The organism is Nocardioides pinisoli (assembly GCF_024199985.1).
Lineage (GTDB): Bacteria > Actinomycetota > Actinomycetes > Propionibacteriales > Nocardioidaceae > Nocardioides > Nocardioides pinisoli.
In genome coordinates this window covers 1-114,747 of sequence record NZ_JANARS010000010.1, presented here as the reverse complement: position 1 = coordinate 114,747, position 114,747 = coordinate 1, and the positions used below count along the sequence as shown (strand labels likewise).

The 114,747-nt window shown below is 72.5% G+C and carries 101 protein-coding genes and 1 pseudogene (1 of these 102 only partly in view); 42 read left to right on the top strand and 60 right to left on the bottom strand.

The window, feature by feature from the left end; all coding sequences use genetic code 11:
- On the top strand, positions 1-1,354 hold the 3' portion of the coding sequence (locus NCI01_RS19405; RefSeq protein WP_254183140.1) for an acyl-CoA dehydrogenase family protein. Its footprint begins 302 nt before the window's first position; 1,354 of the gene's 1,656 nt are visible here — the last part of the coding sequence; the start codon falls outside the window, past its left edge; its stop codon occupies positions 1,352-1,354.
- Positions 1,355-1,507: 153 nt separating this feature from the next.
- A complete protein-coding gene (locus NCI01_RS19400) occupies positions 1,508-1,852 on the top strand; it encodes a hypothetical protein (RefSeq protein ID WP_254183139.1) in 345 nt (114 codons plus the stop codon).
- Here NCI01_RS19400 and pgm read toward each other — a convergent pair.
- Positions 1,833-3,476 (bottom strand): phosphoglucomutase (alpha-D-glucose-1,6-bisphosphate-dependent), encoded by a 1,644-nt coding sequence (gene pgm / locus NCI01_RS19395; protein WP_254183138.1) that lies wholly within the window; start codon positions 3,474-3,476, stop codon positions 1,833-1,835. The genes NCI01_RS19400 and pgm overlap by 20 nt on opposite strands.
- 167 nt (positions 3,477-3,643) lie before the next feature.
- Here pgm and NCI01_RS19390 point away from each other — a divergent pair, with 167 nt between their 5' ends.
- The 4 genes from NCI01_RS19390 to NCI01_RS19375 are packed head-to-tail and all read left to right on the top strand — an operon-like array spanning position 3,644 to position 5,960.
- Positions 3,644-3,994: a YciI family protein gene (locus NCI01_RS19390; RefSeq protein ID WP_254183137.1), complete on the top strand. Its 351-nt coding sequence runs from the start codon at positions 3,644-3,646 to the stop codon at positions 3,992-3,994.
- A gap of 12 nt (positions 3,995-4,006) precedes the next feature.
- Positions 4,007-4,369, top strand: coding sequence for a YciI family protein (locus tag NCI01_RS19385; RefSeq protein ID WP_254183136.1), 363 nt, complete (start codon positions 4,007-4,009; stop codon positions 4,367-4,369).
- Positions 4,366-4,719 carry a YciI family protein gene (locus NCI01_RS19380; protein WP_254183135.1) on the top strand — a complete coding sequence of 118 codons (354 nt, stop codon included), beginning with the start codon at positions 4,366-4,368 and terminating at the stop codon, positions 4,717-4,719. The genes NCI01_RS19385 and NCI01_RS19380 overlap by 4 nt, the downstream gene beginning before the upstream one ends.
- A gap of 2 nt (positions 4,720-4,721) precedes the next feature.
- Positions 4,722-5,960, top strand: coding sequence for an RNA polymerase sigma factor (locus tag NCI01_RS19375; RefSeq protein ID WP_254183134.1), 1,239 nt, complete (start codon positions 4,722-4,724; stop codon positions 5,958-5,960).
- Here the strand turns inward: NCI01_RS19375 and glgC are convergent.
- Positions 5,957-7,204 carry a glucose-1-phosphate adenylyltransferase gene (glgC, locus tag NCI01_RS19370; protein WP_254183167.1) on the bottom strand — a complete coding sequence of 416 codons (1,248 nt, stop codon included), beginning with the start codon at positions 7,202-7,204 and terminating at the stop codon, positions 5,957-5,959. The genes NCI01_RS19375 and glgC overlap by 4 nt on opposite strands.
- A gap of 79 nt (positions 7,205-7,283) precedes the next feature.
- Here glgC and glgA point away from each other — a divergent pair, with 79 nt between their 5' ends.
- The 3 genes from glgA to NCI01_RS19355 all read left to right on the top strand — a co-directional run bounded on the left by glgA (position 7,284) and on the right by NCI01_RS19355 (position 10,274).
- A complete protein-coding gene (gene glgA, locus NCI01_RS19365) occupies positions 7,284-8,471 on the top strand; it encodes a glycogen synthase (protein WP_254183133.1) in 1,188 nt (395 codons plus the stop codon).
- A 133-nt stretch (positions 8,472-8,604) separates the two neighbouring features.
- Positions 8,605-9,492 carry a DUF559 domain-containing protein gene (locus tag NCI01_RS19360; RefSeq protein ID WP_254183132.1) on the top strand — a complete coding sequence of 296 codons (888 nt, stop codon included), beginning with the start codon at positions 8,605-8,607 and terminating at the stop codon, positions 9,490-9,492.
- A 98-nt stretch (positions 9,493-9,590) separates the two neighbouring features.
- A complete protein-coding gene (locus NCI01_RS19355) occupies positions 9,591-10,274 on the top strand; it encodes a hypothetical protein (protein ID WP_254183131.1) in 684 nt (227 codons plus the stop codon).
- On the opposite strand, the gene NCI01_RS19350 is transcribed toward NCI01_RS19355, so the two are convergent.
- Entirely contained in the window at positions 10,267-11,703 is a 1,437-nt protein-coding gene (locus NCI01_RS19350; protein ID WP_254183130.1) for a glycine hydroxymethyltransferase, read from the bottom strand. The genes NCI01_RS19355 and NCI01_RS19350 overlap by 8 nt on opposite strands.
- 354 nt (positions 11,704-12,057) lie before the next feature.
- Between NCI01_RS19350 and NCI01_RS19345 the strand changes: the two genes are divergently transcribed.
- The 3 genes from NCI01_RS19345 (at position 12,058) to NCI01_RS19335 (ending at position 15,521) form a co-directional block, all read left to right on the top strand.
- Entirely contained in the window at positions 12,058-13,770 is a 1,713-nt protein-coding gene (locus tag NCI01_RS19345) for a nitrite/sulfite reductase (RefSeq protein ID WP_254183129.1), read from the top strand.
- Between the two features lie 157 nt (positions 13,771-13,927).
- Positions 13,928-14,671 (top strand): phosphoadenylyl-sulfate reductase, encoded by a 744-nt coding sequence (locus tag NCI01_RS19340; protein ID WP_254183128.1) that lies wholly within the window; start codon positions 13,928-13,930, stop codon positions 14,669-14,671.
- A gap of 106 nt (positions 14,672-14,777) precedes the next feature.
- Complete coding sequence (locus NCI01_RS19335) at positions 14,778-15,521, top strand: sirohydrochlorin chelatase (RefSeq protein WP_254183127.1); 744 nt, start codon at positions 14,778-14,780, stop codon at positions 15,519-15,521.
- A 123-nt stretch (positions 15,522-15,644) separates the two neighbouring features.
- On the opposite strand, the gene NCI01_RS19330 is transcribed toward NCI01_RS19335, so the two are convergent.
- Positions 15,645-16,340, bottom strand: a complete 696-nt coding sequence (locus tag NCI01_RS19330; protein ID WP_254183126.1) for a DNA alkylation repair protein — start codon at positions 16,338-16,340, stop codon at positions 15,645-15,647.
- A 13-nt stretch (positions 16,341-16,353) separates the two neighbouring features.
- Positions 16,354-16,614, bottom strand: coding sequence for a hypothetical protein (locus NCI01_RS19325; protein WP_254183125.1), 261 nt, complete (start codon positions 16,612-16,614; stop codon positions 16,354-16,356).
- Between NCI01_RS19325 and NCI01_RS19320 the strand changes: the two genes are divergently transcribed.
- Entirely contained in the window at positions 16,606-17,067 is a 462-nt protein-coding gene (locus NCI01_RS19320) for a glycosyltransferase (protein ID WP_254183124.1), read from the top strand. The genes NCI01_RS19325 and NCI01_RS19320 overlap by 9 nt on opposite strands.
- Here NCI01_RS19320 and NCI01_RS19315 read toward each other — a convergent pair.
- From NCI01_RS19315 to NCI01_RS19255, 13 genes are all read right to left on the bottom strand, one after another.
- Positions 17,004-20,201: an ATP-binding protein gene (locus tag NCI01_RS19315; protein WP_254183123.1), complete on the bottom strand. Its 3,198-nt coding sequence runs from the start codon at positions 20,199-20,201 to the stop codon at positions 17,004-17,006. The two genes, NCI01_RS19320 and NCI01_RS19315, sit on opposite strands and share 64 nt — an antisense overlap.
- A 10-nt stretch (positions 20,202-20,211) precedes the next feature.
- The gene (locus NCI01_RS19310) at positions 20,212-20,598 is read right to left on the bottom strand and encodes a DUF3037 domain-containing protein (RefSeq protein ID WP_254183122.1); all 387 of its coding nucleotides are present in this window, start codon (positions 20,596-20,598) and stop codon (positions 20,212-20,214) included.
- Positions 20,595-21,395 (bottom strand): HipA family kinase, encoded by an 801-nt coding sequence (locus NCI01_RS19305; RefSeq protein WP_254183121.1) that lies wholly within the window; start codon positions 21,393-21,395, stop codon positions 20,595-20,597. Before NCI01_RS19305 ends, NCI01_RS19310 begins: the two co-directional genes overlap by 4 nt.
- Positions 21,392-22,255, bottom strand: coding sequence for a polyphosphate kinase 2 family protein (locus tag NCI01_RS19300; protein ID WP_254183120.1), 864 nt, complete (start codon positions 22,253-22,255; stop codon positions 21,392-21,394). Before NCI01_RS19300 ends, NCI01_RS19305 begins: the two co-directional genes overlap by 4 nt.
- A 24-nt stretch (positions 22,256-22,279) precedes the next feature.
- Positions 22,280-22,993, bottom strand: coding sequence for a GNAT family N-acetyltransferase (locus tag NCI01_RS19295; RefSeq protein ID WP_254183119.1), 714 nt, complete (start codon positions 22,991-22,993; stop codon positions 22,280-22,282).
- Positions 22,994-23,005: 12 nt separating this feature from the next.
- A complete protein-coding gene (locus tag NCI01_RS19290; RefSeq protein ID WP_254183118.1) occupies positions 23,006-23,497 on the bottom strand; it encodes a phosphoribosyltransferase in 492 nt (163 codons plus the stop codon).
- Positions 23,498-23,597: 100 nt separating this feature from the next.
- Entirely contained in the window at positions 23,598-24,329 is a 732-nt protein-coding gene (locus tag NCI01_RS19285) for a regulatory protein RecX (protein WP_254183117.1), read from the bottom strand.
- Between the two features lie 122 nt (positions 24,330-24,451).
- Complete coding sequence (recA, locus tag NCI01_RS19280; RefSeq protein ID WP_172260688.1) at positions 24,452-25,504, bottom strand: recombinase RecA; 1,053 nt, start codon at positions 25,502-25,504, stop codon at positions 24,452-24,454.
- Between the two features lie 208 nt (positions 25,505-25,712).
- Complete coding sequence (locus NCI01_RS19275; protein ID WP_254183116.1) at positions 25,713-26,969, bottom strand: MFS transporter; 1,257 nt, start codon at positions 26,967-26,969, stop codon at positions 25,713-25,715.
- Entirely contained in the window at positions 26,966-27,160 is a 195-nt protein-coding gene (locus tag NCI01_RS19270) for a DUF3046 domain-containing protein (protein WP_254183115.1), read from the bottom strand. The genes NCI01_RS19275 and NCI01_RS19270 overlap by 4 nt, the downstream gene beginning before the upstream one ends.
- Positions 27,157-27,774 carry a class I SAM-dependent methyltransferase gene (locus NCI01_RS19265; RefSeq protein ID WP_254183114.1) on the bottom strand — a complete coding sequence of 206 codons (618 nt, stop codon included), beginning with the start codon at positions 27,772-27,774 and terminating at the stop codon, positions 27,157-27,159. The genes NCI01_RS19270 and NCI01_RS19265 overlap by 4 nt, the downstream gene beginning before the upstream one ends.
- Complete coding sequence (locus NCI01_RS19260) at positions 27,771-28,313, bottom strand: DinB family protein (protein WP_254183113.1); 543 nt, start codon at positions 28,311-28,313, stop codon at positions 27,771-27,773. Before NCI01_RS19260 ends, NCI01_RS19265 begins: the two co-directional genes overlap by 4 nt.
- A gap of 16 nt (positions 28,314-28,329) precedes the next feature.
- Positions 28,330-28,824, bottom strand: coding sequence for a superoxide dismutase family protein (locus NCI01_RS19255; RefSeq protein ID WP_254183112.1), 495 nt, complete (start codon positions 28,822-28,824; stop codon positions 28,330-28,332).
- Between the two features lie 172 nt (positions 28,825-28,996).
- On the opposite strand from NCI01_RS19255, the gene NCI01_RS19250 reads away from it, so the two are divergent.
- The 7 genes from NCI01_RS19250 to NCI01_RS19220 are packed head-to-tail and all read left to right on the top strand — an operon-like array spanning position 28,997 to position 34,173.
- Positions 28,997-29,563, top strand: coding sequence for an RNA polymerase sigma factor (locus tag NCI01_RS19250; protein WP_254183111.1), 567 nt, complete (start codon positions 28,997-28,999; stop codon positions 29,561-29,563).
- Positions 29,560-30,366: a zf-HC2 domain-containing protein gene (locus NCI01_RS19245; RefSeq protein WP_254183110.1), complete on the top strand. Its 807-nt coding sequence runs from the start codon at positions 29,560-29,562 to the stop codon at positions 30,364-30,366. The genes NCI01_RS19250 and NCI01_RS19245 overlap by 4 nt, the downstream gene beginning before the upstream one ends.
- A complete protein-coding gene (locus NCI01_RS19240) occupies positions 30,363-31,229 on the top strand; it encodes an ABC transporter ATP-binding protein (RefSeq protein WP_254183109.1) in 867 nt (288 codons plus the stop codon). The genes NCI01_RS19245 and NCI01_RS19240 overlap by 4 nt, the downstream gene beginning before the upstream one ends.
- The gene (locus tag NCI01_RS19235) at positions 31,226-31,774 is read left to right on the top strand and encodes a hypothetical protein (protein WP_254183108.1); all 549 of its coding nucleotides are present in this window, start codon (positions 31,226-31,228) and stop codon (positions 31,772-31,774) included. Before NCI01_RS19240 ends, NCI01_RS19235 begins: the two co-directional genes overlap by 4 nt.
- The gene (locus NCI01_RS19230) at positions 31,771-32,682 is read left to right on the top strand and encodes a hypothetical protein (RefSeq protein WP_254183107.1); all 912 of its coding nucleotides are present in this window, start codon (positions 31,771-31,773) and stop codon (positions 32,680-32,682) included. Before NCI01_RS19235 ends, NCI01_RS19230 begins: the two co-directional genes overlap by 4 nt.
- Complete coding sequence (locus NCI01_RS19225) at positions 32,679-33,668, top strand: nucleoside hydrolase (RefSeq protein ID WP_254183106.1); 990 nt, start codon at positions 32,679-32,681, stop codon at positions 33,666-33,668. Before NCI01_RS19230 ends, NCI01_RS19225 begins: the two co-directional genes overlap by 4 nt.
- 22 nt (positions 33,669-33,690) lie before the next feature.
- Complete coding sequence (locus tag NCI01_RS19220) at positions 33,691-34,173, top strand: GNAT family N-acetyltransferase (protein ID WP_254183105.1); 483 nt, start codon at positions 33,691-33,693, stop codon at positions 34,171-34,173.
- 30 nt (positions 34,174-34,203) lie between these two features.
- On the opposite strand, the gene NCI01_RS19215 is transcribed toward NCI01_RS19220, so the two are convergent.
- The 8 genes from NCI01_RS19215 to NCI01_RS19180 form a co-directional block, all read right to left on the bottom strand.
- Positions 34,204-35,820: an AMP-binding protein gene (locus NCI01_RS19215; protein WP_254183104.1), complete on the bottom strand. Its 1,617-nt coding sequence runs from the start codon at positions 35,818-35,820 to the stop codon at positions 34,204-34,206.
- Between the two features lie 27 nt (positions 35,821-35,847).
- Positions 35,848-36,648 carry an ABC transporter permease gene (locus NCI01_RS19210; protein ID WP_254183103.1) on the bottom strand — a complete coding sequence of 267 codons (801 nt, stop codon included), beginning with the start codon at positions 36,646-36,648 and terminating at the stop codon, positions 35,848-35,850.
- A 1-nt stretch (position 36,649) separates the two neighbouring features.
- A complete protein-coding gene (locus NCI01_RS19205; RefSeq protein WP_254183102.1) occupies positions 36,650-37,480 on the bottom strand; it encodes an ABC transporter permease in 831 nt (276 codons plus the stop codon).
- Positions 37,480-38,406: an ABC transporter ATP-binding protein gene (locus tag NCI01_RS19200; protein WP_443689966.1), complete on the bottom strand. Its 927-nt coding sequence runs from the start codon at positions 38,404-38,406 to the stop codon at positions 37,480-37,482. Before NCI01_RS19200 ends, NCI01_RS19205 begins: the two co-directional genes overlap by 1 nt.
- A gap of 72 nt (positions 38,407-38,478) precedes the next feature.
- Positions 38,479-38,952: a hypothetical protein gene (locus NCI01_RS19195; RefSeq protein WP_254183101.1), complete on the bottom strand. Its 474-nt coding sequence runs from the start codon at positions 38,950-38,952 to the stop codon at positions 38,479-38,481.
- A complete protein-coding gene (locus NCI01_RS22860) occupies positions 38,949-40,403 on the bottom strand; it encodes a PGAP1-like alpha/beta domain-containing protein (RefSeq protein WP_254183100.1) in 1,455 nt (484 codons plus the stop codon). Before NCI01_RS22860 ends, NCI01_RS19195 begins: the two co-directional genes overlap by 4 nt.
- Positions 40,400-41,344: a hypothetical protein gene (locus tag NCI01_RS19185; RefSeq protein WP_254183099.1), complete on the bottom strand. Its 945-nt coding sequence runs from the start codon at positions 41,342-41,344 to the stop codon at positions 40,400-40,402. The genes NCI01_RS22860 and NCI01_RS19185 overlap by 4 nt, the downstream gene beginning before the upstream one ends.
- Positions 41,341-41,796 (bottom strand): WXG100 family type VII secretion target, encoded by a 456-nt coding sequence (locus tag NCI01_RS19180; protein WP_254183098.1) that lies wholly within the window; start codon positions 41,794-41,796, stop codon positions 41,341-41,343. Before NCI01_RS19180 ends, NCI01_RS19185 begins: the two co-directional genes overlap by 4 nt.
- A 129-nt stretch (positions 41,797-41,925) precedes the next feature.
- On the opposite strand from NCI01_RS19180, the gene NCI01_RS19175 reads away from it, so the two are divergent.
- Entirely contained in the window at positions 41,926-42,681 is a 756-nt protein-coding gene (locus tag NCI01_RS19175) for a YqjF family protein (protein ID WP_254183097.1), read from the top strand.
- A gap of 15 nt (positions 42,682-42,696) precedes the next feature.
- Here the strand turns inward: NCI01_RS19175 and NCI01_RS19170 are convergent, their stop codons facing one another.
- Positions 42,697-43,071, bottom strand: coding sequence for an SdpI family protein (locus NCI01_RS19170; RefSeq protein ID WP_254183096.1), 375 nt, complete (start codon positions 43,069-43,071; stop codon positions 42,697-42,699).
- Between the two features lie 367 nt (positions 43,072-43,438).
- Positions 43,439-44,587 (bottom strand): PQQ-dependent sugar dehydrogenase, encoded by a 1,149-nt coding sequence (locus NCI01_RS19165; RefSeq protein WP_254183095.1) that lies wholly within the window; start codon positions 44,585-44,587, stop codon positions 43,439-43,441.
- Positions 44,588-44,756: 169 nt separating this feature from the next.
- On the opposite strand from NCI01_RS19165, the gene NCI01_RS19160 reads away from it, so the two are divergent.
- From NCI01_RS19160 to NCI01_RS19150, 3 genes are all read left to right on the top strand, one after another.
- Positions 44,757-45,119, top strand: coding sequence for a YciI family protein (locus tag NCI01_RS19160; protein WP_254183094.1), 363 nt, complete (start codon positions 44,757-44,759; stop codon positions 45,117-45,119).
- A 23-nt stretch (positions 45,120-45,142) separates the two neighbouring features.
- Entirely contained in the window at positions 45,143-46,435 is a 1,293-nt protein-coding gene (locus tag NCI01_RS19155; protein ID WP_254183093.1) for an RNA polymerase sigma factor, read from the top strand.
- 65 nt (positions 46,436-46,500) lie between these two features.
- Entirely contained in the window at positions 46,501-47,388 is an 888-nt protein-coding gene (locus tag NCI01_RS19150; protein ID WP_254183092.1) for an NAD-dependent epimerase/dehydratase family protein, read from the top strand.
- Between the two features lie 115 nt (positions 47,389-47,503).
- Here NCI01_RS19150 and NCI01_RS19145 read toward each other — a convergent pair whose 3' ends face one another.
- From NCI01_RS19145 to NCI01_RS19135, 3 genes are all read right to left on the bottom strand, one after another.
- On the bottom strand, positions 47,504-47,779 hold the full coding sequence (locus NCI01_RS19145) for a Fe-S cluster assembly protein HesB (protein ID WP_254183091.1): 276 nt from the start codon (positions 47,777-47,779) through the stop codon (positions 47,504-47,506).
- 92 nt (positions 47,780-47,871) lie between these two features.
- Complete coding sequence (locus tag NCI01_RS19140) at positions 47,872-49,395, bottom strand: M1 family metallopeptidase (RefSeq protein ID WP_254183090.1); 1,524 nt, start codon at positions 49,393-49,395, stop codon at positions 47,872-47,874.
- Between the two features lie 127 nt (positions 49,396-49,522).
- Entirely contained in the window at positions 49,523-49,747 is a 225-nt protein-coding gene (locus NCI01_RS19135; RefSeq protein ID WP_254183089.1) for a hypothetical protein, read from the bottom strand.
- 135 nt (positions 49,748-49,882) lie between these two features.
- Between NCI01_RS19135 and NCI01_RS19130 the strand changes: the two genes are divergently transcribed.
- On the top strand, positions 49,883-54,409 hold the full coding sequence (locus NCI01_RS19130; protein ID WP_254183088.1) for an ATP-dependent helicase: 4,527 nt from the start codon (positions 49,883-49,885) through the stop codon (positions 54,407-54,409).
- Positions 54,402-55,193 (top strand): DNA-formamidopyrimidine glycosylase family protein, encoded by a 792-nt coding sequence (locus NCI01_RS19125; protein WP_254183087.1) that lies wholly within the window; start codon positions 54,402-54,404, stop codon positions 55,191-55,193. The genes NCI01_RS19130 and NCI01_RS19125 overlap by 8 nt, the downstream gene beginning before the upstream one ends.
- 30 nt (positions 55,194-55,223) lie before the next feature.
- On the opposite strand, the gene NCI01_RS19120 is transcribed toward NCI01_RS19125, so the two are convergent.
- Together NCI01_RS19120 and NCI01_RS19115 are read right to left on the bottom strand one after the other, a co-directional pair.
- A complete protein-coding gene (locus NCI01_RS19120) occupies positions 55,224-55,535 on the bottom strand; it encodes a helix-turn-helix domain-containing protein (RefSeq protein WP_254183086.1) in 312 nt (103 codons plus the stop codon).
- 107 nt (positions 55,536-55,642) lie between these two features.
- Positions 55,643-56,131 (bottom strand): CinA family protein, encoded by a 489-nt coding sequence (locus NCI01_RS19115; RefSeq protein ID WP_254183085.1) that lies wholly within the window; start codon positions 56,129-56,131, stop codon positions 55,643-55,645.
- Between the two features lie 18 nt (positions 56,132-56,149).
- Between NCI01_RS19115 and NCI01_RS19110 the strand changes: the two genes are divergently transcribed.
- A complete protein-coding gene (locus NCI01_RS19110; protein ID WP_254183084.1) occupies positions 56,150-57,916 on the top strand; it encodes a glycoside hydrolase family 15 protein in 1,767 nt (588 codons plus the stop codon).
- 49 nt (positions 57,917-57,965) lie between these two features.
- Here the strand turns inward: NCI01_RS19110 and NCI01_RS19105 are convergent, their stop codons facing one another.
- The 6 genes from NCI01_RS19105 to NCI01_RS19080 form a co-directional block, all read right to left on the bottom strand.
- A complete protein-coding gene (locus tag NCI01_RS19105) occupies positions 57,966-60,329 on the bottom strand; it encodes a bifunctional metallophosphatase/5'-nucleotidase (RefSeq protein WP_254183083.1) in 2,364 nt (787 codons plus the stop codon).
- A gap of 147 nt (positions 60,330-60,476) precedes the next feature.
- Entirely contained in the window at positions 60,477-65,294 is a 4,818-nt protein-coding gene (locus tag NCI01_RS19100) for an ExeM/NucH family extracellular endonuclease (protein WP_254183082.1), read from the bottom strand.
- Positions 65,295-65,440: 146 nt separating this feature from the next.
- A complete protein-coding gene (gene pgsA / locus NCI01_RS19095) occupies positions 65,441-66,076 on the bottom strand; it encodes a CDP-diacylglycerol--glycerol-3-phosphate 3-phosphatidyltransferase (protein WP_254183081.1) in 636 nt (211 codons plus the stop codon).
- Complete coding sequence (gene rimO / locus NCI01_RS19090) at positions 66,073-67,533, bottom strand: 30S ribosomal protein S12 methylthiotransferase RimO (RefSeq protein ID WP_254183165.1); 1,461 nt, start codon at positions 67,531-67,533, stop codon at positions 66,073-66,075. Before rimO ends, pgsA begins: the two co-directional genes overlap by 4 nt.
- Positions 67,534-67,743: 210 nt before the next feature.
- Positions 67,744-69,429: a helix-turn-helix domain-containing protein gene (locus NCI01_RS19085; protein ID WP_254183080.1), complete on the bottom strand. Its 1,686-nt coding sequence runs from the start codon at positions 69,427-69,429 to the stop codon at positions 67,744-67,746.
- On the bottom strand, positions 69,429-72,068 hold the full coding sequence (locus tag NCI01_RS19080) for an FtsK/SpoIIIE family DNA translocase (protein WP_254183079.1): 2,640 nt from the start codon (positions 72,066-72,068) through the stop codon (positions 69,429-69,431). Before NCI01_RS19080 ends, NCI01_RS19085 begins: the two co-directional genes overlap by 1 nt.
- 256 nt (positions 72,069-72,324) lie before the next feature.
- Here NCI01_RS19080 and NCI01_RS19075 point away from each other — a divergent pair, with 256 nt between their 5' ends.
- Positions 72,325-75,699 (top strand): M4 family metallopeptidase, encoded by a 3,375-nt coding sequence (locus NCI01_RS19075; RefSeq protein WP_254183078.1) that lies wholly within the window; start codon positions 72,325-72,327, stop codon positions 75,697-75,699.
- A gap of 92 nt (positions 75,700-75,791) precedes the next feature.
- Here the strand turns inward: NCI01_RS19075 and NCI01_RS19070 are convergent, their stop codons facing one another.
- A complete protein-coding gene (locus tag NCI01_RS19070; protein WP_254183077.1) occupies positions 75,792-76,658 on the bottom strand; it encodes a M56 family metallopeptidase in 867 nt (288 codons plus the stop codon).
- An 11-nt stretch (positions 76,659-76,669) separates the two neighbouring features.
- Entirely contained in the window at positions 76,670-77,065 is a 396-nt protein-coding gene (locus NCI01_RS19065; RefSeq protein ID WP_254183076.1) for a BlaI/MecI/CopY family transcriptional regulator, read from the bottom strand.
- Positions 77,066-77,156: 91 nt separating this feature from the next.
- On the opposite strand from NCI01_RS19065, the gene NCI01_RS19060 reads away from it, so the two are divergent.
- From NCI01_RS19060 to cydD, 3 genes are read left to right on the top strand one after another with little or no spacing between them, the layout of a single operon-like run.
- Positions 77,157-78,605 carry a cytochrome ubiquinol oxidase subunit I gene (locus NCI01_RS19060; protein ID WP_254183075.1) on the top strand — a complete coding sequence of 483 codons (1,449 nt, stop codon included), beginning with the start codon at positions 77,157-77,159 and terminating at the stop codon, positions 78,603-78,605.
- 53 nt (positions 78,606-78,658) lie between these two features.
- Complete coding sequence (gene cydB / locus NCI01_RS19055; protein ID WP_254183074.1) at positions 78,659-79,681, top strand: cytochrome d ubiquinol oxidase subunit II; 1,023 nt, start codon at positions 78,659-78,661, stop codon at positions 79,679-79,681.
- Positions 79,678-83,028, top strand: coding sequence for a thiol reductant ABC exporter subunit CydD (gene cydD, locus NCI01_RS19050; RefSeq protein ID WP_254183073.1), 3,351 nt, complete (start codon positions 79,678-79,680; stop codon positions 83,026-83,028). Before cydB ends, cydD begins: the two co-directional genes overlap by 4 nt.
- On the opposite strand, the gene NCI01_RS19045 is transcribed toward cydD, so the two are convergent.
- The 3 genes from NCI01_RS19045 to dapA all read right to left on the bottom strand — a co-directional run bounded on the left by NCI01_RS19045 (position 82,988) and on the right by dapA (position 87,479).
- Positions 82,988-84,769: a GAF domain-containing sensor histidine kinase gene (locus tag NCI01_RS19045; protein WP_254183072.1), complete on the bottom strand. Its 1,782-nt coding sequence runs from the start codon at positions 84,767-84,769 to the stop codon at positions 82,988-82,990. The genes cydD and NCI01_RS19045 overlap by 41 nt on opposite strands.
- A 74-nt stretch (positions 84,770-84,843) precedes the next feature.
- Positions 84,844-86,529, bottom strand: a complete 1,686-nt coding sequence (locus tag NCI01_RS19040; protein WP_254183071.1) for a ribonuclease J — start codon at positions 86,527-86,529, stop codon at positions 84,844-84,846.
- Between the two features lie 29 nt (positions 86,530-86,558).
- Positions 86,559-87,479 (bottom strand): 4-hydroxy-tetrahydrodipicolinate synthase, encoded by a 921-nt coding sequence (gene dapA / locus NCI01_RS19035; protein ID WP_254183070.1) that lies wholly within the window; start codon positions 87,477-87,479, stop codon positions 86,559-86,561.
- A 171-nt stretch (positions 87,480-87,650) separates the two neighbouring features.
- Between dapA and NCI01_RS19030 the strand changes: the two genes are divergently transcribed.
- Positions 87,651-88,454, top strand: a complete 804-nt coding sequence (locus tag NCI01_RS19030) for a nucleotidyltransferase domain-containing protein (RefSeq protein ID WP_254183069.1) — start codon at positions 87,651-87,653, stop codon at positions 88,452-88,454.
- A 6-nt stretch (positions 88,455-88,460) separates the two neighbouring features.
- Here the strand turns inward: NCI01_RS19030 and NCI01_RS19025 are convergent, their stop codons facing one another.
- The 3 genes from NCI01_RS19025 to NCI01_RS19015 all read right to left on the bottom strand — a co-directional run bounded on the left by NCI01_RS19025 (position 88,461) and on the right by NCI01_RS19015 (position 89,940).
- Positions 88,461-88,871, bottom strand: coding sequence for an NUDIX hydrolase (locus NCI01_RS19025; protein ID WP_254183068.1), 411 nt, complete (start codon positions 88,869-88,871; stop codon positions 88,461-88,463).
- Positions 88,872-89,083: 212 nt separating this feature from the next.
- The gene (locus NCI01_RS19020; RefSeq protein WP_254183067.1) at positions 89,084-89,449 is read right to left on the bottom strand and encodes a GntR family transcriptional regulator; all 366 of its coding nucleotides are present in this window, start codon (positions 89,447-89,449) and stop codon (positions 89,084-89,086) included.
- Positions 89,446-89,940: a dihydrofolate reductase gene (locus tag NCI01_RS19015; RefSeq protein ID WP_254183066.1), complete on the bottom strand. Its 495-nt coding sequence runs from the start codon at positions 89,938-89,940 to the stop codon at positions 89,446-89,448. Before NCI01_RS19015 ends, NCI01_RS19020 begins: the two co-directional genes overlap by 4 nt.
- A gap of 96 nt (positions 89,941-90,036) precedes the next feature.
- On the opposite strand from NCI01_RS19015, the gene NCI01_RS22435 reads away from it, so the two are divergent.
- Positions 90,037-90,171: a hypothetical protein gene (locus NCI01_RS22435; RefSeq protein WP_302182320.1), complete on the top strand. Its 135-nt coding sequence runs from the start codon at positions 90,037-90,039 to the stop codon at positions 90,169-90,171.
- A 15-nt stretch (positions 90,172-90,186) separates the two neighbouring features.
- Here the strand turns inward: NCI01_RS22435 and NCI01_RS19010 are convergent, their stop codons facing one another.
- The 5 genes from NCI01_RS19010 to gcvT all read right to left on the bottom strand — a co-directional run bounded on the left by NCI01_RS19010 (position 90,187) and on the right by gcvT (position 94,121).
- Positions 90,187-90,981 (bottom strand): thymidylate synthase, encoded by a 795-nt coding sequence (locus NCI01_RS19010; RefSeq protein WP_254183065.1) that lies wholly within the window; start codon positions 90,979-90,981, stop codon positions 90,187-90,189.
- Positions 90,982-91,010: 29 nt separating this feature from the next.
- Positions 91,011-91,790 (bottom strand): class I SAM-dependent methyltransferase, encoded by a 780-nt coding sequence (locus NCI01_RS19005; protein ID WP_254183064.1) that lies wholly within the window; start codon positions 91,788-91,790, stop codon positions 91,011-91,013.
- A 32-nt stretch (positions 91,791-91,822) separates the two neighbouring features.
- Positions 91,823-92,689 (bottom strand): hypothetical protein, encoded by an 867-nt coding sequence (locus NCI01_RS19000; protein ID WP_254183063.1) that lies wholly within the window; start codon positions 92,687-92,689, stop codon positions 91,823-91,825.
- Positions 92,690-92,758: 69 nt separating this feature from the next.
- On the bottom strand, positions 92,759-93,010 hold the full coding sequence (locus NCI01_RS18995; RefSeq protein WP_254183062.1) for a hypothetical protein: 252 nt from the start codon (positions 93,008-93,010) through the stop codon (positions 92,759-92,761).
- 1 nt (position 93,011) lies between these two features.
- On the bottom strand, positions 93,012-94,121 hold the full coding sequence (gcvT, locus tag NCI01_RS18990; protein ID WP_254183061.1) for a glycine cleavage system aminomethyltransferase GcvT: 1,110 nt from the start codon (positions 94,119-94,121) through the stop codon (positions 93,012-93,014).
- A gap of 45 nt (positions 94,122-94,166) precedes the next feature.
- Between gcvT and NCI01_RS18985 the strand changes: the two genes are divergently transcribed.
- A complete protein-coding gene (locus tag NCI01_RS18985; protein WP_254183060.1) occupies positions 94,167-95,693 on the top strand; it encodes a leucyl aminopeptidase in 1,527 nt (508 codons plus the stop codon).
- A gap of 38 nt (positions 95,694-95,731) precedes the next feature.
- Here the strand turns inward: NCI01_RS18985 and NCI01_RS18980 are convergent, their stop codons facing one another.
- On the bottom strand, positions 95,732-96,091 hold the full coding sequence (locus NCI01_RS18980) for a hypothetical protein (RefSeq protein ID WP_254183059.1): 360 nt from the start codon (positions 96,089-96,091) through the stop codon (positions 95,732-95,734).
- 144 nt (positions 96,092-96,235) lie between these two features.
- Between NCI01_RS18980 and lpdA the strand changes: the two genes are divergently transcribed.
- From lpdA to NCI01_RS18960, 4 genes are all read left to right on the top strand, one after another.
- Positions 96,236-97,612 carry a dihydrolipoyl dehydrogenase gene (gene lpdA, locus NCI01_RS18975; protein WP_254183058.1) on the top strand — a complete coding sequence of 459 codons (1,377 nt, stop codon included), beginning with the start codon at positions 96,236-96,238 and terminating at the stop codon, positions 97,610-97,612.
- Positions 97,613-97,668: 56 nt separating this feature from the next.
- Positions 97,669-99,651 (top strand): 2-oxoglutarate dehydrogenase, E2 component, dihydrolipoamide succinyltransferase, encoded by a 1,983-nt coding sequence (gene sucB / locus NCI01_RS18970; RefSeq protein ID WP_254183057.1) that lies wholly within the window; start codon positions 97,669-97,671, stop codon positions 99,649-99,651.
- Positions 99,652-100,070: 419 nt separating this feature from the next.
- The gene (locus NCI01_RS18965) at positions 100,071-103,580 is read left to right on the top strand and encodes an ATP-binding cassette domain-containing protein (protein ID WP_254183056.1); all 3,510 of its coding nucleotides are present in this window, start codon (positions 100,071-100,073) and stop codon (positions 103,578-103,580) included.
- A 40-nt stretch (positions 103,581-103,620) separates the two neighbouring features.
- Positions 103,621-104,511: a TIGR01777 family oxidoreductase gene (locus NCI01_RS18960; protein WP_254183055.1), complete on the top strand. Its 891-nt coding sequence runs from the start codon at positions 103,621-103,623 to the stop codon at positions 104,509-104,511.
- On the opposite strand, the gene NCI01_RS18955 is transcribed toward NCI01_RS18960, so the two are convergent.
- Positions 104,457-105,032 carry a hypothetical protein gene (locus NCI01_RS18955; RefSeq protein WP_254183054.1) on the bottom strand — a complete coding sequence of 192 codons (576 nt, stop codon included), beginning with the start codon at positions 105,030-105,032 and terminating at the stop codon, positions 104,457-104,459. The two genes, NCI01_RS18960 and NCI01_RS18955, sit on opposite strands and share 55 nt — an antisense overlap.
- A gap of 183 nt (positions 105,033-105,215) precedes the next feature.
- Here NCI01_RS18955 and lipB point away from each other — a divergent pair, with 183 nt between their 5' ends.
- Entirely contained in the window at positions 105,216-105,974 is a 759-nt protein-coding gene (gene lipB / locus NCI01_RS18950) for a lipoyl(octanoyl) transferase LipB (protein WP_254183053.1), read from the top strand.
- Here the strand turns inward: lipB and NCI01_RS18945 are convergent.
- Entirely contained in the window at positions 105,952-106,389 is a 438-nt protein-coding gene (locus tag NCI01_RS18945; protein ID WP_254183052.1) for a nitroreductase family deazaflavin-dependent oxidoreductase, read from the bottom strand. The two genes, lipB and NCI01_RS18945, sit on opposite strands and share 23 nt — an antisense overlap.
- 265 nt (positions 106,390-106,654) lie before the next feature.
- On the opposite strand from NCI01_RS18945, the gene lipA reads away from it, so the two are divergent.
- The gene (gene lipA, locus NCI01_RS18940) at positions 106,655-107,596 is read left to right on the top strand and encodes a lipoyl synthase (RefSeq protein WP_254183051.1); all 942 of its coding nucleotides are present in this window, start codon (positions 106,655-106,657) and stop codon (positions 107,594-107,596) included.
- An 86-nt stretch (positions 107,597-107,682) separates the two neighbouring features.
- Positions 107,683-108,390 carry a DUF4191 domain-containing protein gene (locus NCI01_RS18935; protein WP_254183050.1) on the top strand — a complete coding sequence of 236 codons (708 nt, stop codon included), beginning with the start codon at positions 107,683-107,685 and terminating at the stop codon, positions 108,388-108,390.
- A 9-nt stretch (positions 108,391-108,399) separates the two neighbouring features.
- On the opposite strand, the gene NCI01_RS18930 is transcribed toward NCI01_RS18935, so the two are convergent.
- Positions 108,400-108,783: an RDD family protein gene (locus NCI01_RS18930; protein ID WP_254183049.1), complete on the bottom strand. Its 384-nt coding sequence runs from the start codon at positions 108,781-108,783 to the stop codon at positions 108,400-108,402.
- Positions 108,784-108,963: 180 nt separating this feature from the next.
- On the opposite strand from NCI01_RS18930, the gene glnA reads away from it, so the two are divergent.
- A complete protein-coding gene (gene glnA / locus NCI01_RS18925; RefSeq protein ID WP_254183048.1) occupies positions 108,964-110,394 on the top strand; it encodes a type I glutamate--ammonia ligase in 1,431 nt (476 codons plus the stop codon).
- Positions 110,395-110,760: 366 nt separating this feature from the next.
- On the opposite strand, the pseudogene NCI01_RS18920 reads toward glnA, so the two are convergent.
- The 4 genes and pseudogenes from NCI01_RS18920 to NCI01_RS18905 all read right to left on the bottom strand — a co-directional run.
- A pseudogene (locus NCI01_RS18920) lies at positions 110,761-111,968 on the bottom strand (IS3 family transposase).
- A gap of 365 nt (positions 111,969-112,333) precedes the next feature.
- Positions 112,334-113,059: a hypothetical protein gene (locus tag NCI01_RS18915; RefSeq protein ID WP_254183047.1), complete on the bottom strand. Its 726-nt coding sequence runs from the start codon at positions 113,057-113,059 to the stop codon at positions 112,334-112,336.
- On the bottom strand, positions 113,056-113,520 hold the full coding sequence (locus NCI01_RS18910) for a hypothetical protein (RefSeq protein WP_254183046.1): 465 nt from the start codon (positions 113,518-113,520) through the stop codon (positions 113,056-113,058). The genes NCI01_RS18915 and NCI01_RS18910 overlap by 4 nt, the downstream gene beginning before the upstream one ends.
- On the bottom strand, positions 113,520-114,747 hold a 1,228-nt coding region (locus NCI01_RS18905), incomplete at its 5' end, for a molybdopterin oxidoreductase family protein (protein WP_254183045.1). The genes NCI01_RS18905 and NCI01_RS18910, both read right to left, overlap by 1 nt.

Genomic DNA, 114,747 nt, shown 5'->3' with positions numbered 1-114,747 from the left:
CCACGGGCTGCAGGCGGCGCCGTGGGAGCAGCAGCGGGCCGGCGACCCGCACGCGCACCTGCGCCGCGCCGCCGGCTTCCTCGCGTGGTCGCAGACGGAGCCGGGTCACGGCTGCCCGATCTCGATGACGTACGCCGCCGTGCCCGCGCTGCGCGCCGACGAGGCCATCGCCGAGGAGTGGACGCCGCTGCTCGCCGCCCGGTCCTACGACCCCGGTGTGCGCAGCCGCTCCACCAAGACCGGCGCGCTCGCCGGCATGGGCATGACCGAGAAGCAGGGCGGCTCCGACGTCCGCGCCAACCAGACCCGCGCGACGCCGACGACGGACGACGGCTGGTACCGCCTCGACGGCCACAAGTGGTTCACCTCCGCCCCGATGAACGACGTGTTCCTCGTGCTCGCGCAGGCCGACGGCGGGATGACCTGCTTCGTCGTGCCGCGCGTGCTGGAGGACGGCAGCCGCAACCGCATCGACGTGGTGCGGCTCAAGGACAAGCTCGGCAACCGGTCCAACGCCTCGAGCGAGCTCGAGCTCAACGGCACGCTCGCCCAGCGCCTCGGCGACGAGGGACGCGGCGTGCGGACGATCATCGAGATGGTCGCCGCGACCCGCCTCGACTGCGTGCTCGGGTCGGCCGCGCTCATGCGCCACGCGCTCGCCGAGGCGTCCTGGCACGTCGCGCACCGCTCGGCCTTCGGCGGCCTCCTGGTCGACAAGCCCCTCATGCAGAACGTGGTCGCCGACCTGGCCGTGGAGTCGGAGGCGGCCACCGCGCTCGCCATGCGTCTCGCCGCCGCCGTCGACCGCCCGGACGACCCGCACGAGGTGGCGCTGCGCCGCATCGCGCTGCCGCTCGCGAAGTTCTGGGTGTGCAAGCGCACGCCGGCGATGGTCGCCGAGGCGCTGGAGTGCCTCGGCGGCAACGGCTACGTCGAGGACTCAGGGCTCCCGCTGATGTTCCGCGAGTCGCCCCTCAACTCCATCTGGGAGGGCTCGGGCAACGTGAACGCCCTCGACGTGCTGCGCGCGCTGGGCCGTGAGCCCGAGGTGCTGCAGGCGTGGATCACCGAGGTCGGTGCCGCGCGCGGGGCCGACAGCCGGCTCGACCGCGCTGTCGACGACACCCTCGCGCTCCTCGGCGAGGCCGCCGGCCTCGAGGCCGGCGCGCGGCGGCTCGCCGGCCGGATGGCGGCCTGCCTCCAGGGCTCGCTGCTCGTGCGGTTCGCGCCGGCCGAGGTGGCCGACGCCTTCTGCGGCAGCCGGTTCGGGACGTCGTACGGCGGCACGTTCGGGATGCTCGACAGCGGCTCGCTGCGCGAGGTCGTCGACCGGGCGACGCCGCGGCCGGCCTGAGCTGGTCCACACCAGTCGCCCAGCAGTCCCGCAGGAACCCCGGAGGTTCGTCGAAGCCCTCGTCCACGCCTGCCTCATCGGCGGTCACGCGGGCGACGGGCGACCTAGGTTCGGCCCGACCCACAGCGCGTGGGCATGCCGGTGGGGGTGGCGATGACGAGGATCTCGAGCACGATGCTCAGCGTGGGGACGTTGCTGCGGCGGGCGGAGGACACCGGCGCGGCGGTCAGCGTCCTGGTCGAGGGCAGCTGGCTGCGCGGCCGCGTGATCGGGTGCGACGGCCTCGGCGTGGTGCTCGACGACGGCGACGCGCAGTCGCTCGTCCGGCTCGACGCGGTGTCGGCGGTGCGGTTCCAGCGGGCCGAGGTGGAGGACGCCGACCTCGCCGACGTACGTCCCCAGGGGGCCGCCGAGCGCGGACCCATCGAGGCCGGGCCGGTCACGGTCCCCCAGCCGGCGCGGGGGTCGCAGCACTCCCTCACTTCAAGGCCGTGGTGACGACCTCCCGTGCCTCCTCCTGCACCTGGGCGAGGTGCTCGGGGCCGCGGAAGGACTCCGCGTAGATCTTGTAGACGTCCTCGGTGCCGCTGGGCCGTGCGGCGAACCACGCGGACTCGGTCGTGACCTTGAGCCCGCCGACCTTGGCTCCGTTGCCCGGGGCCTCGGTGAGCCTGGCGGTGATCTCCTCCCCCGCCAGCGTCGTGGCGGTCACGTCGTCGGGCGACAACGCGCTGAGCTTGGCCTTCTCCTCCCGACTGGCCGGGGCGTCGATGCGGGCGTAGGCCGGGTCGCCGTGCTGCGCGACCAGCTCGGCGTAGTGCTGGCTGGGGGTCCTGCCGGTCGCGCCCAGGATCTCGCTCGCGAGCAGCGCGAGCAGGATGCCGTCCTTGTCGGTGGTCCAGGTGGACCCGTCGCGGCGCAGGAACGACGCGCCCGCCGACTCCTCGCCGCCGAACCCGAACGACCCGTCCATCAGACCGGGCACGAACCACTTGAAGCCCACCGGCACCTCCACCAGCGGCTTGCCGATCGACTCGGCCACCCGGTCGATCATCGAGCTGGAGACCAGCGTCTTGCCGATGCGCGTGTCCTCCGACCAGCCGGGACGGGCGCCGCCGAAGAGGTGGGCGATCGCGACCGCGAGGAAGTGGTTGGGGTTCATCAGGCCCGCGTCGGGCGTGACGATGCCGTGCCGGTCCGCGTCGGCGTCGTTGCCGGTCGCGATGTCGTACTCGTCCTTGCGACGCACCAGGGACGCCATGGCGTGCGGCGAGGAGCAGTCCATCCGGATCTTGCCGTCCCAGTCGAGCGTCATGAACCGCCAGGTGGGGTCGACCAGCGGGTTGACCACCGACAGGTCGAGCCGGTGCCGCTCGGCGATCTCGCCCCAGTAGGCGACGCTCGCTCCGCCCAGCGGGTCGGCGCCGATCCGCACGCCCGCGTCGCGGATCGCGTCGAGGTCGAGCACCGACGGCAGGTCGTCGACGTAGGTGCCGAGGAAGTCGTAGGAGCCGACCGCGGCGCGCGCCTTCGCGAAGGACACCCGGCGCACGCCGGCGATGTTGCCGCGGATCAGCTCGTTGGCCCGCGCGGCGATCACGCTGGTGGCGTCGGAGTCGGCCGGACCGCCGTGGGGCGGGTTGTACTTGAATCCGCCGTCCTGGGGCGGGTTGTGCGAGGGGGTGACCACGATGCCGTCGGCCAGGCCCGCGCCCGTCGTACGTCCCTGGTTGGCGCGCAGGATCGCGTGGCTGACCGCGGGGGTGGGGGTGTAGCCGTCCCGGTCGTCGACGAGCACCGTGACGTCGTTGGCGACCAGCACCTCCAGAGCCGTGGCCCACGCGGGCTCGGACAGGGCATGGGTGTCGCGACCGATGAACAGCGGACCGTCGTAGCCCTGCTCGCGCCGGTAGTCGCAGATGGCCTGCGTGGTCGCGGCGATGTGCACCTCGTTGAACGAGGTGGTGAGCGAGGTGCCCCGGTGGCCGCTCGTGCCGAAGGCGACCTGCTGGGTCACGTCGTCGGGATCGGGCTCGAGGTCGAAGTAGGCCGTCACGAGGTGGGAGACGTCCACCAGGTCCTCGGTGCGGGCGGGCTGTCCGGCTCTCTCGTGGGTGGCCATGGCCCCATCTTGGCGGGTCACGGCGTGGGTTGGGCAAGACCCCTGCCGTGTCGGTCGCGATGACGTGCCGAGAAAAGTGCCGTGTCGGCTGTCGATCCGGGCCACCCCGGTCCGTCAGAGTGGTGAGGCCGCAGCACCGCGGTCCGTGACCCGAAGGAGCCACCGGCGTGAGCCGATACCTGATCCTGCTGCCCGCACCCGAGTCGGAGTGGGCCGACCTGCCGCCCGAGGAGCACGCGAAGGGACACCGCTCCCACCAGCAGTTCCAGCGCGACCTCGAGACCGAGGGGCACACCCTCGTCACCGTGAGTCCGCTCGAGCCCTCGGCGCAGGCCACGTCAATGCGACCCGACGGGTCCGGCGGTGCGCTGGTCACCGACGGCCCGTTCAGCGAGACGGCGGAGCAGGTCGTCGGCTTCTACCTCGTCGACACGCAGGACGGCGACGCGCTGCGCGCCGCCTGCGAGCGGTTCGCCGCGCGCGGCGAGCACATCGAGCTCCGTCGACTGGCCGAGTGAAGGAGAGAGCAGATGGCTGAGTACACAGTGCTGATCATCGGCGACGCCGATCGTTGGTGGACGTCGATGACGATGGAGGAGCGCAAGGAGGGCTACGCCCAGTACGCGAAGTTCAACAAGGCCCTCGCCGACGGCGGGCACCGCATCGTGGGCGGCGGCGAGCTGACCCGCACGTCGGAGGCCCGCTCGATCCCGAAGGGCGGCGGGCCCGTCACCGAGGGCCCGTACGCCGAGTCGACGGAGGCGGTCGGCGGCTACTACCAGATCGAGACCGACGACCTCGACGGCCTCGTGGAGTGCTGCCAGATCATCGCCGCCACCGGCGACGGCATCGAGGTACGACCCAACGTCGACCCGGCGGACCGGCCGTCGTGAAGTACCTGGTGCTGCTGATCGGCGACGGCGAGCTCAAGCCGTGGTCCGAGCACACGGCGGAGGAGCAGGCGGCGGTGATGGAGCGGTTCGGGGCCTTCGACGCCGCCTGCGCCGAGCGGGACGGCGTGGAGATCCTGGCGGGCGAGGCCCTGGCCGGGCCGACCCACGCCACGACCGTCCGGACCCGCGGAGGGACGGTGCAGCTCACCGAGGGTCCCTATGCCGAGGTCATCGAGGGCATGGGCGGGTTCTACCTCCTCGAGGCACCCGACCTCGACGTGCTGCTGGACCTGTTGCGGATCCTGCCGCCCTACGACATGCAGGTCACCCCGGCCGTGGACCCGTCCTGACCGTGACCGGCACCGACGTCGCCCTCAAGGAGGTCGTGCGCCAGGAGTGGGGCCGCCTGGTCGCCCTGCTTCTGGCGCAGTTCCGGCGCCTCGACCTCGTCGAGGACGCGCTCGGCGACGCCGTCGAGGCCGCCAGCCGCACCTGGCCGGCCGACGGCGTCCCCGACAACCCGCCGGCGTGGCTGATGACCGCCGCGCGCCGCCGCGTGGTCGACCGTCTCCGCACCGAGGAGGTGGCTCGCCGCAAGGAGCCGCTCCTGCTGGTCGACGCCGCGCAGCACCAGGACGGAGCCCGCACGATGGCCGACGCCGGCAGCCTGGTCGAGGACGACGTGCTGCGCCTGGTGCTGATGTGCGCCCACCCGGCGCTGGCGCCGGAGTCGGCCAGCGCGCTGAGCCTGCGGCTGGTCCTCGGCGTCCCGACGGCGGACATCGCCCGGCTCTTCCTCGTGCCCGAGCCGACGATGGCCGCGCGCATCACCCGCGCCAAGAAGCGCATCGTCGGCGCCGGCATCCCCTTCAGCGTGCCCGACGCCGGCGTGCTGCCCGAGCGCCTCGAGACGGTGGCGCAGACCGCCTACCTCGCCTTCACCGCCGGCTACTCCCCCGGCACGGGCCCCGACCTGCTGCGCCCCGAGCAGTCCGGTGAGGCCATCCGGCTGGCGCGGGTCGTGCTCGGACTGCGTCCGGACGAGCCGGCGCTCGTCGCGCTGCTGGCCCTGATGCTGCTCCAGCACTCCCGGCGTGACGCCCGGGTGGCCGACGGCCGACTGGTGCTCCTCGCCGACCAGGACCGCACCCGGTGGCACCACGACGAGATCGCCGAGGCGACGCGGCTGCTCGCCCGCCCCGGCCTGACCGGACCGCTGACCCCGCTCGCGGCGTCGTACGTCCTCCAGGCGCGCATCGCTGCCGAGCACGCCACGGCACCGTCGGCGGAGGACACGCGGTGGGACCGCGTCGTGGGCCTGTACGACGTCCTGCTGCAGGTGGCGCCCACGCCCTCAGCGCGGCTCGCGCGGGCCGTCGCGGTCGCCGAGCTGCACGGGCCGGCCGCCGGCCTCGACGCGCTGGAGGGGCTGGAGCTCCCCGCGAGCCACCGGCCGGCCGCGGTGCGCGCGGAGCTGCTGTCGCGCGCGGGCGACGTCGACGCGGCGCGAGCGGCGTACGACCAGGCGATCGCAGCCTGCCGCAACGAGGTCGAGACGGCCTTCCTCGTGGCGCGACGCGACGCGCTCTAGTCCTCCGGGACGGGCTGCTGCTTGGCGAGCACGGTGAGGCCGCCGTCGATGACGAACCCGCGCGCCCGGTCGGCCTCCTGGTCGACGCCGATCTGCACGCCCGGCGGGACGACGACGCCCTTGTCGAGGATCGCGTTGCGCACGACCGCACCCTCGCCGACGCGGACGCCGTCCATCAGCACCGAGTCGGACACCTCCGCGCCGTCCTTGACCCACACCGCGGGTGAGAGCACCGACTTGTTGACGGTGCCGCCGCTCACGACGACACCGGGCGAGAGGATCGAGTTGAAGGTCGAGACCAGCGTGCCGCTCGCGCCCTCGACCAGCTTGGCCGGCGGGTGCGGGCCATAGCTGGTGTAGATCGGCCACGCGGTGTTGTAGAGGTTGAAGACCGGCAGCGGCGAGACGAGGTCCATGTGGGCGTCGTAGTAGGAGCGCATGGTCCCGACGTCACGCCAGTAGCCGCGGTCGCGGTCGGTCGCGCCCGGCACCTCGTTGTCCTTGTAGTCGTAGACCGCCGACTCCGACTTGTCCACGAACCACGGCACGATGTCGCCGCCCATGTCGTGCTTGGACTGCTCGCGCTCGGCGTCGCGGGTGACGGCGTCGCGAAGGGCCTCGGCGTCGAAGACGTAGTTGCCCATGCTGGCCAGCACCTCGTCGGGCGAGTCGGGCAGGCCCACCGGGTCGGTCGGCTTCTCCAGGAACGCCCGGATGCGCTGCGGGCTGGTGGGGTCGACGTCGATCACGCCGAACTGGTCGGCGAGGCTGATCGGCTGGCGGATCGCGGCGACCGTGCAGCCCGCGCCGGACTCGACGTGGTCGGCGACCATCTGCGCGAAGTCCATGCGGTAGACGTGGTCGGCTCCCACGACGACGACGATGTCGGGCTGCTCGTCGGTGAGCAGGTTGAGCGACTGGTAGATCGCGTCGGCGCTGCCGAGGTACCACCGCTTGCCGACGCGCTGCTGCGCGGGCACCGGCGTCACGTAGTTGCCGAGCAGCTGCGACATCCGCCAGGTGGTGGTGACGTGGCGGTCCAGGCTGTGCGACTTGTACTGCGTCAGCACCACGACCTTGAGGTAGCCGGAGTTGACAACGTTGGACAGCGCGAAGTCGATCAGGCGGTAGATCCCGCCGAACGGCACCGCGGGCTTGGCGCGGTCGGCCGTCAGCGGCATCAGGCGCTTGCCCTCGCCTCCGGCCAGGACGACGGCGAGGACCTTCTTGCGCGGGGACGTCATTGCCATGCGATGAAACTAGCCGTCCGCAGGGGCGCGGTCGACCTCCCTCGAGGCGCGCGTTTGCGGCTAGGTTCGGCTCATGCGCATCGACGTCCTCAGCAAGGAGTACCCACCGGAGGTCTACGGCGGGGCCGGTGTGCACGTCGCCGAGCTCGTCCGCGCGCTCCGGGTGCTGCCCGACGTGGACGCGCGGGTGCGCTGCTTCGGGGCGCCACGCTCCGAGCCGGGCACGACCGCCTACGCCGAGCCGGACTCGCTGGCCGGCGCCAACCCGGCGATCCGCACGCTGGGCGTCGACCTCGCGATGGTCGACGACTGCGACGGCGCCGACCTCGTCCACTCCCACACCTGGTACGCCAACATGGCCGGGCACCTCGCCGGGCTGATGCACGGCATCCCCCACGTCGTCAGTGCCCACTCGCTCGAGCCGATGCGGCCGTGGAAGGCCGAGCAGCTCGGCGGCGGCTACGCCCTGTCGAGCTGGGCCGAGCGGACAGCGTACGAGGGGGCGGCGGGCATCGTCGCGGTGAGCGCCGCGATGCGCGACGACGTGCTGCGCAGCTATCCGTCGGTCGACCCGGCACGGGTGCACGTCGTGCACAACGGCATCGACACCACGGAGTGGGCGCCGGTGGCCGACCCCGACCGGGTCCGCGCCCTCGGCGTCGACCCGGACCGACCGAGCGTCATCTTCGTCGGCCGGATCACCCGGCAGAAGGGGCTGCCGCTGTTCCTGCGGGCTGCCGCCGCCCTGCCGCCCCACGTCCAGCTGGTGCTCTGCGCCGGCGCGCCCGACACCCCCGAGATCGAGGCCGAGGTGCGGGGGCTCGTCGACGACCTCGCCGCGTCGCGGTCGGGCGTCGTGTGGATCGCCGAGATGCTGCCCCGTCCCGATGTCGTCGCCCTGCTGACCGCCGCGACCGTCTTCGCGTGCCCGTCGATCTACGAGCCGCTCGGCATCGTCAACCTCGAGGCGATGGCCTGTGAGACCGCCGTCGTCGCGACCGCCACCGGCGGCATCCCCGAGGTCGTCGTCGACGGCGAGACCGGGTGGCTCGTGCCGATCGAGCAGGCCACCGACGGCACCGGCACGCCCCTCGACCCCGAGCGCTACGTGGCCGACCTCGCCGCCGCGCTCACCGACGCCGTCAGCGACCCCGGCCGCGCCCGCGCCTACGGCGCCGCCGGCCGCCGCCGCGCCGAGGAGTCCTTCAGCTGGGGCTCGATCGCGGCCCGGACGCTCGACCTCTACCGCTCGCTGACGTAGACGCGCGGACAGAACCTCCGCCGCCGGGCGGGTCGTACGCTCGGCCGGCTCGTCACAGGCAACTTCTGTCTGCGCGTCTACGGCCTGTGGAGAGCGCGAGCGGCCGCCCGCGGACCTGAGGCACGCTGGCGGCGTGGAGGTCGACGAGGCGATGCGCCGCATGGGCGGGCTGGCCACGCGTGGCCGGCTCATCCTCGTGACGTCGCGCGCCGAGGTCGATGCGGCCCTGCGACGCGGGGTGGTCGTCCGCGCCTCGCACGGGCGTTACGTCCTGCCCGACCTCGACGCGGCCGCAAAGCAGGCGCACCGCGTCAACGGCCACCTCGCACTGACCAGCGCGGCGCTGCACCACGGGTGGGAGGTCAAGAGCGTTCCCGTGGTGCCCCACGTCGTGTTCCCGAGGAGACGCAACGTGCCGCGGGCCTGGCGTGACGAAGTCGTCCTGCACCGCGCCGACCTGGGACCGGACGACGTGTCCGGGGTGGCCACGAGCCGCGAGGTGACCCTGCTCCACTGCCTGCGTTCGCTGCCCGACGACGAGGCCCTCGCCATCGCCGACTCAGCCCTGCGCCACGGCGAGGAGGCGACGCTGCGCCGGATCGTCGCGCAGGTGCGCGGAGCGGGCAGTGCGAAGGTCAGGAGGATCGCCCGCGCCGCCGACGCCAGGGCCGCCAATCCCTTCGAGTCGGTCACACGTGCGATCTGCCTGCAGGTGCCGGGCCTCGACGTGACGCCGCAGGTCGTCCTGTCCACTGACCACTACTGGGCCTGCCCGGACCTGGTCGACCACGAGAAGCGCCTCGTCATCGAGTGCGACTCCTACGAGTGGCACGGCAACCGCGCCGGGTTCATCAAGGACGTCCGGCGCTACACGCTGCTGTCCGCCGACGGCTGGACGGTGCTGCGGTTCACGTGGGACGACGTCATGCTGCGACCGACGTGGGTGCGTGAGGTGCTGTGCCGGGCAACCGGCGTAGACGCGCAGACAGAAGCGCACGCGGCGTGGCCCGTCGCCGCGTGAGCGGCGCGGCGCGCACGGCTTCTGTCTGCGCGTCTACGACAGATCGGGGATGCCGGGCGACGAGGCGCCGGTCTACCGTGGGACGACCAGGAGGCGCCATGAGCCAGCCGAGCCCCGAGCCCGTGCCGCCCGCGGTGCGGGCGCAGATCCTCGCGACCGAGCACTGGGGCCTGCTCGCGGTGCGCAGCCAGACGTGGAACGAGGTCATGGGCCGCATCTCGGCGCAGCTCACCTTCACCTCCGCCGTCCTGGTGTTCCTGGCGCTGGCCGTGCAGGGGCTGGGCTACACCGAGACGTTCCGCATCCTGGCGATCACCCTCGGCCTGGTGGTGCTGCTCACCGGCACGCTGACCAGCTTCCGCGTCGCCAACGCCAGCCAGGAGGACTACTTCTTCGTGCTGGGGATGAACCGGCTCCGCGCGGCCTACGTGGCCCTCGACCCCACGCTGGCGCCCTACTTCGTCACCGGGATCGGCGACGACCCGCGGCAGGTCACCCAGACCTACACGATGGGTCCGGTCCGCGACGTCAACCACGTGCTCGCCAGCGCCGCGATCTTCGTGGTCGTGGTCAACTCGATCGTCGTGGGCGGGCTGGTCGCCTTCATCGCCTGGCCGGGTGGGCCGTGGCTGGCCGCCATCCTCGGGGTCGTCCTGGCACTCGTGCACGTCGGCCTGTGGGTCCTGCACGGCAAGCGCACCTACGACGTCAACACTGACCCGCGGTGGGTCCGCTTCCCCGGTGCCGACGGGGAGGCGGACGGGGACGCGGAGCTCAGCTGAGGACGAGACCTGGGTAGAGCGGGTGCTTGTCGAGCATCTCCGCCGAGCGCTTCGTGACGCGGTCGGCGACGCCGTCGCCCAGGACGTACGACGCCTTGCTGGGCCCGCCGGCCTTCGTGGTGCCGGCCTCGGTGTTGCTGAGCACGTCGACGATGAGCTCGGCCACCGTGTCGAACTCGTCGTGGCCGAAGCCGCGCGTGGTGAGCGCGGGCGTGCCGAGCCGGACGCCGGAGGTGTACCAGGCGCCGTTGGGGTCGGCCGGGACCGAGTTGCGGTTGGTGACGACGCCGGCGTCGAGCAGGGCGGACTCGGCCTGGCGACCGGTGAGGCCGAAGGACGAGACGTCGAGCAGGACGATGTGGTTGTCGGTGCCGCCGGTCACGAGGTTGGCCCCGCGGGTCAGGAAGCCCTCGGCCAGCGACTTCGCGTTGTCGGCGATCCGCTGGGCGTAGTCCTGGAACTCGGTGGTGCGGGCCTCGGCGAAGGCGACGGCCTTGGCGGCCATCACGTGCGACAGGGGGCCGCCGAGCACCATCGGGCAGCCGCGGTCGACGTCGGCGGCGAACTCCTCCTGCGCCAGCACCATGCCGCCGCGCGGACCGCGCAGCGACTTGTGGGTCGTGGTGGTGGTGAGGTGGGCGAAGGGAACCGGGTCCTCCTCGCCCGTGAACACCTTGCCGGCGACGAGGCCGGCGAAGTGGGCCATGTCGACCATCAGCACGGCACCGACCTCGTCGGCGATCTCGCGCATCTTCGCGAAGTTCACCCGGCGCGGGTAGGCGGAGTATCCGGCGACGAGCACGAGCGGCCTGAACTCGCGCGCCTTGGCCGCGACCGCGTCGTAGTCGAGCAGGCCGGTCTCCGGGTCGGTGCCGTACTGCTGCTGGTGGAACATCTTGCCGCTGATGTTGGGACGGAACCCGTGCGTGAGGTGGCCGCCGGCGTCGAGCGACATGCCGAGCAGGCGCTGGTTGCCGAACTCGTGGCGCAGGGTCTCCCAGTCGGCCTCGGAGAGCTCGTTGACGTTCTTCGCCTGCATCTTCTCCAGGTAGGGCGACTCCACCTTGTTGGCGAGGATCGACCAGAAGGCGACGAGGTTGGCGTCGATGCCCGAGTGCGGCTGGACGTAGGCGTAGGGCGCGCCGAAGAGCTCACGCGCGTGCTCCGCGGCGAGGGACTCGACGGTGTCGACGTTCTGGCAGCCCGCGTAGAAGCGGTGCCCGACGGTGCCCTCGGCGTACTTGTCGCTGAACCACGTGCCCATCGTCAGCAGTACGGCCGGCGAGGCGTAGTTCTCCGACGCGATCAGCTTGAGCGAGCCCCGCTGGTCGGTGAGCTCCTGGCGGGTGGCCTCGGCGATGCGCGGCTCGACCGACGCGATCACCTCGAGGGCCTGCGAGTACGCGCTGCTGATCAGGGAGTCCGTCATGGGGAACAGCCTAGAGGCCCCGGGACGCCGAGGCTGAGTCGTACCAGCGGGTCACGAAGGTGTGACCTGGACCTCACTCATCTGTTGAGCGGGGCGGGCGCGATCGACGTCGTCTCACATCGTGGCGCGCTGTCCCACATAACGAGATTTCGGCTTGTGGAACGGGTGTCCAACCCCTGAGACTTCTTGACATGGTCACCGCCTCCACCCACACGCACCTCGTGGTCCGACGTCACGTCGACTACATGCGTGTGGGCAGCGCGACCTGTTGGCATCGCTGAACGCCGCCCAGAAGTCCCTCTCCGCGCTCAACGTCGCGCGCGGCACCCCTCAGCGAACAGGACCTTCCTGACCATGCCTGACCTCCGGTTCACGCCCCAGGCCGCCCAGCGCACCGAGATCCCGCGCCCGAAGCGCGCCGAGGGCCAGTGGGCGCTCGGCTACACCGAGCCGCTCAACAAGAACGAGCAGTCCAAGAAGGACGACGACCCGCTCAACGTGCGGGACCGCATCCTCTACACCTACTCGCGCCGCGGCTTCGACTCGATCGACCCGGCCGACCTGCGTGGTCGCTTCCGCTGGATGGGCCTCTACACCCAGCGCGCGCCCGGGTTCGACGGCGGCAAGACCGCGCAGCTCGGGGAGGAGGAGCTCGACGACCGCTTCTTCATGATGCGCGTGCGCACCGACGGCGCGATCCTCGACGCGGCAGCCCTGCGGGCGCTGGGCGAGGTGTCGACGGCGTACGCCCGCAACACCGCCGACATCACCGACCGCAACAACATCCAGTACCACTGGATCGAGATCGAGAGCGTCCCGGCGATCTGGGAGCGGCTCGAGGCGGTCGGCCTCACCACGCTGGAGGCGTGCGGCGACAGCCCGCGCCCGTTCCTCGGCTCCCCCGTCGCGGGCATCGCCAAGGACGAGATCATCGACGGCTCCGAGGCGCTCGCCGAGATCAAGCGCCGCATCCTGGGCAACCCCGACTTCTCCAACCTGCCGCGCAAGTTCAAGACCGCGCTGACCGGCCACCCCAGCCACGACGTCGCGCCCGAGGTCAACGACGTCTCGTTCGTCGGCACCGTCCACCCCGAGCACGGCCCCGGCTTCGACCTCTGGGTCGGCGGCGGCCTGTCGACCAACCCGATGCTCGCCCACAAGCTCGGCGTGTGGATCCCGCTCGACGAGGTCGCCGACGCCTGGGAGGGCGTCGCCGGCATCTTCCGCGACTACGGCTACCGCCGGCTGCGCTCCAAGGCCCGCCTGAAGTTCCTGCTCGCCGACTGGGGCAAGGAGAAGTTCCGCGAGGTCCTGGAGAACGAGTACCTCCACAAGCAGCTCGTCGACAACCCCTCCCCCGAGTCGCCGATCGCCCAGGGCGACCACATCGGCATCCACGAGCAGAAGGACGGCCGGTTCTATGTCGGCGCCGCCCCCGTGGTCGGCCGCATCGACGGCACCACGCTGAGCGCGCTGGGCGATCTGGTCGAGCGCTACGGCGCCCGCGGCGCGCGGCTCACGGCCTACCAGAAGCTGGTCGTGATCGGCGTGGCCGCCGACGACACCGAGGCGTTCGCCGACGACCTCGAGAAGATCGGGCTGACCGCGCGGCCGAGCAACTGGCGCCGGTCCACGATGGCCTGCACCGGCATCGAGTTCTGCAAGCTCGCGATCGTCGACACCAAGGAGCGCGCCCGCCGGCTGGTGACCGAGCTCGAGAAGCGCTTCCCCGACCTCGACACCGACATCTCGGTCAACGTCAACGGCTGCCCCAACGCGTGCGCCCGCACCCAGGTCGCCGACATCGGCCTCAAGGGCCAGCTCGTCATGGACGCCGACGGCACGCAGGTCGAGGGCTTCCAGGTGCACCTCGGCGGTGCGCTCGGCCTCAACCCCGCCATGGGCCGCAAGCTGCGCGCGCACAAGGTCACCAGCGCCGGCCTCGACGACTACGTGTCGGCCGTCGTCAGCGCCTACCTCCAGGACCGCACCGAGGGTGAGCGGTTCGCCGCCTGGGTGGCGCGCGCCGACGAGGTCCTGCTGCGCGGGGAGCCGGTGGCGGTCTGATGTCCGAGCGCGCGGTCCCGTTCCACTGCCCCTACTGCGGGGACGAGAACCTGTTCCCCCGAGAGGGTGCAGGGGCCTGGGAGTGCCGCTCGTGCCTGCGCAGCTTCACCGTGCAGATGACCGGGATGATCCCGCACCCGGGCACGGGAGGCGCACCATGAGCCTCTCGACCCGCGCCGCCCGCGACTTCAAGGGCACCCACACCGAGGGACGTACGCCGGAGGAGCTGCGCGAGCTCGTCTCCCACGTCGGCGCCGAGCTCGAGCTCGCGCCCGCCGAGGTGATCATCGAGTGGGCCGTCGCGACCTTCGGCGACCGGTTCGCGATCACCTCCTCGATGGGCGACGCCGTGCTCGCGCACCTCGCCTCGACGGTCGCGCCCGGCATCGACGTCGTCTTCCTCGACACCGGCTACCACTTCGTCGAGACCATCGGCACTCGCGACGCCGTCGAGGCGACCCTCCCGGTCAACCTGCGCACCGTGAGCACCTCGCTCACCGTCGCCGAGCAGGACGAGCAGTACGGCAAGGACCTCTACAAGACCGACCCCGACCTCTGCTGCGCGCTGCGCAAGGTCAAGCCGCTCGCCGACACCCTGGCCGAGTACGACGCCTGGGCCACCGGGCTGCGCCGCGCGGAGACCCACAACCGGGTCATCGCCCCGGTCGTCGGCTGGGACGCCCGCAAGGGCAAGGTCAAGGTCTCCCCGCTGGCGCGCTGGAGCGACGAGCAGGTCGAGCGGTACATCGTCGACAACGGGGTGCTGGTCAACCCGCTCGTGCACGACGGCTACCCGAGCATCGGCTGCTGGCCGTGCACGCGCCGCGTCGCCCCCGGCGACGACCCGCGCAGCGGACGCTGGGCCGGCACCTCCAAGACCGAGTGCGGGATCCACGCATGACGACATGCCACGAGATCTCCTCCTCACACCGGGTCGACAACGCCGTCGTCCCGCAGCACCCCCACCTGAAGCACCACCGCTCCACACACGAACGGAGGCACCCCTGATGGCTGCTCCTGCTCTGGTTGCCCTGGCCCACGGAAGCCGGGACCCGCGTTCGGCCGCGACGATCAAGGCGCTCGTCGCCGAGGTCAAGGCGCTGCGCCCCGACCTCAAGGTCGAGACGGCCTTCCTCGACCTCTCCAAGCCGAGCTTCGACACGGTCGTCGACCGCCTGGTGAAGGCCGGTCACGAGGAGATCGTCGTCGTCCCCCTCCTGCTCACCGAGGCCTACCACGCGAAGGTCGACGTGCCGGAGGCCATCAAGGCGGCCATGGCCCGCCACGACGGCGTACGCATCCAGGCCAGCCGCATCCTCGGCATGGAGGCCGCCTTCCTCGAGGTGCTCGACGTCCGCCTGCGCGACGCGCTCAAGGCGGCGCGGGTGCGCGAGCTCGACGCGCTGGTGCTGGCCGCGGCCGGTTCGTCCGACCCGCTCGCCAACCAGGCGGTCGCCCGCATCGCCCGCACCTGGGGTGCGCGGCACCGGCTCCCGGTCACCGCCGCCTTCGCCTCGGCCGCTCCCCCGGCCGCCGGCGAGGCGGTGCGGGCCTTCCGCGCCGAGGGCAAGCGCCACATCGCCGTGGCCTCGTTCTTCCTCGCCCCCGGCCGGCTGCCCGACCGGGCGACCGAGCTGGCCGTCGAGGCCGGGGCCGTCGCGGTCTCCGACCCGCTGGGTGCGCACCCGGCGGTCGCCCGCGCGATCCTCGCCCGCTACGCCGTGGGCGCGGTCGAGCTCGTGCCCGTCTGATGAGACGAGCAGCGGCGCGCGAGGGACGAGCGCGCCGCGTGGGCTCGGCCAGATCGAGCAAGCGACGCGACTGAGGCACGAAGTCGCACGAGCGCGTCGAGGTCAGACGAGCAAGCGACGCGATCACCCGAGGTGCTTGAGCGCCTCCCGGCGTGACAGCCCGCTGAGCCTGTCGTCGTAGGTCGCGACGAAGGTGCGGACCCACGCCGGGTCGGTGCGGGCGTGCTGGCGAAGGGCCCAGCCGAGCGCCTTGCGGACGAAGAAGTCACGGCCGTGCACCGTGTCGTCGAGGTTGGCGACCAGCACGCGCTCGAGCAGGTCGGTGTCGGTGTGCTCGCCGTGGCGCAGCTGCGACAGCATCGCCGTACGGCGCACCCACAGGCTGTCCTGGTCGATCGACCAGGCGTCCATGACGGGCGTCGTCGGCACCCGGTGGTCGAGCAGCACCTGGCCGACAGGGTGCGAGGCGATCTCGTCGACGACGTCCCACCAGGCACCGGTGCGCACGAGGGTCTCGAGCAGCGGCAGCAGGTCGGGGTCGAGCCACGACCGGTACGCGCGGTGGCGCAGCAGCGCGATCGCGGCATACCACTCCTCCCGGTGCTCGGCGTCCTCCCACAGCTCGAGCGCGGCGGCCTCCCACTGCGCCCGGTCGACGAACCGGTGCTCGACGAGCAGCGGCCTCAGCAGCGCCTTCAGGGCGGGCGCGCCGAGCCCGACGTAGGGCAGCTCGGACTTCATGTAGGCCTGCTGCTGGGCGGCCCTGGCCGGGTCGCCCACCTCGGCCAGGGCCGCCCGCACCGCACCGGCGTACGTCATGCCCGCGATCTTGTCAGGGGCGCGCCTCGTAGACGTGGTTGAACGGCGTCTCGGCGACCCTGCGGAAGCGGGTGAACCCGGCGTCGGTCACCACCTGGCGGATCGCGGCCTCCCCCGCCTGGGCACCGAGCGCGTAGCCGCCCGGCTGCGAGACGGCGTTGGGCACGCACAGCGCCCCGACCCCGCGCGGCGCGAGGAGCTGCGCGACCGCCTCGGCTACGGACCGGACGACGTCGTGTGCGTGGTCTCGGTCGGCGGCTCCGGGGTGGGGCACCACCTGCTGCAGCGTGTCGCAGCGTCGTACGACCCACTGGCCGCCGCGATCCCCGGCCTGCGGATGGTGCTGGTCAGCGGGCCCCGGATCGACGCGGGCAGCCTGCGCGTCCCCGACGGCGTCGAGGTGCACGGCTTCCTGCCCGACCTCGACCTGCACCACGCCGCCTGCGACGTCGCGGTCGTGCAGGGCGGGCTGAGCACCACCATGGAGCTGACGGCGGCGCGGCGCCCGTTCCTCTACGTCCCGCTCGAGCACCACTTCGAGCAGCAGGTCCACGTGCGCCACCGCCTCGAGCGGCACCGGGCCGGACGTGCGTTGGCCTATGCCGACGCCGAGCCCGGCCGGGTGGCCGAGGAGCTGGTGACGCTCCTCCAGCAGCCGGTCGACTACCGGCCGGTGCCCTCGGACGGTGCGGAACGGGCGGCGCGGCTGGTGCTCGAGGCGCTCTGACCGACCGCCACGACCCGCCGCCGGATCGCGGGCCAGTTCCCGGCGGTCGCCGTCCGCAGGGGCGCCAGGACGCGTGCCGCCTCGCCCCCGTCCCCGCGGGCGGCGGCCGCTCCGGCGAGCAGGAGGTAGGCGTCGGCGCCGAGCACCCACGCTCGCCCCGCCGGGCAGTCCACCGCCATCAGGTCGTCGGTGGCCGGCCGGGTCAGCTCGCCGGTCGCCGCCGCCAGCGCGGCCGCGCAGAGGAGCCGCCCGGGGCGGGCCGTGCCCCTCCGCGCCGTCATCCCCGCGCGCGCCACCCGCTCCGCCGCGGACCCGTCGCCCAGCTCGACGAGGGTGGCTGCGAGCAGCCCGGCGGCCCACGAGTGCCACCACGGGTGGTCGACGGCCGAGGTCTCCTCGACCGCGCGGGTGCCCAGGTCCCGGGCCTCGTCGAGGTCACCGGCGAGGCGCGCCAGCCACCCCTCGTAGGCCCGCAGGTGGCCGGCGTAGGCCGGGAACCCGCTGCGGACGTTGAGGGCGCGCGCCTCGTGGAGCAGCTCCCGCGCACCGGCCCAGTCGTCCCGGGCGGCGGGCACGAAGGCTCCCTCGAACACCACCCACTGGATCAGCCAGGAGTCGTCGCGTGCCCACACCATCGGCTCGAGCTCTCGCACGGTGTCGGCGAGGAGGGGCGTGTCGCCGAGGTACCAGGCCACCGTCTTGAGCCCGTCGAGCGCCAGGACGACGCCCTCCTCCGACCCGGACGCGCGGGCGCGGGCCAGCACCCGGTCCGCCCGCGCCCGGGCCGCCGCGAGCCGCAGCCGGCTGGCCTCCAGCACGGTGAGCCGGCACCCGAAGTCGGCCTCGGCCCGCCGGTCACCGAGGTCGGCGGCCAGCCGCGCGCCGTCCTCGAGCGGGCCGAGCAGCTCGTCGGTGCCGAGCTGTGCGCCGACGGCGGCGTCACCACCGCGGGCCCGGAGCGCAGCCAGCTCGAGGCGCCGCTCGCCGCTGGTCCGCGCCCACGCCAGGGCGGCGTCGATGTCGTGCAGGGCGTCCGTCCAGCTGGTCCCGGCCTCGTGCACGCGCCCGCGCACGAGCAGCGCCCGCGCCCGGGTCTCGGCGGCGAGGTCAGGCGTCGCGAGGCAGCGCTCGACGAGCGTGCGGGCGTCCTCGACGGCAGCGCGTGCCAGCGCCTCCTCCCCCGCCAGCAGCCATCCGCGCGCCGCCCGTGCGTCGTCGCCGACCGCGTGGGCGTGCGTGGCCATCACCTCGGGGCGGTCGCTCGTCAGGTCGGCCGCTCGGCGGTGGTAGGCCGCCGCGACCGCCTCGGGGAGGGCCGCGTGGACGCACTCCTGGAAGAGGTCGTTCGCGAACTCGTAGACCGCGCCCCCGCGGGTGAAGAGGCCGGCTCGGGTCAGCTCCTCGCAGGCGCGGGTGGCCGCGACCTCGGAGACCTCGGTGAGTCCTGCCAGCAGCCGCGGGTCGAGGCGGCGGCGCAGGACCGCGCCCGCCTCGACGACCGCGCGGGTCTGCTCGGGGAGCCGGGCGACGCGGCCCAGCACCCCCTCCGCCAGCGAGGCCGGCACGCCGGTCTCCCCGCCGGCGAGGGCGCGGAGGCTCTCGACGACGCTGAGCGTGTGGCCGGCGGTGCGGGCCATGACCTGGCGGCCGTGCGCACCGACACCCGCCGCCATGGCCAGCGTGTCCACCGCGGCCGGCCCGAGCGGACCGAGGTGGAGGCGCGTGGCCCGGTCGCCGAGGCGCTCGACGACGGCGGCGTCCTCGCTGCGCACGGCGCCGACGAGCAGGACCCGAGCCCCGTCGAGCCGTCCGGCGAGGTAGCCCAGGAGGTCGACGGTGGCCGCACCCGAGTCCTGGAGGTCGTCGAGGACGACCACGACCGGCCGCGCGACGGCCAGCCGACGCAGCGCGACGGCCACGGCGTCGTACGCCGCCCGGCGCAGCAGGTCGCGGTCCGCGGGCCGTGGTGCGGCCCCGGGAAGGAGGCCGGCGAGGTCGGGCACCAGGGAGACCCACGCCGCCTCGTGGTCGCGCACCACCGCCAGCAGCTCGTCGCGGCCCAGCCCGCCGAGCGCGGGCCGTAGCGCGTCGACGAACGGCTGCAGGAACAGCGACCGCTCGGCCGGGTGGCACCTGCCCCGCAGCACCTGGCCCCCCGTCGTCGACACGAGGTCGGCGACGGCGTCCAGCAGCCGGGTCTTGCCGATCCCGCCCTCGCCGACGACGAGCTGGAGCGCCACCGACCGTCCGTCCACCGACCGGTTCCACGCCTCACGGAGGTGCGCGACCTCGGCCTCGCGACCCACGAGCGCCGCCGGCTGGGTCGCTCGCGGCGCGACAGCCGTGGCTGCGGCAGCAGGCCCGGCCTCCGGCCGGACCTCGACCTCGCGCAGCAGGGCCAGGTGCAGGTCGGCCGTGGCGCGGTCGGGGTCGCTGCCGAGCTCGTCGCGCAGGCGGCGGGCCAGCCGGTCGTACGCCGTGAGCGCCGCCGGCGTCTGCCCGTCGGCAGCCAGCGCGCGCATCAGGTCGCGCACGGCTCGCTCGTCGTCGCCGTCGACCACGACTCCTGCGCTCGCGACCCGGACCGCGGCGGCGGGGTCGAGCTCGAGCAGCGCCGTCACCCGGTGGTGGCGGGCGGTGCGGCGCAGGTCGTCGACCTCGGCGCGGACGCCCACGACCCAGCCGTCGTCCACCTCGTCGAGCAACGCCGGCTCGGTCCCGAGCAGCTCCTGCGCGGCGGCGGCTGCCGCGTCGGCGAGCGCGTGCTCGCCTGCGGCCAGCCGCGCGGCAGCCTCGGCGCACCACTGCTCGGCCTCGACCACGTCGAGGGACCACGTGCCGCCCAGCGCGTAGGCGCCCGGCAGGCCGACCACGACCGACGGACCCACGGTGCGCCGGACCCGGCTGACCAGGGTCGCCACGTTGGCCGCGGGGTCGGCCGGCGGGGACTCGTGCCACAGCGCGTCGACGACCCGGTCGGTGGCGACCGGACGCCCCCGGGCGGCCGCCAGCAGGGCAAGGAGGGTCCTCGCCTTGCGGCTGCCCAGCTCGCGACCCGCGCGCGGACCGTCACCGGTGTCCACGGCCAGCGTGGACGCCAGTCGGATCCGGGTGACACCGGCGGGCGGGCTCACCTGCCGAGTATCACCCCACGAGGCGCTCGCGGAGGTGCTCGAGCTGACGGGCGGGGTCAGCGGTCAGTCCCCCGTGGACCGGACCGGGCTGGAGCACCGTGCTGCGCGGCGCCTTCAGGAAGCCGAACCGCTGGCCCAGCGACTGGCGCGCGGCCGCGCCCCCACGCTCGTCGCCCCGGCACACCCAGTCGGTGAAGGCGAGCGCCTCGCACACCTGGTCGACGTCGATGCCCGGGTGGAGCGCCCGCAACCGGTCGGCGTCGACCGACCACGCCACGTCGAGGAAGTCGGCGGCCTGGCAGTGCAGCACGACGCCCACGTTGAGGAACTCCTCGCGCTCGGGGCGCGGCACGCACCGGAGCACGACGTACTGGTAGGCCATCCGGGTGGCGGTCATCGCGCCACCGCCGGGAGCCACTGGCGGGTGCCGAGGCGCGCGAGGAGGAAGTCGACGTACGCCTGGCGCAGCGCGTCCGGCGTCTCCGCACCGGGCACCGTCTCCAGCCAGACGTCGGGGACCTGGTCCAGCACCTCGATGAAGACGTCACGGTCGAGCGGTGCCGCGATCTCCGCGTCGAGCTCGATCGCCCGGCGTGCGCACGTCTCGAAGACGTGGCCGCCGGCGTCCCAGGGCTGGGCGGCGAACTTCGCCGGATCGGTGACCCCGGACCGCCAGCCGTGGTGGAAGTAGAGGGAGGCCCCGTGGTCGATCACCCACAGGTCGCCGTGCCAGAGGAGCAGGTTGGGGTTGCGCCACGAGCGGTCGACGTTGGCGGTGAACGCGTCGAGCCACAGCACGCGGGCACCCTCGTCGTCGGCCGCGCTCACCTGCCCGTCGACGCCGAAGGAGCCGGGGAGGAAGTCGATGCCGAGGTTGGGACCGACGCTCGCGTTGAGCAGGTCCTGCACCTCCTCGTCCGCCTCGTAGCGGGCGAGCTCGGGGTCGAGGTCGAGGACGACGAGCCGCGGGGTGCGCAGGCCCAGCCGGGTGGCCAGGGCGCTCACGATGACCTCGGCGACCAGCACCTTGGCGCCCTGGCCGGCGCCGCGGAACTTGCACACGTAGGTGCCGAGGTCGTCGCCCTCGACGACGCCGGGCAGGCTGCCTCCCTCGTGCAGCGGCGTGACGTAGCGGGTGACCGTGACAGTCGGGAGGCCTGTGGGGAGTCCGGTGGGGAGTCCGGCGGAGCTCACTGGACCGGGTCCTCCTCGGCGAGACGCTCGGTCTCGGCCGCCACGTCGAAGTCGGCGGCCGGCCACTGCAGGTCGAGGCCGCGCAGGGTGTCGAGGAGGATCTGGCCGACGGCCAGGTTGCGGAACCACTTCTTGTCCGACGGCACCACGTGCCACGGCGCGACATCTGTGCTGGTGCGCTCGAGCGCGACCTCGTAGGCCTCGCGGTAGGCGGGCCACAGCGCCCGCTCGTCGAGGTCACCGGGGTTGTACTTCCAGTGCTTCTCGGGGTTGGCGAGGCGCTCGACCAGCCGTGCCTTCTGCTCGTCGGCGCTGATGTGGAGCATGCACTTGATGATCGAGAACCCGTCGTCGACGAGCCGGGCCTCGAAGTCGTTGATCGCGCCGTAGCGGCGCTCGATCTCGTCCGGGTCGGCGAACCCGCGGACGCGTGCGATGAGGACGTCCTCGTAGTGGGAGCGGTCGAAGACGCCGATGTAGCCGGCGTCGGGCAGGCCCTTCTCGATGCGCCAGAGGAAGTCGTGCCGCTTCTCCTCCTCGGTGGGCGCCTTGAAGCTGGTGATGCGGACGCCCTGGGGGTCGACGAGCCCGATCGTGTGACGGAGGACGCCGCCCTTGCCGCTCGTGTCCATGCCCTGCAGGACGAGCAGGACGCGACGCTCGGACCCGACCGTCCGCTCGGCCCAGAGCCGCTCCTGCAGGTCGGCGAGCTCGTCGCCCATCGCGGTCAGCGCGGCCTTGCCGTCGGCCTTGGCCCCGTCGAAGCCCGGTGCGGCGTCGGTCTCGACCGCCGTCAGGTCGACCGGGCCATTGGGCAGGCGGAGCGCGTCGGCGATCGGCGAGGGCTGGGGGCTCGTCATGCGCACATCATGACGCACCGACCGTCAGGCGACGCCCAGCACGCGGCGCACGTCGAGGGTGCAGCCGACGACCGTGGCCACCCTGCCGTCACGCTGCGGCTCGTCGAACCAGGTGCCCTGATCGAAGCCCGCCTTCTCGAGGATCCGCAGCGAGGCCGCGTTGCGGTGGTCCGGCGCGGCGAAGTAGGCCGTCGCGTCCGGGAACCGGTGCCGCGCGCCCCGCATCCACGACCACAGGACACGCGCGCCGAGGCCGCGCCCCGCCCACGCGGGCTCCCCGATGGCGTAGTCGAGACCGATCGCGTCGGGGTCCGGCGTCAGCAGCGCGAAGTCGGGGTAGTCGCTGATCCGGTAGTCCTGGACGAACCCGATCGAGTGGCCTTTGAGGTCCACCACCCACATCCGGATCGGTGTCGTGCCGTCGACCCGGGGCCCGTAGGTCGCGACCACCCGTTCGGGGCTCGGGTCCCCGTCGGCGTGCCACCAGCGCCGGACGTGCGGCTGCTGGAGCCACCGGGTGAGGAGCGGCAGGTCACCGCGCGTCATTGCCCGCAGCACGATGCGCTGGTCGGGCTCGACCGCGAACCGCAGCGTCGCTCCCGACAGGTCGTCGGCGACGGGTTCGCCGGAGACCGTGGCGGCGATCCGCGTCGCGGCCGCGGCCCAGGACTCGCCGGGCCGGACCGCGCCGGTGAGCTCGCGCTCGTCATGACGTACGACGACAGGGACGGAGTGCATCCGGCGAGTGTGTCAGTGGGCGAGCGCCTCGGGATCGACCACCGGCGGGAGCACCGACCACGGGAAGTCGATCCAGCGCTCGGTGCTCCGCCACGAGTAGTCGGGCTTGATCACCGACTGCGGCTTCTCGTAGATGACGACCGTGCGGACCTCTGCCACGTGTCCCTCGCAGAACGCGTGCACCAGCTCCAGGGTCCGACCGGTGTCGGCGACGTCGTCGGCCACGAGCACCTTCAGCCCCGACAGGTCGACCGCAGCCGGGGTGGGCGGCAGCATGATCGGGACGTCGAGGCGCTGGTCGACGCCGGTGTAGAACTCGACGTTGACGACCGAGATGTTCTTGACCGCCAGCGCGTAGCCCAGACCCATCCCGAGGGCGAGCCCGCCGCGCGCGATCGCCAGGATCATGTCGGGGCGGAACCCCGAGTCGGCCACCTCCTGCGCCAGCTCGCGGGTCGCGGTGCCGAAGAGGTCGTAGGTGAGGACCTCGCGTTCGCTGCTCACCGGCCCATCCCACCAGACCACGGCGCTCGTGGGAACGGGCGGTCCGCCCGTCGACCTGCTGCTCCAGAGCACCGACGGCCACGGCTCCGGCCGCTCCCGCTCACAAGTCGGGGTGCGGCTCGTCGTCGGCGGCCTCACCGAGCGCCTCGCGGACGACCGAGAAGGCCAGGCCGGCTGCGTAGCCCTTGCGGGCCAGCAGTCCGGCCAGGCGGCGGGTGGCCACCTGGTGGTCGAGCCCGCGCATCGAGCGCAGCTTCTTGTCGACGAGCGCCCGGGCGGCGGCGCGCTGGTCACCCTCGTCGATCTGCTCCAGCGCGGACTTCGCGTCCTCGTCGTCGATGCCCTTGCGGCGCAGCTCCTGGGCCAGCGCCCGCGGCGCCAGTCCTCGGCTGCGGTGCCGGCTCTCCACCCACTGCCGGGCGTAGGCCGCGTCGTCGATCAGCCCGACCTCGGTGAAGCGGTCGAGCAGCTGCGCCGCCAGCTCGTCGGGGACTCCCCGCTTGGCCAGCTTGTCGGCCAGCTCCTGTCGCGAGCGGGCCTGTCCGGTCAGCGTGTCGAGCAGGATCTTGCGGGCCACGGCCTCCGGGTCGGCCTCGACCTCGGCGGCCGCAGCCTCCTCACGGGCGATCCGCGCCGCCTCGCGCTCCTCCCACGTCCGGGTGCGACCTCGGCCGCCCCCACGGCCCTTGCGTCCGCCACCACTCCCACGGCGGGCGCGCGCACCGTCCGATGGCTCGACCTCGGGCGTGGATGGGGGCTCCCCCACCCACGCCCTGACGCCGAGTCCGACGTCGCCGACCCAGTCGGGGGCCGGACGCGTCTCCTTCGTCATCGCCTCGACTCCTTGGAGCATCGGGTTTCGACGCGCGGATCCGCCCTCGCAAGCTCGGTCGGACGCTTGCTCAACCTGCCCGCGCGACGCCGGTCACTCGTCCCTCGTGACCGCCTGCGCGGTCAGAAGTCATTGACCCCGATGGGCTCGTCGCTCAGGTCGTCGCCGGGCTTGTCGACGGCCGGAGTCACGCCCAGCTTCTCGAGGATGAGCTTCTCGATCTCGTTGGCCAGGTCGGGGTTGTCGCGCAGGAAGTTGCGCGAGTTCTCCTTGCCCTGGCCGAGCTGGTCGCCCTCGTAGGTGTACCAGGCGCCGGCCTTGCGGATCAGGCCCGCCTCGACGCCCACGTCGATCAGCCCGCCCTCGCGGCTGATGCCCTTGCCGTACATGATGTCGAACTCGGCCTGCTTGAACGGCGGGGCGACCTTGTTCTTCACGACCTTGACGCGGGTGCGGTTGCCGACCATGTCGGTGCCGTCCTTGAGCGTCTCGATGCGACGCACGTCGAGGCGCACCGAGGAGTAGAACTTCAGCGCGCGACCACCGGTCGTGGTCTCCGGCGAGCCGAACATCACGCCGATCTTCTCGCGCAGCTGGTTGATGAAGATCGCGGTGGTGCCGGAGTTGTTGAGGGCACCGGTCATCTTGCGCAGGGCCTGGCTCATCAGGCGGGCCTGGAGGCCGACGTGGCTGTCGCCCATCTCGCCCTCGATCTCGGCGCGGGGCACGAGCGCGGCCACCGAGTCGATGACGATCAGCGAGAGCGCGCCGGAGCGGATGAGCATGTCGGCGATCTCGAGCGCCTGCTCACCCGAGTCGGGCTGGGAGACCAGGAGCGCGTCGGTGTCGACACCGAGGGCCTTGGCGTAGTCGGGGTCGAGCGCGTGCTCGGCGTCGATGAAGGCGACGATGCCGCCGGCAGCCTGCGCGCTGGCCACCGCGTGGAGGGCGACCGTCGTCTTTCCGGAGGACTCCGGACCGTAGATCTCCACGACACGACCTCGGGGCAGGCCGCCCAGGCCGAGCGCCACGTCGAGGGCGATCGACCCCGTGGGGATCACCTCGAGCGGGGCACGTGTCTCGTCGCCCAGTCGCATGACCGAGCCCTTGCCGAACTGCTTCTCCACCTGGGCGAGAGCGGCGTCGAGGGCCTTCTCGCGATCTGCACCAGCCATTGCTGTGTCCCGTCTTGTCGTCGTGTCGTGTGCGGTACGTCTGCGACGCTAGGGCGAGCCACCGACAGTCCCTGATCAGGACCGTCTGACGCTGTGGACAACCTCGCCCCTCGTCGTACCTGTGGATGAACAGTAGCCCGAACAGGTGTTCGACAGGCACTCCGCGCGCGGCGTGTCGTCCGGGATTTCCGGACGTGGCCGCCGGGGATCAGGCGTGCCGGCGGGTGACGGCGCCGGCGACCACCACGGTCCCGGCCAGCAGTGCGGCGAACATCGCCAGCACGGCATAGCCCAGCCCGCCGACGATCACGCCGGCGAGGGCCCCTCCCCCGGCGGCGGTGAGCGCCATCGCCATGTCGGACGTGCCCTGCACGTCGGTGCGGGCCTCGATGGGCGTGCGGTCGGCGATGACCGTCGAGGCGGCGACGGTGGCACAGGACCAGCCGAGGCCGAGCAGGAAGAGCCCCGCGAAGATCTGCCACGACGTGCCCTGCGGCGACAGGCCGCACAGTGCCAGCGAGACCAGCAGGACGACGCCGCCGGTGACCAGGACGCCGCTGCGCCCGAAACGGTCGGCGGCCCAGCCGACGACGGGCGAGAAGGCGAACATGCCCAGCACGTGGATCGAGATGACGAAGCCGATGACCTCGAGGTGGGCGCCGCCGTGCTCCATGTGGAGCGGCGTCATGATCATGACGGTCACCATCGCCGCGTGCGCGCACGCCATGGCGACCACCGCGGCGCCGACGGCCGGCACGTCGCGCACGACGGCGACGAACCGGCCCCACGAGCGGCCGCGCGGCTCGGGCCCGTCGGCCGGGGTGACACCGGCCGTCTCCTGCGCGAGGAGCAGCGGGTCGGGCCGGAGCCGCCACCAGAGCCAGGCGGCCGCCACGACCAGCACCACCGCGCCGATCGCGAAGCCACCGGTGAGCTCGGGAACGCCCAGCGAGCGCGCCACGACGGCGCCGACGCCCAAGAGGTTGGGGCCGGCGACGGCGCCGACCGTGGTCGCCCACACGACGACCGAGAGCGCGCGGGCGCGGTGGTGCTCCGTCGCCAGGTCGGTCGCGGCATAGCGCGACCCGTTGTTGACGGCCGTGGTCGCGCCCAGCATCACCGCGCCGAGGAGCAGCACCGCCATCGAGTCGACGACCCCCGCAACGACGGCCAGGACCGCACCGGCTGCACCGATCAGGTAGCCGGCGACGAGACCGACGCGTCGACCACGGCGCCGCATCACGCGGGCGAGCCCGTAGGCCGCCGCGGCCGTGCCGAGGACCTGGAAGGTCTGCGCGAGGCCGGCCATCGTCTCGCTGCCGGAGATGTCGCGGGCCAGCAACGAGGCCGTGGCGACGCCGATGGTGACGCCGACCGCGCCGACGGCCTGGGAGACGACGAGGGTGCGGACCGTACGACGCTGGACGTCCGCGACGGTGAGTCCCTCGCGGAGCTGGGTGGTCATCGCTCGCTGTCCGGCAGCTCGAGCTGACGGCGCACGGCCGCCCAGACCTCCTTGGGAGGCATGCCCGCGTCGAGCGCCTCCCGGGTGGTCCTGCCGTCGAGGTCGCGCACGACCGTCAGCTCGGCCCACGTGCGTGAGTAGGCCCGCCCGAGGACCGCGTCGAGCCGTGCCCAGAACTCCGTGTGCCTCATGCCGACACCCCATCACGCACCGCCGACAGCACGAGCCAGGTCTCCCCCCGGTCGCCCTCCGGACCGTGGTGGACGACCACGTCGGTCCAGCCCACCCCTCCCGCGGCGCCCCGAAGGTCGGCGGCCCGCCAGTAGGTGAAGTGCCGCGGCCCGCTGATCGTCCCGTGGGTGGACCAGCCCTCGCCGTCGCCCTCCTTGAACGACGACCACAGTCGCCCACCGGGCCGGGTGACCGCAGCCAGTCGGCCCAGAACGCGGGGTAGGTCGTGGCGCGCGACGTGGAGCAGCGACGCGTTGGCCCAGACGGCGTCGTGGGGCCCGTCGGGCGAGGTCAGGTCGTCGACGAGCGGGTCGAGGTGGTCGCAGGCATGGCCCCGCCCGCGCAGCAGCGAGACGAAGGCCGGGGTGATGTCGGTGCGCCGCACGACCAGCCCGAGGCCCTCTATCAGCAGGGCATCACGGCCCCCGCCCGAGCCGATCTCGAGGACGCGCGCGCCCGATCCGAGCTCTCCAGCGAGGCGTGCGACCTCGGCGCGCACCGCGTCGGGCACCGCGGCCGTGCGGGCGGCATAGGCCGCCGCGTCCCGGTCGTAGGCGCGGACGGTCTCGTTCACCTGTGGTCCGCCCCGACGTCGTGGAGGTGGTGCACGACGTCGTGCAGGTGGTAGCGACCCAGGCTCTCGACGGTGAACTCGTCCCCGTTGGACCGGAGCCCCCGTCGGCCGCGCGTGGCGTCGGTGACGGAGGCGTAGAGCGTCGCGACCGCCCGGGCGGCGTCGACCAGCTCGACCGCGACCGCCGCGGGGTCCTGTCGGCGGTAGTCGCGCTCGACCGCGGTGGCGTCCTGGTCCCAGTTGGCGAAGGTCGGTCCGTCCTCGGCGAGCATCAGCCGGACGCGCTCGGCGAAGAGCAGGTGCACGTCGCGGACGTGGCAGCCGTACTCCAGCGGCGACCAGACCCCGGGTCGCGGGCGGTGGGACGCGTCACCGCGGCCCAGCACCCGCGACCACGACGACGACGTCGCGTCGAGGAGGGCAGGGAGCTCCGACACGTCGTGCGCGGCGGCCTCGAACCCGCACTCGGGGCACGGCCGCTCGAGCACCCAGGTCCAGTCCTTCGTGTCGGGCGTGATCGCGTCGCGGGCCGAGCTCATGCCCCCATCAAAGCAGTCACTCTCCGAACGCCACGCTGGTGCAGGCCAGCCGGGCGCCGGCGGCTCCGGTGGTCGCGTTGGTGGGCAGTGCGTGGATCACCACCGACCCCGCGGTGCCGGGTGCGAACGTCCACGGGACCGTCGCCGTGGCGACACCCCGGCCCCGTTCGTCCGACGTGACGTCGAGCCAGACCTCCCGCTGCGCGAGCGGGACCGTCGCGTCGGTCGAGTGCTGGTAGTGCCCACCGGACGCAAGCGGGTCGGCGCCGCACGTCCCCGTGTGGACGTGTGCCCCGAACGTGCGGCCGGCCGGCAGCCCGGTCACCATGAGCCGGACGCGGGTGGTCCCGTCGCTGGACCAGGCGTGCACCTGCGTCTTGACGTCGTCGTACGACGCGTCGTGCACGACCGTCGGTCCGTGGCCGTGGTCCACGAGCACCCCTGCGGCCACCGCGGTCGTGGGCACCGCGGCGAGGACGGCTGCTGCCGCCACCCCTGTCCTGATCCTCATCTGGTCCTCCTCCATGTCTTGGCCCTCGTCGGAGCCCGCCCGGCGGACCGGACGGGCCGCCACCATGGGGTGACCCCGAGACCGACAATCGGTTCACAGCCGGTCTGGACCAGGGCGAGACTGGGCGGTGCTCGTGAACCGATCATGGGGGTCGGCGCCACTAGGAGACGTGATGGGAGTGGACGACACCGGCTGGGACGCCCGCGAGGGCGTCGACGACCGGACCGACGCCGAGCTGCTGGCCGCCGTGGGCGACGCCGACCGCGGCGCGCTGCACGAGCTGTTCGTGCGCCACGAGCCGTGGCTCGCCATCCGCCTGTCCCGCCGGTGCGCCGACCCGGCGATCGTCGACACCGCCGTCCAGGACACCTTCCTCGCGGTGTGGCGCAAGCCGTCGGGCTGGCGCGGCGACGGCGAGGTCGCCGCCTGGCTCTGGGGGATCGCCGTGCGGTCGATGCTCCACCAGCTGCGACCACGGGCCAACGTCGTCGAGCGGCTGCGCGCCCTGCGCGGGTCGCCGATGGCGTCGGCCGAGGAGGAGGTGCTCGCCCGGGTCGAGCACAGCGACGTCGGACTCGCGTTCTCCCGCCTCTCCCCCGACCTGCAGGCGGTCGTGCAGGCCACCGTCCTCGACGGCCTCTCCACGCGCGAGACCGCCGCGCTGCTCGGCATCCCGAGCGGCACCGTCAAGAGCCGGATGAGCCGTGCTCGCACCGAGCTGAGGGAGGGACTGCTGTGACGCAGACCTGGCACGCCGACGAGGAGACGCTGCAGGCCTGGGCGGACGGCTCGGCCGCTCCGCTCCTCGCCGCCTCCGTCGAGTCGCACCTGCTCCGCTGCGCCGAGTGCCGCCGCCGGACGGCCGGCCTGGCCTCCCGGACGGAGCCGGAGGACGTCGTACGACGGTGGGAGGCGCTCGCCGAGCGGATCGACCGGCCGAGGTCCCACCCGCTCCTGCGTCTGGGCCTGGCCACGCCCGGCCTGCGGACGGCGTGGCTCGCCTCGCTGCTCCTGCTGCTCGCCCTGCCGGCCGTGGTCACCATCTCTGACCTCCGGTTGCCCCTCTTCATGGCGCTGGCACCCGTGGCGCCGCTCGCAGCCGTGGCTCTCTCCTACGGGCGGGGTGCCGAGCCGGCAGGCGAGCTGGCACTCGCGACGCCGAGCGCCGGTCTCAGGGTGGTCGCCGCGCGAGCCGTCGTGGTCACCCTCACCGCCGTGCCCATCGGCGTCGGCGGGGCGCTGCTGCTCGGCCAACCCGTCGAGATCGCCCTCGGCTGGCTGCTGCCCGGTGCCGCCCTCGCGTCGCTCGTGGCCCTGTCGGGGACCTCGCGCCTCGACCCCGCCGTCGTCGCCGCCTGCCTCGGGTCGGCCTGGGCCCTGGCCGTGTCGTGGCCCGCCGCGTCGCGCCAGGTCACTGCGGACGTCGTCAGCGAGGCCGTCGCCTCGGCGCCCAGCCAGCTCACCGCACTCGCGATCGCGCTCGCCGCCCTCGCCGTCACCATTGTTCGTCGCGACGCCGTCGCCTACCGGAGGAACGCATGACCACGACCCACACCGTCCCGGGCACGCTGCTCGCCACCACCGGCATCACCAAGCGCTACGGCTCGCTCACCGCGGTCGACGACGTCGACCTCGCCGTCGGACGCGGGATCGTCGGCGTGCTCGGCCCCAACGGCGCCGGCAAGACCACCCTGCTGCGCATCCTCGCCACCGTGCTGGCACCCGACCGGGGGTCGCTCTCGCTCCTCGGCCTCGACCCGGCATCCCCGGCCGCCCGCACGGAGGTGCGCCGCCGGCTCGGCTACCTCCCGCAGTCGCCGCGGCTCTACACCGGCTTCACGCCGCTCGAGATGGTCGACTACGTCGCCATCCTCAAGGAGCACACCGACACCGCCCGGCGCCGGCGCGAGGCGGCGTCGGTGCTCGAGGCAGTCGGTCTCGGCGACCGGATGCACAAGCGCATCCGCACCCTGTCGGGCGGCATGCAGCAGCGGGTGGCCCTCGCGGCGGCGCTGGTGGGCACCCCCGACCTGCTCGTCCTCGACGAGCCGGCGACCGGGCTCGACCCGGAGCAGCGCATCGCCCTGCGCTCCGTGCTGGCCGAGACGGCCGCCCGCGGCTGCGTGGTCCTGTCGACGCACAACACCGCCGAGGTCGCGGCGCTCTGCCAGCAGGTCCTCGTCATGGACCGAGGGCGCATCTGCTGGTCCGGGACGCCGGCCGAGCTGGCCGGCGAGGCCGAGGGTCGGGTGTGGGAGTCCGACGCCGAGGAGCCCACCGCGCTGCGGTCGTGGCTCACCGGCCCCGGCACGCGCCGCCACGTCGGCACGCCGCCGGCCGGCGCCGCCCTCGCCGTCCCCACCGTGGACGACGGCTACCTGCTCGTGACGAGGCTGGCCCGGTGAGCGGCGTCCTCGTCCAGGCCGCGCTCCCCACGGCGCGAGCCGTCCGGTGGCGCCCCGGCCTGGCGCTGACCGGAGTGCTCCTCGTCGCCGTGGTGCTCGGCAGGGCCGCCGACCGTTCCGTCGACGCCGTCCTGGTGGTCGCCGCCGCCGGTCTGGCGGCCACCGTCGTGGCCGGCCTGCAGGACCCGGCCGCCGACCTGCTGGCGGCGGTCCCCGTGTCGGTGATGCGACGCAGGGTGCTGCGCCTCGCCCTCGTCGGCGCGCCGGCCCTCGCGACCTGGTGGCTGCTCGACTCGCTGTCGACCACGACGTCGTCCGGGCCCGGCCCGCTGCTCGCGCTGACGGCCACCGGCGTGGCCGTCGCGGTGTGGGCACCCACACGACGCGCCGTCCTGGTCGGGGCGTCGACACCGGTGGTGCTCTTCGCGCTGCACCGGGTGCTGCCGACGGGGACCGCGTCCGACGTCGTCGGCCGGTGGCTCACGGACCCCTGGTGGGTGCTCGCCATCGCCACCCTCCTGTGCGTCGCCGGACGGCGGCGATGAGCACCGTGGCGGCGGGGCGCGCACCCGCGCCGGCCGTGCCGTCCGGCGCGCGGGTCGTCGGCGCCCTCGTCCGCGCCGAGGCGCGTCGGATGCTGCGCAACCCCGTGCCGTGGCTGTGCCTCGCCGTGTCGGCGTGGGGGATGTGGCTGGTCGTGCCCGAGCCCGGCGAGTGGCCCGGCTCGTCCTACGAGGCGATGAACCCCGTCGCGGTCCCGCTCCTCCTCGGCATCTCGGTCGCCGTCGCCGTCCCGTTCCACCGCGCCCGCCACGAGGTCGCGCCCGCAGCGCCGGTCGCGGAGACCCGTCGTACGCTCGCCCGGCTGCTCGCGGCGCTGCCGCTGCTGGCCCTGACCGCGGCCTTCGCCGGCCTCGTTGCCTGGCGCGAGCGTGACATCGGCGGCCTGTGGATCGGCATGGAGCCCGGCCGCACCACCGAGGCGCTGCACTCGACGGCCGAGCTCTCGCAGCTCGTCGTGCTCGGACTGGTAGCCGTCGCGCTCGGGGCCGCACTGGGCCGGCGCGTGTCCCGGCTCGTCGCGCTGGTCCCCGCGCTCTTCGTGCTGTGGTTCGTGGTGAGCGTCTACTGGCTCTTCGGCCACCCGGCGGTGACGCCGTACTCGGTCATGCAGGTCCAGCCCCTCGTGCTCGAGGCCGGTCCGGCCACGGCCGACCCGCTCGCCTTCCCCGCCGACTGGCTCCTCGTCACCGCCCCGCACTACTCGGGCGGGGGCTGGGGACGGCAGTGGGTCTCGCAGGCGCTGGCGTGGTGGCACGACGTGTGGCTGCTCGGGCTCGCCGCACTGCTCCTCTCGGCTGCCTGGCCGAGGCCGGGGCGCCGCGTCCTGATCGCGGTCGGCGTCGTGCTCGCCGTCGCCGGCGTGGTCGGACAGCACTGGGTGATCCCGTGAGGAGCCGGCTCCTGCTGGGCACCGTCGTCCCGATCGTCGTGGCAGCGCTGGCCGGGTGCAGCGCGACGGCCTCCGACAGCGACGGCGAGGTCTTCGTCGACGGTCCGTTGAGCCCGGCCGCGGCCAAGGAGCCCGGCGCGGTGGCGGTCGTCGTCGACACCGACCTCGCTCCGGACGACCTGGCGGCCATCGCCCTCCTGGTGCGCCACCCGCGCGTCAACGTCGTCGGCATCACCGTCCCGGAGACCGGCATGGTGACGTGCGCGGGACTGGGCGTGCTGGCCGACCTGTTCGAGGCGATGGAGACGCCGGCCCCGCCCGTCGCCTGCGGTCGGACCCCCCGCGGCCCGGATGGCCTGCCCCTCCCGCCGCAGTGGACCTCGATGTCCACCGTCTACAGCGGCCTGGACCGCGACGACGAGCCCGGCGGTCTCACCCCGGTACGACGACCCGCCGCCGACTTCCTCGCGAAACTCGCCCGCCGGCACGAGGGCCTGCACGTGGTGGCGCTCGGCCCGCTCACCGAGGTCGCGGCGCTGCTGCGACGGCATCCCGGCGCGTACGAGCGGCTCGCAACGATCACCTCGATGGCCGGCAACGTCGCGGCCGACCCCCAGGGCGAGGGCATCGCCGAGTGGAACGCCGCCGCCGACCCGGTCCCCTTCGCCGAGGTCGTCGCCGGGCCGGTGCCGCTCACCATCCTGCCGGACGACCCGGTACCCGACGGTGCCCCGGCCGGGCTCGCCGGACCCGTGGTCGGCGGCCTCGGTCGCGACCCGCAGTTCACCACGCCCGCCTACTGGGACCTCGCGACCGCCGGGTCGTTCGTGGAGCCCGACGTCGCCACCACGCGGACCGGCACGTGGGAGGTCGACACCACCGACGACCGCGGCCGGCTGCGTCGTACGGGCGACGGCACGGTCCGCGTGGTGACCGAGCTCGACACCGACGCCCTCGACGAGGTCTACCGCAGCGTCTTCCGGTGAGCCACCGCGCCACAATGACGGCATGCGAATCCGCGAGGCCGTCCGCGCCGACCTGCCCGTGGTGGCGGGGATCTATGAGCGCGAGGCGCGTGAGGGCCATGCCACCTTCGACGTCGAGGGGCGCCCGATGGACCTGTGGCAGGAGAAGCTGGACGCGACCGGCGACCACTTCCTCGTCGCCGAGGAGAACGGCGTCGTCATGGGCTGGGCCAGCTCGGCTGTCTTCCGGCCCAAGCCCGCCTACGTCCACACGCGGGAGACCACCGTCTACGTGGCGCCCCAGGCCCAGGGACGTGGCGTCGGCCGGGCGCTGTACGAGGACCTGCTGGCGCGGCTGGGCGACGAGGGCGTGCGCGTGGTCGTGGCCGGCGTCGCCCTGCCCAACCCGGGCAGCCTCGCCCTCCACGCCGCGTGCGGCTTCGAGGAGGTCGGCGTCATGCGCCAGGTGGGTCGCAAGTTCGACCGGTGGATCGACCTGGCGTGGCTGCAGAAGGTCCTCGAGTGAGTCCGCTCGGCCGGCTCCGGACGGGCTGGTTCAGGCCAGCCCGAGCCGGACGGTGGACAACTCGCGCATCTCGACCTTGCGCACCTTGCCGGTGACGGTCATCGGGAACTCGTCCACGATCATCACGTAGCGCGGGATCTTGTAGTGGGCGAGCTTGCCGGTCGCGAAGGCCCGCACGCCGTCGGCGTCGAGCGGCTCGCTGCCCGGACGCATGCGCAGCCACGCGCACAGCTCCTCGCCGTACTTCTCGTCCGGGACGCCGACCACCTGCACGTCCTCGATGTCGGGGTGGGTGTAGAGGAACTCCTCGATCTCGCGCGGGTAGACGTTCTCGCCGCCGCGGATGACCATGTCCTTGATGCGCCCGGTGACCTGGACGTAGCCGTCGTCGGCCATCACGCCGAGGTCGCCGGTGTGCATCCACCCGTCGGCGTCGATCGCCTCGGCGGTCTTCTCGGGCTCGTCCCAGTAGCCGAGCATCACCGAGTAGCCGCGGGTGCAGAGCTCGCCGGCCTCGCCGCGCGGCACGACCTCCCCCGTCACCGGGTCGGCGATCTTGACCTCGAGGTGCGGGCAGACCCGCCCGACCGTGCCGACCTTGCGCTCGAACGAGTCGTCGGTGCGGGTCTGCGTGGAGACCGGCGACGTCTCGGTCATTCCGTAGCAGATCGTGATCTCTTCGATGCCCGCGGCGATGAGCTTCTTCATCATCTCCGCCGGACAGGGCGAGCCCGCCATGATCCCCGTCCGCACCGACGACAGGTCGTAGGAGTCGACGTCGGGCAGGGCCCACTCGGCGATGAACATCGTCGGCACGCCGTAGAGCGAGGTGCACCGCTCCCGGGCGACCGCCTCGAGGGTCAGCGCCGGGTCGAACCCGGGCGCCGGGATCACCATCGTGGCGCCGTGGGAGGAGCACGCCAGGTTGCCCATCACCATGCCGAAGCAGTGGTAGAAGGGCACCGGGATGCACACCCGGTCGGCCTCGGTGTAGCGGCACACCTCACCGACGAGGTAGCCGTTGTTGAGGATGTTGCGGTGGCTCAGGGTCGCGCCCTTGGGGAAGCCGGTCGTGCCGGAGGTGTACTGGATGTTGATCGGGTCGTCGGGCGCAAGGCTCGCGGCCCGCTCGGCGAGGTCGTCCGCCGACACGCCCTCGCCGTCGGCCAGCAGCCCGGCCCAGCTCTGCTCGTCGTCGAGGTGCACGACGCGCTCCAGCGCACGGTTCTCCGCGGCGGTCTCCTCCACCATCGCGCGGTAGTCGCTGGTCTTGAAGGACGTCGCGGAGACCAGCAGCCGCATGCCGGACTGGTTGGCGACGTAGGAGAACTCGTGGGTGCGGTAGGCCGGGTTGACGTTGACCAGGATCGCGCCGACCTTGGCGGTGGCGAACTGCACCAGGGTCCACTCGGCGCTGTTGGGACCCCAGATGCCGACCCGATCGCCCTTGCCGATGCCGGCGCCGATCAACCCGCGTGCGACCGCGTCGACGTCGCTCTGCAGCTGTGCCCAGGTCCAGCGCCGACCGGTCGCGCACTCGACCAGCGCCTCGCGGTCTGGGTGGGACGCGACGGTGCGGGCGAGGTTGTCGCCGACGGTCTCGTCCAGCAGTGCGGGCGTCGTCTCGCCACGGGCGTAGGAGTCCATCCTCCGAACCTAGCCCGGGACCGGGGCTCAGGTCAGCAGCAGCTTGTCGAGCCGTCGTCGTACGACGAGGAGGCCGAGGATCCCCATGACGACGAGGTAGACCACCGAGACGGCCGAGGCCCAGGTGATCACGCCGGTGGTGAGCTCGCGGCACAGCACCACCCCGCGGTAGAGCGGCGTGGCCTCGACCACCCACCGCAGCACGCCGTCACCGAACGCCTCGACCGGGAAGAACGTCGCGGAGAAGAGGAAGAGCGGCATCTGGGCGAGGGTGATCTTGTCGAAGTCCTGCCAGCTCGTCATCCACGTCGTCACGGCCATGCAGACCGCGGAGAACGCGAAGGCGATGAGGATCGCGGCGGGCAGGGCGAGCACGGCCCACCACGAGTGGGTCAGGCCCATCAGCGCCATGACCACGAGGAAGGCCGCGGAGTAGACCGAGCCACGCAGGAGGCCCCAGGTGATCTCGCCCCGCGCGATGTCGCCGGTGGACAGGGGCGTGGCGAGCATCTGGTCGTAGAGCTTCTCGTACTTCATCTTGAAGAAGACGTTGTAGGTGGAGTCGAGCAGCGCCCCGTTGAAGGCGGACGTGGCCAGCATGGCCGGCGCCACGAACTCGGCGTAGGGGACGGCCTCGCCGTGGAACTCGAAGGTGTCGATCAGCTGGCCGACACCGATGCCGATCGAGAAGAGGTAGAAGACCGGCTCGAGGAAGCCGGTGATGAAGAGCTTCCACGCGTCCTTGTAGACGACGTAGTTGCGCAGCACCAGCACCTTGGTGGCGGCGGCCGGCGAGAGCGGGGCGGGGATGCCCTGGACGAGTGCCACGTCAGACCTCCAGCCGGCGGTCGAGGTTGCGCACGGCGAGGAACCAGCCGACCACCGTCAGCGTGACGAGCACGACGACGTGCAGCACCACGAGCGACCAGTCGACCTGGCCGACGCAGAACATCCGCGAGAGCGAGACGCCGTGCCACAGCGGGGTCAGCCGGGCGATCCACTCCAGCACCGGACCCAGGTTGCTGATCGGGAAGAAGGCCCCGGAGAAGAGCGTCAGGGGGATGACGCCGAGCCGGAACAGCAGTCCGAAGCCCTCCTCGGACCTGAGCCGGGCGCTGTAGGCGAAGACGAGCGTGGCGAAGGCGAAGCCCACCAGGACCTGGGAGAGCCACGCGAGGATCGGTCCCCACCAGGTGGCGAAGACGCCGAACGGCGCGATGACGAGCATGAAGACCGCGCACGCCGAGGCGACCCGGAACATGACGAACCCGATGAAGGCGTTGACCAGGTCGCGCACGGCCAGCGGTGTCGCCAGCTGCGCGTAGAACGTCTTGTGCCACTTGATGGCGCCCATGACCGGGTACGTCGACTCGCTGACCGCGATCGTCATCGCGTGCGAGGCGACGAGGCCGGGGACGACGAAGGCGAGGTAGGAGGTCGCTCCCTCGAGCCGGTCGGGGTCACCCTCGATGAAGCCGCCGAGCAGCACGCCCATGGCCACGACGTAGAGCAGCGGCGTCAGGAAGCTGCTGACGACTCCCCCGCGCCAGGTGCGCTTGAGGACGGTGAGCCAGTAGTCGTACTGGCGGGCCATGCCTTCGCGTGCCGACAGGGCGCCGGTGGCGCGCTGGGCCGCGGTGGTCGTCGCGTCGGAGGCCATCAGTCCGCCAGGCTCCGGCCGGTGAGGCGGAGGAAGACGTCCTCCAGCGTGGAGCGACGCACCAGCGTGGCGATCGGGTGGAGCCCGCGGTCGAGGACCGCCGTGACGACGTCCTCACCGTGGTCGCTGTAGACGAGCAGCCGGTCGGGCAGCACCTCGACCCGCTCGCCGAGGTCCTCGATCTTCTCCGCGAGCGCCTCGTGCTCCCCCACGCCGAAGCGGAGCTCGGCGACCTCGCGGGTCGAGTGGGCGTCGATCAGCTGCCGCGGCGACCCCTCGGCGGCGATGAGGCCCTTGTCCATCACGACGAGGCGGTCGCAGAGCTGCTCGGCCTCGTCCATGTAGTGGGTGGTGATGACGAGCGTGACGCCGGCCTGCTTGAGCCGGAAGAGCTGGTCCCACAGCACGTGACGCGCCTGCGGGTCGAGGCCCGTGGTCGGCTCGTCGAGCAGCAGCAGGTCGGGGTTGTTGATCAGGCTGCGCGCGATGGTGAGCCGGCGCTTCATACCGCCGGACAGGTCCTCGACCTTGGCCTTGGCCTTGTCGGTGATCTGCGCGAACTCGAGCAGCTCCCGGGCGCGCTCGCGGCAGGTGGCGCGGTCGATTCCGAAGTAGCGGCCGTAGATGTAGAGGTTGTCGAAGACGTTGAGCTCGTTGTCGAGCGTGTCCTCCTGCGGGCACACGCCGAGCCGGCCCCGGATCGCCGGGCCGTCGGTGGCGGGGTCCATCCCGAGGATGCGCAGCTCGCCGCCGCTCACCGGGCTGACCGAGGCGATCATCCGCATGGTGCTGGACTTGCCGGCGCCGTTGGGGCCGAGGAAGCCGAACGCCTCACCCTTGCGCACCTCTACGTCGATGCCCTTGACGGCCTCGAAGTCACCGAACGACTTGCGGAGCCCCCGTGCCGAGATCATGGGTTCTGTCACGTGGCCCGACACTAGTTCAGAGTGCCGACATCGCGTGGCCCAACGAGCGCACGATCCGTCCGACATCGCTTCTCATCCGACCGGCCGCGGGCCCCACCGCTGCTCGTACGTCTCGTGCTCGGGCGCGTCGTCGCGGAAGTCGTAGGGGGAGCCGCCGTGCCGCAGCTCCCCGGAGGCGTCCACGACGCTCACCGTCACCACGTCCACCGGCACCAGGTCGCTCTGCCACACCACGCGGGCGACGTCCTGGACCACCCGCTCGTCGCCGGTCGACCGGGTCCGCAGCTCAACGGTGACCTCCGCCCCGTTGGTCGGCGAGGCGGGGTACTTCTCGAGCGTCCTGACGCGGCTCACGTCGGGAAGCCGCTCGATCCGCTCGCGCACCTGGGCCAGCTCCTCGACGCACTCCCCGCACCCGGGGTCGGTGCTGCCGGCGGACGCGCAGGCGGTCAGCGGCGCCACCGTCACCGCGACCGCGAGTGTCAGTGCGATCCGTCGTATCCTCGTCCTCCGCTCGGGCGAGGCGTTGCTCGGCTCGCTCGTCACCGGGTCACCTGGTAGGTCGAGACGCCGGTGACCGGGTCGCTGCCGAGGTAGCCATCCTGCTGCATGTGGCGGATCTGGTCCTGGATGGAGCCGTTCCCCGACGCGTCGGCGGCCTGGGCGCCCTGGACGTAGCGGTCGATGCCGTGGTTCCCGCCGACGTTGCTGGTGCCCTGGTCGAACTTCACGGTCGTGCGGTTGGGCTGGTCGGGGTTGTCCTCGCCGTCGAGCAGCGGCACCGCGTCGCCGCGGTTCTCCAGGTGGAGGGCGTGGGTGCCGTCCGGCAGGAGGGGCACCTGAGCCGTGGGCGACCCGGCGGTCACCACGTGCTGGACGTTGAAGTGGCGGGTGAAGTCGGGGTCCGCGGCCAGGGAGGTGGAGACCATGCCGCCCTGGGAGTGACCCACGAGCATGACGTCCTTCCCATCGAGCCCGGCGTCGAGCATCGCCTGCTCGATGCCGCGGCCGTAGGCGGAGTCCATGCCGCCGATGAGCTGGTAGCTGGTCTCCATGTCGCGGACGTGCTCGCCGTCCTGCGGGACCGGGCTCATGTCGTCGGTGCCGGGGATGTAGACGATGTAGCGCTCGTGGGGTGGCTGCCCGATCGTCTGGATCTGGATGGCGCCGTGCCTGCGAGGCTCGTCCTGGTCGAGGTCGTTGGTGTCGTCGAGCGAACGCATCAGGTCGGCGAGCGAGCCCGGTGCCGACGACTGGTTGTCACTCGGCGCGATCCCGGTGAGCTGGTGGACGTCGTAGTCCGTGTCGTCGCCCAGGAGCAGGGCGAGGAGCCGCGCCGCGTCGTTGGTGGTCGCCCCCTGGATCGCGCCGTCGCCGGGGTCGAGGAGCCTCGCGCTGCCCGTGACCAGGCCCCCGGTCAGGCCGTCGAGGAGCCCGCCGCCGCTGTTGACGAGGTGCTGGGCCAGCTCCGGGTGGTCGTGCACGAGCTCACCGAGCCCTTCCGTGAGCCGGTCCTGCAGGGCGGTCTGCTCGTCCGGCGGCAGCGTCGACCACCACGCGTAGCTGATCGCGCCGGCCACGAGCAGTGCGGGCAGGGCAGCGGCCAGCTCCCGGCCGACGAGCCGTCCCATGGTGTTGTCGATCGTCTCGCTCGTGCGCTCCGCGAGGGCGTCGCTCGCCCGGAACGCAGCCACGACCGCCCGCACGCCGAGCGCGTCGGCCTCGATGCCGACGGCCCGGACGGTCAGGCCGTCGGCGCCGGTGGTCGCGTCGAGCACGTGCACCTCGGCGTCGGCGAAGGACAGCGGGGCGAGCACCGACGACTCCAGCAGGTCGCCGTCGGCCATGACGCGGGCACCCAGGGCGGCCATCTCGACGAGGTCGCCGGCCTGGCGCTCGTAGCGCTCGGCGAGGACGAGCATCTGCTCGTAGCCGGCGTGGACGCCGTGGGAGCCGCCCGAGACGGACTCGATCGGGGGCAGGACGCGGGTGCTCACGACGTCACCTCCGCCGCGAGGACGGCCAGCGCCCGGGGCAGGTCGACGGCGCTCACGCGCTCGATGCGGACCATCGTCCAGCCGTCGCGCCGGAACGGGGTGAGGGAGCGCCACCCGCCGGGGAGCAGCACCCATTCGACGATCCCCGCCCCGGGACGGCCGCGCTCGCTGCGGCCCACCACGGTCGCGTGCAGGCGACCGCTCGACGACTGCTCGAGCTGCGCGTGCCAGTGGCGTACGTCGCTGTCGTCGACCGCGTCCAGCGTGTCGGGCGTCGCGCCGGCGCGGGTGAGGCCGGAGTGGTCGGCCACGAGCTGCTCCAGCAGGTCGTGACGGCGACGGCGCACGGCCTCGCCGGTCGCCAGCAGCAGCTCCCAGGGTGTCTCGACCACGTGCGGGAACGCCTCCGCGTCGGCTGCAGGGCGGAGGGTGCGGGTGTCCACGTGGGCGGCACGGCCGAGCTCGAGCCACCAGTCGTCGGCCGACAGCCAGGCCAGCTCGAAGGAGGTGCCGTCGGCGGTCGACAGGCACACGACCCATTCGTCGAGGTTGCGGTGCCAGCTGCGGACCCGCACCGTGCCGCGCCGCAGGACGACCAGCATCTCGAGATCGACGGCGAGGGCCGGCGCGTGCCACACCGCCAGGACGGCACTGCCCTCGGCGGTCGGGGTGCCGGCGTGGAGGAGGCCGGCGGCGGCGAGCGCGCCGTCGAGGTCGCCGTCAGGCACCGGCTGCTCGTGCGCGGCCGCGGCCGGCTCGCCGAGCCGGGAGTCGGGGCCGGTGGGTAGCCCGCTCGCGCCGACGATCCGGGTGGCGGGCGACTCGACGGCCGCGAGTCGGGCCAGCCGGTCGAGCGCGGCGCGGGGCAGTCGCACCCGACGCGGCGGGACGGCGCGCTGCTCGACCTCGCGCCCGCGGTCGTCGAGCCGGACCGGGCTCATCGTCCGGCTCCCGGCAGCCGGTCCGGCACGCGCAGCCAGTCCAGGTGGCCCTCGGGTGGCGGCTGGAAGCGTGAGAGCAGCTCGTCGACGGGGTCGGGGGCGACCGCCCTGACGACGTCGGCGACCCGACCGGCGAGATCGGCGACGCGGGACCTGGCGTCCTCCACCATGCCCCGCACACGGTGGGCGATCTCCCGGATGAGGTCCTGGAGCCGGTCGACCTCGTCGGCGTGGTGGCGCAGGGCCCGTGCGGCGTCGTCGTGCTCGTCTGCCGTACGACGCAGGGCGACGGCGCGCTCGGCCATCCGCTCGCGCATCGCCCGGGCGGCCCGGCCCTCCCACAGCACCTGGTCCGACGCGCTGACCAGTCGGTCGGCGTCGCGCCGGATCTCGCTGCCCTGCTCGGCCATCCGGCTGGCCAGCCTCCGGATGGCCGCGGTGTCTCCGTACATGTGCGTCTCCTCCCCCTCGGCGCCGTGGTGCGCCTGGGTGTCAGGTGCCCGGGCCGCACCGCCGGGAAACGGCGGTCCTGCGATCTGTGGACAACCCGGACGCATCGCCCGGGTGCCTAGGCTGGAGCCGTGGACGCCCCCGCCGTGGAGCCCGTGTCGCCGGACGCGCCGGCGATGACGCGGACCGTCGTGATGAGCCAGCGCTGGTGCGACGTGACGTTCGTGCACTGGGCGGTCGACCCGGACGAGGTGGCGGACCGCATGCCGTCCGGGGTGCGGCCCGACGTGCTCGACGGCCGGACCTACGTCGGCCTGATCCCGTTCCGCATGGTCGGCGCCGGCTTCGGTCACGGGCCCGCGGTGCCGTGGCTCGGGACGTTCCTCGAGACCAACGTGCGGCTCTACTCCGTCGACGCCACCGGCCGGCGAGGGATCGTCTTCCTGAGCCTCGACACCGACCGGGCGGCCGTGGTGGCGGGGGCCCGCGCCGCCCTGGGCCTCCCCTATCGGTGGGCACAGATGCGTCACCGCCGCGAGGGAGACGTCCACACCTACGACGCCCGCCTGCGTGCACCCGGACCGCGCGCCTCCAGCCACGTCGTCGTACGCGTCGGGGCGGCGCGCCAACCCACGGAGCTCGACCACTTCCTCAGCGGGCGCTGGGGGCTGCACACCCGCTGGTGGGGCCGCACCCTCCACGTGCCCAACCGCCACGAGCCGTGGCCGGTGCGCGACGCCGAGGTCATCGACCTCGACGACGAGCTGATGAGGTCGGTCGGACTGCCCGACCTCGCCTCGCGTCCACCCGACCACGTGGCGTACAGCCCCGGCGTGCGTACCGAGTTCGGCCTGCCGGGCGACGCCCGGCGACCACGGCGGCCCTGACCCCGCTCCCGGGGTTCAGGACCACCGGCGTGCCGCGTGCTGGGCGCGAGCGATGCCCGTGCCGAAGCACGCCAGGACGGCCGCGGCTGCCACGGCACACACGGCCGTTGCGCCGAGCGGGAGGTCAGGGCCCGCCACGACGCGCCAGACCGCCAGCGACACCCCGACCGCGAGGCCGAGGACGGCCGTCGCGAGCAGCCAGGGCTGGGCTGCCTCGTGGCCTGCGCGCCAGGCCTCGTCGGACGCGAGCGTGGCCCTCGTCCTGATGCCGACGAGCCGGTTGGGCCCCAACCCGTCGGTCCCGCCCAGCCGCGTCACGACGTACTGCAGCAGCGATGCCGCCGCGATCGGCAGCATGACGGCCAGCAGCACCGCCTGCACGGCGTCCATCCCGGTCTCCCCCCGAAGATCTGGTGACGCCGACCCTAGCATCGGTCCCCCGCCGCGCTCGCCTCACCCGGCGGCCGTCGCGCGGGGAGAACTGCGGCCGCGCGACCGGTCCATGCCCCGCCCACCTGTCGTCCCACCGCAGTTCTTCCGACGGATGGCGACGTCGGCGACGACGATCCGGACGACGACGGCCGACGACGGCCCAGACCCGACGACCGGAGCGCGCGGGGAGAACTGCGGCCGCACGACAGGTCCACGGCCTGCCCGCCTGTCGTCCGGCCGCAGTTCTCCGACGGATGGCGACGCCGACCGGCGACGATCCGTACGACGACGACCGACGTCGACCCGCCGACCGGCGGCCGGGCGGCTACCCCGCCGGCGTCAGCCGCAGCAGCCGACCCGCGCCCTCGTCCTCGAGCACCCAGATCGCTCCGTCCGGGCCCTCCTCGACGGCGCGGATTCGCGCGCCCATGTCGAAGACCTCGGTGTCTCCCGCGGTTGGACCGTCGAGGTCGACGCGCACCAGCGCCTCACCGGACAGCGCGCCGAGGAAGGCGTCACCGCGCCAGTCCTCGAACATCTCGCCGTCGTAGATCGTCAGGCTGCCGGGCGAGATGCTCGGGTTCCACGACCGTGCGGGAGCGGTGAAGCCGTCGCCCTCGGCGTGGTCGGGGATCTCCCCGCCGCCGTAGTCGCTGCCGTCGGACACCTCCGGCCAGCCGTAGTTGGAGCCGGCCTCGATGACGTTGAGCTCGTCGCCACCCTCGGGACCCATCTCCGACGACCAGAGCGTGCCGTCGGGGGCGACCTCGAGCCCGAGCGGGTTGCGGTGTCCCCAGGTCCAGATCTCGGCGCTCACCCCGCCCCTGTCGGCGAGCGGGTTGCCGGGAGCCGGCTCACCGTCGGGCGTGAGGCGGACGATCGTGCCGAGCGTGTTGGTGGTGTCCTGGGCCGGGGCCCCGAGCTGCCGGTCGCCGGAGGAGACGAAGAGGTGCTCGCCGTCCGGCGAGAAGGCGAGCCGGTGGCTGAAGTGCCCGTCGCCGTCCACCTTCGGCGTCTGGCGCCAGAGCACCTCGAGGTCGTCGAGCCGCGGCCCGCTGGTGTCGAGCTCGGCGCGGCCGACGACCGCGCCGGTCCCGCCGTCGCCGGCCTCGACCCAGCTCAGGTAGACCATCCCGTCCTCCGCGTACGACGGTGCGGGCAGGACGTCGCCCAGCCCGCCCTGGCCGGCGTCGACCACCTCCGGCACGCCGGCGACCTCGGTCCGCTCGCCGCTGTCCGCGTCGCGCAGGTGGAGCGTGCCGCTGCGCTCGGTGATCAGCAGGTCGCCGGTGTCGGGCAGGAACGCCATGGCCCAGGGCTCGTCGAACCGGTCGACCTCCTCGACGGCGAACGGCCAGCCGTCGTCGCCCTCCCCCGTCGCCGGGCCGAGCGAGCCGGAGGCGGCGGTGTCGCCCGAGCAGGCCGCGGTCAGCACGGCCACCAGTCCGGCCAGTGCGGGAGCGAGGGGCTTCATGCGTCCATGGTGCGCGGGGGTGGCAAGCGCGGCCCCGCCCGGAGAAGGATGTCGGGAAAAGACGTCGGAGAAATGTGCGACATCGATGTCGAGGTGCGCCGCGCCCGTTCGACGTACGTGCGAGAACACACCCACCGCACCACAGGAGGAACGAACAATGCCGCGATTCATGGGATTCGTCAGGATGGAGGAGAACATCGGCATGCCGCCGCAGTCGCTGTTCGACGCGATGGACGTCTTCATCGGGGAGCGCGCCGCCAACGGCTCGTTCCTCGACGGCGGCGGCCTCTTCGGCACCGAGGACGCCGTCAACTTCGTGGTCCGCCAGGGCCAGGTCACCCGCGTCGACGGGCCCTACGCCGAGGGCAAGGAGGTCGTCGGCGGCTGGTCGCTGATGGAGTACCCCAGCCTCGAGGAGGCCGTGGCCGACCAGCGGCTCTTCGCCGAGCTGCACGCGAAGCACTGGCCGGAGGCCACCGTGGTCTCCACGCTGCGCCAGGTGTCCGAGGGCCCGGAGGCTCCCGGCGACTGACGTCGGCTCACTACGCTGGCCGCGTGCCGGCAGGGACGACGTACGACGACCTCTCGGGGCCCACGGGGGTCGTGATCGCCACGTGGCGGGCCGAGTCGGCCCGCCTCGTCGGCGCCCTGACCAGGATGACGCGCGACGTCGACCTCGCCGAGGACCTCGCCCAGGACGCGCTCGTGGCCGCGCTGGAGCAGTGGCCGGTGTCCGGGATCCCCGACAACCCCTCGGCATGGCTGATGTCGACGGCGAAGCGCCGGGGCGTCGATCACTTCCGGCGCGCCGAGACGCTGCGCCGCAAGGTCGCCGAGCTCGAGCACGCGGAGGGTGAGGAGGCACAGGTGCCCGACCTCGACGCCCAGGTCGACCACATCGAGGACGACGTCCTGCGGCTGGTCTTCCTGTCCTGCCACCCCTCCCTGACCCCGGAGTCGCGGGCGGCGCTCACCCTGCGACTGGTCGGCGGCCTGACGACCGCCGAGATCGCGCGGGCCTTCCTCACCAGCGAGACCACGATGGGCCAGCGCATCTCCCGGGCCAAGAAGACCCTCAAGGACGCCCGAGCCGAGCTCGAGCTGCCGACCGGCGAGGAGCGGACGGCCCGCCTCGACGATGTCACGGCCGTGATCTACCTGGTCTTCAACGAGGGCTACACCGCAACGGCCGGCGACGACTGGATGCGGCCCGACCTGGCGGCCGAGGCGGTCCGGCTGGCTCGCATGCTCGCCGACCTCGCGCCCGACGAGCCCGAGGTGCTGGGCCTCCAGGCGCTGCTGGAGCTCCAGGGATCGCGCACCGCCGCCCGCCTCTCCCCCGACGGCACGCCCGTGCTGCTGGAGGCGCAGGACCGGTCGCTGTGGGACCAGCTGATGATCCGGCGCGGGCTCGCCGCGCTGCGGGCCGCCTCCGGGCTCGCTGCCGGTGGCAGGCCCGTCGGCCGCTACTTCCTGCAGGCCTCCATCGCTGCCGAGCACGCCGGCGCTGCGCGGGCCGAGGACACCGACTGGGATCGGATCGCCGCGTTGTACGACGTCCTGGCGCGGGCGGCGCCCGGCCCCGTCGTCGAGGTCAACCGGGCCGTGGCCCACGGGCGCGCGCACGGTGCCGCCGCCGGGCTGGCCGTGCTCGACGCGGTCGACGGCTCGCTGCTCGGCGACTCCCCGCTCCTGCCCAGCGTGCGTGGCGACCTGCTCGAGCGGGCCGGCCGGCACGAGGACGCCGCACTGGCCTTCGGCGAGGCGGCCGAGCTCACCCGCAACGAGGGCGAGCGCCGCGTGCTGCTGCAGCGGGCGGTGGACAACCGCGCCCGGGCCGACGGCTGAGCCGGGGACTGCGCGAGCACGGCGGGGGCGGACCTTCCTACCGGGCCTCCGGTAGGAAGGTCACCATGCGCATCCTCTTCACCGGCGGCAGCGGCAAGGCCGGCCGGCACGTGGCTCCCTACCTCGCCGAGCAGGGCCACCAGGTCACCAACGCCGACCTCGTGCCCCTCGACCATCCCGACGTGCACGACCTGCAGGTCGACCTCACCGACGCCGGCCAGGTCTACTCGGCGCTGGCCGGCCTGGCGACGTTCGAGGAGCTCGACCTGCCCCAGAAGCCGACCTACGACGCGGTCGTGCACTTCGCCGCCGTCCCGGCGATCCTGCGCACGGCCGACTCCGCGACCTACGCCACCAACGTGCTCAGCACCTACCACGTACTCGAGGCCGCGACCCGGCTCGGCATCCGCAAGGTCGTCTTCGCCTCGTCCGAGACGACGTACGGCGTCTGCTTCGCGCAGGGGGAGCGCAAGCCCCTCTACGTGCCCGTCGACGAGGAGCACCCGACCGTCCCCGAGGACTCCTACGCCATGTCCAAGGTCGCCAACGAGGTGACGGCGCGCTCGTTCCAGGCGCGCACCGGCGCCGACGTCTACGGCCTGCGCATCAACAACGTCATCGAGCCGCACGAGTACGCCGAGATGTTCCCGGACTTCCTCGACGACCCGGCGCTGCGACGTCGCAACATCTTCGCCTACATCGACGTGCGCGACCTCGGCCAGATGGTGCAGCGCTGCCTGGAGACCGACGGCCTCGGCTACGAGGTCTTCAACGTCGCCAACGCCGACATGTCGGTGGCCGCGACGACCGACGAGGTCATCGACCGGTTCTACGACGGGGTCGAGGTGCGGCGGGAGATGGGCCGCGACGAGACCTTCTACGCCATCGACAAGGCCCGCGAGCTCGTCGGGTTCGACCCTCAGCACTCGTGGCGCGACGTGCTGGGCGGGTGACCACGCGGCGGGTCACGACTTGCGACGTGCAGGTGCGCTGACCGCCCCCTGACGCCAACGGAGTCCTGGACCCCCATGGGTCCAGGACTCCGCCGGTCGGGTCAGGCGTGTCGGCTCAGGCCTGCTGGCCCAGCGCGAACTGGATGTTGCCGTCGTCGTCGACGCCACCGTCGAGCACCTTGTCGGCGAGGAACTCCGAGGCCGGTCCGTCGACGTAGACCGTGGCGCCGTCCTGCTCGATGACCTGGTCATCGGACTCGGCGTGGTCGGCGGGACTCACCGTCAGGGACTGGCCGTCCGACTCGGTGGCGATGCGGAGCGCCGAGATCTCCGGCACTTCCTCGGCCAGCTTCTTGACGATGTCGGTCACGTTCTCGGTGAGAGCAAGCACGGGCTCTCCTTCCGTAGGGAGAATGTGTCCCCTCCACCATGACGCGGACGCAGACCCGAGGCAAACCGGGCCGGCCTCACAGCCGCGTCCGGCTACCAGGTGGTGGGCTTCTCCGGGGCGAACAGCCAGGTGTGGAAGAACGCCGAGAGGTCCTGGCCGGACTCCTCCTCGAAGACCGCGATGAAGTCGTCGGTCGTCCCGGTCGAGTCGTCGTACGTCTCGAGCCACTCGCGCGTCGCCGCGAAGAACGCCTGGTCGCCGACCTTGACGCGCAGCGCGTGGAGCGTGCCCGCCCCGCGGTTGTAGACCTGCGTCGCGAAGAGGCCGAGCGGGCCGGGATCGCCGATGGGCAGCGCCCAGTAGGCCGCCGTGCGGGCCGGGGCGTACCAGCTGGCGAACGCCTGCTGCGCGGTGGTGCCACCGTTCTCCTCGGCCCACAGCCAGCTGGCGTAGGTGGCCCAGCCCTCGTTGAGCCAGATGTGCTGCCACGTGTCGGGGCTGACCGCGTTGCCGAGCCACTGGTGCGCGAGCTCGTGCGCGACCGTTCCCTGCGACGCCTGTCCCGAGTAGACGGGCCGGGTCTGCGTCTCGAGGGCGTAGCCGACGCTGTCGTTGTCGACGATCGAGCCGTAGGAGTTGAACGGGTAGGGGCCGAAGCGGGACTCGAAGAAGTCGATCATCCGTGCCTGCAGCGCCAGGTTGGTGTTCGTGTTGGCGAGGGCGTTGCCCGTGATCTTGGCGTCGACGAAGTCGAGGATCGGCACCCCGCTCGCCGAGGTCGTCACCGGTCGTCGGACGAAGTCACCGACGGACGCCGTCGTGAGATAGCTGGCCTGCTGGTCCGGGGCCTCCCACGACCAGGTCGTCTCCCCGTCCGCCGTCACCGGCTCCCCGGCGGGCAGACCGTTGGCCACCGCGGTCTTGCCGGCGGGCACCGTGATCTCGAAGCTGTAGCTCGCCTTGTCCCGCTGGTGGTCGTTGACGGGGTACCAGGTCATCGACCCCTCCGGCTCGCTGACCACCATCGCGCCGTCACGCGTGGTCACCCAGCCGTAGAGCGCACCCTCGATGTCGGTCGGGCGCGACGTCTCGCCGCCGTAGGTGACGACCACCCGCGCCGGCTGCCCCGCCTTGAGCTTGGGCCGCGGCTGGACCGTCAGCTCCCACCGGCGGTTCGCGTCGTCCTGGACCTGCCAGTACGCCGCTCCCTCGACCTCGACGCCGTCCGCGGGCGGCTCGATGCCGGTGGCGCGCTTCCCGTTGATCGCCAGCCCCGACACCGTCATGCCGCGCAGGTCGAGGTTGAAGCGGTCGAGGTCCTGACGCGCCACGAGGTCGATCGTCGCGACGCCGTCGAGCCGACCGCGGATCTGTGACAGGGGCGTGGGGGGAACCGTCGCCACCGGGGGCACGTAGTCGATGTCGAGGTCGTAGTGCGTGACGTCGTAGCCGCCGTTGCCTGCGAGCGGGAAGTAGGCGTCACCCGCTCCGTCCGCGCCGGCGGTGTAGCGGGGGCCGGGCCCGGCCGGTGCGGCCGCGGCTCCGACCGAGGCGAGGACCCCTGCGGCGAGCCCCGCCGCGACGAGCACCCGGGACGTGCGGACGAGTGATCCCATGGCGCGACCTCCATGTCGTTGGGGCACGGCGCCCACCTCGCGACAGTACGCCCGGGCTGCGGCGGGGGCGTCTCCCAAATCGAGGATGTCCGCGCCGCCTGACGCGCGTCCCGTGGCGCCGTGCCGGTCAGAGGAACGACGCGGTCTCCAGCTCGCTGATGCGGGTGCGGAGGCTCGCCTCGGCCGAGCGCCACAGCGTCGCGGAGTGCGCGTGGCGGTGCTGCACGGCGGTGCCTGGGCGCGCGCGGTCACGGCAGGCCTCCTGCTCCAGCGCGCGCTGCGCGAAGACCTCGGCGGCGCGAGCGAGCTCACGGACCACCGTGGCCGTCTCGTCCAGCACCACAGCTGTCATGTCGCCAGCGTGCACGAACGGCAGACCGTCGCCGCCGCTCACGTCCGAACATGCCCGATTTGGTGGCCTTCCGGCGCGGCGGACCCCGCCCTGGGGGCGGGGCCGTTGTCGGACCCCGGTGTCAGACTGCTCCGCATGAGTGCCCTCGACCGCTTCAGTGCGCCCACGCGCGCGTGGTTCGAGGCGTCCTTCGCGAGCCCTACCCCGGCGCAGGAGGGCGCCTGGGACGCCATCGCCGCCGGCAAGAACGCGCTGGTCGTCGCGCCGACCGGCAGCGGCAAGACGCTGAGCGCCTTCCTGCACGCGATCGACCGCCTGCTCAGCTCGGAGCGGCCCGACGACAAGTCCCGGCGCACCCGCGTGCTCTACATCTCGCCGCTGAAGGCGCTCGGCGTGGACGTCGAGCGCAACCTGCGCGCCCCGCTGACCGGCATCCGCAACACCGCCGAGCGGCTCGAGACCACGGTGCCCGACCTGACGGTCGGGCTGCGGTCCGGCGACACCAGCCCGGCCGATCGTCGCAAGCTCGGCACCACGCCGCCCGACATCCTCATCACCACGCCCGAGTCGCTGTTCCTCATGCTGACGAGCCAGGCGCGCGAGACACTGCGCGGCGTCGACACCGTGATCATCGACGAGGTGCACGCAGTGGCCGGCACCAAGCGCGGCGCCCACCTCGGCATCAGCCTCGAGCGCCTCGACCACCTGCTCGAGAAGCCCGCCCAGCGCATCGGCCTCAGCGCCACCGTGCGACCGCTCGAGGAGGTCGCCCGCTTCCTCGGAGGCACCCAGCCGGTCGAGATCGTGGCCCCGCCCAGCACCAAGGAGTGGGACCTGCGCGTCGTCGTGCCCGTCGAGGACATGACGATGCCCGAGGACTACGACGAGGAGTCCGGCGACCCCGGCCGGGCGACGAGCATCTGGCCCCACGTGGAGGAGCACGTCGTCGACCTCGTCGAGCAGCACCGCTCGACGATCGTCTTCGCCAACTCCCGGCGGCTCGCGGAGCGGCTCACCGCCCGGCTCAACGAGATCGCGGCCGAGCGAGCCGAGGAGGCGGATGCGGAGCAGGCCGCGGCTCCGGGCCGGGCGCCTGCCCAGGTGATGGCCCAGTCGGGCCAGAGCAGCGGCGCCGAGACGGTCATCGCCAAGGCCCACCACGGCTCGGTCTCCAAGGAGCAGCGCGCCGTCATCGAGGAAGACCTCAAGCGCGGCCGGCTCCCGTGCGTCGTGGCGACGAGCAGCCTCGAGCTCGGCATCGACATGGGGTCGGTCGATCTCGTGGTCCAGATCGAGTCCCCGCCCAGCGTCGCCAGCGCGCTGCAGCGCGTCGGTCGCGCCGGTCACCAGGTGGGCGAGGTGAGCCGTGGGGTGCTGTTCCCCAAGCACCGCGGCGACCTCGCCCAGACGGCCGTGTCGGTCGAGCGGATGCGGTCGGGAGCCATCGAGAAGATGGCGGTCCCGGCCAACCCGCTCGACGTGCTCGCCCAGCAGGTCGTGGCCGCCCTCGCGATGGAGGAGTGGCAGGTCGACGAGCTCTTCTCGCTCGTCACGCGCGCGGCGTCCTACACCCAGCTCCCCCGCTCCGCCTACGACGCGACCCTCGACCTGCTCAGCGGCCGCTACCCCAGCGACGAGTTCGCCGAGCTGCGCCCGCGCATCGTGTGGGACCGCGTCACCGGCCAGCTCAGCGGCCGACCCGGCGCCCAGCGACTGGCCGTGACCAGCGGTGGCACCATCCCCGACCGCGGCCTGTTCGGCGTCTTCCTCGTCGGCGAGAAGGCCAGCCGGGTCGGCGAGCTCGACGAGGAGATGGTCTACGAGTCGCGGGTGGGCGACATCTTCGCCCTCGGCGCCACGAGCTGGCGGATCGAGGACATCACCCACGACCGGGTGCTCGTCACCCCCGCACCCGGCATCCCCGGTCGCCTGCCGTTCTGGAAGGGCGACGCCCTCGGGCGTCCCGCCGAGCTCGGGGCGGCCGTCGGCGCCTTCACCCGCGAGCTCGCCGCCAAGCCCGCGGCGACGGCGATCGAGAGCGTCCGCGAGCGCGGTCTCGACACCAACGCCGCCACCAACCTGGTCACCTACCTCGGTGAGCAGCGCCAGGCCACCCAGGTCGTGCCGAGCGACACCCAGGTCGTCGTCGAGCGCTTCCGCGACGAGCTGGGCGACTGGCGCCTGGTCGTCCACTCCCCCTACGGCACGCCCGTCCACGCACCGTGGGCGCTGGCCATCAACGCCCGGCTGCGCGAGCGCTTCGACGTCGACGGTCAGGCCGTCGCCTCCGACGACGGCATCGTCATCCGGATCCCCGACACCGACGCCGAGCCGCCCACCGGCGAGGTCATCGTCTTCGAGCCCGAGGAGATCGAGCAGCTCGTCACGCAGGAGGTCGGCGGGTCGGCGCTTTTCGCCAGCCGCTTCCGCGAGTGCGCCGCCCGCGCGCTGCTGCTCCCCCGTCGCGACCCCGGCCGTCGCAGCCCGCTGTGGCAGCAGCGCCAGCGCAGCGCCCAGCTCCTCGAGGTGGCGTCGAAGTACCCCGCCTTCCCGATCGTGCTCGAGGCCGTGCGCGAGTGCCTGCAGGACGTCTACGACCTCCCGGCCCTGGTGGCCCTGCTCGGCCGCGTGCAGCGGCGCGAGGTCAGCGTCGTCGACGTCGCGACCACCCAGCCCAGCCCCTTCGCGCGCAGCCTCCTCTTCGGCTACGTCGCGCAGTTCGTCTACGAGGGCGACTCCCCCATCGCCGAGCGGCGCGCCGCCGCGCTCTCCCTCGACCAGGGACTGCTCGCCGAGCTCCTCGGACGTGCCGAGCTCCGCGAGCTGCTCGACCCGGAGGTGCTGACCGAGGTCGAGGCCGAGCTGCAGTGGCTCGCCCCCGACCGCCGCGCCCGCGGGGCCGAGGCCGTCGCCGACCTCCTGCGCCTGGTCGGGCCGCTCTCGGTCGACGAGATCCGGGCGCGGTCGGTCGACGGCGCCGACGTCGAGGGCTGGCTCGCCTCGCTCGACCGCCGCGTCGCCCTCGTGCGGATGGCCGGCGACGACCGGTGGACCGCGATCGAGGACATCGGCCGCCTGCGCGACGGGCTCGGCGTGCCCGTCCCGGTCGGCACGCCCGACGCCTTCCTCCAGCTGCCCGACGACCCGCTCGGCGACCTCGTCTCGCGCTACGCCCGCAGCCACGGCCCGTTCACCACGGCCGAGGTCGCCGCCCGGCTCGGGCTGGGCGAGGCCGTCGCCCGCCAGACCCTCCAGCGCCTCGCCCACCGCGGCCGGGTGCTCGACGGTGAGTTCCGCCCCTCGGGCTCCGGCACCGAGTGGTGCGACGCCGAGGTGCTGCGCAAGCTGCGTCGCCGGTCGCTCGCCCGCCTCCGGCAGGAGATCGAGCCGGTCACGCACGACGCGGTGGCACGCTTCCTGCCCGCCTGGCAGCGTGTCGGCGGCTCCCTGCGCGGCGTCGACGGCGTGGTCGCCGCCATCGACCAGCTCGCCGGCTGCCCTGTCCCGGCCAGCGCGCTCGAGCCGCTGGTGCTCGCCGCCCGCGTCCGTGACTACGAGCCGTCGATGCTCGACGAGCTCACCGCCTACGGCGAGGTCATCTGGACCGGTCACGCCCCGCTGCCCGGCAGCGACGGCTGGGTCAGCCTCCACCTCGCCGACCAGGCCCACCTGACGCTGCCCGAGGTGGAGGGCGACGAGCCCGACGGGCTGCGACGAGCCCTCCTCGACGCGCTCGACCCGGGTGGCGCGTGGTTCTTCCGGCAGCTCGCCGACCGCGTCGGATCGACGTCCGACGCCGAGCTCAGCGCCGCGCTGTGGGACCTCGTCTGGAGCGGTCTGGTCACCAACGACACGCTCTCGCCCCTCCGCGCCCTCGTCCGCAGCGGTACGCCGTCCCACCGCACCCGTCGTACGCCGCCGCGGCTGGGCAGGACCACCCGCGGGCGGATGCCCGCGCGCACCGGTCCTCCGGAGACGGCCGGCCGCTGGGCGCTGCTGCCCGAGCGCGACGGCGACCCGACGCGGCGCGCGCACGCCCGCGCCGAGCACCTGCTCGAGCGCCACGGCGTCGTCACGCGCGGCGCCGTCGTCAGCGAGCGGGTGGCGGGCGGCTTCGCCGGGGTCTACAAGGTGCTCAGCGCCTTCGAGGACACCGGACGCTGCCGACGGGGCTACTTCATCGAGGGCCTCGGGGCCGCACAGTTCGGCAGCGCGGGTGCGATCGACCGGCTGCGCACCTTCGCCGAGCCCGACAGCGCCACGTCCGGCACCAAGCCGTCCGTGGTCGCCCTCGCCGCGACCGACCCGGCCAACGTCTTCGGCGCGGCGCTGCCGTGGCCCGATGCCGGCGACCCCGAGCGCACCGGCCACCGCCCCGGTCGCAAGGCGGGGGCGCTGGTCGTCCTGGTCGACGGCGCGCTGACGGTCTACGTCGAGCGCGGCGGCCGCACGCTGCTCACCTGGAGCGACGACCTCGACGTGCTCACCCCCGCGATGGCGGCGCTGGCCGACGCGGCCCGACGCGGGGCGCTGGGCCGGCTGACGGTCGAGAAGGCCGACGGGCAGGCGCTGATCGGCAGCGGCGGCGAGACACCCATCCGGCTCGCGCTCACCGCGGCCGGCTTCCTGGCCACCCCCAAGGGGCTGAGGCTGCGTGCCTGAGGGAGACACCGTCTACCGCGCGGCGGCCAAGCTCGACCGGGCCCTGACCGGTCACCGGCTGACCGTCACCGACTTCCGGGTGCCCGCCTTCGCCACCGTCGACCTGCGCGAGGGCACCGTGATCCGCACGCTCTCGCGCGGCAAGCACCTCCTCACCCGCGTCGACCACGAGCGCGCCTGGACGATCCACACCCACCTCAAGATGGAGGGCTCGTGGCACGTCTACCCCGACGGGGAGCGGTGGCGCCGGCCCGACACCCAGGTCCGGCTGGTCCTCGGCATCGAGGGTCGCAAGGCCGTCGGGTTCCAGCTGGGCATCGTCGAGCTCGTGCCGCGCGAGCACGAGGCCGACCTCGTCGCCCACCTCGGCCCCGACCTGCTCGGCCCCGACTGGGACGAGGACCGGGCCGTCGCCAACCTCCGTCACGAGCCGGCCCGACCGATCGGCCAGGCGCTGCTCGACCAGCGCAACCTCGCGGGCATCGGCAACATGTACATGGCCGAGCTGTGCTTCACCATGGGCGTCAACCCGGCCAGTGCCGTCTCGACCGTCGACCAGCTCCCCCGGCTCGTGCGGCGCGGTCGCCAGATGCTCGAGGTCAACAAGGAGCGGGCCATCCAGACCACGACGGGCGACCTGCGCGAGCGCGAGCGCATGTGGGTCTACCGCCGCGACCGGTCGCCGTGCCGCCGGTGCCGCACCCCCATCGAGGTCACCATGCTCGGTGAGCCCGGGCGTGAGCGCGCGACCTACTGGTGTCCCAGCTGCCAGCCGGAACGCTGACGTCGGGGGCGGTGCCGCGGATGGAGAAGGTCAGGCCGCGGAGGCGACCACGTCGCCGGCGGGACGTGCGGTGCGGATCGGCGTGCTGACGACCAGGCCGACGGCAGCCTCCTCGATCGACACGGCGTCCGCGACGTCGCGCAGGACGTCGGACAGCGGGAGGTCCATCGCCTGGCACAGCGACGCCAGCAGCTCGGAGGACGCCTCCTTCTGGCCGCGCTCGATCTCGGAGATGTAGCCGAGGCTCACCCGCGCCTCCGCCGAGAGCTCCCGGAGGGTCATCCCGCGCTGCATCCGCGCGCTGCGCAGCACATCACCGAGCAGTCGTCGGAAGAGCACCATGCGCGAGTCCTTACTCTCGGAACGTCCGGTTGAGGGAAGTCTCTGCCCCAACGCTACCCGAGGCCTCCTTCTTCCCGCCGACTCACCTCGAAATGACCTCGACCTGGTCATCCCTCCAGCTCGCGGGCGAGGAGCTCGAGGACGGCCACGCACGCCGCCTGCCGGATCGCCGACCGGTCGCCCGACAGGTCGAGCAGGCGGGCCGTGGCTCCCCGCGGTCCGGCGAGCGCGACCCAGACGGTCCCGACCTCCCGTCCCTCCTGCCGGTCGGGTCCGGCCACGCCGGTGGTCGCCAGCCCCCAGGTCGCGTCGAGCCGCCCGCGCACCCCCCGGGCCATCGCCAGCGCGCACTCCTCCGAGACCACGCCGTGCTCCGCGACCAGCTCGTCCGGCACACCGAGCACCGCGACCTTGACCCGGGTGGCGTAGGACACCACGCCCCCGACGAAGCTGCGGGAGGCGCCGGGCACGTCGGTGAGCCGCGCCGACAGCAGGCCACCGGTGAGGGACTCCGCCGTCGCGAGCGTCTCGCCGCGACCCGCCAGGGCCTCGAGGACGCGCGCGGCCACGGTGCCGTCCGGCTCGCCTGACCACATGTCGGCGAGACTAGCCGCATGGCACTCCCCATCGAGGACTACGCGCTCATCGGTGATCGGGGCACGGCCGCCCTGGTCGGCAAGGATGGGTCGATCGACTGGCTGTGCCTGCCGCGCTTCGACTCCCCCGCCTGCTTCGCCGCGCTGCTCGGCACCGAGGAGAACGGCCGCTGGCTCCTCGCCCCCGCGGACGAGGTGGTCGCCACGAGCCGGCGCTACGTCGACGGCACGGCGTTGCTGGAGACGACGTTCACCACCGCCGACGGTGAGGTCGTGCTCCTCGACGTGATGCCGGTCGGCGACGGGCGCGCCGACGTCGTACGCCGCCTCACCTGCACCCGTGGCACCGTGCGGATCCGCCACGACTGGGTCGTCCGCACCGACTACGGCCTCGTGCGGCCCTGGGTGAGCCGCGAGCACGCCCACGGCCAGGAGGTGGTGGTCGCGGTCGCCGGGCCCGACAAGTTCGTCCTCCGCGGCCCGCACCTGCCGAAGGGCCACCACGGCCACCACAGCGAGGAGTTCGTCCTCACCGAGGGCGAGGAGGCCACCTTCTCCACCACCTGGGTGCGCTCGTGGTGCGAGGTGCCGGAGCCGCTGGGCTTCGACGAGCGCATCGACGCCACGACCGACCGTCAGCGTGCGTGGTCGGCGCAGGCGCCCGACGACGTCCCGCACGCCGACCTGGTGGGGCGCAGCCTGCTCACCCTCCTGCTCATGACGCACGCCGAGACCGGTGGCATCGTGGCGGCGCCGACCACGTCGCTGCCGGAGGACTTCGGCGGCGAGCGCAACTGGGACTACCGCTACTGCTGGCTGCGGGACGCCGCGCTCACTCTCGAGTCGCTGCTCGGGGCGGGCTACGACGGGGAGGCGCACGCGTGGCGCAACTGGCTGTTGCGCGCCGTCGCCGGCGACCCCGCCGACCTGCAGATCATGTACACCGTCGACGGCGGTCGCCAGCTCCCCGAGCGCGAGGTGACCCACCTGCCCGGCTACGCCGGGAGCAGGCCGGTGCGCATCGGCAACGGCGCCGTCTCCCAGCGGCAGAACGACGTGCTCGGCGAGGTGATGATCGCGCTCGAGCTCGCCCGCGACGCCGGCCTCGAGGAGACGCACAACTCCTGGGCCCTCCAGCTGGCCCTCGTCGACGACCTCGCCGACCACTGGGACGAGCCGGACCACGGGCTGTGGGAGATCCGCGGTCCGCAGCGGCACTTCACCCACTCCCGCGTCATGGTGTGGGTGGCCCTCGACCGGGCGGTCAAGGCGATCGAGCGCCATGGGCTGCCCGGTCCGGTGGACCGGTGGCGCGACCTGCGCGGCCGGCTGCGCGAGGAGATCCTGGACAAGGGCTTCGACCACGAGCGGGGCACGTTCACCCAGCACTACGACACGACCGCGGTCGACGCCTCGCTGCTCACGATCCCGCTCGTGGGGTTCCTGCCGGGTGACGACCCGCGGGTGCTCGGGACGATCGACGCGGTGATCGCCGACCTCGAGGTCGACGGGCTCCTGCTGCGCTACCGGACCGAGACGGGGGTGGACGGGCTCTCCGGCGACGAGCACCCGTTCCTGGCCTGCTCCTTCTGGCTGGTCTCCGCCCTCGCGGCCGCCGGTCGCCGCGACCACGCCCTCGCGCTGATGGACCGCCTGTGCGGGCTGGCCAACGACGTCGGGCTGCTCTCGGAGGAGTACGACGCCACGCACGGCCGGATGGCCGGCAACTTCCCGCAGGCGTTCAGCCACCTCGCGCTCGTGCAGGCGGCCCTCGCCCTGCGCTGAGGAGGACGAGGGCCGCGCGGGTCACCGGGGTCGGGACGGGTGACCCGGGTCAGCGACGCACCCTGATCTTCGCGAACTCGGTGGCGCCGCGGACCTTGCGGCTCCCGGCGTACTTCACCTTGACGACCTTTCTGCCGGCGTTGGTGAACCGGTCGAGGCGGACGAAGGCCTTTCCCTTCTTCAGCTTGACCTTGTACTTCTTGCCGCCGGCCTTGACGACGATCTTGCCGTGCACCTTGGTGATCCCCAGGGCCGTGACCTTGATCTTGACCCGGGTACGGGTCTCGCCAGCGACGATCCGACCGGGCTTGGTGCGGACCTTGACCTCCGGCCTGGCCTTCCGGACGTCGATCGGCAGCGAGAAGGTCGTGCCGGTCGTCGGTCCCGTGAAGGTCACGACCTGCTTGCCCTTCTTGACCTTGCCGTTCAGGCCGAACCGCACCGCGCTCTTGCCGCTCTCGTCGAACGGCGTCGTGAGGACGGCGTTGTCGACCTTCGCCGGGCTGCGCTTGACGTCGCCCACCTTGATGTCGAGGGTCGCATCCTTGGCGTCACCCGGGCCCGTCATGGCGAGCGAGGACAGGTTGACCTTGAAGTCCTGCCCGATCCGGTAGAAGCGCGGAGCGTCGGCGGGTAGGCTGACGCCGACCTGGCGTTGTTCGGCCTTGACCGCCAGCGGGGTCTTGGCGAAGGTCGCCATGTAGTCGACCATCGCCTGCAGGTCGACCTTGCCCGTGTCGCGCTTGCCGGTGCCGGCGTTGAAGCCGCGGAAGTTGTCACCGCCCGAGGCGAGGAACGAGTTGACCGTCACGGAATACTGCGTCGCAGCGTCGATGGGCTTGCCGTTCAGCCACATGCTCGTGACGCGGTTGCCCTCGGCCTTCGCCGGGTCGTAGGTGGCGAAGAAGCCCGCGGACGTGCCGAGGCGGAGGAACGGCCGGGTCGGCACGACGCCCTTGTCGTCACGCTGCCACTGCTGCTCCAGCACCGTCTTGATCTGGGCGCCGGTGAGCCTCATGTTGACGAGCGTGTTGGCGAACGGCTGCACGACGGCTGCCTGCTTGTAGGTCAGCGAGGCGGGATAACCAGCGGCGTTGTTGCCGACCATGTCCGCACGCAGGCCGCCCGGGTTCATGAAAGCGATCTGCGCGGCCCCGGCCTCGGGGGTGCTGGTCGCCCAGCGGTGCACCTCGGCCACCAGGTTGCCGAGCGTCGACTCGCCGCCGCGGTTCTCGGTCGTCCCGTCAGCAAGCCTCGCCCGGTTGAACGGCCCGGCGAGCTTGCCCAGCTCGGCTCTCCCGAGCTGGTCGGCCCGAGCTACCGCGGCGTCGACGATCGCCTTGACGTCGTCCCTCGCGTCAACCGCAGCAGGGGCCGTCACGGCCACGGTGTTGGCCGCCACGATCGACTGGCTGACGACCGACACCTGGTTGGTGTCCGGGTCCACCCGGAGGACCAGCTTGTTGAGGTTCGTGCCGTACTGGCCTGCCGAGACCACGGGACGCCCGGCGATGGTGTGGTTGTAGGCCAGGTGGGTGTGGCCGGAGATGATGGCACTGACGTCGCTGTCGACCCCGTTGACGATGCGGCCGAACGCGTTGTTGGTGCTCTGGGCGTCGGCGAGTGCCGTCGTGGGCGCACCCTCGTGGACCAGCAGGATCACCACGTCGGCACCGTCCGCCTTGAGGGCGTCGGCGGCTGCGTTGGTCTCGTTGATGATGCTGGTGACCCTGACGTCGGCGATGCCGGCCGGGCTGACGAGGCTCGGGAGCTCCTCGGTGACCCCGCCGATGAAGCCGACCTTCACTCCGGCGACCGTGGTCGTCCACGTGCCGCCGTTCGACGAGTCGACCGGATCGGGGGTGCGGGCGGTGATGTCCGGGAGCGCGTAGGAGCCGTCGGACCGCTTGCGGACGTTGGCGGCGATGTACTGCCACAGGGCTCCGCCGTACGGGTTGGCCGCGGTCTCGGGTGCCATCACGCGGTTGACCAGGTCACCCCAGCCCTGGTCGAACTCGTGGTTGCCCGCAGCGGACACGTCGAGTCCCGCCCGGTTGAGGGCGTCGAGGGTCGGCTTGTCCTTCTGGATGAAGGACTCGAACGTCGAGGCACCGATCAGGTCACCGGCGGCCGCGAAGATCGTGGGCCCGGTGGCGGCGTGGTCGGCCTCGAGCTGGGCGACCGCGCCTGCGAACTGTGCGGCACCCGCCGGGGTCGCGGCCGTGGGGACGCACGGCGTACCCGTGCACTCCTGCAGCAACCGGCCGTGGAAGTCGTTGGTGGCGAGGATCTGGATGTCGACAGGGGCCGCGTGGGCCGGTGCTGTCGTGGTGATGACGGCGAGGGGCGCGGCGAGCAGCCCCGTCAGTGTGGTCGCGAGGGCGAGCCTGCGACCGGTCCGTGATGCTGGCACGAGTCTGACCTTTCGACAGGGGGAGACCTTTCACCCTAATCCCGGTTCGCTCGACCCTGACCGGCGAAAATCGTTCAGAAATGGCCGAACGGCCCCCGTCCTGGCACGCAGGACGGGGGCCGCTTCGATGGTGCAGCTGGTGTCAGGTCAGCGCCTGATCTTCAGCTTCACCACCATCTTGTCGCGCTTGACGGCGTCGTCACCGAGGTAGCGGACAACCAGCTTCTTGGTCCCGGCACGGTTGAAGGCGGGCAGCTTCACGATCGCCACGCCGTCCTTCACCTTGAACCGGTAGACCTTGTCGCTGCCCTTGCGGCGCACCTTGATCCAGCCGGTGGCGCTCTCGTCGCCGGCCTTGATCTTCACCTTGAAGCGGACCTTCTCACCGACCTCGCTCGTGGCCTTCACGGCCTTCACGGTGGGCTCCACCTTCACCGGGTTCGCCGGCGGGGTGACCGGCGGGGTGACCGGCGGCGGGCCAGGAGGCGTGACCGGCGGGGTCACCGGCGGGCCAGGAGGCGTGGTGGGCGGAGTGGTCGGCGGCGTGGTCGTGCCCGGCGCGGCGACCGGGACCTCGACCGTCGTCCCGCTCGGCTCGGCCACCAGCCGCACGAGCGCACCTGCGGCGTCTGCCGGGACCTCGAGCGTCACCGGGGCGACGCCGTTGGTGACCGGGAACGTGCCGAGCTCGGTCTCGGTGGTGCCGTCGACGAGGGTGGCCACGACCGAGGTGTTGGCCGGGCTGCCCAGCGAGGTCAGGTCGAGCGTCGTGCCGCTGAGCGGGACGATGCCGTCGCCGACGGGACGACCCAGCGTGAAGCTGCTGGTCTCCCCGGCCGGGAGCGACGACCCGAGGCTGTCGACGAAGACCTGTTGGCGGGCGAAGTCGGGCGCGAGCGGCGACTCCACCGTGCCCGTGGCGAGGTAGTCGCGCCACAGCTGGGCGTCGAGCAGACCCGTGTCGACGTAGGTCCCGTCCTTGAAGGCGTTGAACGCGTCACCGCCCTGGGCGAGGAACGACAGCGTCGAGACCGTGTAGGTCGCGTCGGGGTCGAGCGGCTCGCCGTCGATGCGGACCGACACGATGCGCTGACCAGCCGGCTGGGACTTGTCCGCGACGACGTTGACGTTGTCGCTGAACCCGAGCTGCAGGTAGGCGCTGCTGCCATCCGTGTTGATGCGCCACTGCTGCTCCATCACCTGCTTGAGCTCCGCGCCGGTCAGGTCGACCAGAGCCACGGTGTTGTTGAACGGCAGCACCGCGTTGGCCTCCGCGTAGGTGACGACCCCATCCGTGTTGTTCGGGCCACCCGCCTGGGTGTCACCCTTGAAGAACAGCTCGGCGCGCAGACCGCCGGGGTTGGTGAGCCCCAAGTCCGGCTCGGCGAAGTCCGACACACCTTCGCGCAGCGCGTTGGCCACCAGGCCACCCAGGGTCGACTCGGCCGAGCGGTCGTCACGGGTGCCGTTGGCGCGGAACGCGGTGGTGATGTCGGCCGCGATGCGCCCGACCGGCTGGTTGCCGACCTCCTTGGCGTAGTCGAGCGCGGCCTTGGTGAGGGTGTCGACCTCCTTGACCCGCGGAAGCGTCAGGTCGGCCGCAGCCGCCCGCGCGACGTTGCGCTGGGTGTAGGAGACGACCTCGCCCGTGGCGGGGTCGACGGTCAGCTTGATCTGGCCGACGTTCTCACCGTAGGAACCGGTCTGCAGGATCGGCCGGGTCTTGCCTGAGACACCCGGAACCGGAGCGTCGCACGCGTAGAACTTGTGCGTGTGACCGGTGAAGATCGCGTCGACCTCGGCCGTGATCTCGTTGGCGATCCGGGTGAAGGTCCCCCCTGCGGCGAGCTCGTCGGCGCAGGTCGCGTCGTCGGGCAGGTTCGCGCTGGCGCCCTCGTGCAGCTCGGCCACGATGACGTCAGCCTCACCGTTGCCCGTGTCGCCGTCGCTGAGCTCGGCAGCCACCCGGTTGATCGCGTCGACCGGGTCGCCGAAGTCGAGGGTGGTGATGCCGCCAGGCGACACCAGCGTCGGCGTCTCCTCGGTGACTGCGCCGATCACGCCGACAGTCACGCCGTCGACCTCGAAGGTGTCGTACTCGTCGAGCGCCGGGGTGTCGGTGCCCTTCTCGTAGACGTTGGCGCCGAGGTAGGAGAAGTCGATGCTCTTCTTCACGTCGTTCTGCAGGTCGTCGAACCCCTGGTCGAACTCGTGGTTGCCCACTGCCGAGCTGGCCAGGTCGAGCGCGTCGAGCACGTCGAGCGTCGGGTCGTCGTCCTGGGTCGCGGACGCGAAGAGCGACGCACCGATGTTGTCGCCGGCGGAGAGGACGAGGGTCTTGTCCTCACCGCCCTCCTGGCGGAGCTGCTCGACCGTGGTCGCGAACTTCGTGGTGTTGTTGTCGATACGACCGTGGAAGTCGTTGATGTTGAGCAGGTTGATCTCGGTCTGCGACCCCGTCGGAGCCGTGATCCCGAAGAACTCCGGGTTGTGGTCCGAGGACGCGAACACGTCGCGCCTGAAGAAGTTGGTCGCGTTGTAGTTGTAGCGGCTGTACTGGTACGCGGACGACTCGTTGGCGTTGACCTGCCACACGTCGGCTCCGGTCACCAGGTCCGCGGCGGCCGCATTGGCGAAGACGTGGTCGAGCGAGCCCGAGAGGCCGCTGAAGCTGTAGGAGTAGTCACCCTCCTGGTCGGACTCGACCCGGGTGAAGCCGTTCTCCTCCAGCTTGAGGACCGGGTCCTCCTCCGTGTAGGAGTTGAAGTCGCCGGTCAGGAAGACGGCCTCCACGCCACGCTCGGCGATGAACGTGTCGACGAAGTCCGCGAGCGCCTGGGCCTGGTTGGTGCGGTCGACGTTGCAGTTGCCCTGCGTCGGGCTGTTGTTGCTGGCCGGGGTGCAGGCCGAGCCCTTCGACTTGAAGTGGTTCACGACCACGGCGAACGCGGCGTCCGCGCCCGAGCCGACGGGCTTGAAGGCCTGGGCGAGCGGCTGCCGGGCGTTGGTGAAGGCCGTCGAGCCCACCAGCACCTTCGAGGCACCGACGGTGTTGACGACCGAGGGGTCGTAGATGAACGCGTTGCGGATGACGTCCTGCGACGCGACCGGCGGCAGCCCGGAGGCAGGCGGCGTGGGCACGATCGCCCAGCGTCGGGTGCCGGCGTCCGCGTTGAGGGCGGCGACCAGGCTGCGCAGGGCGGCGTCGCGGTCGGTCTCGCCGACCTTGATCGAGTTCTCGATCTCCTCGAGGCCGAGGACGTCGGCGTCCGTGGAGTTGATCGCCTTCACGATCTTGGCCTGCTGGCGCTCGAAGTCGCCGAGCTCCGCGGCACCGCGGGGACCGTTGTTGGTGCAGGAGTCGACGGCGACCGGGTCGTCATCGCGGTCGCGGTAGTAGGTGCAGGTGCCGAGGCCACGCTTCTCGAAGGCGTGACCGGTGACCTGGAAGTAGTTCAGCACGTTGAACGTGCCGATCTGGATGTCACCGCCCACGTTGCGCGGGCCGTCGGCCTCGGCGGGGCGGGTGTCCTCGAACGTGGCGACGTCGGAGCCGTCGTCGGTCACCTGCTCCTGGGGCTGGAACTTCCAGGCGCTGTTGCGGTACTCCAGGATGACCGGCGCCACGATGTCGACGCTGGCGCCGACGCGGATCGAGCGGTCGCGGGTCAGCCACGGAAGCGGGAGGTCCTTGAGGGCGTCATCACCGAAGAGGAAGTCCAGGCTGGCGCCGTCGTCGAGCGCGACCGCGCGGGCGGCGTTGTCGGCCACCGCTGCGTCGTACGCCGGCGTGCCGGGACGCGCGACCTCAGTGGGCTGGATGAGGGGCTTGTCGCCCGTGGCCAGTCCGATCTGCGCGTACTGGTTGATGGAGTAGGAGTTGGTGACCGTGAAGGTGTCGGTCGGGGCGAGCAGCTCACCCTCGTGCGCCTCACGCGCCGCCTCCGTCGTCGGGTACGCCGTCGCGAGCGCGGTGACCGGCGCGAGCGGGGTGGCCAGCTCGGTGACCGCGGTGGAGACGATCTGGGTGATGCCGGAGAACTCCGTCACAGCGCCGGTCACCTCGACCGAGTCGCCGATCTCGAGACCCTGCGAGTTCTCGAAGCCCGAACCGCCGTAGACGAAGACAGCGTCGGAGGCGCCCTCGGTCGCGTCGGGACCGGTGCCCGTTCCCGCGGTCTGGATGTAGAAACCGTTGTAGGAACCGGGGTACATCGCCGTGATGACGCCCTCGACGGTGACCGTCTCGCCTACGCACGGCGAGACCGAGCCGGTGCCCTGGACACCAGCGATGGTGTCGCCGTCACATGCGACGGGCGCGACAGGGGTCTCGCCCTTCGAGTTGACCGGGTTGGGTGCGCTCGAGGTGAAGTCGGCGCTGTTGTTGTCCGTGTCGGCGCCTGCAGCGTTGCGCTTGGACGACGTGGTGTTGGACATGGCCGGCGCCTTGCCGGCGCCCTCCCACACGTTGCTGTCGACGCCCACAAGGTCGACCACGGCAGGATTGGCGGCAAGGGAACCGGTGCCCGGGTTGATGGCGACGTCGTCGTTGGACAAGATCGCCGTGCCGTTGGAGCCGCCCATGGTGATGCTGCCGGTCGCGTCGGGAGCCGGCAGGTCAGTGGTCCCTCCGGCCCCGGCCGACTGCTGGACGAGGTAGTGACCCTTCGCCGGGACAGAGCCAGACAGCGGGGTGACGGTGGCCGCAGCCGTGCCGCTCGCGCTGCGCCACTGCACCGACCAGCCGGCGACCGAGATCGCGGCGTCCGTTGGGTTGTAGAGCTCGATGAAGTCGTTCTTGAGGGTGGCGCCACTGTTGCCGCCGCCCCCATATGCCTCGCTGATGACGAGGCCGGTGCCGGCCGGGTTCGCGGATGCTGCTGCTATCGGTGTCAGTCCGGCTGCCAGGACAGCCAGACCAGCTCCTGCCGCGATACGACGCGGCGAGGGGAGCGGTGCGCGCATGGGTGCTCCGAGTCTTCAGGGTTGATGTGACCGAGGCATCTTCACCCATCGCACCGACATTTGATCCCGAGGCAGACGAACGGATATCGACCAAGAAGTGACGAAATCACCGTTTACCGATCGTCGAGACCTGACAGGCCTCACCCCTAGGTGCGGACGCTGCGCTCCCGCCGTACGTCACGGAAGAACTCGTAGCCGGACCACATCGTCATGGCGACGGCGGCGGCCAGCATGACCTGCGCCAGGTAGAACAGGACCTCGCCGACGAGGCCGGGCCAGAAGTCGAAGGCGCCGCCGTGGGCGTCGCCGTGCGGCAGCGGCCACAGCAGGCCGGCCAGTGCCACCGCCTGCAGGACGGTCTTGATCTTGCCGCTCTGTGCGGCCGGGATCACCACGTCCTTGAGGACCGACAGCCGCAGCAGCGTCACGCTCCACTCGCGCAGCAGGACGACGATGGTCACCCACCACCAGACGTCCCCCACGATCGAGAGGCCGATGAAGGCCATGCCCGTGATCGCCTTGTCGGCGATGGGGTCGGCGATCTTGCCGAAGTCGGTGATCAGGTCGTGCTTGCGGGCGAGGTCGCCGTCGATCTTGTCGGTGATCATCGCGACGGCGAAGAGCCCGAAGGCGATCCAGCGCCACATCGGGTCGTTGCCGCCGTCCTGGAGCAGCGCCCAGCCGAAGAACGGCACCATCACGATGCGCAGCGTGGTCAGCACGTTGGCGATGTTGAAGTTCGACACCGTCCGCGGCTCGGTGCCCGTGGGCTCGTTGGTCATGCGGGGACTCCGTCCGTGCGAGCGACGAGGTCGACCCCGTCGGTGCCGGTGACCGTCGCGGCCACCAGGTCGCCGACCCGGGCGTGCCCGGCGCCGGTCAGCATCGTCGTACCGTCGACCTCGGGGCCCTGGTGGGCTGCCCGCCCCTCGACGACGTCGTCCTCGACCGACTCGACGAGCACGAGCACCTGCTCGCCGACGCGCTCCTCGGCGCGCTGGGCGTTGAGCTCCTCGACGAGGGTGGTGACGTGCTCGGTGCGTGCGCGGATCTCGTCGTCGTCGAGCTTGAGGTCGTCGGCGAACCCCGCCGCCTCGGTGCCGTCCTCGTCGGAGTAGCCGAAGACGCCGGTGACGTCCATCCGGGCCGCTACGAGGAAGTCGCACAGGGTCTGCAGGTCGTCCTCGGTCTCGCCGGGGAAGCCGACGATGACGTTGGACCGTACGCCGGCCAGCGGGGCCAGCGATCGGATCTGCTCGAGCAGGCCGAGGAAGCTCTCCGGGTCGCCGAACCGACGCATCCGCCGGAGCACCGCGGCGCTCGCGTGCTGGAAAGAGAGGTCGAAGTAGGGCACCACGCCGGGCGTGGAGGCGATCGCCTCGATCAGGCCCGGGCGGGTCTCGGCCGGCTGGAGGTAGGACACGCGCACCCGCTCGATGCCGTCGATGCCGCTCAGCTCGGGCAGCAGGGTCTCCAGCAGCCGGAGGTCGCCGAGGTCCTTGCCGTAGGAGGTGGAGTTCTCGCTGACGAGGAAGAGCTCCTTGACCCCCTGCGTGGCGAGCCACTGGCCCTCCTGCAGGACGTCGCTCGGGCGACGGCTCACGAAGGAACCGCGGAAGCTCGGGATCGCGCAGAAGGAGCAGCGCCGGTCGCAGCCGCTGGCCAGCTTGAGCGGCGCCATCGGGCCGGCGTCGAGACGACGTCGTACGGCACGGGGACCCGTCGCCGGAGCGCCCGCGCCGATCTCGGCGGTGTCGCCGACCTCGGGCGCGTCCTGGTGGCCCGGGACGGAGATGCCGGACGCGTCACGGTCGACGGGCGAGATCGGGAGCAGCCGACGCCGGTCGGACGGCGTGTGCGGGTGGTGCGTCTCCCCCGCCACGATCGACCGGAGCCGTGCGGCGATGTCGGGGTAGTCGTCGAAGCCGAGCACCGCGTCGGCCTCGGGGAGCGACTCGGCGAGGTCCTTGCCGTAGCGCTCGGCGAGGCAGCCCACCGCCACCACGGCCTGCGCGCGGCCACCGTGACCGGCCGACGCCTTGAGGTCTGCCGCCTCGAGCAGGGTGTCGACGGAGTCCTTCTTCGCGGCCTCGACGAAGCCGCACGTGTTGACCACGACGGTGTCGGCGTCCTCGGCGTCGTCGACGAGGACGAACCCGCCGGCCTCGAGCCGACCGGCCAGCTCCTCGGAGTCGACCTCGTTGCGGGCACACCCGAGCGTGACGACGGCAACCTGCAGCGGGGCCGGCGTGGGGGTGGTGGGGGTCTCGGACTCAGTCGTGGTCATCGCACCGTGAGTATGACGGGTCCGGGCGCGCCGACCCGCAACGACGGGGCGGTGAGGAGGCTCTCACGCTGCGAAGGCGGGGCGGCGAGCACAGCGGGGAGGATCGTCCTCGACATGTCAGGACGATCCTCCCCGGCGGGTGCGTGACGTGGCCCTCGGGCCTCAGTCCGTGACGAACGTGCCCTGTCCGGCCACGCCGGGCTCGCCCACCGGGCGGGCCTCGCCGCCGGCCAGCGAGACGGTCACGGCGCCGTCGGAGGACATCACGCGCACCGGCGGCGACGCCTCGAGCTCGCGCGTCTGGCCCACGGCCAGGTTGCCCTTGAAGACCTGCTCCCCCGCCCCGTCGCGTACGACGACCTGCGCACCGCCGGAGGCCGCGCTGACGACGACGGCCACGGGCTCGGCGAGCGGGGCGTTGCCGGCACCCTGCGGGCCGCCCGAGCCGTTGAGCACCGGGGTGGCGCCGCGCAGCTCGGGAGGCGTGTCCATCACCAGGCGGGCGATGGACCAGGCGAGGACGAGCGCCATCACGACGGCGACCAGCACCGACCAGTTGGGACCGCCCCGGGTGCCACGGATCGACCCGTGCGCACCGGTGGCCAGCTCGGCCTCGAAGACCCGGCGCGGGTTGATGGGCGCGTGGGCGTAGCGCTCGTCGTAGGACGCCAGCAGCGGCGCGACGTCGATGCCCAGCACCCGGGCGAGCGTGCGCAGGTGGCCGCGGGCGTAGAAGTCGCCCCCGCACGGCTCGAAGTCGTCGACCTCGACGGCCTCGATCACGTGGGGACGGATCCGCGTGCGCTCGGCCAGCTGGTCGACGCTCAGCCCGAGCCGGGTGCGGGCGGCGGCGAGCTCGGGACCGATGACCGGGTCCTCGGCGGGCTCGACCTCGAAGTCGTCGAGCACCAGCGGCTCGACCGGCTCGCCGGGCCGGGCGATCGCGCGGACGCGGTCGCCCCAGGACTGGGTCTCCTCCACCAGGCTGACCCGACCGGGCCGGCGCAGCTCGCGTCCCTCCGGCTCGTCCTCGTCGACGACGACGTCGCGCCGCACCTCCGAGCGCCGGGCCGTCCCGGTCTCCCGGAGCGCGGCCGGCGTCGGGCTCGCCACGACGACCGGCTCGGTCGCCTCGGGCGCCACGACCTCCGCCTCGGCGGGCGCAGGCTCGGGCGGAGGCTCTGGCGACGGCTCGGGCGACTGGTCGTCCGCGGTGTCCGTGTCCTCGTCCTCGGCGGCGACGGGCTCGAGCACGACGATCTGGCTGGCGTCGCGCGCCACGCGACCGAGCGCCTCGGTGAGGTCACCGTCCGCTCCGGTCACGCGCGTCGAGAGCCCGAGCGGCACCGCGAACGGCGCGCCGTGCAGCAACCGGGAGATGCTCGTGTGGCGCTTGCCCGTGCCGGTGAGCTCGGCCTCGATCAGCTCGAGGTTGTGCGGCACCACGACCAGGCGACCATCGTGGAGAGGTCCCCGACGGGGCGTGTGCTCGACGTGGTGCACCGCCGTCCACGGCAGCCCCCGCCAGGTGCGCCCGAGCCGGATCCTGATGCCCTGCGCGTCCGCGACGAGCAGCGGGGTGCGCGCGTCGACCAGGCCGACGAGCCAGTAGGCCCCCAGCAGCCCCATCGCGACGACGAAGACCCAGTCGAGCGCCGACCCGGACTGGGTTGCGCGACCGAGGTAGGCGATGGCGACCGCGGACGCGGTCAGCCCGACTGCTCCGGCGACGGCCGCGCTGCGGCGTACCTCCACCGCGTCGGGCGCGACGGCGAGCGTCTCGTGCTCGCCCCTCCCGGCGTGGATGTCGTCCTCGTGCACTGCCTGTTCGACCGACCTGGCGCCCATCAGGCTCCCCCCTCCAACGTGGCGATCACGGAATCGAGCTCGTCCGGCTTGACCAGGACGTCACGGGCCTTCGAGCCCTCGCTGGGGCCGACGACCCCGCGGCTCTCGAGGATGTCCATCAGCCGGCCCGCCTTGGCGAAGCCGACGCGCAGCTTGCGCTGGAGCATCGAGGTCGAGCCGAACTGCGTGGAGACGATCAGCTCGATGGCCTGCACCACGAGCTCCATGTCGTCACCGATGTCGTCGTCGAGCTCGCGCTTGGACTCCTTCGGCGCCGTCACGTCCTCGACGTAGGTCGGCTCGAGCTGGTCCTTGCAGTGCTTGACGACCTGGTGGATCTCCGCCTCGGTGACCCACGAGCCCTGGACGCGCACCGGCTTGGACGCGCCCATCGGCAGGAAGAGCCCGTCACCCTGGCCGACCAGCTTCTCCGCACCCGGCTGGTCGAGGATGACGCGGCTGTCGCCCAGCGAGCTGGTGGCGAAGGCCAGTCGCGACGGCACGTTGGCCTTGATCAGGCCGGTGACGACGTCCACCGAGGGGCGCTGCGTGGCGAGCACCAGGTGGATGCCGGCTGCGCGGGCGAGCTGGGTGATGCGGACGACGGAGTCCTCGACGTCGCGCGGCGAGACCATCATCAGGTCGGCGAGCTCGTCGACGATCACCAGGAGGTAGGGGTACGGCGTCAGCGTCCGCTCGCTCCCCGGCGGGACCTCCACCTTGCCGGCCCGCACCGCCTTGTTGAAGTCGTCGATGTGCCGGAAGCCGAAGTTGGCGAGGTCGTCGTAGCGCATGTCCATCTCGCGCACGACCCACGCCAGCGCCTCGGCGGCCTTCTTGGGGTTGGTGATGATCGGGGTGATCAGGTGCGGCACGCCCTCGTAGGCGTTGAGCTCGACCCGCTTGGGGTCGACCATGATCATCCGGACCTCGTCGGGCGTGGCGCGCATCAGGATCGAGGTGATCAGCGAGTTGATGAAGCTCGACTTGCCGGAGCCGGTCGCACCGGCGACCAGCAGGTGCGGCATCTTCGCCATGTTGGCGACGACGAAGCCACCCTCGACGTCCTTGCCGAGGCCGGCGACCATCGGGTGGTGGTCGGATCGGGCGGTGTTGGACCGGAGCACGTCGCCGAGGGAGACGATCTCCTTGTCGACGTTGGGGATCTCGATGCCGATGGCGGACTTGCCAGGGATCGGGCTGAGGATGCGGACGTCGGCCGAGGCGACGGCGTAGGCGATGTTCTTCGACAGCGCGGTGACCTTCTCCACCTTGACCGCGGGACCGAGCTCGACCTCGTAGCGGGTGACCGTCGGGCCACGGGTGTAGCCGGTGACGGTGGCGTCGATGCCGAACTCGTCCATGACCTGCATGAGCCGCTCGACGACGGCGTCGCTGGCCTTGGAGCGCGCCTTGTGCGGCGAGCCCGGCTTGAGCGAGGAGTTGTCGGGCAGCGAGTAGGTGATGTCGCCCGACAGGGCGAGCTGCTCCACCCGAGCCGGCAACGGCGTGTGCGGCGGCGGCTCGACGGGTCCGGTGTCGTCCTTGCCGGCCGTCGCGACGACGGCCGGGGTGACCTCGGTCGGCGCGTCGGCCGACGGGTCGACGGCGCCGGCAGGGTCGATCGGGTCGGCGAACAGGTCGATGCCGTAGTCCTCCTGCGGCTCGACCTCCTTCTTCTTGCGGCGCTTCTTGAGCTCGCGGTCGGAGAGGACCGGGCTGTCGTAGGCGGGGTCGCCCATCTCGGGGTCGATCTCGTCGAGCATCGACCGGCGGCGGGTGCGCACCGGCGTGGTGGGCTCGTCGGCCTCAGGTTCGTCGGTCGCGGTGCGGCCGAGCGCCTTGTCACGCAGCGCGGCGAGCTTGACCGGGACCTGGTAGACGGGCGTCGCGGTGATGATGAGGACGCCGAAGATCGCGAGGAGCGCCAGCAGCGGCACCACCACGTAGGGGGTCTGCATCAGGTCGAGCAGCAGGCTCGAGGTGACGTAGCCGACCGCTCCCCCGGCCTCCTGCAGGTTGGTGGCGTCGCCGAGCACGGGCTGCGGGTTGCCGTTGGCGATGTGGACGATGCCGAGCAGACCGAGCGTGAAGGCCGCCCAGCCGATGACCTGCCGGCCCGCGGGGCCGTTGCGCTCGGGGTCGCGCAGCGTGCGCCAGCCGGCGTAGACGAGGAACAGCGGGACGAACCAGCCGACCTTGCCCACGGCCCCTGCGGTGAGCGAGCGGGCGAAGTCCATCACCCCGCCGGGCAGCTGCCACCACACGGCGGCGGCGACGACCATGGCGAGGCCGAAGAGGAACAGCCCGACCCCGTCACGGCGGTGCTCGGGGTCGAGGTCGCGGGCCGACTGCCCGATCGACCGGGCGACCGCGCCCACGGCGTGGGCGATGCCGAGCCAGGCAGCGGCGACGCCGCGGCCGAGCACGCCGAACACGCGCGCGACCGGACCCGGTCCGCTCCTGACAGCACGAGGTGCTGGGCGCGCGGTCGAGCGGCTCCGGCCCTTCGCTGACGAGCGAGGGGCGGGACGCTTGCTGGTACTCCGTGATCGGGTGCTCGAACCCTTGGTAGTGCGCTTGGATCCAGACGTGCTCGAGCTCCGCGACCCCGGCGGGGAAGACGTACGGGTCGCCATGGTCCGACCCTACGGCCACGCCACATCAGTCACAGGGACCACACGAGTGCGTGTCGTGCGGGGACACCCCTGGGGGGGCAATCGTCCACCCTCCCTTCACATTGTCGGACGTCCTACTTAAAGTGAGCCGGGTCACTCGGGCGTCCATGTTTCCGAGTGCGTCTCGGAATCGGAGGAAAACAGAGTGAAGCTCCTCAACAGAGGGCTTGCACTCGCCGTCGTGGGGGCTGGCCTTGCCGCCCTGCCCACGATCGGCGTGCAAGCAGCATCGGCCGCACAGGCCGACCCCGACGGCGTCGCAGCCATGGCCGACCGGGCCAGTGGTGACGTCGCCGTCACGCGCGAGGAGGCGACCAGGAAGGTCGGCTTCATCCGTGTCAAGGGCGACGGAGACCTGCTCCCGTCCGTCGAGGGCAACTCCCCCGACGCGGCGAAGCAGAAGGCCGACGCCTACCTCGACCAGTACGCCGCCAACTTCGGCGCGCGACCGGACGAGCTGGTCCGCAGCGACGTCGCGGAGTCCGCGGCGGGCTGGACCGCCACCTACACCCAGACCTACAAGGGCGTCGACGTCTTCGGCTCGATGCTGCGCGTGCAGGTCGACCGCGAGGGCGACCTGACGTCGGTCAACGGCTACGCCGCTCCCGACCTGTCGCTCTCGGTCGACCCGCGCATCAGCGCGGACGACGCCGGCAAGCGTGCGGTCGGCCTGGTCCGCGAGGACCCGCCGGCGCACGACGGCGAGACCGCCGACCTCACCGGCATCGCACCGAAGACCACCGAGCTCGTCGTCTACCGCATGGGCGCGACCCGCGGCGAGGCCGGCACGGCCGTGCTCGCCTACCAGGTCGAGGTCACCAACGACGACAACGTCCGCGACGCCGTCTTCATCGACGCGCAGACCGGCAAGGCGCTCAACCGCTGGTCGATGGTGCACAGCGCGCTCGACCGCGAGCTCTACGAGGCGACGGGCACCCGGACCGCCCCCGTCCTCACCCGCGTGTGGAAGGAGGGCGACGCGTTCCCCGGCACCCTCAACAAGGACCAGCAGAACCTCGTCAACTCCGCCGGGGAGTCCTACTGGCTCTACGAGAACGCGTTCGGCCGCGACTCCTACGACGGCGCCGGCGCCACGATGAAGACGGTCAACAACGACCCGCGCATCAACTGCCCCAACGCCAACTGGAACGGCACCACCACCAACTACTGCAACGGCGTCACCTCCGACGACGTCGTCTCGCACGAGTGGGGCCACGCCTACACCGAGTACACCTCCGGGCTCATCTACCAGTACCAGTCCGGCGCACTCAACGAGTCCTACTCCGACGTGTGGGGCGAGACGCTCGACATGGTCAACGGACGTGAGGACGAGGGCGAGAACTTCACCGCCAAGCGCGCGGTGGGCGACTGCGACAAGACCGCGCCCCCCGGGCTCGACATGCGGATCACCGCGCCGGCCAACCTCGCCGGACCGTGCGTGGCCGTGGCGGCCACGGGCGCCAAGCCCTTCACCACCACCGCCATGACGGCCGACGTCCTCGTCGGCACCGACGCCGCCAACGCTGCTGGCCCCACCACCACCGACGGCTGCTCCGCGTTCACCAACGCGAGCGCCGTCTCCGGCAAGTGGGCCTACGTCGACCGCGGCACGTGCCCGTTCGCCGACAAGGTCGCCAACGCCAAGGCTGCCGGCGCGACCGGCATCGTGATCGGCAACAACAACGTCGACCCGCCGGCCGGCTTCACGGGCGACCCGGCGCTCTACGGCGTGATGGTCTCCCAGGCGGACGGCTCGCGCTTCAAGTCCGGCACGGCCGCCAAGACCGTGTCCGTCACGGCCGAGGACGTCTCGTCGCGCCCCGACACCACCCGCTGGCTGATGGGCGAGAAGTCCACCGCGTTCGGCGGCGCCATCCGCGACATGTGGAACCCCACCTGCTACGGCGACCCCGGCAAGGTGACCGACGCGGAGTACAAGTGCGACCCGACCGGCGCTGACGCCGGTGGCGTGCACAGCAACTCGGGTGTGCCCAACCACGCCTACGCGCTCGTCGTCGACGGTGGCGAGTTCAACGGCCAGACGGTGACCGGGCTCGGCCTCGACAAGGCGGCTGCCATCTGGTGGCGCGCCCAGACCGCCTACCTGACGCCGCAGTCCAACTTCATCGACGCGGCCAACGCGTTCGAGCAGTCCTGCGTCGACCTGGTCGGGCAGCCCATCAACAAGCTCACGACGGCGTCCAACGCCACGCCCGTGGCGGCGACGCCGATCGCGGCTGCCGACTGTGCGTCCGTCCAGGCCGCCACTGCTGCGACCGAGATGCGCACCGAGCCGGTCAAGTGCAACTTCAGGCCGCTCCTCGACAAGGACGCCCCCGCCACGTGTGGCGAGGGCTTCACCGAGGACGTCCTCTGGAGCGAGGACTTCGAGGACGGCCTGGCCGGCTGGAAGCCCAGCAGCGAGGTCGTCTTCACCGGCGGCATCCACGAGCCGTGGCAGTCGGTCGGGTCGGCTCCCGCCGGCACCGGCGACGCCCACCCGAGCAAGGTGGCGTTCGGACCGGCTCCCGACGAGGGCCGGTGCAGCAACGGCGCCGGTGACTTCTCCAGCCGCGACTCGATCACGGGCCCCGTCGTGCAGATGCCCGACAGCCTGCGGTCGGCCAAGCTCACCTTCGAGCACTACGTCGCCACCGAGATCGGCTACGACGGCGGCAACGTCAAGCTGAGCGTCAACGGGGGCGCGTTCACCGCGATCCCGGCGGCGGCCTACCTCTACAACAAGCCGACCACGCTCACCGGCCCGGCCACCAACACCAACCCGCTCGCCGGCCAGCCCGGCTTCACGGGCACCGACGGTGGCCAGACCAAGGGCAGCTGGGGCGAGTCGCAGGTCGACCTCGCCGCGGCGGGCGCCGAGCCCGGCGACACCGTGCAGCTGCGCTTCGACATCGGTCGTGACGGCTGTGGCGGCAACGAGGGCTGGTACGTCGACAACGTCCAGATCGTCGACTGCAAGCTCATCACCCGCACCACCGCCGTGCACCAGCCGGAGCCGTCCACCTTCGGCACCGCGTCGACCGCCCAGGTCACCGTCGCCCGTGACGGCTCCGTCGGCGACGCACCGGACGGCACCGTCACGGTGACCGACGCCAAGGGCAAGCAGCTGGGCTCGGCCACCCTCGCGGGCGGCAGTGCCTCGGTCGCCCTCCCGGCCGACCTGCCGGTGGGTGCCCACACGCTGACGGCGACCTACTCCGGCAGCGAGTCCCTGGCGACGTCGAGCGCGACGTTCACCGCGACGGTCGTGGCGAGCACCACGCCGCCGGCACCGGGCATGGAGTCCTCGCGGACGATCGCGAAGGTCTCACCGAAGAAGCCGCGTTTCAAGAACGACTTCACCGTCATCGGCAAGGTCCGGACCTTGGGTGAGCTCGTTCCCCGGAGCAAGGTCATCTTCCGGATCGACGGCAAGAAGGTCGGCACCAGGAAGCTCGACGACGGGCGGGCGGTGATGACGGTCCGCAAGAACTACCGGCCCGGCAAGCACAAGCTCGTGGTCATCTACAAGGGCTCCAAGCGGATCGAGGCCAGCAAGGACAAGCTGACCTTCCGCATCAAGCGGCGCTGACCGAGCTGATCGGCCAGCAACACCAGCACGGCACGAGGGCCCCGGCGGAGTGATCCGCCGGGGCCCTCGGGCGTCCGTCGCAGGGGCGCGGCTCAGGCCAGCCCGCTGAGCCAGGGCAGGACCACCAGCAGCGTGGGCAGAGCCAGGATGGCCGCGGCGAGCACGGACACCGATCCCGCCTGCCACGGGTGCGCACGGCTGTCGCGCAGCACCTCGACCCGGGCGGCGAGGGACGAGCCGGCCGATCCCAGCGAGCCGATCGGTGCGGTCGATCCCGCCAGCGTGACGAGGGCGGACACGAGGGCGCGGCGGTCGCCGGTACGGCAGGCCGCCCGGTCGGCGAGCACCTCGACCAGCACCTCCACCTCGCGACGGGCGGCGGCGCTGGCCACCCAGCGAGGGAACGCCAGGTGGAGCACGGTGAACGCCTCGAGCACGAGGTCGTGACGAGCGCGCAGGTGCGAGCGCTCGTGCTCGAGGACCGCGTCGAGCTCGGCCGGGCCGAGACGTGTCAGGGTCGAGCGCGAGACGACGATGCGTGACCCGCTCATGCCAGGCACGCAGTAGGCCACCGGCACGTCGTGCTCGAGCACGGAGACTCCCCCGTCGACCCGGGCCACCAGGTCGACGCGCTCGCGGTGGACCCGCCGCGCCCGGCGCAGCGAGGTGCCGGTGCGGTGCCCGCTCAGCAGGAGCCGGCCCAGCACGACCACCGTGACCGCTCCGGCGAGCGCGGCCACCACGACGTCGCCGGGTCCCGCCGGGTCCTCCCACAGCCGTTCGGTCACCAGCGACAGGCCGGCGCCGAACGCCGCGAGGACAGCGGCCAGCGCCGTGCTCTGCCAGAGCACCATGGCCGCGACCGGCGTACGACGGAGCCCGCTCCATCGCGACAGCACCCACGGCAGCGGCCCGGCGAGCAGCACGGCGAGCGCGCCGAGCACGACAGGGGTCGGCATCGCCGGCCGGTTCAGCGCAGGTCGTCGAGGGCGCGCCGCAGCGCGGCCAGGTCCTCCGCGCTGGCCTCCCCCACGAACGAGACCAGCGCCTGCTCGCGGTCGCCTCGGGTGCCCTCGAGGGCCTCGTGCATGAGCTCGGCGGTCATCGCGGCTCGGGTGAGCCGAGGTGCGTAGCGGAACGCGCGGCCGTCGCGCTGCCGCACGACCAGGTCCTTGCGGACCAGCCGGTCGAGCACCGTCATCACGGTCGTGTAGGCCAGGTCGCGACCGACGAGACGCTCGTGCACCTCGCGGCCGCTGGCCCCGTGCCCGTCCGGGACGTCCGCGCCGCAGCGGGACGCGTCGAGGTCCCACAGCGCCTCGAGGACGGCCTGCTCGAGCTCTCCCATCCGGGACCTTGGACTCATGGGTCACGAGTCTAGAGGCCCTGCACGGGGAATTACGACACGGCGTAGTATCTACTACGATTTGTAGTAACTCCTTCGCCGAAAGGGTCCCATGGACGTCCTCGACATCGCCCGGTGGCAGTTCGGGATCATCACCGTCTACCACTTCCTGTTCGTGCCGCTGACGATCGGGCTCACCGCGGTCATCGCCGGTCTCGAGACGGCGTGGGTGCGCACCGGCAAGGAGGACTACCTCCGCCTGACCAAGTTCTTCGGCAAGCTGTTCCTCATCAACTTCGCCATCGGCGTCGTGACTGGGATCGTGCAGGAGTTCCAGTTCGGGATGAACTGGTCGGACTACTCCCGCTTCGTCGGGGACGTCTTCGGTGCACCCCTGGCCGTCGAGGGCCTGCTGGCCTTCTTCCTCGAGTCCACGTTCCTCGGGCTGTGGATCTTCGGCTGGGACAAGCTCCCCCGCGGCCTGCACGCCGCCTGCATGTGGCTGGTGCACCTCGGCACGCTCGCCTCCTCGTGGTTCATCCTGGCCGCCAACTCCTGGATGCAGCACCCGGTGGGCTACCGCTTCAACGCCGAGTCGGGCCGCGCCGAGCTGACCGACTTCTGGGCGGTGATGTTCAACAAGGTCCAGGTGGTGACGTTCCCCCACGTGGTCTTCGCGGCCTACATGACCGCCGGCACCTTCGTGCTCGGCGTCTCCGCCTACCTCTACATGAAGAAGAGGCACGAGGCCGACCGCCCGATGTACCACCACGCCATCCGCATCGGCGCGGTCGTCACGCTGCTCGCCGGCCTCGGTGTCGCGATCACGGGCGACCTGCAGGGCAAGGTGATGACGGAGGTCCAGCCGATGAAGATGGCGGCCGCCGAGGGCCTCTACGAGACGAGCGAGAGCTGCGCGCCGTTCTCGGTGTTCACCGTCGGCACCCCCGATGGCAAGGAGGAGAAGTTCGCCGTCACTGTCCCCTGCCTGCTCTCCTTCCTCGGCACCGGGTCCTTCGACGGCACCGTCGAGGGGATCAACCCGTTGCGCGAGGAGTACGCCGAGACCTACGGCTCCGACCCGACCTCGAAGGCCTTCACGGAGGGCGACTACACGCCGGTCATCCCGGTGACCTACTGGTCGTTCCGCTTCATGATGGGCCTCGGCTTCTTCGCCGCGGGCGGCGCGGCGCTGATCCTGTGGCTGACCCGCAAGGGACGTACGCCCGGCGTCCGCTGGCTCGGCGTCCTCGGGCTCAGCCTGCCGATCGCGACCACGCTGGCGTCGTCGTGGGGCTGGATCTTCACCGAGATGGGCCGACAGCCGTGGGTCGTCTTCGGCCTGATGACCACCGAGTCCGGCGTGTCCCCCGGGGTCTCGGTCTTCGAGGCCGCCACCTCGCTCGTCGTGCTGACGTCGCTCTACGCCCTGCTGGCCGTGATCGAGGTCAAGCTGCTCGTCACCTACATCCGCAAGGGCGCCGACCCCTACGAGGAGCCGCCCCGCGTCAAGGTCGGCGGCTCCGACGACGAGGACGCCCCGCTCACGTTCGCCTACTGACCCGCCTGCTGAACCGCCTGCTGGACGACGAGAGAGACACCGAGAGAGACACCATGGAACTGACCACCGTCTGGTTCGCCCTGATCGCCGTGCTGTGGGTCGGCTACTTCTGCCTGGAGGGCTTCGACTTCGGCGTCGGGATGCTGCTGCCGGTGCTCGCCCGCGACGAGACCGAGCGACGCGTCATGATCAACACCATCGGCCCCGTGTGGGACGGCAACGAGGTCTGGGTGCTGGTCGCGGGCGGTGCCACGTTCGCCGCCTTCCCCGAGTGGTACGCCACCTTGTTCAGCGGGTTCTACCTCCCGCTCCTGCTGATCCTCGTCGCCCTCATCGTGCGCGGGCTCGCCTTCGAGTACCGACACAAGCGCGGGGAGGACACCTGGAAGGGACGGTGGGACCTCGCGATCATCTGGGGCTCGTTCGTGCCGGCGCTGCTGTGGGGCGTCGCCTTCGCCAACATCGTCGCCGGCGTGCCGATCGACGCCGACAAGGAGTTCACCGGCACGCTCTTCACCCTGCTCAACCCCTTCGGCCTCCTCGGCGGGCTCGTCACGCTGACCCTGTTCGCCACGCACGGCGCGATGTTCGTCGCGCTCAAGACCGACGGCGACATCCGCCACCGCGCCCGCGACCTCGCCGTGCGCATCGGTGCCGTCGCCGCGCTGCTGGCCGTGGTCTTCCTGGCCTGGACCCAGATGAAGACCGGCACCGCCGTCTCGGCGCTCGCCTTCGTGCTCGCTGCCCTGTCCCTGGTCGGCGGGCTGCTCGCGGCGACGCGCGGCCGCGAGGGCTGGGCCTTCGTCGGCACCTTCGTCACCATCGCCCTCGCCGTCATCGGCCTGTTCGTGGCGCTGTTCCCCGACGTGATGCCCTCGACGACCGATCCCGCCTACTCGCTCACCACGACCAACGCCGCGGCGACGGCGTACACGCTGAAGGTGATGACGTGGGTCGCGGTCGTGTTCACGCCGATCGTGCTCGGCTACCAGGCCTGGACCTACTGGGTGTTCCGCAGGCGGATCGCGGTGCACCACATCCCGACCGCCGACCTGGCCGGGACCCCGACGTCGTGAGGCCGCTCGACCCGGCGGTGCTCCCCCACCTCCGCCCCGCCCGCGGCGCGCTGTCGCTGGTGGTGGTGAGCGGGGTCGTCGGCGGACTGGCGACGGTGGCGCAGGCGTTCGCCCTGGGCGCGCTCGTGGTCGCCGCGGTCACCCCTCCCGCGGGCGGGTGGCAGGGCGCCGCGTGGGCGTTCGCGGGCCTGGTGCTGCTGCGCACCGCGGCGACGTACGTCGGCCAGCGCGCGGCCGCCCGTGCGGCGGGCGAGGTCTCCGGGGCGCTGCGCCAGCGGCTCCTCGACGCCGCGCGTCGAAGCGACGAGGTGTCGCCCGCCCGCCTCGTCGTGCTGACCACCCGAGGCGTGGCCGGCGTCGAGCCCTACGTCACCCGCTACCTCCCCGCGCTGGTCCCCGCCGCCGTCCTGCCCCTCGTCACGCTGGTCGCGATCGCCTGGCTCGACCCGCTCTCGGGTCTCGTGGTCGCGCTGACGCTGCCACTGGTGCCGGTGTTCGCCGTCCTCGTCGGGCTCACCACCCGCGACCGCGCCCGCACGCAGTGGCGCGCCCTCGAGGCCCTCTCGGGCCACTTCCTCGACGTCGTGCGCGGGTTGCCGACCCTCGTCGCCCACCGGCGCGCCGAGGCCCAGGTCGCGACCATCCGCTCGGTGACCCACCGCTACCGACGCGCCACGGTCGACACCCTCAAGGTCGCCTTCGCGTCCTCGTCGGTGCTGGAGCTGGTCGCCACGCTCTCGGTCGCGCTCGTCGCGGTCACCGTCGGCCTGCGGCTCGCCTCGGGCAGCGTCGGCTTCGAGGTGGCGCTCACCGTCCTGCTGCTCGCCCCGGAGGCCTACTGGCCGCTGCGCCGCGTGGGCGCCGAGTTCCACGCGGCGGCCGAGGGCACCGCCGCGCTCGCCGACGCCGACGAGCTGCTGGCGCGGGCGGGGACCGGTGCGACCGGCACCGCGCTGCCCACCTCCACCACGCCGGTGCTGCGGGGGCTGGAGGTCGGCCACGCGCCCGGCGCCGCCCTGACCCGGCCGCTCGACCTCGAGCTGCCCGACCGCGGGCTCGTCGCGGTCGCCGGTCCGTCCGGGTGCGGCAAGTCCACCCTGCTCGCCACGCTCCGCGGCGAGCTGCGTCCGCTGGCCGGCGAGGTCCTCGTGGGCGGCACCCCGCTCGACGACCTGGACCCGGGCTGGTGGCGCAGCCTGGTCGGCTGGGCGCCGCAGCGGCCGTGGCTGCTCGCCGACACGATCGCCGCCAACGTCCGGCTCGGCCGCCCCTCGGCCGGCGACGACGAGGTGTGGGACGCGCTGCGCAGCGTCGGCCTCGCGGACGTCGTACGTGCCCTGCCCCGGGGCCTGGACACCGCGCTCGGGGAGGACGGCGCCGGACTGTCCGCCGGCCAGCGGGCGCGCGTCGCCCTGGCCCGGGTGGTGCTCGCCCGGCGTCCGGTCGTGCTCCTCGACGAGCCGAGCGCCCACCTCGACGAGGAGACCGAGCAGGTGCTGCTCGACACCCTGGCGCTGCTGGCCCGGCGCAGCCTGGTCGTCGTCGTGGCGCACCGTCCCGCGGTGCTCGCGGCTGCCGACCGGGTGGTCGAGCTGGTCCCGGTTCCCGCGACGGTGGCTGACGCCGGCACCGGGGCGGCGGCCGTGCCCGACGTCGTACGCCACGATGCTGCGCCGGTGCCGCGGACGGTCGCCGCGGTCGACGACGAGGACCGGCCCCGGTGGGGCATGCGCACCGCCACCGCGCTCGGCGCGCTGTCCACCGCCTCCGGGGTCGCCCTCACCGCCACGGCGGGCTGGCTGATCACGCGGGCGAGCGAGCAGCCGCCGGTGCTCTACCTCATGGTCGCCATCGTCGGGGTCCGCCTCTTCGGTCTCGCGCGCCCGGTGCTGCGGCACGCCGAGCGGGTGCTCAGCCACGACGTCGTGCTGCGCGAGCTCGCCGAGCGGCGGGCGCAGGTGTTCGCCGACCTCGTGCCGCTGGTGCCGGGCCGGCTCGGCCCGCGCCGCGGCGACCTGCTCACCGGGGTCGTCGACGACGTCGACGCGCTGCTCGACGACCGGCTCCGGGTCCGCCAGCCGGTCGTCACCGCGGTCCTGGTCGGCGCCGGTGCCGCCGTGATCACCGCGTTGGTCGCCCCCGCGGCGGGGGCCGTGGTGGCGGTGGTCACCGCCACCGGCGGGCTCGCGTTCGCGCTGGCCCGTCGCGGCACCGCTGCCGCCGAGCCGCTGGTCGTGGCGCACCGGGCGCTGCTCGGCACCCGGGTCGAGGAGCTGGCCGACGGCCTGCGCGAGCTCGAGCAGTGGGGGGCCGCGGACCGCGCCCTCGCCGCGGTCCGTGCGGAGTCCGACGAGCTCGCCCGGGGCGTACGACGCTCCTCCCGAGCCGTCGCGGCGGGCGCCGCCTTGACGAGCGCCGTGACCGGTCTGGGCGTGGTCGCCGTCGCCGCGCTCGTCGACCCCTCGGCCACCACACCGGCGCGGCTGGCCCTGCTGCTGCTCGTGCCCCTCGCCCTCGCCGACGCCGTCGGGGGGCTCGCCGACGCGGGCGCCCTCTCGGTGCGGGCCCGGGCGGCCCGCGAGCGACTGGACCTGCTCGCCGCCACTCCCCCGGCGGTCACCGACCCGGCCGCGCCCGAGCCGCTCCCGGCCGGCCACGACGTCGTGGTGCGCGAGGCCGAGATCGGGTGGACCGACCAGGCGGTGGTCGCGCTCGACCACCTCGTCCTGCGGCCGGGTGAGCACCTCGGGATCACCGGACCCTCCGGCTCCGGGAAGTCCACCCTTGCCGCCAGCCTGGTGCGCTTCATCGACCCGGTCCGCGGCGAGGTGCGGCTGGGCGGGACGGACCTGCGCCGCCTCGCGCTCGACGACGTACGTCGCCGGGTCGGTCTCGTCGACGACGACCCCCACGTCTTCGCCTCGACGGTCGCGGAGAACGTCCGGCTCGCCCGGCCCGACGCCGACGACGACGAGGTCCTCGCAGCACTCCGGCGTGCCCGCCTCGGAGCCTGGGTCGAGGCCCTGCCGGCAGGCATCCACACCCACGTCGGTGCCGGGTGGCGCGAGGTGTCCGGCGGCGAGCGTGCGCGCCTGGCCCTGGCGCGCTCGCTGCTCGCGGACCCGCCGGTGCTCGTGCTCGACGAGCCGACCGCCCACCTCGACGGCCCCACCGCCCGGGCGGTCGCTCGGGAGATGCTCGGCTCGGCCGGACGCGCCGGGCGCTCGATCCTGTGGATCACCCACGGCACGGTCGGGCTCGACGCGATGGACCGGGTGGTGCACCTGGAGGCGGGGACCGCCTCGGTCAGTCGGCCTGCTCTCGCGGCGAGCGCAGCGGGAGCGTGAACGTGAAGGTGCTCCCCTGACCCAGCTCGGAGGCCACCGACAGCGTCCCGCCGTGCGACTCCGCGATCCGCTGCGCGATCGGCAGCCCGAGGCCCGTGCCGGGCACGGACAGCGCGTTGGGGTTGGTGGAGCGGTGGAAGGCGGAGAACACGTTCTGCTGGTCGGTCGAGGAGATGCCGAGGCCGGTGTCGGTCACGTGCACGCTCACCTCGTCGCCACCGATCGTCATCGCCACCGACACCGACCCGTCCTCGGGGGTGTACTTGACGGCGTTGTCGACCATGTTGTCGATCACCCGGGCCAGCTCCTCGGGGTCGCCGAACACGACGACCGGACCGGCCCCCGGTCGGTCGAAGTGGAGGCGGACCCCCGCCTGCTTGGCGCGGATGCTGAGCAGGTCGACGCTGGCCTCGCACAGCTCGGCGAGGTCGACGGCCCGGCGCACGGTCTCGCGCCGGCCCTGGATGCGCGAGTAGTGCAGCAGGTTGGCGACGAGGTTGTTGAGCCGGCCGGCGTTGCGGATGATCGCGTCGATCGAGGCGAGGTCGGGGTGCCGGTCGGCGATGAGCTCGGCGTGGCCGAGGATCGCGGTGAGCGGCGTCTTGAGCTCGTGGGAGATGGTCGCGATGAGCTCGCTGCGGTAGCGCGCGAGCTCGCGCAGCTCCTGGACGAGGCGCTGCTCGGTCTCCAGCACCCGCGAGGCGCGGACGGTCTGGGCGAGCAGGCGACCAACCTCGAGCACCGCGTCGGCCTCGTTGGCCGTCACGGGGCGGGCGTGCCGGGCGAAGCCGAGCACGAGGTAGCCGACCAGGTCGTCCTGCGACACGAGCGGGCACACGAGCGCGCGGTCCACCCGCATGCCCCGCATCAGCTCCTGCATGCGCGCGGCGCTGCGGGGCAGCAGCGGTGACGACGGGTCGTCGACGCCGAGCTCGATGAGCACCGGGAGGTCCTCGAGCCGGGTGAGGTCCTCGCGGATCTCGGGGATCTCGTGCTCGGGCGTGAAGGCGTAGGGCGTGCCGACGCCGAGCTGGCTGCCCTGCGCGTCGCTGGGGAAGGTGCGTACGACGGTCTGCACCGTGCCGAGCGACTCGGCGACGGCGACCACGGCCGCGCCGAGCGCCTGGGTGAGGTTCTGCGCGGTCGCGGCCCCGGCGACCGTGGTGAGCATGCGGTCGAGGCGCACGCGGTCGGTGAGCCGCTCGCGCTCGCGGGCGTTGGACAGGGCGACACCCGCCTGCACGGCGAACATCTCGAGCAGCTCGCGGTCGGCCTCGTCGGGGACCCGGCCGTCGGCCGGCAGGTCGACCGCCATGTTGCCGAGGAGCTCACCGCCCGCGGAGTAGAGCGGCGCGTAGAGCGCGTGCTCGGGGTGCCACGCGTCCGGGTCGCCGGTGGGCTGGAACTCCGGGATCCACGCCGCCTGCAGCCGCGCGGCGGACATCCGCCCGGCCGGCACGAAGCGGAGGATGCCCCACTTGTCGGCCTCGCGGAACTCGTCGAGGATCTGCTCGGCCGGGGTGCGGCGGTGGAGGATCTGCGCGACGACGTCGGGCGGGCCGGCGACGTGCGTCATCACGAGCGTGTCGCCCTCGAGCCGGGCGATCGCCGCGACCCCGTAGCCCAGCACGTCGACGACGCCGTGCGCGATCTCCTCGAGGATGACCTCGGTGTCCGTCGAGGAGTTGACGCGCCGCATCAGCTCGGCAAGCCGGCTCAGCGCGCCCTGGCTGCGCGGCATGTCCACCTCCCCAACCCAGGCCCGCCGGCCCCGCTGCTGCGGGTCGCGCCCGTCCCGCGTCGATGCTAGGGCCGTCAGGCCTCGATCACCACAGGAATGATCATCGGGCGGCGACGGTGGGCGCGGTTGACCCAGCGGCCGACCACGCGACGGACGGTCTGCTGGAGCTGGTAGCTGTCGTTGGTGCCCTCGGCGACGGCGGCGTCGATCGCGTCGATGATCGGCTGCCGGATGTCGGCGAAGGTGGACTCGTCCTCGGCGAAGCCACGGGCGTGGATCTCCGGCCCGGAGACCACCTTGCCGGTCACCGAGTCGACGACCACGATCACCGAGAGGAAGCCCTCCTCGCCGAGGATCCGCCGGTCCTTCATCGAGGCCTCGGACACGTCGCCGATCGTGGTGCCGTCGACGAACACGTAGCCGACCTCGACCTTGCCGGTCACCTTGGCGACGCCGTCGACCAGGTCGACGACGACGCCGTCCTCGGCCAGGACGACGTTCTTCACGCCGGTGGCGCGGGCCAGGTCGGCGTTGGCCCGCATGTGGCGGACCTCGCCGTGCACCGGCATCACGTTGCGCGGCTTGACGATGTTGTAGCAGTAGAGCAGCTCGCCGGCGCTGGCGTGGCCGGAGACGTGGACGAGCGCGTTGCCCTTGTGCACGACGTTGGCGCCCAGGCGGGCGAGGCCGTTGATCACCCGGTAGACGGCGTTCTCGTTGCCGGGGATCAGCGAGCTGGCGAGGACGACGGTGTCGCCCTCCTCCAGGTGCACGAAGTTGTGGCTGCGCTGGGCGATGCGGCTCAGCGCCGACATCGGCTCGCCCTGCGACCCCGTCGAGATGAGCACCTGCTTGTGCGGCGGCAGGTCGGCGAGCTCCTTGGCCTCGACCATGACGCCGGGCGGCACGGTGAGGTAGCCGAGCTCCTGGGCGATGGCCATGTTGCGCACCATCGAGCGACCGACGTAGGCGACCTTGCGGCCGTGGGCCACGGCCGCGTCGAGCACCTGCTGGACGCGGTGCACGTGGGAGGCGAAGCAGGCGACGATGATGCGCTGGTCGCTCTTGGCGAAGACGCCCTCGAGGACCGGGGAGATGTCCTTCTCCGACGTCGTGAAGCCCGGCACCTCGGCGTTGGTGGAGTCGGTGAGGAAGAGGTCGACGCCCTCGTCGCCGAGGCGGGCGAACTCGTTGAGGTCGGTGATGCGGCCGTCGAGCGGCAGCTGGTCCATCTTGAAGTCGCCGGTGTGCAGGACCACGCCGGCGCCGGTGCGGATCACGACCGCGAGCGCGTCGGGGATCGAGTGGTTGACCGCGACGAACTCCAGCACGAAGGGGCCGAAGGTGATCGTCTGGCCCTCGGCGACCTCGTAGTGGACGGTCTCCTTGAGCCGGTGCTCGCGCAGCTTGGAGCCGAGCAGGGCCAGGGTGAGCTTGGAGCCGACGAGCGGGATGTCGCCGCGCTCGCGCAGCAGGTAGGGCGTCGCGCCGATGTGGTCCTCGTGGCCGTGGGTCAGCACGAGCGCCTCGACGGCATCGAGCCGGTCGCGGATGGGCTCGAAGTCGGGGAGGATCAGGTCCACGCCGGGGTGGTGGTCCTCGGGGAACAGCACGCCGCAGTCGACGAGCAGCAGGCGGCCGTCGTACTCGAACGCGGTCATGTTGCGACCCACCTCGCCCAGCCCGCCGAGCGGGATGACCCGGAGGCCTCCGGCGGGGAGGGGGGCGGGCGCGCTCAGGTCGGGGTGGGGATGGCTCAAGGTATTCCTCGGTTCGGGGGGTCAGGAGATCAGACGAGACCGGCGACAGCCAGGCCTGTGCGGAGCGCTGCGACCTCGTGGTCGTCGAGCGCGACGAGCGGGCCGCGGACGCGGCGGTTGTCGAGCACGCCGAGCAGCTCGAGGGCTGCCTTGGCGGTGGTGGCTCCGTAGTTGGGGACGCCCATCACGGCCTCGAAGGCCGGGACGAGGGCCGTGTGGATGCGCAGGGCCTCCGCGTGGTCGCCGCGGAACCAGGCGTCGATCATCGACGCCAGCTGGTCGCCCGCCGCGTGGCCGACGACCGAGACCAGGCCCACGCCGCCGTAGGCGAGGTAGCCCAGGGTGGCGACGTCGTCGCCGGAGTAGACGTCGAAGCCCATCTCGACGAGCTGGGCCGCGCGCGGCAGCAGGCCGGTGGCGTCCTTGACCGACGTGACGTGGTCGTAGCGCCGCATCGCCTCGTAGGTCTCGAGCTCGATGAGGCTGGCCGTGCGCCCCGGGACGTCGTAGAGCATGACCGGCAGGTCGGTGGCCTCGGCGACGGACGCGAAGTGGTGGCGCAGGCCGACCTGGCCGGGCTTGTTGTAGTAAGGGCTGACGAGGAGCACCCCGTCGACGCCGATCTTCTCGGCCTGGCGGGCCAGCTCGACCGAGTGGGCGGTCGCGTTGGTCCCGACTCCGGCGATGACCGTCGCGCGGTCACCGACCGCGTCCTGGACCGCCCGCAGGATCTCGCCGTCCTCCGCGACGGAGGTCGTGGGGCTCTCCCCCGTCGTGCCGCTGACGACGACACCGTCGTTGCCGTGGTCGACGAGGTGCGCGGCGATCCGCGCCGTGCCGTCGAGGTCGACGCCGCCGTCCTCGTGGAACGCGGTGGCCATCGCGGTGAGGAGGCGGCCGAACGGGACGTCGGTGCTGACGTGCTTGCTCGGTTCGCTCCGCTCGCTCATGGTCGAAGGTTATCGCTCCCGCGCGCGATGGCCGTCAGCGGCGAGCCCGACGCCTGTCGGAGGTGTCCCCTACGCTCCCGCCATGGCGTACGACGGGGACCTGGCGCAGTGCATCCACGACGTGCGCGAGGGCCACGTGGCCCTCGCGGCGGTGACCGAGCCGAGCGGCCGGTGACGACCGACCTCGTGCTCCCCGGCTGGCTCCCGCCCGCGCAGCAGGCGACGCTCCGGTCGCTCGCCGAGCGCAACGCCGCGGCGCACGGCGAGGACCTGCTCGGGATCGTGCTGAGCGGGTCGGCGGCGCGCGACCACGCCACCGTCCACTCCGACGTCGACGTGATCGTGGTGCTGACCGACGAGGCTGCGGCAGGCCGCTCGACCTCGCACTCCCCCGACGTCGACGAGGCGGTCGACTCCTGGACCGAGCTGCAGACCCGCGCGCCCTTCGGCACCGAGGACTGGTGGTTCCGCTGGTCCTATGCCTGGGCGCCGGTGCTGCTCGACCGCACGGGCGGCGCGCTCGCCGACGCCGTGCGCCGCCAGGCGACGCTCACCCCGGAGGAGGCCGACGCCGTGCTGGTCGACCACGACCGGCTCGACGGCTGGCTCAACTTCGCCTACCGCGCCCTGAAGAACGACCGCGACGGCCGGCCGCTCGAGACCCGCCTCGACGCGGCCGAGTCGGTGCCGTGGCTGCTCGACGTCGTCTTCGCGATGGCCGGCCGGGTCCGCCCCTACAACAAGTACCTCCCCTGGGAGCTGCGCACGCACCCCGTCGACGGATGGCCGTCCGACGTCGTGCTCGACCTGGTGCAGCGCACGCTCGCGGGCGACGTCGGCGCGGTCCGGGAGACGTACGCCCGGGTGCGCGAGGCCTGTGCGTCCTACGACGCCGCGCGCGGGCACACCCGCACCACCGACATGGTCGAGGGCTGGGGCGACGAGCTGCCGTTGTTCGAGCAGCGCGCCGGCTGACCGGGCTCAGGCCCCGCCCGCGGTCGCCCGGATGACGGGCAGCACGTGGTGCTCCAGCATGGGCGCGAGGTCGTCGGGGTGGTCGTGCAGCGGGGTCCACCTGACCTCCGCGATCTCGGCCGACGCGACCGGTTCGGCGTCCGACTCCACCCAGAACACCGTCGAGTGCAGCGAGTGGCCGGGCTCGTTGGCGGCCTCAGAGAGGAACTCCCCCAGCAGGGTCGCCGACTCGATCTCCAGGCCGACCTCTTCACGGGTCTCCCGCAGGGCCGCGGCCTGCGCCGACTCGCCGGGCTCGAGCTTGCCGCCGACCAGCATGAAGCGCTCGGTCCCCTGCTTGCGGACGGTCAGCACGTGCCCGTCCCGCACGAGGGCGACGGCGGCGACGACGATGTGCCGGTCCCGGTCGACGTCCATGGGCCGAGCATCGCAGGTGCGCCCCGGACAGCACGCAGCCACCCTGACCGGGGCTTACCCGGCGGGTGGCTGCGTGGTGCTGCTCGCTGGTCCGTCAGCCGCCTCTCGGCGTGTGGCCGCTCGTAGCGGCAAGTGGTGAGGCCCGGGGGCATGATGCGGAGCCAGCTGTCCGGTCCAACGGCGAGGGGGCCGGGTTCATTCCCGGCCGGCGGCTACGACCCCAGCGCGCGGCGTACGGCCTCGAGGGCCTCGGCGTCGCTCACGCCGAGGGCGCGCACCGAGGCGACGTACGACGACGCGGCCTCGCGCAGCGACCGCTCGACGCCCGACCCGCCGACGAAGGTGCCGGCGCGGCCGCGGGTCTCGACGACCCCGAGCGCCTCGAGCTCCTTGTAGGCGCGGGCGACGGTGTTGGGCGCGATGCCGAGCGACTCGGCGAGGGCCCGCACGGGCGGGAGCCGGAAGCCCGGGGCGAGCCGGCCGGAGTCGACCTGCCCACGGATCGCCTCACGCACCTGCTCGAAGGGCGGGACACCGGAGGACGCGTCGACGCCCAGTCCCAGCGCGGGGCCCGTCATGCGGCGGGGTCCATCCGCTCCAGCCACACCCGCTCGTAGCCGTCGAAGGCCTCGCGCCGGGTCTCCACCCACTCGTCGGCGGGGAACTGCGGGTAGTGCACGTCGCCCTCGGGCTCGAGGTCGACCTCGGTCAGCACCTGGTGGGTGGCGTGGGGCAGCAGCGCGGCGTAGACCTCGCCGCCGCCGGCGACCATCAGGTCGCCTGGCTGGGAGCGGGCGAGGTCGAGCGCCTCCTCGACCGTGTGGGCGACCAGCACGCCCTCGTGGGTCCAGTCGGCGTGGCGGGTCAGCACGATCGTCGTGCGCCCCGGCAGGGGGCGGCCGATCGACTCGAACGTGGCGCGCCCCATCAGCAGCGTGTGTCCCCAGGTGAGCTCCTTGAACTGGGCCTGCTCGCCGGGGAGGCGCCACGGGATGTCGGGGCCGTTGCCGATGACGCGGTTGCGGGCGTGCGCGGCGACGAGGACCACGCGCTGGTCGGGACGGAGCACGGGACCGACCCTACTGACGGGCTGCCGATCGGCCCTGTTCCACGCGTCCGGGCCGTGTCACGGTGGACGGCACAGAACCGACCCCTGGAGGCTCCGATGAGCACCACCGACAGCACGACCTGCCCCGACTGCCACGCCGTCGTGGCCGACCTCACCGCCCACGAGCGGTGGCACACGCGGCTGGTGGCCGACGTCGCGAAGGCGGTCAGCCAGGCACTCGAGCGTCACTAGCCGGCTGCACAGCAGCTAGACCGCGATGGGCGCCTTGATGCCCGGGTGGGGGTCGTAGCCCTCGACCGAGATGTGCTCGAGGTCGAAGCCGTCGATCTCCGTGACCGACGGGTCGAGCACGAGCCGCGGAAGCGGACGCGGCTCCCTCGACAGCTGGAGCCTCGCCTGCTCGACGTGGTTGAGGTAGAGGTGGGCGTCGCCCATCGTGTGCACGAAGTCGCCCACCTCGAGGCCGGTCACCTGGGCGACCATGTGGGTCAGCAGCGCGTAGGACGCGATGTTGAACGGGACGCCGAGGAAGGTGTCGGCCGAGCGCTGGTAAAGCTGGCAGGAGAGCCGGCCCTCGGCGACGTAGAACTGGAACATGGTGTGACAGGGCGGGAGCGCCATGTCGTCGACGTCGGCGACGTTCCACGCCGAGACGATGTGGCGACGCGAGTCCGGGTTGGTGCGGATGCCTTCGACGAGGCGGGCGATCTGGTCGACGTGCCGACCGTCGGGGGTGGGCCAGGAGCGCCACTGGTAGCCGTAGACCGGGCCGAGGTCGCCGTTGTCGTCGGCCCACTCGTCCCAGATGGTGATGCCGTGGTCCTGCAGCCACTTCACGTTGGTGTCGCCGCGCAGGAACCACAGCAGCTCGCCGAACACCGACCGCGTGTGCACCTTCTTGGTGGTCACGAGCGGGAACCCCTCGGACAGGTCGAACCGCATCTGGTGGCCGAAGACGCTCAGCGTGCCGGTGCCGGTGCGGTCGGTCTTCTCCACACCTTCGTCGAGGATCCGCTGGAGCAGGTCGAGGTAGGCGCGCACGGGAACGACTCTACGACCTCGACGACCCGCTACGACCGCGGCACGCGCGCCTCGGCCACGACGCACTCGACGTCGAAGACGAGGTCCGGGCCGTCGCGCCACGGCGCGTCGAGGGCGTCGTACGCCGCTCGCAGCCGGTCGCGGACGTCGTCGGCCTGGTCGCGCCAGAGCACGCCGAAGCTGCCGATCGAGGTGAGCCCGGCCCACAGGTCGTCGGGGGCGACGCGCCACCGCCAGGCGTGCGTGCCGGCGTGGGTGACGGCGAGCCCGGCCTCTCCGAGGATGCCTGCCAGGCCGTGGGGCGAGCGCTCGAAGTCGCGCTCGGCCGGCAGCCGGGGCGGCGGGGTCCGCGTCGCGCCGGCGGCGTCGAGCAGCCCGCTCCACATCACCGCCTGGGGCGGCGGCGTCGCTCCCCAGATCGTCGCGCGGACGGTGCCGCCGGGAGCGGCGACCCGCGCCAGCTCGCGGGCCCCGGCGCGGGGGTCGTCGACGTGGTTGAGCACGAAGCTCGCCGTCACGGTCTCGAAGCCGTCGTCGGCCAGCGGCAGGTCCGGCAGGCCGGCGACGACCACCTCGGCCCCGAGCGTCGCTGAGGCCAGCGCGGCCATCTCGGGGTCGGGCTCGACGCCGAGGGTGTCGTGCCCCGCGTCGCGGGCGGCCCGCACCAGAGCGCCGGTTCCGCACCCCACGTCGAGCAGCCGTCCGCCGGGCGGCAGGTCGGCCAGCATCGCCGGGACGGCGCCGGCGCACAGCCCGGCGAAGCTGCGCGCGTAGGTCTGCGCCACGCCTGTCCAGAGTGCCTCAGCCACGAGGCGCGACCCTAGCCGCCGGCGTCCACGCCTCAGCGCAACCGGACCGTCCCGTCGGCGACGACGGTGACCGGCTCCTCGCACGTCCACTCGGTCGGGCACACCACGACGGCGCGACGGCCGGTCTCCGACTGCCGCAGGTCGTCCTCGGCGCCGGCCCGGCGGGCGGAGTCGACCAGGTGGGCCCAGCCGCCGCCCGCGAGGGGGACGCTCTCGACCAGCGCGTCGTAGGGGCCGATCCCCCGCACGGGAGGCGGGATCGGGACCGTGTCGAGGGCGGGGGGTGCCTCGTCGACCGGCTGGAGCTCGCCCTCGGCGTCCACCCGCACCACCTCGCCGGACCGCAGCCGCGCGACCACGGCGGTGTCGTCGGTGAAGTCGGCGACGAAGGCCTCGAGGCCGGGGAGCTCGACCACCACGTCCTGCAGGTGCAGCTCGTCCTCGGCGTACCAGTGGACGGGCAGCGGGTTCGCCTCCTCGCGCACCGCCGGCGGGTCGGGGCGTCCCGCCCACCACGACCACCCCGCCGCGAGCACGGCCAGGACCGCGAGACCGACCAGGGCGCGCTGTGCGCCCCGACGCCGCCGCGCCGCGCGCGTGCGACCCGCCCGCTCGAGCCACTCCTCCGGGCCGTCGCGCGGGTCGCGGGGGCGTACGGCGTGGGGCACGGGCTCACCCGGCCGCGCAGCCAGGCCCGCCCGTTCGCGCACCTCCGCCCAGAGCGTCACGTCGACCTGCTCCTCGCGCACCCGGCGCTCCCACGACCGTCGGGCGCCCAGCAGGGCCTCGGCGACGGCCAGCCGCGCGCGATCGCCCGCGACGCCCTCGTCCTCGAGCCCTCCGACGAGGTCGGGCCACCGCGCGTCGACGTACGCCGCGAAGTCCGACCGCTCCGTCATCGCCGTCCCACCCCCTCTCCGTCTCCAGGCTCGTGAGGCCTTCGGACCCGGTGGCCGGGGCGGATGGGGTCAGGCGCTCAACGACATCGGGCCGTAGACCTGCCGGTCGTGCTCGAACAGCGTCACCGCAGCGACGCCCTGCTCGGCCAGCTCGGCCCAGATCTCACCCACCCACGACTCCGCGTCGCCCTGGTTGGCGAAGCGCTGGTCGGAGTGGCCGGCCACCTCGACGGCCTCGCCGGACGCGTCCTCCAGGCGCCACCACCACGGCCTGTCGGCGGCGGAGGGCTGGCGGAACGTGGGCGGCTGACCGGGCAGCACGTCAGGACTCCTTCACCGACGGGTCGACGAAGGGTGGCTTGACCAGCTGGAAGATCTCGCGCCGGCCGCGGACGTCGACACCGACCTGCGCGTCCTCGGCCACCATCGTCGGGATGAGCGCGAGGCCGATGCCCTTCTTCAGCGTCGGGGAGAACGTGCCCGAGGTGATGTCGGCCAGCGGCACGTCGTGGGTGAGGGTGACGCCCATGCCGGGGCGCGGGATGCCGCGCCCGACGGCGACGAGCCCGCGCAGCCGTCGCTTGGGGCCGTCCTCCTTCACCTTCAGCACCGCGTCGCGGCCCCAGAAGACGTTCTTCTTCCACCCGACCGCCCACGACAGCCCCGCCTCCACGGGGTTGGTGTCGAGGCCGATGTCCTGCCCGTGCAGCGGGTAGCCCATCTCGGTGCGCAGCGTGTCGCGGGCGCCGAGGCCGCACGCGGTGATGCCCCACTCCTCGCCGGCGGCCATCAGGTCGTCCCAGAGCCGACCGGCGACCGAGTTGGCGACGACCAGCTCGTAGCCGCGCTCGCCCGTGTAGCCGGTGCGGCACACGACGACGCCGACGCCGGTGTCGTCGAGCTCCGCCTCGACGAAGGACATGTAGTCGTGCCCGGCGGGCAGCCCGACCTTCGCGAGGACCTCGTCGGAGCGAGTGCCCTGCACGGCCAGCACGGCGTAGTCGTCGTGGTGGCTGCGGACCTTCACCCCGTCGGGCGCAGCCGCGGCGAGCCGGGCCACCACCTCGGCGGTGTTGGCCGCGTTGGGGATCAGCAGCACGTGCTCGAGGTCGTGCCAGTAGGCGATGAGGTCGTCGACGATGCCGCCGGACTCGTCGAGGCAGAGGGTGTACTGCGCCTTGCCGGGCTCGATCTTGGCGAGGTCGTTGGACAGCGTGGCGTTGACGAAGTCCGCGGCCCCCGGCCCGGACACCATCACCTTGCCCAGGTGGCTCACGTCGAAGATGCCGACCGACTCACGGACGGCCGTGTGCTCCTTCACGACACCGGTCGGGTACTCCAGCGGCATCGACCAGCCGCCGAACTCGGCGAACTTGGCACCGAGGGCTTCGTGACGGTCGTGGAGGGGCGACTGCTTGAGCGATGCGGCCATGGCGCGAACCTACCGCAGCGACCAGCGCGTCAGGTCTCGCCTAGCATGCCGCGGGTGACCACCTACGCTCTCCGCAGCGCCAGCCCTGCCAAGACCCGAGCCGACGCCGTCGTCGTGGGGGTGGTCGCCGGCCCGAAGGGGCCACGGCTGTGCGACGCCGCGGCGGACGTGAGCGCGGCCTACGGTCGCCGGCTGCGTCCCTTCCTCTCCACGATGGGTGTGACCGGCAAGGCCGGTGAGGCCGTCCGGACGCCCACCCGTGACGAGGTCAACGCGCCGCTGCTGGTGTTCGTCGGCCTGGGCGAGGACCCGACCGACCCCATCGCCGTACGACGTGCCGCGGGGGTCGCGGCCCGCAACGTCCCCAACGCCGCGTCGGTCGCCCTCGCCCTGCCGAGCGAGACGCCCGAGCTCGTCGCCGCCGTGGTCGAGGGACACCGTCTCGGCGGCTACACCTTCACCGCCTACAAGTCGGCGAAGTCCGAGTCCACCGAGCCCAACGACGTCGTCGTGCTCACCGCCATCGCGCGACGCGCCGAGGCCCTCGCCGCGCTGGAGCGCGCGGAGGTGCTCGCCGACGCCGTCACCCTCACCCGCGACTGGGTCAACACCCCGCCCCGCGACTGCACTCCCCCGCTGCTGGCCGACCTGGTGACCGCCGCGCACAAGGAGGTCACCAAGGGCCGCGGGGCGCCCAAGGTCGCGCTCGAGGTGTTCGACCACGAGCAGCTCGCGGACATGGGCTGCGGCGGCATCCTCAGCGTCGGCGACTCCTCCGAGGCGCCGTCGCGCCTGGTCAAGCTGACCTGGGCGCCGCGGGACGCGGTCGCCCACCTCGCCCTCGTGGGCAAGGGCGTCACCTTCGACTCCGGCGGCCTCACCATCAAGCCGTCGTCCAGCATGGTCAACATGAAGGGCGACATGGCCGGCGCGGCCAGCGTCATCGCCGCCACCCTCGCCGTCGCGCGGCTCGGCCTGCCCGTCAAGGTGACCGCGTTCGCCCCCATGGCCGAGAACATGGTGTCCGGGACCGCCACCCGCCCGGGCGACGTCATCACGATGCACAACGGCTCCACCGTCGAGATCGCCAACACCGACGCCGAGGGCCGGATGCTGCTGGGTGACGCACTCTCGCTGGCGGTGCTCGAGGAGCCCGACCTCGTCGTCGACATCGCCACCCTGACCGGCCACATGCAGCTCGCGCTGGGCGACAAGGTCGGTGCCGTGATGGGCACCGACGACGAGGTGCAGGTCGTGCTGGCGGCGGGAGCGGCCGCCGGCGAGCAGCACTGGCCGATGCCGATCCCGGAGGAGATGAAGGAGCGCATCACCTCCTCCAAGGTCGCCGACCTGCTCCAGCACGACTGGGTCCGCTGGGGCGGCGGCCTCTACGCCTCGGCGTTCCTGCGCGAGTTCACCGGCGGGCTGCCGTGGGCGCACCTCGACATCGCCGGCAAGGAGATCAACACCGGCGGTCCCTACGGCCACGTCCCGGCCGGGGCCACCGGCTTCGGAGTCACCACGCTCGTCGAGATCGCGCGCTCGCTGGCCGAGGGCCGCTCCGCGGACTGACCGGAGGCCGGACGCGAGCGTCGAGGACGACCGGCGGGCTAGATGCCCTCGGCCTTCTTCCGCCGGTTGTAGTCGCGCATCCGCTGGGGCACGCCCACGACCGCGGCGTCGTAGGACGGCACACGGTGGCGGTTGGCGAAGTCGTGGGCCCACTTCACGCTCGGCACCCGGCGTCGCGTCCACTCGCCGTCGTGGGCGACGAGCAGCAGCGTCACGTCGCTGACGGCCGTGCGGGGCTCGACGAAGCCCTCGACCCCCTGGCGGGTGCTGACGAACGCCTCGAGGTGGCGCACGTCCTCACCGTCGGACGCGCGGACGCGCGTGGAGCCGGTGCGGATGGCGTCCCGCGCAGGAGCACTGCTGCGCCCCTTGCGGCGGAATCGGTCGAACAAGCCCATGCGCACATTCTGCCGGGACCTTCCGCATCGCGCTCGCCGATCGCCCGTTCGACCCACCCGACCCGGTGTGGACAGCGTCGCGAAGAGTGCAAAGATGGTCGCGCCCGAGGTGGTCGGTGCGAGTCGAGCGTGTGGAGGGAATCAGTGGCGGACGGAGAGTTCGACGTCCTCATCCTCGGGGCTGGTTCGGGCGGGTACGCCTGTGCCCTGCGAGCGGCCCAGCTGGGCCTGAGCGTCGGCCTGGTCGAGAAGGGCAACCTCGGGGGCACCTGCCTCCACGTGGGCTGCATCCCCACCAAGGCCCTCCTCCACGCCGCCGAGGTCGCCGACTCTGCCCGCGAGGCCGCACAGTTCGGCGTCACCGCCACCCTCGACGGCATCGACATGACCGGCGTCAACGCCTACAAGGACAAGGTCGTCGACCGGCTGTTCAAGGGACTCACCGGCCTGATCAAGTCGCGCGGCATCACGGTCATCCAGGGCACCGGCACGCTGACCGGTCCCCGCGAGGTGACCGTCGACGGCACCGTCCACACCGGCAAGGCCGTCGTGCTGGCGTCCGGCTCCTACAGCAGGTCGCTGCCCGGTCTCGAGGTCGACGGCGTCAAGGTCCTCACCTCCGAGCACGCGCTGCGCCTCGACCGGGTCCCCGCCTCGGCCATCGTGCTGGGCGGCGGCGTCATCGGCTGCGAGTTCGCCAGCGTCTGGAAGTCCTTCGGCTCCGACGTCACCATCGTCGAGGCCCTGCCGCGCCTGGTCGCCGCCGAGGACGAGGCCTGCTCCAAGGCGCTCGAGCGCGCCTTCCGCAAGCGCAAGATCGCCTTCCGCACCGGCACGCCGTTCCAGAGCGTCAAGACGACCGACACCGGCGTCGCCGTCACCGTCGAGGGCGGCGACGTCATCGAGGCCGAGATCCTCCTCGTCGCCGTCGGGCGCGGGCCGGCCACCGACGGTCTCGGCTACGCCGAGCAGGGCATCGAGATGGACCGCGGCTTCGTGCTCGCCGACGAGCGGTGCCGCACCAACGTCGACGGCGTCTACGCCGTCGGCGACATCGTCCCCGGCCTCCAGCTCGCCCACCGCGGCTTCCAGCAGGGCATCTTCGTCGCGGAGGAGATCGCCGGGCTCGACCCGCGCCCGATCGACGAGTCCGGCATCCCGCGCGTGACCTACTCCCACCCGGAGATCGCGTCGGTCGGCCTCGACGAGGCCCGCGCCCGCGAGCTGCACGGCGACGCGGTGACCACGCTGACCTACGACCTCGGCGGCAACGGCAAGAGCCAGATCCTGCAGACCCAGGGCTTCGTCAAGCTCGTCGGCCTCCAGGACGGACCGGTGCTCGGCGTCCACATGGTGGGCGATCGCGTCGGTGAGCTCATCGGCGAGGCCCAGCTCATCTACAACTGGGAGGCGCACGCCGACGACGTCGCGCCGCTCGTGCACGCCCACCCCACCCAGAACGAGGCCCTCGGCGAGGCGCACCTCGCGCTGGCCGGCAAGCCGCTCCACGCGCACTCCTGAAGCACCTCCTCGAAGCACCCGAGAATTCCCCAACCACACGCGAGCGAAGGAACCACATGGCCTCCGAAGTCACCCTCCCCGCACTCGGCGAGTCCGTCACCGAGGGCACCGTCACCCGCTGGCTGAAGCAGGTCGGTGACACGGTCGCCGTCGACGAGCCGCTGCTGGAGGTCTCCACCGACAAGGTCGACACCGAGATCCCGTCCCCGGTCGCGGGCACGCTGCTGGAGATCAAGGCCAACGAGGACGACACCGTCGAGGTCGGCGCGGTCCTGGCCGTCGTGGGCGAGGAGGGCGAGTCCGCCGGTGACGCGTCCGGGTCGGCCGAGCCGGAGGCGCAGCCGAAGGACGAGGGCGAGTCGGAGAAGAAGGCCGAGCAGGAGGAGCAGGTCGCCGAGGAGACGGGCGAGCTCCCCGCCGGCGACGAGACTCCCGAGTCCGAGAAGGACGACGCCCCGGCCCAGTCCGAGCCCGCCGCCGAGCAGGCCGCCTCCGGCGACTCCGGCGGCTCCTCCGGCGGTGGCGGCGGTGGCGGCGGCACGCCGGTGACGCTGCCCGCGCTGGGTGAGTCCGTCACCGAGGGCACCGTCACCCGCTGGCTGAAGCAGGTCGGCGACGAGGTCGCCGTCGACGAGCCGCTGCTCGAGGTCTCCACCGACAAGGTCGACACCGAGATCCCCTCGCCCGTGGCCGGCACGCTGCTGGAGATCAAGGCCGAGGAGGACGAGACCGTCGAGGTCGGCGCCGAGCTCGCGATCATCGGGTCCGGCGACGCCGGCTCCGGCGGCACCTCGGAGCCCCAGTCCGCCGAGGCGCAGCCCAAGGACGAGGCCAACGCCGAGAAGAAGGCCGAGCAGGAGCAGCAGGTCGTCGAGGAGAAGGGCGAGCTGCCCGAGGGCGACGAGACGCCCGAGTCGGAGAAGCAGGACTCCCCTGCCGCCGAGTCCCAGACGTCCGAGCAGCCGCAGCAGGTCGAGCCCGAGGCCAAGGGCGAGGCGCCCTACGCGCCCGCCCCGCAGGGCGAGCCCGAGCCGCAGCGCACCGACGCCGCCGCGAAGGCCCCGACCGCCGGATCCTCGGAGGGTGGCCGCGACCAGTCGGCGTACGTCACTCCGCTCGTGCGCAAGATGGCCGACCAGCACGGGGTCGACCTCGGCTCCGTCCAGGGCACCGGCGTCGGCGGTCGCATCCGCAAGCAGGACGTCCTCGACGCCGCTGCCGCCGCCCAGCAGGCCGCAGCCGCTCCCGCGGCCGCGCCGGCCGCCGCACCCGCGGCTGCGGGCGCTCCCCCGGCCGCTGCCGCTCCGTCGTCGGCGTCGCCGTCGCCGCTGCGGGGCACCACCGAGCCGCTCTCGCGCCTGCGCAAGGTCATCGCCACGCGCATGGTCGAGTCGCTGCGCGAGTCCGCCCAGCTGACGCAGGTCATGGAGGTCGACGTCACGTCGATCGCCCGCCTGCGGGAGGCGTCGAAGGCCGACTTCCTGGCCCGCGAGGGCGTGAAGCTCACCTACCTGCCGTTCTTCGCGAAGGCGGCGATCGACGCGCTCAAGCTGCACCCCAAGCTCAACGCGGCGATCGACACCGACAAGGGCGAGGTGACCTACTTCGACCGCGAGAACATCGCGTTCGCGGTCGACACCGAGAAGGGCCTGCTGACGCCGGTCGTGAAGGAGGCGGGCGACCTCTCGATCGCCGGGCTGGCGAAGAAGATCGCCGACGTCGCCGAGCGCACCCGCACCAACAAGATCACCCCGGACGAGCTGTCCGGTGGCACCTTCACCATCACCAACCTCGGCAGCTTCGGGGCGCTCTTCGACACCCCGATCATCAACAAGCCGCAGGTCGCCATCCTCGGCCCCGGTGCCGTGGTGAAGCGTCCCGTCGTGATCGACGACCCCAACCTGGGCGAGACGATCGCGGTGCGCCACATGGTCCACCTCTCCCTGACCTACGACCACCGCCTGGTCGACGGCGCCGACGCGGGCCGCTTCCTCCAGGAGGTCAAGAAGCGCCTCGAGGCAGGTCAGTTCGAGGTCTGATCGCAGTCGCCGCCACGAGCCAGCGAGTGGCGGCGACGTCGCGCGATGATGTCGAGTGACCGGCACCCCGTGAGCCTGCGAGCGAGGTGCACCGGTCGTACCGAGACCTGGGCGCGGCTCCACGACGCCCCGTCCGCACACCGCGGGCGGGGCGTCGTCGTATGCCCGCGTGCGTCTCGACTGCCGTAGCCGCGTCGAGCGGTGCGTGAGGGGCATTCCCAGCACCTGCAGCCCCCCTCCGCCACCGCCGGCCCGCGTGTCGTACGCCGCCGCATCGCCGAGCGGTGCGTGAGGGGTGTTCGCGGTAGCTGGAGTCCCCCTCCGGCACCGCTCCGGGGTGGGGCCGCGGGGGACGCGGGTCACACGAAAATCAGGGGCGCGATGTCGGTGCCGACACGTAACGTCCAGTGCTTGTGACGGTGACCGAGACGCAGACCCAGACGGCACCGGCGACCACGTCAGCGACCGAGGGGCTGCTGCCCGGCCGGGTCCCGGTCGACTGGCACCGGGTGCGCCGTCCGCTGACCTACGTCTGCTTCTCGATGTCGCTGCTCGGCGCCATCGCCGCATCCCTCGGCTCGATGGTCGCCGGGCGCCTCGCCGACGACCCGACCGAGTCGCTCCTGGTGCTGCTGGCGCTGTGCGTCGTGGGCGGCGCGGTGATCGACACCGTCGCCAAGACCATCTGGGCGACCATCTGCGACCGCGCCGAGGGCCAGCTGCGCTCCGACCTCCTCGACGCGGCGATGGCCCAGCCCCTGTCCGAGCTCTCTGAGCAGGCTGTCGGAGAGGTGCTCGACCGCATCGACGACGACACCTGGGAGGTCGGCCAGCTCATGCGCTGGGGCGTGTGGCAGGCGGCGCGCACCCTGCTCGCATCCGGCCCGCTGTGGGTGGTCGCGTCGTTGACGTGGTGGCCCGCGGTGTTCCTGTTCCCGCTGACGGCCGTCGTCACCTACCTGGTGATCCGCCGGCTGCTGCCGCTGGTGGCGCAGCGCAAGGTGGTCGAGGAGGCCGCCTGGACCGACCACGCGGCGTCCACCGAGGAGGGCGTGGCCGCCCGCGACGACCTGCGCACCTCGCTGGGCCAGGCCCACGTGCTGCGGCGCAACGCCCAGCTCGCGTCGATCGTGCACCGCACCCTCGACGCCGTCCTCGCGGTGGAGGTCCGCATCACCCGGCGCAGCGGCGGTCTGCTCCACGCTGCGCTCGCCGCGGTCGGCGTCGTCGGCGTCGCGCTGGTCGTCTCGGGCGACCTGAGCACGGCCCGGCTGGTCACCCTCTTCCTCGTCACCACGATGTTCGTCGGCGGCGTCGACATGCTCGCGCGCCACCTGCCCGACCTGCAGGAGGGGTTCGGTGCGGTGCTGCGGCTGCGCGGCATGCTCGCCTCCCCCGCCGAGCCGACGGGCGGCCTCCCGGTGCCCGACGGTCCGCTCGACGTCGAGTTCCGCCACCTCGAGTTCAGCTACGGCACCGGCACCTTCGCCCTGCGCGACGTCGACCTGCTGCTCGCCGCCGGTCACACCTGCGCCCTCGTCGGCCGCACCGGGTCGGGCAAGTCCACGCTGGCCTCGCTGCTCTCGCGCGCGGTCGAGCCGCCCCGCGGCATGGTGTTCCTCGGGGGGGTCGACGTCCTCGACCTCGACCTCCAGCAGCTGCGCTCGGCGGTCGGCGTCGTGACCCAGCGCACCGAGGTCCTCGCCGGCTCGCTGGCCGACAACATCACCCTCTTCGACGACGTGCCCCGCGCGGTCGTCGAGGCGGCCGTGGCCGAGCTCGGCCTGACCGACTGGGTGCGCGGGCTGCCCGACGGGCTCGACACCGTCCTCGGCCCCGGCGGCACGAGCCTGTCCGCCGGGGAGGAGCAGCTCGTCGCCTTCGCCCGGCTGCTGGTCCGCGACGTCAGCGTCGTGGTCCTCGACGAGGCCACCGCCCGCATGGACCCGGTCACCGAGGCCCGTGTCGTCCGCGCCGCCGACCGCCTCATCTCCGGCCGCACGGGCATCCTGGTGGCGCACCGGCTCTCCACCACCGAGCGCGCCGAGCAGGTGGCCGTCCTCGAGTCCGGTCGCGTCGTGCAGCAGGGGCCCCGCCGCCGCCTCGCCGCGGAGGACGGCCCCTTCCGCGACCTCCTCGACGCCGCGGCGCACGAGTCGGTCGTCGAGGAGCACCACCACGACGACTCCGCGATCGGTTCGGTGCGACGCAGCACCACTCCCCCGGCGCCACCCGAGCTCGCGCCGTCGCCGAGCCTGGCCCGGCAGGTGCTCCACACCATCGGCATGCAGCCGCAGTGGGGCCTCCTCGGCGCCGTGCTGTTCCTCCTCTCCTCCCTGACCGGCGCCTTCGGCGCGGTGACCGGGTGGTTGTGGGGCCACATCGTCACCGACCTGCAGGACGGCGGTCGGCCCGTGCTCCTGGTCGTGGCGCTGGTCGGCTCGCTGCTCATCGGCCCCCTGCTGCTCGCCCAGGCGTTCCGCACCTACCCGCACTGGTGGGTGGAGGTACGCCTCCGCGTGCGCGCCGCGGTCCTGCACGGCCAGACCTCCCAGCGGCGGCTGCTGCGCACCCCGCCGGGAGAGGTGGTCGCCCGCACGATGGACGCCGACCGGCTCGCGCGCTACACCGACCGCTGGGTCGACTTCGTCAACGGCCTCGTCGTGGCCCTGGTGACCGCCCTGATCGCCCAGACCTGGGTGGCGGGCGCGGTCCTGCTGGCGGTCATGGTGGCCTCGGCGCTCGCCTCGACGCTAGGCCGACGGGTCGCCGGACGCTCGGCCGCGGCGGCGTCGACGGCGCGGGCCCGGTTCGGGCAGTCGCTCGTCTCGGCGCTCGAGTCGGTCCGCACGGTCAAGCTCGCCGCCGCGACACCGCAGGTCCACCAGCACCTGCGCGACGTCGATGGCGGCCGCGTGGACGCCGCGGTCCGCGAGCACCGCGTGCAGGCGCTGCTCGACGGCGTCCCCGTCGTCATGGTCCAGTGCGGTGTCGTCGCGGCCTGGGGCGGTCTGCTCACCGGGCAGTGGGAGCTCGCGACCGCCCTGCTGGTCGCCAACGCCGTCAGCGGCTTCGACTGGTTCGGACGCGTCGCCGGGTCCGTGGTGACCGAGGCGCCGGGCACCCGGGCCTGGATGAACGCGACCAGCGAGCTCGCCGGCGGCGGCGACCTGATGCACCTGCCGCCGGGTGTCGACCTGGTCCACGGCACCGGTCCCGAGCCGCCCGCGCCCGACCGCGAGCCCCTGCGCACCCTCAGCGTCCGCGACCTCGCCGCCGTGCACGACGACGGGACCCTGGGCGTGGAGGACGTCGACCTCGACGTGCGCGCCGGGGAGCTCGTCCTGCTCCTGGGGCAGGTCGGCTCGGGCAAGTCCAGCCTGCTCAGCGCGCTGGCCGGGCTCGTCGGCAGCACCGGAGAGATCCGGTGGAACGACCGCGTCGTCGACGACCCCCAGACCACCCTGCGTCCCGGACGGGTCGCTCACGTCGCGCAGGTGCCGCGCGTGCTGTCCGGCACCTTCACCGGCAACGTCGCCCTCGACCACGCCGACCGCACCGTCATGCCCGCGCTCGAGGCGGCGCGCATGGGCCGCGACGTCACCGAGGCCGGCGGCCCTGACGCCCTCGTCGGCCACCGCGGCGTACGCCTCTCGGGTGGCCAGGTGCAGCGACTCGCCCTGGCACGTGCGTTGGCGACCGACGCCGACGTGCTGCTGGCCGACGACGTCTCCTCGGCGCTCGACGCCGCGACCGAGATCGAGCTGTGGCAGGCGTTGCGCGCACGCGGCACCGCCGTCATCGGCGCCACCAGCAAGGCGGCGGCGCTGGCGCAGGCCGACCGGGTCGTGGTGCTCGACTCCGGCCGCGTGGTCGACGACGGCCCGTGGCACGAGCTGTCCGCGCGGTGGGCGCACCTGGCCGGCTGAACCGCCGACGCACGCTTGGGGCGCGTGGTTGGGTGGAGCCATGCGCGTCGTCATCGCCGGGGCCTCGGGCTTCCTCGGGACCCACCTGTCCGACCACCTCCGGGTGCACGGGCACGAGGTGACAGCCCTGGTGCGGCGCGAGGCGTGCTCGCCGCACGAGTCCCGCTGGGACCCCGCGGCCGGGAGCATCGACCACGGGGTGATCGAGGCGGCCGACGCCGTCGTCAACCTCGCCGGTGCCAGCATCGCCGGCAACCCGCACTCGAGGAAGTGGGCTCGGGAGGTGCTGGAGTCGCGGGTCTCCACCACGCGGCTCCTCGCCGAGACGATCGCCGAGACCGAGCGGCCGGCGGCCTTCCTCGCCGGCAACGGCATCGCCTGGTACGGCGACCACGGCGCGACGCCGGTCACCGAGGACACCCCGAGCACGGGCGACGCCTTCCTCACCACGGTCTCCCACGAGTGGTCGGCGGCGGCCGACCCGGCCCGGAAGGCCGGGGCCCGCGTCTGCGAGCTGCGCACCTCGCCCGTCATGGACCGCACCTCACCGCCGCTCAAGCAGCTGCGCCTGCTCTTCCAGGCCGGCGGCGGCGCGCGGCTGGGCTCCGGCAAGCAGTTCATGCCGATGATCTCGCTGCGCGACTGGGTCGGGGCGGTGAGCTATCTCATCGAGTCTCGCGACGTCTCCGGGGCGTTCAACCTCTGCTGCCCCCACACGCCGACCAACGCAGAGTTCACCCGCGCCCTGGCCGCGGCGCTGCACCGCAAGGCCTTCCTCGCCGTCCCGGCGGCGCTCATGAAGTTGGCGGCCGGCGACCTGGCCCCCGAGGTCCTCGGCTCGATCAACGCGCGGCCGGCAGCGCTCGAGCGCGCCGGCTACGACTTCGAGGACGAGGACGTGAGCGAGGTGCTGGCCGCCGCACTGTCCTGATCGCGCACCTCGGCCACCACCCACGTCCCGCCGTCACGGACCAGCACCACCCGCCGCGTGGACGGCCGGCCCACCGGCAGCGCGACCGGCGAGCCGGCGCCGACGGCCTCGGCTCCCACGACGCGGTCGGTGACCACCAGCGCCAGCCGGTTGGACGACCGGGCAGCCACGCGCAGTGCCAGCACCTGCGTCGTCAGGCCCTCGACCCGGAGGCCGCGCCGGAGATAGCCACGCAGCAGCCGGACGTCGGCCGCGCCCGCCCCGGACCCGTCGGCGTACAACCGGCGGAGTGCCGCTGCGTCGCCCTCGGCCCAGGCGGCGGCTCGTCGCTCGTCCCAGTCGGCCAGCACCGCCGCGGGTCCCGTCCGGGTGCGCGGCGCCGCGGACGGCGAGCCCGAGCCGGCCGCGTCGATCCGCGGTCGCGGCGGCGGATCGGGACGCGCCACGGCGACCACCAGAGTCGCCACGACCAGCGCGCAGGCGACGCCGGTGAGCACGGGGAGCAGTCGTCGCGGGTCCACCACCCCACCCTCGCCGATCCTCCGGCCGGCTGCAGGCGTCATCCACAGGCCCCGGCACCCCGGCGTCGCCCTCCCCCGACAGACATCTGAGGACGCCGTGGACGAATGCGAACCCGCTGTCCGACCGCCGCGTCCTCAGATACCGGGGCCGGCGCGGCCCGGCGCGCGGCGTACGCTCGGGGCATGTCGTCGGAGCCGATCCCCACGCACCCCCTCGACGTCGAGATCGCCGGACTCGGCGACGACGCCGTCGACTACCTCGCCGCGTGGGAGCTCCAGCGCGGGGTGCACGAGGAGGTCGTCGCGGGCACTCGCCCCGACACCGTGCTGCTGCTCGAGCACCCCCCGGTCTTCACCGCCGGCAAGCGCACCGACCCCCACGAGCGCCCGGTCGACCCCGGCGGCGCAGCGGTGATCGACGTGGACCGCGGCGGCAAGATCACCTTCCACGGTCCCGGCCAGCTCGTCGGCTACCCGATCGTCGCCCTGCCCGACCACGTCAAGGTCGTCGACTACGTCCGCCGGGTCGAGGAGGCGCTGATCGCGGTCTGCGCCGACCTCGGCGTCACGACGGCCCGCATCCCCGGCCGCAGCGGCGTGTGGCTGCGCGAGGACGAGCGCGGCCCCGAGCGGAAGATCGCGGCCATCGGGATCAGGGTCAGCCGAGGGGTGACGATGCACGGGTTCGCGCTCAACTGCGACGTCGACCTGGGCTGGTACGACCGCTTCGTGCCGTGCGGCATCGCCGACGCCGGCGTCACCTCGCTGTCGCAGGAGCTCGGCCGCGACGTCACCGTGGAGGACGTGCTGCCGAGCGTGCGACGGCACCTGGCGACCTACCTCTCCTGGCAGCCCTACGAGGCCACCCCGGACTACGACGCGCGTCCTGAGCCGGGGCGCGGCCCGCGCATCGAGCTGGTCAGGCCGGGCGCACCGGCCTGAGCAGCGCCACCGGGATCACGCGCCCGGCCTTGCGCTCGTAGCGCGCGACACCGGGTGCCCGGGCCATCACCACGTCGCGCCACACGCGGTCACGCTCGGGACCGGTGAGCTCCTCGACGTCGACGTCCTGGGCGGTCCGCCCGATCTCGATGCGGGCCCGCGACGCGTGGCGCAGGTTGCGGAACCAGTCGGGGTCGCTCGGAGCCCCGCTCCCGGTGCCCCAGACGAGGTAACCGCCGTCGTGCTCAAGGTAGCGCACCATCGTCGAGCGCGGCAGGCCGGTACGACGACCGGGCGAGGTGATCATCAGCGCCGTCTGGTCGCCGAACGCGTCGAGGCGGCCTCCCGCCGCCCGGTGCAGGAAGACCCCGATCCTGTTGCCCATCGCCATGAGGCGACGTCGTGACGTGGTCACGCTCCCAGCGTCCACCCGAGCGTCGCGTGCGGTCAACGCGTCAGTCCCGCCGGTCCTCGCCGAACCGCTCGTGGGAAGGGTGCTCCTCGGCCAGGCGCCGGAGCAGTCGGCTCCGTCCAGCGCGGCCGCGGGAGGTGTCGTACGACCGCCCACCAGCGGCTCGGGTCCACCGAGCCCGACAAGGTGGACACGCCCGCCTGAGCGGGACTTGTCGTGGACGGAGGCTGATTGGGGACGCTCGCGGTGCCGTCGTAGAGTGGCGGGTGTGACGACTGCTCCCGCACCCGAAGGACGCAAGCTCCTCCGACTGGAGATCCGCAACGCGGAGACCCCGATCGAACGCAAGCCGGAGTGGATCAAGACCCGGGCGAAGATGGGCCCGGAATACACCTCGCTGCAGAACCTGGTGAAGTCCGAGGGGCTCCACACGGTCTGCCAGGAGGCCGGCTGCCCCAACATCTTCGAGTGCTGGGAGGACCGCGAGGCGACCTTCCTCATCGGCGGCGACCAGTGCACCCGCCGGTGCGACTTCTGCCAGATCGACACCGGCAAGCCGCAGCCGCTCGACCGCGACGAGCCGCGCCGTGTGGCCGAGTCGGTGCAGAAGATGCAGCTGCGCTACGCCACCATCACCGGCGTCGCCCGCGACGACCTGCCCGACGGCGGCGCCTGGCTCTACGCCGAGACGGTGCGTGCGATCCACGAGCTCAACCCCGACACGGGCGTCGAGAACCTCATCCCCGACTTCAACGGCAAGCCCGACCTGCTCGCCGAGGTCTTCGAGTCGCGGCCGGAGGTGCTCGCCCACAACGTGGAGACGGTGCCGCGGATCTTCAAGCGCATCCGCCCGGCCTTCCGCTACGACCGCTCGCTCGACGTCATCACCCAGGCCCGCGACTTCGGCCTGGTGACCAAGTCCAACCTGATCCTCGGCATGGGCGAGACCCGCGAGGAGGTCAGCCAGGCGCTGCGCGACCTCCACGAGGCCGGCTGCGAGCTCATCACCATCACGCAGTACCTCCGTCCCTCCGCCCGGCACCACCCCGTCGAGCGGTGGGTCAAGCCGGAGGAGTTCGTCGAGCTCAAGGCCGAGGCCGACGAGATCGGCTTCGCCGGCGCGCTCTCGGGGCCGCTGGTCCGCTCGTCCTACCGCGCCGGACGGCTGTACGGTCAGGCGATGGACGCGCGCGCCGCCGCGAGCGCCTGACCCCGCACCGCCCAGCACCAGCCAACACCCGCATAAGCCCGCACCGCCCGCACCTGTTGAACACCTGACCGGACAAGGCCACCCTCATGTCGACGCCCGCCACCACGCCCAGCTCGCGCCGCGGGCAGATCATGCAGACCTACCAGATGGCCAAGCGGAGCGATCCGCGTCTCGGCCTGATCCTGATGGGCGTCTTCGTGGTCGGCGCCGCCCTGGGCTTCGCGCTCATGTGGGTGCTGCCCGGTGACGGCCTCCTCGGCTGGATCATCTCGGTGGTCGGCGCCCTGCTGATCGGCACCCTGTGCGCCCTGCTCGTCTTCGGTCGCCGCGCCCAGAAGGCGGCGTACACGCAGATGGAGGGCCAGCCCGCCGCGGGGGCAGGCGCCCTGCAGATGCTGCGCCGCGGCTGGAAGGTCGACCCGGTCGTCGGCTTCACCAAGCAGCAGGACGTCGTGCACCGCGTCGTCGGCCCGCCCGGCATCGTGCTCGTCGGCGAGGGGTCGAGCCCCAGCCGGGTCAAGGCGCTGCTCGCGACCGAGCGCAAGAAGCACGAGCGCGTCGCCTACGGCGTCCCGATCCACGAGGTCGTCTGCGGTCGCGGCGAGGGCGAGGTCCCCCTGCCCAAGCTGGTCCGCCACGTCCAGAAGCTCGGCCGCAACGTCAAGCCCGCCGAGATGACCGACATCCTCCAGCGACTCAAGGCCCTCGACGCCCAGCGCGGCAAGCTGCCGCTCCCCAAGGGGCCGATCCCGACCTCCATGAAGGGCATGCGCTCGCAGCAGCGCGGCCGCTGACCTTCCCGGTCAGAGGGCGACGGTCCGCGTGCCGGCCGCCACGTCGTGGAGGCCGCGACCGTCGAAGGTCAGCAGCGGCGGGACGAGCAGCCCGACCAGCACGGAGCGGGCGAGCGCCCGCAGCAGCGACACCGGGCGGCCCGAGCCGTCGTTGCGGACCACGCGAAGCCGCGTGGCGAGCTTGCCGAACGACCCGCCCGCCAGCGCAGTGAACAGGGCGGACTCGAGGACGAACAGCGCGAGCGTGCCGAGGCCGTTGGGGTTGCCGCCGAGGACGCCGGCGGCCACCAGGCCCTCCACGACTGCCAGGCAGGTCACCCAGTCCACGAACAGCGCGAGGATGCGTCGCCCCCAGGTGGCCGAATGGAGCTCCGGTGTTACAGCGCTGGTCACGCGACCAGCCTAGGAGGGGGTCGGGGACGGCTCATCGACCGGTCAGCCGTAACACGGCCGAAACAAACGGGATACGGTCTGGAAACTGCTCCGACCTAGCGTGGCGGCACGGTGCAACGAGGCTCCGCTCCCGAACGCTGCAAACTCGACGTGCGCGCGCCGCCGTCAAGGAGGAACCGAATGTTCAACAACTCCGATGAGCTCCTCAAGTTCATCAAGGACGAGCGCGTCGAGATGGTCGACGTGCGCTTCTGCGACCTGCCGGGCGTGATGCAGCACTTCACGGTGCCGGTCTCCTCCTTCGACCAGTCGGTCTTCGAGGACGGTCTCGCCTTCGACGGCTCCTCGATCCGTGGCTTCCAGGCCATCCACGAGTCGGACATGTCGCTGTTCCCGGACGTGACGACCGCCTACCTCGACCCCTTCCGCGTCGCCAAGACGCTGGTCGTCAACTTCTTCATCCACGACCCGATCACCGGCGAGGCCTACAGCCGCGACCCGCGCAACATCGCCAAGAAGGCGATGGCCTACCTCGGCTCGACCGGCATCGGCGACACTGCCTACTTCGCCCCCGAGGCCGAGTTCTACGTGTTCGACAAGGTCCGATTCGCGACCTCGGAGAACGAGGGCTTCTACCACATCGACTCCGAGGCGGGCGCCTGGAACTCGGGTGCCGTCGGCACCGAGGACAACCCCAACCGCGGCTACAAGGTCAAGTACAAGGGCGGCTACTTCCCGGTGGCGCCGTACGACCACTTCGGCGAGCTGCGCGACGAGATGGTCATCGAGCTAGAGAAGTCCGGCCTGCTCGTCGAGCGCGCCCACCACGAGGTCGGCACCGCCGGCCAGGCCGAGATCAACTACAAGTTCGACGAGCTGCTCAAGGCCGCCGACGACGTGATGAAGTTCAAGTACATCATCAAGAACGTCGCCTGGCGCAACGGCAAGTCCGCCACCTTCATGCCCAAGCCGATCTTCGGCGACAACGGCTCCGGCATGCACTGCCACCAGTCGATCTGGAAGGACGGCTCGCCGCTCTTCTACGACGAGACCGGCTACGCCGGCCTGTCCGACACCGCGCGCCACTACATCGGCGGCATCCTCAAGCACGCCCCGTCGCTGCTGGCCTTCACCAACCCGACGGTCAACTCCTACCACCGCCTGGTGCCCGGCTTCGAGGCCCCGGTCTCGCTGGTCTACTCCCAGCGCAACCGCTCGGCGTGCGTCCGCATCCCGATCACGGGTGCGAACCCGAAGGCCAAGCGCGTGGAGTTCCGCTGCCCCGACCCGTCGGCCAACCCCTACCTCGCCTTCTCGGCCCTGCTGCTCGCCGGCATCGACGGCATCCAGAACAAGATCGAGCCGCCGGACCCGATCGACAAGGACATCTACGAGCTGCCGCCGGACGAGATGGCCGACATCGACCAGGTCCCCACCTCGCTCGGCGCGGTGATGGACAACCTCGAGAAGGACCACGAGTTCCTCACGGCCGGCAACGTGTTCACGCCCGACCTGATCGAGACCTGGATCGACTACAAGCGGACCAACGAGATCCTCCCCGTCCAGCTGCGCCCGCACCCGCACGAGTTCGAGCTCTACTACGACATCTGATTCCGGGGTCTCGCTGACCTGCGGCTAGATGCCTGAAACGGCGTCTGACCTGCGAAAACGTCTTCCGACGTCTTCCAGCGTCAGGCGCCGTTTCTCATCCTTGTGCGTACCCAGTGCACCCCACGGCGTGGGAGCATCAGGGCGAGCACCAGGGTTCCACACGGACGAGCGCGGCACACTCAACGTGGTGCGTCATCGGGCAGTGGTCCATGACGCTGAGCGTAATTGTGATCGATTGCGATCGACTGCGCTGAAGGGGGCAGAACGAGCCCTTGACCTGCGGAGATGCATTCTTGGAAGCGCGCGGGTGTCGGCGTCCAGTTGCGGGTGCCTGCGTGAATCGCCCCGGGTTTCGTGGAGGCTCGGTTACTTGGAACCAGCCCCGGTCGGGACGGGTGTTTCAACGTAGTCGGTGACGACTCCGGTGGCCCAGTGGTTCGCCTCGAACTCGGCGGGCGGGATGAGGCCGATCTCGCCGTGGAGTCGCCTGTGGTTTGAACCAGTCGATGTACTCGGCGACGGCGATCTCGACGTCGCTCACGTTCTTCCAGCCGCCCTTGGGACGCATCACCGGGTTGCGGATGCACTCGGCCTTGAACAGCGAGTTGAGCGCCTCGGCCATCGCGTTGTCATACGAGTCGCCTCGCGATCCGACCGACGCGACGGCCTCGGCTTCGGCGAGCCGCTCGGTGTAGCGAATCGCTCGGTACTGGACTCCGCGGTCGCTGTGATGGACCAGCCCGGCTGTGTCCTGCCCTGCGCGGTGCCGGTTCCACAAGCCCATGTCGAGGGCGTCGAGCGCCAGGTCGGTGCGCAGCGACGTGGACACCTGCCAGCCGACGATCATCCGGGAGAAGACGTCGAGGACGAACGCGACGTAGGTCCAGCCCGCATGCGTCCTGACGTAGGTCAGATCGGCCACCCATAACTGGTTCGGGCCCGTGGCGACGAACTTCCGATTGACCAGGTCTTCGGGTCGCTCGGTCTCAGCACCGTCGACGATAGTGGTCTTGCGGCTCTTCTCCCGCGGGATCCCACGCAGCCCCTCGGCACGCATCAGCCGTTCCACGGTGCACCGGGCGACGCGGATACCTTCGCGGTTGAGCTCGGCAAGGATCTTCCTCGCGCCGTAGACGCCGAGGTTGGCCTTGTGGGCGACCTTGATGTCCTCCACTAGTTCGGCGTCACGAATCGCGCGTGCCGACGGTGGTCTGGTCTTGGCGGCGTAGTAGCTGCTCGGGGCGGTCTGCACGCCGGCTTCCTTCAGCACGGCGCAGATCGGCCGCGAAGAAAGCCGAGGCCGTCTTCAAGATGTGGTTGGCCCGGCGAAGCTCGCGGACCTCCCGCTCGAGCTCGGCCAGCCGTTGCGCGTCGCTGGTCGTGGTGCCCGGCCGGACACCACCGTCGATCTCGGCCTGCCGGACCCAGTTGCGCAACGTCTCTGGGTGCATGCCCAACTGGTCGGCCACACGCTTGATCGCTCCTGGCTTCGTCGCCGGGTCCGCCCGCAGCTCCACCGCCATCCGGGTCGCTCGCTCACGCAGCTCGTCGGGGTACTTCCTGGGTGCTGCCATGACTCTCATCCTCCATGGATTGAGAGCCTCCACCAGACCCGGGGCGATTCAGTTTCGTCGAGCTGACATTGGACGTCACCGACGCCCAGCTGGTGCACATGCTCGTACCGGTGGAAGCCCAGAAGGGTCCGTACGCCGACGTCGACGTGCCGACCCGTGCCTGATGGACGTTCCGCGACGATGCTCGCCAACCGGCAGCGGACCCCGTACTCGTCAACATGCACCTAGACGTCGCCCGCACGGACACGACGTCGCAGTCGTGCTCTGACGCGTTGTTGACGCTCGACCTGGGCGGAGAACAACGCGGTCCCTGCGGAGTGCAACCCCCGAGAAACCGCTCGCGGGCGCGCGCTCGGAACCCCTCGTCAGCCTCGGTGTGTGCGTACGGCAAGGCCGCCAGCGCAAAGCACGCAGAAGAGTCCACAGACCACCTCGACCGCCACCGTGGCAGTTCTGGCGTGGTCAGCGAACGCACCGTTGACGGTGAGCAGGCTGCCGGCCAACACGGTCGCGACCACCGACACGGTATGCGGTTGTGGGGCACCCCCTTCGAGGATTCGCATGCCGGCCAACCCGATGACGATGGCGCATCCCAGAGCACGGGTGGCGTTGGACTGGCCGGGCAGCTCGAGCGGGTAGAGCTCCCACTGGCTGAACATCAGGACGATCGTGACCATCATCAGGGCGCCGCCGATGGGACGAACCGGGACGCGAAGTGGCGCCGTGGCGGCGGCGCGTTCGAGACGGCGGCGTCGGCGATCGACGTGTCGGGAGGTCGCGACTGCCCGAGGGTGGGTCACCATGTCGCCAGGGGCTACGCCTTGTCGGTCTTCACCGTGGATCAGGTGCGCGAGTTCGGAGCGCACACCACCGCTGCTCGTGTCGCGCATGATGCCTCCGCGAAACGCGACGGCTGCTCCGACGACCAGCACCGCTGCTCCGCTCCCTGTCCACGTCCACGACGTCACGACGCCACCGACGGTTGCGATGCTGCAGCCGATGAGGGCGGCGGCGGTCCCGCCCCACACCAGTCGTGGTCGCACCCGCCTCGACGGGTCGCGTTGCACGCGTCGCCCATTCTGCTCGCTCATGGCGCGACGATGAGGGCTTGCGGTGCGGCCTGCTTCATCCGGGTGTTGAGCCAGGTGAGCTGGCGCGACGTCTGGTCGCCTGCGTGCTGGGCGACCTCGAGGAGGTCGCGGTCGCGCAGTCCCTGTGCCCCCTGGGCAATCACGGTCCACGTCGTCTGCACCAGCGTCGCGAGGACGTGCAGGTCCTGCAGGTCGCGCAGCAGCCCGACCTCGCCCTCGCGGGTCTCCGCGAGGCCGGCGGCGTGGAGCCGTTCCGGCTCGTCGACGTCGTCGGCCTCGCCGTACCGCTGGATGATCGGCGCGAGTGCCTCCCGGTTGTCCTCCGACCACTCCGCGAACATCTGGCAGGTGTGGAAGACGTCCGCGACGTGCGCGTGCCCCTCGGCGACGGCGCGGAAGGAGTCCGCCATGGTCTTCTCGCTGTGGTCGGCCAGTCCGATGTAGGTCGTCAGGTGCGGCATCAGAGGTCTCCTTCCGCAAAAGAGGACGTCGAAGCCCGCCCCGCCGGCTGGGAGGGGTCGAGGAGGTAGTGCGGGGTGGCGGGCGGCTTCGTGCTGGTAGTGGGTTTGCCGCCTTGTGTCGCCCGGGGGCGGCGTTGGGGCGGTGGGGGCGGGCGGTCGGTGTCGGGCGCGGACGCGGTGGTCGTCGGTGCCGGGGACGGTCCGTCGCCGGCGCGGAGCCGGGTCACCTGGCAGGCGGCGGTCTTGAAGGAGGGCTGCTTGGAGACGGGGTCCCACACGGTCATGGTGAGCTCGTTGGCCAGCCTGCGGTTGGCGTCGTCGTGGCCTGCGCCGAGGTCGGCGTCGGGCTCCCAGTGGCCGTAGTGAAACGGCGCGAACACGGCGCCGTCCATGACGTTTCCGACCCGGGCACGCACCTCGATCGCGCCGCGCGGCGAGGCCACGCGCACCCAGTCGCCCTCCTCGATCCCGCGCGCCTCGGCGTCCGCGGCGGAGAGCTCGACCCATGCGTCGGGCGCCGCGCGGTTGAGGTCGCCCGAGCGGCCGGTCTTCGTGCGGGTGTGGAACTGGTAGACCGTGCGACCGGTCGTGTAGAGCAGCGGGTGGTCCTCGGACGGCTCCTCGTGCGCGGGCGTGTACGCCGCTCCCTTCAGGAACGCGCGGCCCGCGGGGTTCATCGCCCGGTGCTCGGTCTCGGTCACGGTGCCTCCCGTGGCGAGGTCGTGGCCGAAGGTCTCGCAGTCGTCGGTGTTGGTCGGGAAGACGGCGTCGGCGTAGAGCCGGTCGGTGCCGTCGGGATGCTCCTCGTTCACCGGCCACGGGACACCGCTCGGCCCGCGCAGCTTGTCGTACGACAGCCCGGTGTAGTCGACCGGCCGCCCGGCGGTGACCGCGGCCCACGCGTCGAACGCCTCCTCCGGGGTGCGCCACCCGATCAGCGGCTTCCCCGAGCTGTTCGTGAAACCCATCGCATCGGCGTACATCAGGAAGATGTCGAGGTCGCTGCGCGCCTCCCCCGGCGGGTCGACGGCCTTCTCGGACAGGTGGACGGTGCGGTTGACGTTGGTGTAGCAGCCGGTCTTCTCGCCCCACCCGGCTGCGGGCAGGACGACGTCGGCGAGCTCGGCGGTCTCGGTGAGGAAGAGGTCCTGGACGATGACGAAGCACTGGTCGCCTCCCAGGATCCGCCGTATCCGTGCCGACTCCGGCATCGAGACGGCCGGGTTG

What these genes read in the sequence shown, in the direction of transcription:
- NCI01_RS19135 (WP_254183089.1), bottom strand. Translation starts at nt 49,747, where the DNA reads ATGACAGCTGTGGTGCTGGACGAGACGGCCACGGTGGTCCGTGAGCTC.
- NCI01_RS19160 (WP_254183094.1), top strand. Translation starts at nt 44,757, where the DNA reads ATGGGATTCGTCAGGATGGAGGAGAACATCGGCATGCCGCCGCAGTCG.
- NCI01_RS19350 (WP_254183130.1), bottom strand. Translation starts at nt 11,703, where the DNA reads ATGACGGACTCCCTGATCAGCAGCGCGTACTCGCAGGCCCTCGAGGTG.
- NCI01_RS19060 (WP_254183075.1), top strand. Translation starts at nt 77,157, where the DNA reads ATGGACGTCCTCGACATCGCCCGGTGGCAGTTCGGGATCATCACCGTC.
- NCI01_RS19110 (WP_254183084.1), top strand. Translation starts at nt 56,150, where the DNA reads ATGGCACTCCCCATCGAGGACTACGCGCTCATCGGTGATCGGGGCACG.
- sucB (WP_254183057.1), top strand. Translation starts at nt 97,669, where the DNA reads ATGGCCTCCGAAGTCACCCTCCCCGCACTCGGCGAGTCCGTCACCGAG.
- NCI01_RS19220 (WP_254183105.1), top strand. Translation starts at nt 33,691, where the DNA reads ATGCGAATCCGCGAGGCCGTCCGCGCCGACCTGCCCGTGGTGGCGGGG.
- NCI01_RS19100 (WP_254183082.1), bottom strand. Translation starts at nt 65,294, where the DNA reads ATGCGCGCACCGCTCCCCTCGCCGCGTCGTATCGCGGCAGGAGCTGGT.
- NCI01_RS19270 (WP_254183115.1), bottom strand. Translation starts at nt 27,160, where the DNA reads ATGAGGCACACGGAGTTCTGGGCACGGCTCGACGCGGTCCTCGGGCGG.
- gcvT (WP_254183061.1), bottom strand. Translation starts at nt 94,121, where the DNA reads ATGGCCGCATCGCTCAAGCAGTCGCCCCTCCACGACCGTCACGAAGCC.
- NCI01_RS19335 (WP_254183127.1), top strand. Translation starts at nt 14,778, where the DNA reads ATGGCTGCTCCTGCTCTGGTTGCCCTGGCCCACGGAAGCCGGGACCCG.
- NCI01_RS19260 (WP_254183113.1), bottom strand. Translation starts at nt 28,313, where the DNA reads ATGAGCTCGGCCCGCGACGCGATCACGCCCGACACGAAGGACTGGACC.
- NCI01_RS22435 (WP_302182320.1), top strand. Translation starts at nt 90,037, where the DNA reads ATGAGCACCACCGACAGCACGACCTGCCCCGACTGCCACGCCGTCGTG.
- NCI01_RS19240 (WP_254183109.1), top strand. Translation starts at nt 30,363, where the DNA reads ATGACCACGACCCACACCGTCCCGGGCACGCTGCTCGCCACCACCGGC.
- NCI01_RS19080 (WP_254183079.1), bottom strand. Translation starts at nt 72,068, where the DNA reads ATGGCGACCCGTACGTCTTCCCCGCCGGGGTCGCGGAGCTCGAGCACG.
- NCI01_RS19065 (WP_254183076.1), bottom strand. Translation starts at nt 77,065, where the DNA reads ATGAGTCCAAGGTCCCGGATGGGAGAGCTCGAGCAGGCCGTCCTCGAG.
- NCI01_RS19250 (WP_254183111.1), top strand. Translation starts at nt 28,997, where the DNA reads ATGGGAGTGGACGACACCGGCTGGGACGCCCGCGAGGGCGTCGACGAC.
- NCI01_RS18980 (WP_254183059.1), bottom strand. Translation starts at nt 96,091, where the DNA reads ATGGGCTTGTTCGACCGATTCCGCCGCAAGGGGCGCAGCAGTGCTCCT.
- pgsA (WP_254183081.1), bottom strand. Translation starts at nt 66,076, where the DNA reads ATGACCAACGAGCCCACGGGCACCGAGCCGCGGACGGTGTCGAACTTC.
- NCI01_RS19295 (WP_254183119.1), bottom strand. Translation starts at nt 22,993, where the DNA reads ATGCACTCCGTCCCTGTCGTCGTACGTCATGACGAGCGCGAGCTCACC.
- NCI01_RS19330 (WP_254183126.1), bottom strand. Translation starts at nt 16,340, where the DNA reads ATGACGTACGCCGGTGCGGTGCGGGCGGCCCTGGCCGAGGTGGGCGAC.
- glnA (WP_254183048.1), top strand. Translation starts at nt 108,964, where the DNA reads ATGTTCAACAACTCCGATGAGCTCCTCAAGTTCATCAAGGACGAGCGC.
- NCI01_RS19275 (WP_254183116.1), bottom strand. Translation starts at nt 26,969, where the DNA reads ATGACCACCCAGCTCCGCGAGGGACTCACCGTCGCGGACGTCCAGCGT.
- glgA (WP_254183133.1), top strand. Translation starts at nt 7,284, where the DNA reads ATGCGCATCGACGTCCTCAGCAAGGAGTACCCACCGGAGGTCTACGGC.
- NCI01_RS19400 (WP_254183139.1), top strand. Translation starts at nt 1,508, where the DNA reads ATGACGAGGATCTCGAGCACGATGCTCAGCGTGGGGACGTTGCTGCGG.
- lipB (WP_254183053.1), top strand. Translation starts at nt 105,216, where the DNA reads ATGTCGTCGGAGCCGATCCCCACGCACCCCCTCGACGTCGAGATCGCC.
- NCI01_RS19355 (WP_254183131.1), top strand. Translation starts at nt 9,591, where the DNA reads ATGAGCCAGCCGAGCCCCGAGCCCGTGCCGCCCGCGGTGCGGGCGCAG.
- cydB (WP_254183074.1), top strand. Translation starts at nt 78,659, where the DNA reads ATGGAACTGACCACCGTCTGGTTCGCCCTGATCGCCGTGCTGTGGGTC.
- NCI01_RS19170 (WP_254183096.1), bottom strand. Translation starts at nt 43,071, where the DNA reads ATGGACGCCGTGCAGGCGGTGCTGCTGGCCGTCATGCTGCCGATCGCG.
- NCI01_RS19385 (WP_254183136.1), top strand. Translation starts at nt 4,007, where the DNA reads ATGGCTGAGTACACAGTGCTGATCATCGGCGACGCCGATCGTTGGTGG.
- NCI01_RS19115 (WP_254183085.1), bottom strand. Translation starts at nt 56,131, where the DNA reads ATGTGGTCAGGCGAGCCGGACGGCACCGTGGCCGCGCGCGTCCTCGAG.
- NCI01_RS19130 (WP_254183088.1), top strand. Translation starts at nt 49,883, where the DNA reads ATGAGTGCCCTCGACCGCTTCAGTGCGCCCACGCGCGCGTGGTTCGAG.
- NCI01_RS19000 (WP_254183063.1), bottom strand. Translation starts at nt 92,689, where the DNA reads ATGACGGAGCGGTCGGACTTCGCGGCGTACGTCGACGCGCGGTGGCCC.
- NCI01_RS18915 (WP_254183047.1), bottom strand. Translation starts at nt 113,059, where the DNA reads ATGAGCGAGCAGAATGGGCGACGCGTGCAACGCGACCCGTCGAGGCGG.
- recA (WP_172260688.1), bottom strand. Translation starts at nt 25,504, where the DNA reads ATGGCTGGTGCAGATCGCGAGAAGGCCCTCGACGCCGCTCTCGCCCAG.
- NCI01_RS19085 (WP_254183080.1), bottom strand. Translation starts at nt 69,429, where the DNA reads ATGGGCGCCAGGTCGGTCGAACAGGCAGTGCACGAGGACGACATCCAC.
- NCI01_RS19255 (WP_254183112.1), bottom strand. Translation starts at nt 28,824, where the DNA reads ATGAGGATCAGGACAGGGGTGGCGGCAGCAGCCGTCCTCGCCGCGGTG.
- NCI01_RS18985 (WP_254183060.1), top strand. Translation starts at nt 94,167, where the DNA reads ATGCCGCGGGTGACCACCTACGCTCTCCGCAGCGCCAGCCCTGCCAAG.
- pgm (WP_254183138.1), bottom strand. Translation starts at nt 3,476, where the DNA reads ATGGCCACCCACGAGAGAGCCGGACAGCCCGCCCGCACCGAGGACCTG.
- NCI01_RS19070 (WP_254183077.1), bottom strand. Translation starts at nt 76,658, where the DNA reads ATGCCGACCCCTGTCGTGCTCGGCGCGCTCGCCGTGCTGCTCGCCGGG.
- NCI01_RS19045 (WP_254183072.1), bottom strand. Translation starts at nt 84,769, where the DNA reads ATGCCGCGCAGCCAGGGCGCGCTGAGCCGGCTTGCCGAGCTGATGCGG.
- NCI01_RS19310 (WP_254183122.1), bottom strand. Translation starts at nt 20,598, where the DNA reads ATGACCGCCACCCGGATGGCCTACCAGTACGTCGTGCTCCGGTGCGTG.
- glgC (WP_254183167.1), bottom strand. Translation starts at nt 7,204, where the DNA reads ATGACGTCCCCGCGCAAGAAGGTCCTCGCCGTCGTCCTGGCCGGAGGC.
- NCI01_RS19150 (WP_254183092.1), top strand. Translation starts at nt 46,501, where the DNA reads ATGCGCATCCTCTTCACCGGCGGCAGCGGCAAGGCCGGCCGGCACGTG.
- NCI01_RS18910 (WP_254183046.1), bottom strand. Translation starts at nt 113,520, where the DNA reads ATGCCGCACCTGACGACCTACATCGGACTGGCCGACCACAGCGAGAAG.
- NCI01_RS19340 (WP_254183128.1), top strand. Translation starts at nt 13,928, where the DNA reads ATGAGCCTCTCGACCCGCGCCGCCCGCGACTTCAAGGGCACCCACACC.
- NCI01_RS19300 (WP_254183120.1), bottom strand. Translation starts at nt 22,255, where the DNA reads ATGACGAGCCCCCAGCCCTCGCCGATCGCCGACGCGCTCCGCCTGCCC.
- NCI01_RS19165 (WP_254183095.1), bottom strand. Translation starts at nt 44,587, where the DNA reads ATGAAGCCCCTCGCTCCCGCACTGGCCGGACTGGTGGCCGTGCTGACC.
- NCI01_RS18960 (WP_254183055.1), top strand. Translation starts at nt 103,621, where the DNA reads ATGCGCGTCGTCATCGCCGGGGCCTCGGGCTTCCTCGGGACCCACCTG.
- NCI01_RS19285 (WP_254183117.1), bottom strand. Translation starts at nt 24,329, where the DNA reads ATGACGAAGGAGACGCGTCCGGCCCCCGACTGGGTCGGCGACGTCGGA.
- NCI01_RS19120 (WP_254183086.1), bottom strand. Translation starts at nt 55,535, where the DNA reads ATGGTGCTCTTCCGACGACTGCTCGGTGATGTGCTGCGCAGCGCGCGG.
- NCI01_RS19025 (WP_254183068.1), bottom strand. Translation starts at nt 88,871, where the DNA reads ATGGACGTCGACCGGGACCGGCACATCGTCGTCGCCGCCGTCGCCCTC.
- NCI01_RS19185 (WP_254183099.1), bottom strand. Translation starts at nt 41,344, where the DNA reads ATGAGCCCGGTCCGGCTCGACGACCGCGGGCGCGAGGTCGAGCAGCGC.
- NCI01_RS19140 (WP_254183090.1), bottom strand. Translation starts at nt 49,395, where the DNA reads ATGGGATCACTCGTCCGCACGTCCCGGGTGCTCGTCGCGGCGGGGCTC.
- NCI01_RS19020 (WP_254183067.1), bottom strand. Translation starts at nt 89,449, where the DNA reads ATGACGGGCCCCGCGCTGGGACTGGGCGTCGACGCGTCCTCCGGTGTC.
- NCI01_RS19180 (WP_254183098.1), bottom strand. Translation starts at nt 41,796, where the DNA reads ATGTACGGAGACACCGCGGCCATCCGGAGGCTGGCCAGCCGGATGGCC.
- NCI01_RS19345 (WP_254183129.1), top strand. Translation starts at nt 12,058, where the DNA reads ATGCCTGACCTCCGGTTCACGCCCCAGGCCGCCCAGCGCACCGAGATC.
- NCI01_RS19230 (WP_254183107.1), top strand. Translation starts at nt 31,771, where the DNA reads ATGAGCACCGTGGCGGCGGGGCGCGCACCCGCGCCGGCCGTGCCGTCC.
- dapA (WP_254183070.1), bottom strand. Translation starts at nt 87,479, where the DNA reads ATGAGCGAGCGGAGCGAACCGAGCAAGCACGTCAGCACCGACGTCCCG.
- NCI01_RS18935 (WP_254183050.1), top strand. Translation starts at nt 107,683, where the DNA reads ATGTCGACGCCCGCCACCACGCCCAGCTCGCGCCGCGGGCAGATCATG.
- NCI01_RS19205 (WP_254183102.1), bottom strand. Translation starts at nt 37,480, where the DNA reads ATGGCCTCCGACGCGACGACCACCGCGGCCCAGCGCGCCACCGGCGCC.
- NCI01_RS19215 (WP_254183104.1), bottom strand. Translation starts at nt 35,820, where the DNA reads ATGGACTCCTACGCCCGTGGCGAGACGACGCCCGCACTGCTGGACGAG.